Origin of the sequence: Streptococcus sp. 2018110 (assembly GCF_019754115.1) — a bacterium.
Taxonomy (GTDB): Bacteria; Bacillota; Bacilli; order Lactobacillales; family Streptococcaceae; genus Streptococcus; species Streptococcus hashimotonensis.
In genome coordinates this window covers 1-113,786 of the sequence record NZ_JAIJZO010000004.1, presented here as the reverse complement: position 1 = coordinate 113,786, position 113,786 = coordinate 1, and the positions used below count along the sequence as shown (strand labels likewise).

At 40.1% G+C, this 113,786-nt stretch carries 117 protein-coding genes and 2 pseudogenes (1 of these 119 running past the window's edge); 89 read left to right on the top strand and 30 right to left on the bottom strand.

Going from position 1 to position 113,786, the window contains the following annotated elements; translation table 11 throughout:
* Positions 1 to 1,047 carry the 3' portion of an aminotransferase gene (locus K5Q34_RS04535; protein ID WP_221864576.1) on the top strand. The gene continues 78 nt to the left of window position 1, outside the view, so 1,047 of the gene's 1,125 nt are visible here — the last part of the coding sequence; its start codon lies off the left edge, out of view; its stop codon occupies positions 1,045 to 1,047.
* Between the two features lie 13 nt (positions 1,048 to 1,060).
* On the opposite strand, the gene K5Q34_RS04530 is transcribed toward K5Q34_RS04535, so the two are convergent.
* Entirely contained in the window at positions 1,061 to 2,242 is a 1,182-nt protein-coding gene (locus K5Q34_RS04530; protein ID WP_221864575.1) for a DUF2974 domain-containing protein, read from the bottom strand.
* A gap of 169 nt (positions 2,243 to 2,411) precedes the next feature.
* Here K5Q34_RS04530 and K5Q34_RS04525 point away from each other — a divergent pair, with 169 nt between their 5' ends.
* The 8 genes from K5Q34_RS04525 to K5Q34_RS04490 all read left to right on the top strand — a co-directional run bounded on the left by K5Q34_RS04525 (position 2,412) and on the right by K5Q34_RS04490 (position 9,158).
* Complete coding sequence (locus K5Q34_RS04525) at positions 2,412 to 3,095, top strand: response regulator transcription factor (protein ID WP_221864574.1); 684 nt, start codon at positions 2,412 to 2,414, stop codon at positions 3,093 to 3,095.
* On the top strand, positions 3,088 to 4,080 hold the full coding sequence (locus K5Q34_RS04520; protein WP_221864573.1) for a HAMP domain-containing sensor histidine kinase: 993 nt from the start codon (positions 3,088 to 3,090) through the stop codon (positions 4,078 to 4,080). Before K5Q34_RS04525 ends, K5Q34_RS04520 begins: the two co-directional genes overlap by 8 nt.
* A gap of 95 nt (positions 4,081 to 4,175) precedes the next feature.
* Positions 4,176 to 4,934 (top strand): ABC transporter ATP-binding protein, encoded by a 759-nt coding sequence (locus K5Q34_RS04515; protein WP_024382815.1) that lies wholly within the window; start codon positions 4,176 to 4,178, stop codon positions 4,932 to 4,934.
* 1 nt (position 4,935) lies between these two features.
* Positions 4,936 to 6,945: an ABC transporter permease gene (locus K5Q34_RS04510; RefSeq protein WP_221864572.1), complete on the top strand. Its 2,010-nt coding sequence runs from the start codon at positions 4,936 to 4,938 to the stop codon at positions 6,943 to 6,945.
* A 203-nt stretch (positions 6,946 to 7,148) separates the two neighbouring features.
* The gene (gene tnpA / locus K5Q34_RS04505) at positions 7,149 to 7,583 is read left to right on the top strand and encodes an IS200/IS605 family transposase (RefSeq protein ID WP_253214084.1); all 435 of its coding nucleotides are present in this window, start codon (positions 7,149 to 7,151) and stop codon (positions 7,581 to 7,583) included.
* A 300-nt stretch (positions 7,584 to 7,883) separates the two neighbouring features.
* The gene (locus tag K5Q34_RS04500) at positions 7,884 to 8,048 is read left to right on the top strand and encodes a hypothetical protein (RefSeq protein WP_221864571.1); all 165 of its coding nucleotides are present in this window, start codon (positions 7,884 to 7,886) and stop codon (positions 8,046 to 8,048) included.
* Positions 8,045 to 8,362 (top strand): PadR family transcriptional regulator, encoded by a 318-nt coding sequence (locus K5Q34_RS04495; RefSeq protein WP_024408398.1) that lies wholly within the window; start codon positions 8,045 to 8,047, stop codon positions 8,360 to 8,362. The genes K5Q34_RS04500 and K5Q34_RS04495 overlap by 4 nt, the downstream gene beginning before the upstream one ends.
* A 1-nt stretch (position 8,363) precedes the next feature.
* Positions 8,364 to 9,158, top strand: a complete 795-nt coding sequence (locus tag K5Q34_RS04490) for a hypothetical protein (RefSeq protein WP_172115155.1) — start codon at positions 8,364 to 8,366, stop codon at positions 9,156 to 9,158.
* Between the two features lie 319 nt (positions 9,159 to 9,477).
* Here K5Q34_RS04490 and K5Q34_RS04485 read toward each other — a convergent pair whose 3' ends face one another.
* The 17 genes from K5Q34_RS04485 to K5Q34_RS04410 form a co-directional block, all read right to left on the bottom strand.
* A complete protein-coding gene (locus K5Q34_RS04485; RefSeq protein ID WP_109371243.1) occupies positions 9,478 to 9,570 on the bottom strand; it encodes a type I toxin-antitoxin system Fst family toxin in 93 nt (30 codons plus the stop codon).
* Between the two features lie 951 nt (positions 9,571 to 10,521).
* Positions 10,522 to 10,731: a BOW99_gp33 family protein gene (locus tag K5Q34_RS04480; protein ID WP_024407482.1), complete on the bottom strand. Its 210-nt coding sequence runs from the start codon at positions 10,729 to 10,731 to the stop codon at positions 10,522 to 10,524.
* Positions 10,732 to 10,843: 112 nt separating this feature from the next.
* Positions 10,844 to 11,296 carry a type II toxin-antitoxin system HicB family antitoxin gene (locus K5Q34_RS04475; protein ID WP_172115153.1) on the bottom strand — a complete coding sequence of 151 codons (453 nt, stop codon included), beginning with the start codon at positions 11,294 to 11,296 and terminating at the stop codon, positions 10,844 to 10,846.
* 38 nt (positions 11,297 to 11,334) lie between these two features.
* Positions 11,335 to 11,517 carry a type II toxin-antitoxin system HicA family toxin gene (locus tag K5Q34_RS04470; RefSeq protein ID WP_024402467.1) on the bottom strand — a complete coding sequence of 61 codons (183 nt, stop codon included), beginning with the start codon at positions 11,515 to 11,517 and terminating at the stop codon, positions 11,335 to 11,337.
* A gap of 184 nt (positions 11,518 to 11,701) precedes the next feature.
* A complete protein-coding gene (locus tag K5Q34_RS04465) occupies positions 11,702 to 12,088 on the bottom strand; it encodes a sigma-70 family RNA polymerase sigma factor (RefSeq protein WP_172115151.1) in 387 nt (128 codons plus the stop codon).
* 362 nt (positions 12,089 to 12,450) lie between these two features.
* Positions 12,451 to 12,951: a hypothetical protein gene (locus K5Q34_RS04460; RefSeq protein ID WP_024407484.1), complete on the bottom strand. Its 501-nt coding sequence runs from the start codon at positions 12,949 to 12,951 to the stop codon at positions 12,451 to 12,453.
* Between the two features lie 69 nt (positions 12,952 to 13,020).
* Positions 13,021 to 13,461 (bottom strand): hypothetical protein, encoded by a 441-nt coding sequence (locus tag K5Q34_RS04455; protein WP_172115149.1) that lies wholly within the window; start codon positions 13,459 to 13,461, stop codon positions 13,021 to 13,023.
* A gap of 333 nt (positions 13,462 to 13,794) precedes the next feature.
* Positions 13,795 to 15,318, bottom strand: a complete 1,524-nt coding sequence (locus K5Q34_RS04450; RefSeq protein WP_172115147.1) for a DNA primase family protein — start codon at positions 15,316 to 15,318, stop codon at positions 13,795 to 13,797.
* Complete coding sequence (locus K5Q34_RS04445) at positions 15,315 to 16,181, bottom strand: primase alpha helix C-terminal domain-containing protein (protein WP_172115145.1); 867 nt, start codon at positions 16,179 to 16,181, stop codon at positions 15,315 to 15,317. The genes K5Q34_RS04450 and K5Q34_RS04445 overlap by 4 nt, the downstream gene beginning before the upstream one ends.
* On the bottom strand, positions 16,178 to 16,450 hold the full coding sequence (locus K5Q34_RS11760; RefSeq protein WP_105257014.1) for a transcriptional regulator: 273 nt from the start codon (positions 16,448 to 16,450) through the stop codon (positions 16,178 to 16,180). The genes K5Q34_RS04445 and K5Q34_RS11760 overlap by 4 nt, the downstream gene beginning before the upstream one ends.
* On the bottom strand, positions 16,443 to 16,793 hold the full coding sequence (locus tag K5Q34_RS04440) for a hypothetical protein (protein WP_136670076.1): 351 nt from the start codon (positions 16,791 to 16,793) through the stop codon (positions 16,443 to 16,445). Before K5Q34_RS04440 ends, K5Q34_RS11760 begins: the two co-directional genes overlap by 8 nt.
* A 60-nt stretch (positions 16,794 to 16,853) precedes the next feature.
* On the bottom strand, positions 16,854 to 17,060 hold the full coding sequence (locus K5Q34_RS04435; RefSeq protein WP_172115143.1) for a hypothetical protein: 207 nt from the start codon (positions 17,058 to 17,060) through the stop codon (positions 16,854 to 16,856).
* A gap of 3 nt (positions 17,061 to 17,063) precedes the next feature.
* A complete protein-coding gene (locus K5Q34_RS04430; protein ID WP_024407492.1) occupies positions 17,064 to 17,261 on the bottom strand; it encodes a hypothetical protein in 198 nt (65 codons plus the stop codon).
* Entirely contained in the window at positions 17,221 to 17,451 is a 231-nt protein-coding gene (locus tag K5Q34_RS04425) for a hypothetical protein (protein WP_024407493.1), read from the bottom strand. Before K5Q34_RS04425 ends, K5Q34_RS04430 begins: the two co-directional genes overlap by 41 nt.
* A complete protein-coding gene (locus tag K5Q34_RS04420; protein WP_024407494.1) occupies positions 17,441 to 17,716 on the bottom strand; it encodes a hypothetical protein in 276 nt (91 codons plus the stop codon). The genes K5Q34_RS04425 and K5Q34_RS04420 overlap by 11 nt, the downstream gene beginning before the upstream one ends.
* A 384-nt stretch (positions 17,717 to 18,100) precedes the next feature.
* Positions 18,101 to 18,724 carry a Rha family transcriptional regulator gene (locus K5Q34_RS04415; protein ID WP_024407495.1) on the bottom strand — a complete coding sequence of 208 codons (624 nt, stop codon included), beginning with the start codon at positions 18,722 to 18,724 and terminating at the stop codon, positions 18,101 to 18,103.
* Positions 18,725 to 18,736: 12 nt separating this feature from the next.
* Positions 18,737 to 18,934 (bottom strand): helix-turn-helix transcriptional regulator, encoded by a 198-nt coding sequence (locus K5Q34_RS04410; RefSeq protein WP_024402456.1) that lies wholly within the window; start codon positions 18,932 to 18,934, stop codon positions 18,737 to 18,739.
* A 120-nt stretch (positions 18,935 to 19,054) separates the two neighbouring features.
* Here K5Q34_RS04410 and K5Q34_RS04405 point away from each other — a divergent pair, with 120 nt between their 5' ends.
* The 16 genes from K5Q34_RS04405 to K5Q34_RS04330 all read left to right on the top strand — a co-directional run bounded on the left by K5Q34_RS04405 (position 19,055) and on the right by K5Q34_RS04330 (position 35,771).
* Complete coding sequence (locus K5Q34_RS04405) at positions 19,055 to 19,900, top strand: helix-turn-helix transcriptional regulator (protein WP_024402455.1); 846 nt, start codon at positions 19,055 to 19,057, stop codon at positions 19,898 to 19,900.
* Between the two features lie 440 nt (positions 19,901 to 20,340).
* Positions 20,341 to 21,486, top strand: coding sequence for a site-specific integrase (locus K5Q34_RS04400; protein ID WP_172115141.1), 1,146 nt, complete (start codon positions 20,341 to 20,343; stop codon positions 21,484 to 21,486).
* A 95-nt stretch (positions 21,487 to 21,581) separates the two neighbouring features.
* Complete coding sequence (locus K5Q34_RS04395; RefSeq protein WP_004194840.1) at positions 21,582 to 21,818, top strand: DUF2829 domain-containing protein; 237 nt, start codon at positions 21,582 to 21,584, stop codon at positions 21,816 to 21,818.
* The gene (locus K5Q34_RS04390) at positions 21,811 to 22,509 is read left to right on the top strand and encodes a 3-oxoacyl-ACP reductase (RefSeq protein WP_208546694.1); all 699 of its coding nucleotides are present in this window, start codon (positions 21,811 to 21,813) and stop codon (positions 22,507 to 22,509) included. Before K5Q34_RS04395 ends, K5Q34_RS04390 begins: the two co-directional genes overlap by 8 nt.
* 11 nt (positions 22,510 to 22,520) lie before the next feature.
* Positions 22,521 to 23,072 carry a GNAT family N-acetyltransferase gene (locus K5Q34_RS04385; RefSeq protein ID WP_208546693.1) on the top strand — a complete coding sequence of 184 codons (552 nt, stop codon included), beginning with the start codon at positions 22,521 to 22,523 and terminating at the stop codon, positions 23,070 to 23,072.
* Positions 23,069 to 23,542: an ASCH domain-containing protein gene (locus K5Q34_RS04380; protein WP_205028642.1), complete on the top strand. Its 474-nt coding sequence runs from the start codon at positions 23,069 to 23,071 to the stop codon at positions 23,540 to 23,542. Before K5Q34_RS04385 ends, K5Q34_RS04380 begins: the two co-directional genes overlap by 4 nt.
* A gap of 65 nt (positions 23,543 to 23,607) precedes the next feature.
* Positions 23,608 to 23,922 carry a hypothetical protein gene (locus K5Q34_RS04375; protein ID WP_221864570.1) on the top strand — a complete coding sequence of 105 codons (315 nt, stop codon included), beginning with the start codon at positions 23,608 to 23,610 and terminating at the stop codon, positions 23,920 to 23,922.
* 313 nt (positions 23,923 to 24,235) lie between these two features.
* Positions 24,236 to 25,618 (top strand): bifunctional UDP-N-acetylglucosamine diphosphorylase/glucosamine-1-phosphate N-acetyltransferase GlmU, encoded by a 1,383-nt coding sequence (gene glmU / locus K5Q34_RS04370; protein ID WP_105119494.1) that lies wholly within the window; start codon positions 24,236 to 24,238, stop codon positions 25,616 to 25,618.
* Between the two features lie 8 nt (positions 25,619 to 25,626).
* Positions 25,627 to 26,172 carry an NUDIX hydrolase gene (locus K5Q34_RS04365; RefSeq protein WP_004194850.1) on the top strand — a complete coding sequence of 182 codons (546 nt, stop codon included), beginning with the start codon at positions 25,627 to 25,629 and terminating at the stop codon, positions 26,170 to 26,172.
* A gap of 10 nt (positions 26,173 to 26,182) precedes the next feature.
* On the top strand, positions 26,183 to 26,503 hold the full coding sequence (gene macP, locus K5Q34_RS04360) for a cell wall synthase accessory phosphoprotein MacP (protein ID WP_002936700.1): 321 nt from the start codon (positions 26,183 to 26,185) through the stop codon (positions 26,501 to 26,503).
* Positions 26,504 to 26,511: 8 nt separating this feature from the next.
* Positions 26,512 to 27,201, top strand: coding sequence for a 5'-methylthioadenosine/adenosylhomocysteine nucleosidase (locus tag K5Q34_RS04355; protein WP_105134058.1), 690 nt, complete (start codon positions 26,512 to 26,514; stop codon positions 27,199 to 27,201).
* Between the two features lie 195 nt (positions 27,202 to 27,396).
* Positions 27,397 to 28,245 (top strand): pyridoxamine kinase, encoded by an 849-nt coding sequence (locus tag K5Q34_RS04350; RefSeq protein ID WP_221864569.1) that lies wholly within the window; start codon positions 27,397 to 27,399, stop codon positions 28,243 to 28,245.
* Complete coding sequence (locus tag K5Q34_RS04345) at positions 28,242 to 28,772, top strand: ECF transporter S component (RefSeq protein ID WP_221864568.1); 531 nt, start codon at positions 28,242 to 28,244, stop codon at positions 28,770 to 28,772. The genes K5Q34_RS04350 and K5Q34_RS04345 overlap by 4 nt, the downstream gene beginning before the upstream one ends.
* Before the next feature lie 344 nt (positions 28,773 to 29,116).
* On the top strand, positions 29,117 to 33,349 hold the full coding sequence (locus tag K5Q34_RS04340) for a SpaH/EbpB family LPXTG-anchored major pilin (RefSeq protein ID WP_221864567.1): 4,233 nt from the start codon (positions 29,117 to 29,119) through the stop codon (positions 33,347 to 33,349).
* The gene (locus tag K5Q34_RS04335; RefSeq protein WP_105136309.1) at positions 33,336 to 34,874 is read left to right on the top strand and encodes a SpaH/EbpB family LPXTG-anchored major pilin; all 1,539 of its coding nucleotides are present in this window, start codon (positions 33,336 to 33,338) and stop codon (positions 34,872 to 34,874) included. Before K5Q34_RS04340 ends, K5Q34_RS04335 begins: the two co-directional genes overlap by 14 nt.
* A 21-nt stretch (positions 34,875 to 34,895) precedes the next feature.
* Positions 34,896 to 35,771: a class C sortase gene (locus tag K5Q34_RS04330; RefSeq protein ID WP_208546686.1), complete on the top strand. Its 876-nt coding sequence runs from the start codon at positions 34,896 to 34,898 to the stop codon at positions 35,769 to 35,771.
* A 264-nt stretch (positions 35,772 to 36,035) separates the two neighbouring features.
* On the opposite strand, the gene K5Q34_RS04325 is transcribed toward K5Q34_RS04330, so the two are convergent.
* The gene (locus tag K5Q34_RS04325) at positions 36,036 to 36,839 is read right to left on the bottom strand and encodes a peptidylprolyl isomerase (RefSeq protein ID WP_029171894.1); all 804 of its coding nucleotides are present in this window, start codon (positions 36,837 to 36,839) and stop codon (positions 36,036 to 36,038) included.
* 143 nt (positions 36,840 to 36,982) lie between these two features.
* Between K5Q34_RS04325 and K5Q34_RS04320 the strand changes: the two genes are divergently transcribed.
* The 10 genes from K5Q34_RS04320 to K5Q34_RS04275 all read left to right on the top strand — a co-directional run bounded on the left by K5Q34_RS04320 (position 36,983) and on the right by K5Q34_RS04275 (position 47,418).
* Positions 36,983 to 37,336, top strand: a complete 354-nt coding sequence (locus K5Q34_RS04320) for a DUF2500 domain-containing protein (protein WP_205028649.1) — start codon at positions 36,983 to 36,985, stop codon at positions 37,334 to 37,336.
* A gap of 84 nt (positions 37,337 to 37,420) precedes the next feature.
* Positions 37,421 to 37,798: a VOC family protein gene (locus tag K5Q34_RS04315; protein WP_024407510.1), complete on the top strand. Its 378-nt coding sequence runs from the start codon at positions 37,421 to 37,423 to the stop codon at positions 37,796 to 37,798.
* The gene (locus K5Q34_RS04310; protein ID WP_105121810.1) at positions 37,799 to 38,338 is read left to right on the top strand and encodes a hypothetical protein; all 540 of its coding nucleotides are present in this window, start codon (positions 37,799 to 37,801) and stop codon (positions 38,336 to 38,338) included.
* 104 nt (positions 38,339 to 38,442) lie between these two features.
* The gene (locus K5Q34_RS04305; RefSeq protein ID WP_205028650.1) at positions 38,443 to 39,429 is read left to right on the top strand and encodes a LacI family DNA-binding transcriptional regulator; all 987 of its coding nucleotides are present in this window, start codon (positions 38,443 to 38,445) and stop codon (positions 39,427 to 39,429) included.
* A gap of 157 nt (positions 39,430 to 39,586) precedes the next feature.
* Positions 39,587 to 40,507 carry a sugar ABC transporter permease gene (locus K5Q34_RS04300; RefSeq protein WP_221864566.1) on the top strand — a complete coding sequence of 307 codons (921 nt, stop codon included), beginning with the start codon at positions 39,587 to 39,589 and terminating at the stop codon, positions 40,505 to 40,507.
* Positions 40,508 to 40,516: 9 nt separating this feature from the next.
* Positions 40,517 to 41,404, top strand: coding sequence for a carbohydrate ABC transporter permease (locus tag K5Q34_RS04295; protein ID WP_023369721.1), 888 nt, complete (start codon positions 40,517 to 40,519; stop codon positions 41,402 to 41,404).
* 151 nt (positions 41,405 to 41,555) lie between these two features.
* Complete coding sequence (locus K5Q34_RS04290) at positions 41,556 to 43,166, top strand: ABC transporter substrate-binding protein (RefSeq protein ID WP_208546685.1); 1,611 nt, start codon at positions 41,556 to 41,558, stop codon at positions 43,164 to 43,166.
* 18 nt (positions 43,167 to 43,184) lie between these two features.
* The gene (locus K5Q34_RS04285; protein ID WP_221864565.1) at positions 43,185 to 44,543 is read left to right on the top strand and encodes a glycoside hydrolase family 32 protein; all 1,359 of its coding nucleotides are present in this window, start codon (positions 43,185 to 43,187) and stop codon (positions 44,541 to 44,543) included.
* 125 nt (positions 44,544 to 44,668) lie between these two features.
* Complete coding sequence (locus K5Q34_RS04280) at positions 44,669 to 47,032, top strand: DNA translocase FtsK (protein WP_221864564.1); 2,364 nt, start codon at positions 44,669 to 44,671, stop codon at positions 47,030 to 47,032.
* Positions 47,032 to 47,418 carry a VOC family protein gene (locus K5Q34_RS04275; RefSeq protein WP_009910215.1) on the top strand — a complete coding sequence of 129 codons (387 nt, stop codon included), beginning with the start codon at positions 47,032 to 47,034 and terminating at the stop codon, positions 47,416 to 47,418. The genes K5Q34_RS04280 and K5Q34_RS04275 overlap by 1 nt, the downstream gene beginning before the upstream one ends.
* A 367-nt stretch (positions 47,419 to 47,785) precedes the next feature.
* Here the strand turns inward: K5Q34_RS04275 and K5Q34_RS04270 are convergent, their stop codons facing one another.
* Positions 47,786 to 48,154 (bottom strand): DUF3397 domain-containing protein, encoded by a 369-nt coding sequence (locus K5Q34_RS04270; protein ID WP_105115022.1) that lies wholly within the window; start codon positions 48,152 to 48,154, stop codon positions 47,786 to 47,788.
* A 154-nt stretch (positions 48,155 to 48,308) separates the two neighbouring features.
* Here K5Q34_RS04270 and rplK point away from each other — a divergent pair, with 154 nt between their 5' ends.
* From rplK to K5Q34_RS04205, 13 genes are all read left to right on the top strand, one after another.
* Positions 48,309 to 48,734, top strand: coding sequence for a 50S ribosomal protein L11 (gene rplK, locus K5Q34_RS04265; protein WP_002935890.1), 426 nt, complete (start codon positions 48,309 to 48,311; stop codon positions 48,732 to 48,734).
* Between the two features lie 40 nt (positions 48,735 to 48,774).
* Positions 48,775 to 49,464, top strand: coding sequence for a 50S ribosomal protein L1 (gene rplA, locus K5Q34_RS04260; protein WP_004194879.1), 690 nt, complete (start codon positions 48,775 to 48,777; stop codon positions 49,462 to 49,464).
* A 106-nt stretch (positions 49,465 to 49,570) separates the two neighbouring features.
* On the top strand, positions 49,571 to 49,861 hold the full coding sequence (locus tag K5Q34_RS04255; protein WP_012775208.1) for a hypothetical protein: 291 nt from the start codon (positions 49,571 to 49,573) through the stop codon (positions 49,859 to 49,861).
* A gap of 8 nt (positions 49,862 to 49,869) precedes the next feature.
* Entirely contained in the window at positions 49,870 to 50,658 is a 789-nt protein-coding gene (gene yghU, locus K5Q34_RS04250) for a glutathione-dependent disulfide-bond oxidoreductase (RefSeq protein WP_105151184.1), read from the top strand.
* 254 nt (positions 50,659 to 50,912) lie between these two features.
* Complete coding sequence (locus K5Q34_RS04245; protein WP_221864585.1) at positions 50,913 to 52,553, top strand: polysaccharide biosynthesis protein; 1,641 nt, start codon at positions 50,913 to 50,915, stop codon at positions 52,551 to 52,553.
* Positions 52,554 to 52,719: 166 nt separating this feature from the next.
* Positions 52,720 to 53,454 (top strand): UMP kinase, encoded by a 735-nt coding sequence (gene pyrH, locus K5Q34_RS04240; protein WP_015445263.1) that lies wholly within the window; start codon positions 52,720 to 52,722, stop codon positions 53,452 to 53,454.
* A 133-nt stretch (positions 53,455 to 53,587) separates the two neighbouring features.
* Positions 53,588 to 54,145 carry a ribosome recycling factor gene (gene frr, locus K5Q34_RS04235; RefSeq protein WP_024384951.1) on the top strand — a complete coding sequence of 186 codons (558 nt, stop codon included), beginning with the start codon at positions 53,588 to 53,590 and terminating at the stop codon, positions 54,143 to 54,145.
* A gap of 131 nt (positions 54,146 to 54,276) precedes the next feature.
* Positions 54,277 to 55,131: an RNA-binding virulence regulatory protein CvfB gene (gene cvfB / locus K5Q34_RS04230; protein ID WP_221864563.1), complete on the top strand. Its 855-nt coding sequence runs from the start codon at positions 54,277 to 54,279 to the stop codon at positions 55,129 to 55,131.
* A 9-nt stretch (positions 55,132 to 55,140) separates the two neighbouring features.
* Entirely contained in the window at positions 55,141 to 56,061 is a 921-nt protein-coding gene (locus tag K5Q34_RS04225; RefSeq protein ID WP_024416302.1) for a 2-dehydropantoate 2-reductase, read from the top strand.
* 9 nt (positions 56,062 to 56,070) lie between these two features.
* Positions 56,071 to 56,526 (top strand): DUF1801 domain-containing protein, encoded by a 456-nt coding sequence (locus K5Q34_RS04220; protein ID WP_023369741.1) that lies wholly within the window; start codon positions 56,071 to 56,073, stop codon positions 56,524 to 56,526.
* Positions 56,527 to 56,531: 5 nt separating this feature from the next.
* Positions 56,532 to 56,747: a YozE family protein gene (locus tag K5Q34_RS04215; protein ID WP_205028657.1), complete on the top strand. Its 216-nt coding sequence runs from the start codon at positions 56,532 to 56,534 to the stop codon at positions 56,745 to 56,747.
* A 78-nt stretch (positions 56,748 to 56,825) separates the two neighbouring features.
* On the top strand, positions 56,826 to 57,848 hold the full coding sequence (locus K5Q34_RS04210) for a PhoH family protein (protein WP_205028658.1): 1,023 nt from the start codon (positions 56,826 to 56,828) through the stop codon (positions 57,846 to 57,848).
* Positions 57,838 to 58,341, top strand: coding sequence for an N-acetyltransferase (locus tag K5Q34_RS04205; RefSeq protein WP_221864562.1), 504 nt, complete (start codon positions 57,838 to 57,840; stop codon positions 58,339 to 58,341). Before K5Q34_RS04210 ends, K5Q34_RS04205 begins: the two co-directional genes overlap by 11 nt.
* Positions 58,342 to 58,385: 44 nt before the next feature.
* On the opposite strand, the gene K5Q34_RS04200 is transcribed toward K5Q34_RS04205, so the two are convergent.
* On the bottom strand, positions 58,386 to 59,024 hold the full coding sequence (locus K5Q34_RS04200) for an MBL fold metallo-hydrolase (RefSeq protein ID WP_202846035.1): 639 nt from the start codon (positions 59,022 to 59,024) through the stop codon (positions 58,386 to 58,388).
* 107 nt (positions 59,025 to 59,131) lie between these two features.
* On the opposite strand from K5Q34_RS04200, the gene K5Q34_RS04195 reads away from it, so the two are divergent.
* From K5Q34_RS04195 to proC, 4 genes are all read left to right on the top strand, one after another.
* On the top strand, positions 59,132 to 61,600 hold the full coding sequence (locus K5Q34_RS04195; RefSeq protein WP_398578128.1) for a bifunctional DnaQ family exonuclease/ATP-dependent helicase: 2,469 nt from the start codon (positions 59,132 to 59,134) through the stop codon (positions 61,598 to 61,600).
* A gap of 154 nt (positions 61,601 to 61,754) precedes the next feature.
* On the top strand, positions 61,755 to 62,831 hold the full coding sequence (proB, locus tag K5Q34_RS04190; protein WP_029998657.1) for a glutamate 5-kinase: 1,077 nt from the start codon (positions 61,755 to 61,757) through the stop codon (positions 62,829 to 62,831).
* 64 nt (positions 62,832 to 62,895) lie between these two features.
* Positions 62,896 to 64,134: a glutamate-5-semialdehyde dehydrogenase gene (locus K5Q34_RS04185; RefSeq protein ID WP_172115109.1), complete on the top strand. Its 1,239-nt coding sequence runs from the start codon at positions 62,896 to 62,898 to the stop codon at positions 64,132 to 64,134.
* Positions 64,135 to 64,143: 9 nt separating this feature from the next.
* Positions 64,144 to 64,929: a pyrroline-5-carboxylate reductase gene (gene proC, locus K5Q34_RS04180; protein WP_172115106.1), complete on the top strand. Its 786-nt coding sequence runs from the start codon at positions 64,144 to 64,146 to the stop codon at positions 64,927 to 64,929.
* Positions 64,930 to 64,952: 23 nt separating this feature from the next.
* Here the strand turns inward: proC and K5Q34_RS04175 are convergent, their stop codons facing one another.
* Positions 64,953 to 65,357 carry a TetR/AcrR family transcriptional regulator gene (locus tag K5Q34_RS04175; protein WP_044781820.1) on the bottom strand — a complete coding sequence of 135 codons (405 nt, stop codon included), beginning with the start codon at positions 65,355 to 65,357 and terminating at the stop codon, positions 64,953 to 64,955.
* Between the two features lie 126 nt (positions 65,358 to 65,483).
* Between K5Q34_RS04175 and K5Q34_RS04170 the strand changes: the two genes are divergently transcribed.
* The gene (locus tag K5Q34_RS04170; RefSeq protein ID WP_172115104.1) at positions 65,484 to 66,335 is read left to right on the top strand and encodes a DegV family protein; all 852 of its coding nucleotides are present in this window, start codon (positions 65,484 to 65,486) and stop codon (positions 66,333 to 66,335) included.
* A 253-nt stretch (positions 66,336 to 66,588) separates the two neighbouring features.
* On the opposite strand, the gene K5Q34_RS04165 is transcribed toward K5Q34_RS04170, so the two are convergent.
* Positions 66,589 to 67,848 carry a PLP-dependent aminotransferase family protein gene (locus K5Q34_RS04165; RefSeq protein WP_172115102.1) on the bottom strand — a complete coding sequence of 420 codons (1,260 nt, stop codon included), beginning with the start codon at positions 67,846 to 67,848 and terminating at the stop codon, positions 66,589 to 66,591.
* 122 nt (positions 67,849 to 67,970) lie between these two features.
* Here K5Q34_RS04165 and yaaA point away from each other — a divergent pair, with 122 nt between their 5' ends.
* From yaaA to K5Q34_RS04085, 16 genes are all read left to right on the top strand, one after another.
* The gene (gene yaaA, locus K5Q34_RS04160; protein ID WP_172115100.1) at positions 67,971 to 68,705 is read left to right on the top strand and encodes a peroxide stress protein YaaA; all 735 of its coding nucleotides are present in this window, start codon (positions 67,971 to 67,973) and stop codon (positions 68,703 to 68,705) included.
* A gap of 101 nt (positions 68,706 to 68,806) precedes the next feature.
* Positions 68,807 to 70,252: an LCP family protein gene (locus tag K5Q34_RS04155; RefSeq protein ID WP_105242330.1), complete on the top strand. Its 1,446-nt coding sequence runs from the start codon at positions 68,807 to 68,809 to the stop codon at positions 70,250 to 70,252.
* A 17-nt stretch (positions 70,253 to 70,269) separates the two neighbouring features.
* Positions 70,270 to 70,959 carry a YveK family protein gene (locus K5Q34_RS04150; RefSeq protein ID WP_024400832.1) on the top strand — a complete coding sequence of 230 codons (690 nt, stop codon included), beginning with the start codon at positions 70,270 to 70,272 and terminating at the stop codon, positions 70,957 to 70,959.
* A 9-nt stretch (positions 70,960 to 70,968) separates the two neighbouring features.
* Entirely contained in the window at positions 70,969 to 71,652 is a 684-nt protein-coding gene (locus K5Q34_RS04145; RefSeq protein ID WP_024407532.1) for a tyrosine-protein kinase, read from the top strand.
* A 40-nt stretch (positions 71,653 to 71,692) separates the two neighbouring features.
* Positions 71,693 to 72,424: a capsular polysaccharide biosynthesis protein Cps4B gene (gene cps4B / locus K5Q34_RS04140; RefSeq protein ID WP_221864560.1), complete on the top strand. Its 732-nt coding sequence runs from the start codon at positions 71,693 to 71,695 to the stop codon at positions 72,422 to 72,424.
* Between the two features lie 29 nt (positions 72,425 to 72,453).
* Positions 72,454 to 74,280 (top strand): nucleoside-diphosphate sugar epimerase/dehydratase, encoded by a 1,827-nt coding sequence (locus K5Q34_RS04135; protein WP_105119472.1) that lies wholly within the window; start codon positions 72,454 to 72,456, stop codon positions 74,278 to 74,280.
* Between the two features lie 242 nt (positions 74,281 to 74,522).
* Complete coding sequence (locus K5Q34_RS04130) at positions 74,523 to 75,347, top strand: aldolase/citrate lyase family protein (RefSeq protein WP_024408435.1); 825 nt, start codon at positions 74,523 to 74,525, stop codon at positions 75,345 to 75,347.
* A complete protein-coding gene (locus K5Q34_RS04125; RefSeq protein WP_029743428.1) occupies positions 75,344 to 75,946 on the top strand; it encodes a sugar transferase in 603 nt (200 codons plus the stop codon). The genes K5Q34_RS04130 and K5Q34_RS04125 overlap by 4 nt, the downstream gene beginning before the upstream one ends.
* A gap of 9 nt (positions 75,947 to 75,955) precedes the next feature.
* Positions 75,956 to 76,957 carry an Ldh family oxidoreductase gene (locus K5Q34_RS04120; RefSeq protein ID WP_105242334.1) on the top strand — a complete coding sequence of 334 codons (1,002 nt, stop codon included), beginning with the start codon at positions 75,956 to 75,958 and terminating at the stop codon, positions 76,955 to 76,957.
* A 24-nt stretch (positions 76,958 to 76,981) separates the two neighbouring features.
* Positions 76,982 to 77,818 carry a phosphorylcholine transferase LicD gene (locus tag K5Q34_RS04115; protein WP_024400837.1) on the top strand — a complete coding sequence of 279 codons (837 nt, stop codon included), beginning with the start codon at positions 76,982 to 76,984 and terminating at the stop codon, positions 77,816 to 77,818.
* Positions 77,819 to 77,846: 28 nt separating this feature from the next.
* Positions 77,847 to 78,377: a DapH/DapD/GlmU-related protein gene (locus K5Q34_RS04110; protein ID WP_024400838.1), complete on the top strand. Its 531-nt coding sequence runs from the start codon at positions 77,847 to 77,849 to the stop codon at positions 78,375 to 78,377.
* A gap of 32 nt (positions 78,378 to 78,409) precedes the next feature.
* Positions 78,410 to 79,549: a glycosyltransferase gene (locus K5Q34_RS04105; RefSeq protein ID WP_105183720.1), complete on the top strand. Its 1,140-nt coding sequence runs from the start codon at positions 78,410 to 78,412 to the stop codon at positions 79,547 to 79,549.
* Positions 79,539 to 80,741, top strand: a complete 1,203-nt coding sequence (locus tag K5Q34_RS04100; protein WP_024407537.1) for an EpsG family protein — start codon at positions 79,539 to 79,541, stop codon at positions 80,739 to 80,741. Before K5Q34_RS04105 ends, K5Q34_RS04100 begins: the two co-directional genes overlap by 11 nt.
* A complete protein-coding gene (locus K5Q34_RS04095; protein WP_024407538.1) occupies positions 80,738 to 82,303 on the top strand; it encodes a lipopolysaccharide biosynthesis protein in 1,566 nt (521 codons plus the stop codon). Before K5Q34_RS04100 ends, K5Q34_RS04095 begins: the two co-directional genes overlap by 4 nt.
* 52 nt (positions 82,304 to 82,355) lie before the next feature.
* Positions 82,356 to 83,432 (top strand): alanine--glyoxylate aminotransferase family protein, encoded by a 1,077-nt coding sequence (locus K5Q34_RS04090; protein ID WP_024407539.1) that lies wholly within the window; start codon positions 82,356 to 82,358, stop codon positions 83,430 to 83,432.
* Positions 83,432 to 84,142: an NTP transferase domain-containing protein gene (locus tag K5Q34_RS04085; protein ID WP_024407540.1), complete on the top strand. Its 711-nt coding sequence runs from the start codon at positions 83,432 to 83,434 to the stop codon at positions 84,140 to 84,142. The genes K5Q34_RS04090 and K5Q34_RS04085 overlap by 1 nt, the downstream gene beginning before the upstream one ends.
* 32 nt (positions 84,143 to 84,174) lie before the next feature.
* Here the strand turns inward: K5Q34_RS04085 and K5Q34_RS04080 are convergent.
* Both K5Q34_RS04080 and K5Q34_RS04075 read right to left on the bottom strand, forming a co-directional pair.
* Positions 84,175 to 84,348: pseudogene (locus K5Q34_RS04080) on the bottom strand (transposase); the annotation flags it as partial.
* A gap of 217 nt (positions 84,349 to 84,565) precedes the next feature.
* Entirely contained in the window at positions 84,566 to 85,462 is an 897-nt protein-coding gene (locus tag K5Q34_RS04075; protein WP_105148555.1) for a tyrosine-type recombinase/integrase, read from the bottom strand.
* Positions 85,463 to 85,560: 98 nt separating this feature from the next.
* On the opposite strand from K5Q34_RS04075, the gene K5Q34_RS04070 reads away from it, so the two are divergent.
* Positions 85,561 to 86,538 carry an ATP-grasp domain-containing protein gene (locus K5Q34_RS04070; protein ID WP_105136253.1) on the top strand — a complete coding sequence of 326 codons (978 nt, stop codon included), beginning with the start codon at positions 85,561 to 85,563 and terminating at the stop codon, positions 86,536 to 86,538.
* A gap of 54 nt (positions 86,539 to 86,592) precedes the next feature.
* Here K5Q34_RS04070 and K5Q34_RS04065 read toward each other — a convergent pair whose 3' ends face one another.
* Positions 86,593 to 88,857, bottom strand: coding sequence for a hypothetical protein (locus tag K5Q34_RS04065; RefSeq protein WP_105136252.1), 2,265 nt, complete (start codon positions 88,855 to 88,857; stop codon positions 86,593 to 86,595).
* Positions 88,858 to 89,290: 433 nt separating this feature from the next.
* On the opposite strand from K5Q34_RS04065, the gene glf reads away from it, so the two are divergent.
* Positions 89,291 to 90,403, top strand: coding sequence for a UDP-galactopyranose mutase (glf, locus tag K5Q34_RS04060; RefSeq protein WP_105242339.1), 1,113 nt, complete (start codon positions 89,291 to 89,293; stop codon positions 90,401 to 90,403).
* 97 nt (positions 90,404 to 90,500) lie between these two features.
* Here glf and K5Q34_RS04055 read toward each other — a convergent pair whose 3' ends face one another.
* Complete coding sequence (locus tag K5Q34_RS04055) at positions 90,501 to 91,046, bottom strand: NADPH-dependent FMN reductase (RefSeq protein ID WP_024385507.1); 546 nt, start codon at positions 91,044 to 91,046, stop codon at positions 90,501 to 90,503.
* Between the two features lie 61 nt (positions 91,047 to 91,107).
* Complete coding sequence (locus tag K5Q34_RS04050) at positions 91,108 to 91,557, bottom strand: MarR family winged helix-turn-helix transcriptional regulator (protein ID WP_009909619.1); 450 nt, start codon at positions 91,555 to 91,557, stop codon at positions 91,108 to 91,110.
* A 213-nt stretch (positions 91,558 to 91,770) separates the two neighbouring features.
* Between K5Q34_RS04050 and K5Q34_RS04045 the strand changes: the two genes are divergently transcribed.
* The 18 genes from K5Q34_RS04045 to K5Q34_RS11930 all read left to right on the top strand — a co-directional run bounded on the left by K5Q34_RS04045 (position 91,771) and on the right by K5Q34_RS11930 (position 113,158).
* On the top strand, positions 91,771 to 92,268 hold the full coding sequence (locus K5Q34_RS04045) for a DUF5590 domain-containing protein (RefSeq protein ID WP_105134088.1): 498 nt from the start codon (positions 91,771 to 91,773) through the stop codon (positions 92,266 to 92,268).
* Positions 92,265 to 93,446, top strand: a complete 1,182-nt coding sequence (locus tag K5Q34_RS04040) for a pyridoxal phosphate-dependent aminotransferase (protein ID WP_221864559.1) — start codon at positions 92,265 to 92,267, stop codon at positions 93,444 to 93,446. The genes K5Q34_RS04045 and K5Q34_RS04040 overlap by 4 nt, the downstream gene beginning before the upstream one ends.
* 14 nt (positions 93,447 to 93,460) lie before the next feature.
* Positions 93,461 to 94,807, top strand: coding sequence for an asparagine--tRNA ligase (gene asnS, locus K5Q34_RS04035; protein WP_221864558.1), 1,347 nt, complete (start codon positions 93,461 to 93,463; stop codon positions 94,805 to 94,807).
* 113 nt (positions 94,808 to 94,920) lie between these two features.
* Complete coding sequence (gene relB, locus K5Q34_RS04030) at positions 94,921 to 95,148, top strand: type II toxin-antitoxin system RelB family antitoxin (protein ID WP_002938604.1); 228 nt, start codon at positions 94,921 to 94,923, stop codon at positions 95,146 to 95,148.
* The gene (locus K5Q34_RS04025; protein ID WP_105183716.1) at positions 95,138 to 95,407 is read left to right on the top strand and encodes a type II toxin-antitoxin system RelE/ParE family toxin; all 270 of its coding nucleotides are present in this window, start codon (positions 95,138 to 95,140) and stop codon (positions 95,405 to 95,407) included. The genes relB and K5Q34_RS04025 overlap by 11 nt, the downstream gene beginning before the upstream one ends.
* A 149-nt stretch (positions 95,408 to 95,556) precedes the next feature.
* Complete coding sequence (locus K5Q34_RS04020) at positions 95,557 to 96,840, top strand: MATE family efflux transporter (protein WP_260619432.1); 1,284 nt, start codon at positions 95,557 to 95,559, stop codon at positions 96,838 to 96,840.
* Between the two features lie 183 nt (positions 96,841 to 97,023).
* Positions 97,024 to 97,401, top strand: a complete 378-nt coding sequence (locus K5Q34_RS04015) for a RidA family protein (protein ID WP_024412168.1) — start codon at positions 97,024 to 97,026, stop codon at positions 97,399 to 97,401.
* Positions 97,402 to 97,422: 21 nt separating this feature from the next.
* Positions 97,423 to 98,310, top strand: a complete 888-nt coding sequence (gene rapZ / locus K5Q34_RS04010; protein WP_024412169.1) for an RNase adapter RapZ — start codon at positions 97,423 to 97,425, stop codon at positions 98,308 to 98,310.
* A complete protein-coding gene (locus K5Q34_RS04005; protein WP_024400159.1) occupies positions 98,307 to 99,281 on the top strand; it encodes a YvcK family protein in 975 nt (324 codons plus the stop codon). The genes rapZ and K5Q34_RS04005 overlap by 4 nt, the downstream gene beginning before the upstream one ends.
* Positions 99,278 to 100,195 carry a DNA-binding protein WhiA gene (whiA, locus tag K5Q34_RS04000; protein ID WP_024414616.1) on the top strand — a complete coding sequence of 306 codons (918 nt, stop codon included), beginning with the start codon at positions 99,278 to 99,280 and terminating at the stop codon, positions 100,193 to 100,195. Before K5Q34_RS04005 ends, whiA begins: the two co-directional genes overlap by 4 nt.
* Positions 100,196 to 100,481: 286 nt before the next feature.
* Complete coding sequence (locus K5Q34_RS03995; RefSeq protein ID WP_029177494.1) at positions 100,482 to 101,177, top strand: Crp/Fnr family transcriptional regulator; 696 nt, start codon at positions 100,482 to 100,484, stop codon at positions 101,175 to 101,177.
* Positions 101,178 to 101,437: 260 nt separating this feature from the next.
* Positions 101,438 to 102,667: an arginine deiminase gene (arcA, locus tag K5Q34_RS03990; protein ID WP_029694042.1), complete on the top strand. Its 1,230-nt coding sequence runs from the start codon at positions 101,438 to 101,440 to the stop codon at positions 102,665 to 102,667.
* On the top strand, positions 102,667 to 103,107 hold the full coding sequence (locus tag K5Q34_RS03985; protein WP_105151202.1) for a GNAT family N-acetyltransferase: 441 nt from the start codon (positions 102,667 to 102,669) through the stop codon (positions 103,105 to 103,107). The genes arcA and K5Q34_RS03985 overlap by 1 nt, the downstream gene beginning before the upstream one ends.
* Positions 103,108 to 103,125: 18 nt before the next feature.
* Positions 103,126 to 104,139, top strand: coding sequence for an ornithine carbamoyltransferase (gene argF / locus K5Q34_RS03980; protein ID WP_011922164.1), 1,014 nt, complete (start codon positions 103,126 to 103,128; stop codon positions 104,137 to 104,139).
* 117 nt (positions 104,140 to 104,256) lie between these two features.
* A complete protein-coding gene (arcC, locus tag K5Q34_RS03975; RefSeq protein WP_024385497.1) occupies positions 104,257 to 105,204 on the top strand; it encodes a carbamate kinase in 948 nt (315 codons plus the stop codon).
* Between the two features lie 342 nt (positions 105,205 to 105,546).
* Positions 105,547 to 107,049, top strand: coding sequence for a YfcC family protein (locus tag K5Q34_RS03970; RefSeq protein WP_044752509.1), 1,503 nt, complete (start codon positions 105,547 to 105,549; stop codon positions 107,047 to 107,049).
* A 118-nt stretch (positions 107,050 to 107,167) separates the two neighbouring features.
* Entirely contained in the window at positions 107,168 to 108,508 is a 1,341-nt protein-coding gene (locus tag K5Q34_RS03965; RefSeq protein ID WP_105151204.1) for a dipeptidase, read from the top strand.
* 369 nt (positions 108,509 to 108,877) lie between these two features.
* A complete protein-coding gene (locus K5Q34_RS11930; RefSeq protein ID WP_221864557.1) occupies positions 108,878 to 113,158 on the top strand; it encodes a family 16 glycosylhydrolase in 4,281 nt (1,426 codons plus the stop codon).
* A 52-nt stretch (positions 113,159 to 113,210) separates the two neighbouring features.
* On the opposite strand, the gene K5Q34_RS03955 is transcribed toward K5Q34_RS11930, so the two are convergent.
* Positions 113,211 to 113,525, bottom strand: coding sequence for a hypothetical protein (locus K5Q34_RS03955; protein WP_105197345.1), 315 nt, complete (start codon positions 113,523 to 113,525; stop codon positions 113,211 to 113,213).
* A gap of 90 nt (positions 113,526 to 113,615) precedes the next feature.
* Positions 113,616 to 113,786, bottom strand: a pseudogene (locus tag K5Q34_RS03950) (IS30 family transposase); the annotation flags it as partial.

The following is a 113,786-nucleotide window of genomic DNA, read 5'->3' as shown; positions in this document are numbered from 1 at the left end:
TCCATTTCTTCATTGACTTTGGAGGAATTGTTTGCCTTGTCGGGCACCAAGCCTGAGGATTTTTATGAGAAATTGCAGGGCACCAAGCTCAACTATGGCTGGATAGAAGGTTCGCCAGCATTTAAAAAATCGGTTAGTCAACTCTATACAGGCGTCAAGCCAGAACAAATTCTCCAGACCAACGGGGCAACAGGGGCCAACTTGTTAGTTCTTTATAGTTTGATTGAGCCAGGAGACCATGTCATTTCCCTTTATCCGACCTACCAACAACTCTACGATATTCCAAAGTCCTTGGGAGCAGAAGTGGATTTGTGGCAGATTGAGGAGGAAAATGGCTGGTTGCCAGACTTGGAAAAACTACGTCAGCTCATTCGTCCTAATACTAAGATGATTTGCATCAACAATGCCAATAATCCAACTGGTGCTGTCATGGATAGGACTTATTTGGAAGAATTGGCGGAAATTGCTGGTGAAGTTGGAGCTTATATACTCTCGGATGAAGTCTATCGTTCCTTTTCTGAGCTGGATGTGCCATCTATTATAGAAGTCTATGATAAAGGTATTGCTGTCAATAGCTTATCCAAGACCTATTCCCTGCCAGGAATTCGTATTGGTTGGGTGGCTGCCAATTTTGAAGTGACAGATATATTGAGAGATTATCGGGATTACACTATGATTTGTGCAGGTGTCTTTGACGATCTGGTGGCTCAATTAGCTTTGGCCCATTATCAAGAAATTCTAGAACGAAATCGGCGTATTTTAGAAGAAAATCTAGCAATTTTGGACCAATGGATTGAGAATGAACCCCTCGTTTCCTATATCCGTCCAGCGGTTGTTTCTACCAGCTTTGTCAAGATTGCAGTGGATATGCCTATGGAAGATTTTTGCTTGCAACTTCTACAGGAATACGGTGTTCTTCTAGTTCCTGGTAATCGATTTGAACGTGACGGCTATGTCCGTCTAGGTTTTGCCTGTGAACAAGATATTCTAATCAAAGGATTAGAAAAACTATCCCAATTTTTAAGAAGATTCGATAAAGAAAACTAGCTCAGTGGTTGAGCTAGTTTTCTTTATTTTCAACTGTAGTTCTTTGGAAAAGTTTCCGCCAATCTGGCAGGGAGATTTCAGGGCTTGGAATGGAGGTGCTAATATTGTCCCTCCAAATTTGGTAGCGGGTATCAAAGAGTAGCCGAATGAGTTTGTCCATCATCTCAGCTTCTTCTGGAGCTACTTCTTTTCTCAGTCGATCAATTTCCTGTAATTTCTGTAGGGGATTTACCGTGATGTCGCTAAAACGTTCAATTCCTGCTTTGATGAAGATGCCGAAAAACAAATCGAAGAAGTCTCGTAATTCATCGTCTGTTAAACTAGCCGTCCAAGTTTTTAAGGCTTGGTCGGTTTGTAGGCTATCGCTGGTCAGGGCAGGGGCTAGTTTGAAGTCGCTTCCGTCAACCTCCCAAGAAAAACTGATGTGTTGTAGAATGCCGAGGGTATTACTCTGAACGATTTGAGCATTTTCTGGTGTTTCTAACATCATACCGACAATTGAATTCTGGGGAATGACAGGGAAAATCCGTTGGTGAATAGCTTGGTAACTAGGTGCTTCCAAGTGTTTTTTGTGTAAGCCAGGTGAATCAAAGGGATAGATAGCTAGGATTCTATCCTGTTGGTCTATAGCTTGCTGGCATGCTGCATAGAGGGCTAAATTTCCGCCTTTCGAATGACCGGCCAGATAAAAATGGCCCATCTGCTGCATCATAAGTTTTTCTAAGTAGCCACTCGCTGCACGTTGGGCAGGAATTTCATCCATATAGGTCATGTGGAAGTCTTCCTTCCAACCGATAATGGTGTCATCTGTTCCTCTGAAGCAAGTCACAATTGTTTTTCGGTCAATGCGATAGCTGATTGCTGAAAACTGCTTTTCCTGTTCCAACTGATAATCGTCAACGAAGCCAAATGCCTTGATAGATTTGAAGCGTTTGGATTTGGCTAGAAGTCCAAGTAAGGCTAGGCGGTTTTTGGTCACCATAGAAAAGGGAGGGAAATTATTTTTGTAGGCCTCTTCAAAGGCCGTTGCCAACCGATCAAGTCGTACACCATTTTCTGTAAAAGAGTAGGGGACCAGATTATCAAAAGGGAGGTAGGAAAGTTCGGTCAGAGCCAGAATATCCAGTTTGTTGATTGGTTGGTCATAGAAAGTGTCGTATTGACTTTCTTCAATGTAGGTTAATAAATTCGGCATAGCAGTCCTTTCCTTTTTTATCTAGTATAACGAAATATGTGGGGAATGACAAATTTGCACCACTGATGACCTGGTTTTATAGTCTACTTCTTGTGTAAATGTATAAAAATACTCAAATTTGTTCCAATGTAAGCTATAATAAATAGTAGGGATATGAAAGGAGATAGTTATGCAGAAAATTCTTCTTATCGAGGACGATAAAACGATTAGCCAACTAGTTGCTAAAAATTTGATAAACTGGGGTTACCAGGTGCAAGAGGTCAAGGATTTTCAGATGGTTTTGGAACAGATGGAAGAGTTTCAGCCCCATTTGATTTTACTGGATATTGGCCTGCCTTTTTTCAATGGCTATTACTGGTGTCAGGAAATTCGCAAGACATCTCGTGTGCCCATTATGTTTCTGTCTTCCCATGACCAGCCAATGGATATTGTTATGGCGATCAATATGGGGGCGGATGACTATGTGACCAAGCCCTTTGAAATGACGGTTCTCCTGGCCAAAATACAGGGGCTTCTCAGAAGAACCTATGACTTTATTGGCGAACAAAGTTTACTCTGGTTTGAGGAGATTTCCTTAGACTTAAAGACCATGCAGGTGTCCTATGGACAGGTTGTGGAAGAGCTGACGCGAAATGAATTTCAGATATTACGGGTGCTTTTTGAGCATGGCAAGGAAGTGGTCAGCCGTGAGGAGCTGATGAGAGAACTCTGGAACAGCGATATTTTTGTGGATGACAATACCCTGTCGGTTAACATCGCTCGCCTGCGTAAAAAGTTGGCAGAACTGGGTCTACCAGATGTGATTGCGACCAAGAAAGGAGTAGGCTACGGCCTGGTGTGGACACATGAATAAGGATGATTTTGGCTCATTAGTACCAGAATTTTTGACATCATGGCTTGGTCATCGCTTGATTTTTCTGATAGCCTACGCCATTTTTGCTGTGGCTATTCTGGCTTATAGTAGCCTCTTTGACATCAAAAGAAACCTGATTTTCTATGCCATCCTCCTCCTCAGTATTTGTTGGATTCTCGCCCTCCTCTGGGATTTTGTCAGGGAAGTTTCTCGTTTTAGAAAAATCTGGCGTGGTCAGAAAGTGGCTACTGGGACAGCCAGTGAGCGTTGTTTGCAGGAGAGAGTGGAGCGACTAGAAGTTCAGAACAAGCAAATACTAGAAAAACAGAGACAGGAACAGACAGAATTAGATGACTACTACACCCTCTGGGCCCACCAGATGAAAACACCTATTGCAGCCAGTCAGCTCTTGGTTAAGGAAGTAGATAGTAGTCTAGTCCGTCACCAACTGGAATCAGAACTCTTCAAGATTGAGCAATACACAGGTCTGGTCTTGAACTATCTCCGTCTACAATCCTTCCATGATGATTTGGTTATCGAATCAGTCAATTTGGATGAACTGGTCAGAAATCTAGTAAGAAAGTATTCCCTCTTTTTCATTCAGGTCAATACAAGCCTGGATCTGGGTCAGCTGGATAGGAGCGTAAAGACAGACAAACGCTGGCTGGGCCTGTTGATAGAGCAAATTTTATCTAATGCCCTCAAGTATTGTCAGGAAGGGACCATTTCGATTGTTTTGGATGGAGATGATTTGGTCATTCGCGATACGGGAATTGGGATTGCAGAGAGTGACTTGGAACGGGTCTTTGAGCGTGGTTTCTCAGGTTTCAATGGCCGCAGAACCCAGCAATCTTCGGGTCTGGGGCTCTATCTCTCACGGAAAATTGCTGCGGAGCTGGGCTATTCCCTAAAGCTAAAATCAAAAGTGGGTCGGGGAACAGAGGTGCGAATCGGTATCAAAGAAGTGGAGTTGATTTTTGATTAATCTTACAAAACTGTCATGTAAATGAAAGCTAAGGCTATGGTAGTTTATCTTGGGACCGTGTAGAATGAAGGTAGAAAAAGAAAAGGAGTCAAGTTATGTCAGTTTTAGATGTTCAACACGTTCAAAAGATATACAGTTCTCTCTTTAAGGCGGGACAGGTTGAGGCTTTGAAGGATATTCATTTTACAGTGGAAAAGGGTGAATATGTCGCCATCATGGGTGAGTCTGGTTCTGGAAAATCCACCTTGCTCAATATTTTGGCAACCCTTGATAAGCCAACGCAGGGCAAGGTCTTGCTTAACGGATTGGATACCCAGTCTATCAAGAGCAAGGAAGCGGCAGCCTTTCGTCGGGAGAAATTAGGCTTTGTCTTCCAAGATTTCAATCTCTTAGACACCCTCTCTGTCAAGGACAATGTGCTCTTGCCTCTGGTCTTGTCTCGCTATCCGATTGATGAGATGAACAAGCGACTCGTTCATACGCTCAATAGTCTGGGAATTGCGACCTTGCAAGACAAGATGCCCTACGAGATTTCAGGCGGTCAGCAGCAACGGGTTGCGGTGGCGCGGGCCATCATTACCCAGCCAGAAATCCTCTTAGCGGATGAGCCGACTGGGGCCCTCGACTCTAAATCAACGGCAACTCTTCTAGATATTTTTGAAAAAATCAACCAAGAGGGGCAAACCATTCTGATGGTAACCCACTCGACAGTAGCAGCTAGTCGTGCCAAACGGGTCCTCTTCATCAAGGATGGCATTCTCTACAATCAAATCTACCGAGGTGAGAGAACCAGTCAGGAAATGTATCAGCTGATTTCAGATACCTTGACACTGATGGCGAATCGAGGTGAGTAGTATGTTTGGACTAACCTTTCGATTGGCTCTGACCAATCTCAAAAAGAACCGCAGACTCTATTTTCCCTATGCCCTGATGACCATTTTGTCTACAGCCATTGCCTATATATTTGCCTCGCTTGCCTTTCATCCTGATTTAGGTCAGGTCAAGGGGGCCAACGGGGTGATTCAAGTGCTGGGCTTTGGTATGATTGTGGTTATGCTGGCCGTTGCCATCATGGTCTTCTATGCCAATAGTTTTGTTATGAAGCAGCGGTCAAAAGAGTTTGGTGTCTATAGCATTCTTGGTCTGGAGAAAAAACATCTCTTCTTGATGACTTTTCTAGAAAATCTGGTCTTTTCAGTCGGTACCATTCTATCTGGCTTGCTCTTGGGATTGGCTCTAGATAAACTCTTCTATGCCCTCTTGCTGAAAGCCATGCAGATGCCTGTGGTTCTAGCTTCAACCTTCCAGTTGAAAAGTCTAGTCACTGTACTTATCTATCTCTTTGGGATTTTTGCCTTGGTCAGCCTCTTTAATATTGGAAAACTGGGCTTGACCGACTCACTCAAACTAGTTCAGGGCAAGAAGCGTGGGGACAAGCCAACAGGCTTCCTCTGGCTACAAACCCTCTTAGCTATTATTTTACTGGGGTCAGGCTATGCCATTGCCCAGCTAGTGACCAATCCTTTTCAGGCGGTTCCGAGTTTCTTTGGAGCGACTCTTCTGGTTATCCTTGGGACTTATTTGCTTTTCCAAGCAGGTGTTATCAGTCTCTTAAACTGGCTAAAGAACCGTCAGACTTATTACTACAAGCCTGAGAATTTTATTTCTGTATCCAACTTGATTTTCCGTATGCGTAAAAATGCTCTGGGCCTTGCGACCATTACTATCCTCTCTAGCATGTTTTTGGTGACCATGGTTGGAGGACTCAATATTTACATCGGTGGTAAAGATTATATCGCCAATCAAAATCCAAATGATTATTCTATTGATTTTGGAATGCAACCAACCACTTCAAAAGCTCAAACGGAGAAGTGGGAGGAGTGGGCGGAAGCTATCTTAGAAGAGACAGATATTCCTGTTGAAAGTAAGGTGGTCTATCCTTATCAGCAAGCCTATTTTTCTGAGGTGACAAATCAGCAAGTAAAATTTTTGACAGAAAAAGAGTCATGGATGGATTTTTCTAATCAAGTAGGTGTAGGCTATATTTTGGATAAAGCTACATATGAAAAAATGACTAGTCAAAAACTGGAGTTGGCAGCTGACCAAGTGGCCATTTATAGTAAGGGAGTCCAGTATCAAGCTGGTCAAACCCTCACCTTTGATGAAAAGGAGATGAAAGTTGCCCAAGTCTTGCCCAAGAATGTGACCTTGGGACATCTGCCTGACCATGTGACTTTTAATTTTAGTAAGTATTTAGTCATTGTTGTTCAAGATTTGACAATATTTGAAAATCTAGCCGAAAATCGCTATTATATGGGCTTTGAAAGTAGTTTATCAGAAGAAGAACAGGTAAATAGCCAGGAGGTCTTCTTATCCGGTACCTTTGAAAGTGAGCTTTGGGAGTCCAATATATTACCGAATGGAACGAACGCCATCAGTCTCGCCTACCGTGCCTATGCGATGCGTAGTTTCTTCAGTTTTGCAGGTTCACTTTTCTTCATCGGCCTCTTACTTTCGCTCATCTTTTTGATGGCGGTGGTGCTGGTGATTTACTTCAAACAGATTTCAGAAGGCTATGAAGACAGAGATCGCTTCGTCATTATGACCAAGGTTGGTCTGGATGAGGATCAGACGAGACAGTCCATTCGCAAGCAATTGCTGACCGTCTTTTTCCTACCTATCCTACTTGCCTTTGTCCATCTTGCATTTGCCTACAAGATGCTCTCGTCTATCTTGTTGTCTATTGGTGTGGTCAATGCAGGGCTTATGTTGCAGGTGACTGCAGGCATCTGTGGTGGCTATCTCCTCCTCTACCTAGTGGTCTATGCCATCACGACACGGTCTTACAAACAAATTATTTCCTAAACTTGGGGTGACCCAAGTTTTTTATTATGTCTTCGAGCCAGTTTTTCTCGTAGAGAAAAACAAGAAAACCACCAGCTATGCTGGTGGCTGACAAGGCTTTGAGCTTCCATTTCTTTTTCCTGATATAATCTAATTGTTCAGGTTAGATAAAGGAGGAAAAAGAAATGGCTAAAACCAGTTACAGTTTATCACATACCAAATAGATGTGCAAATATCACATAGTTTTCACACCTAAGTACCGTAGAAAATCCATTTACTACAAAATAAGGCAGGACTTAATTGATATTTTCCGTCATCTATGTCGATACAAAGGCGTGGAAATCATTGAGGGACACATGATGCCAGACCATGTTCATATGCTTGTCTTGATACCCCAAAAACTTTCGATTTCCGATTTTATGGGATATTTGAAAAGTAAAAGTGCTCTAATGATATTTGATAAACACGCTAATTTGAAATATAAGTATGGAAATCGAAAGTTTTGGGCTAGAGGCTACTATGTTAGTACCGTTGGGCTGAACGAAAAGACAGTTGCGAAATACATTCGCGAGCAGGAGAAAAATGACATTGCACTTGATAAATTGAGTGTCAAAGAGTATGAAGATCCATTTTCAGATGGCAGTTTTAGAACAAGATAAAAGCCCGTTGTTACGGGCATTAGTCAAGTAATTATAGCACTAACCTGAACGAAGTTCAGCGAACGTCTTTAGACGTCGCTGGAGAGAAACGGCTTATAGTCAGTGTACAAGCTACCCGTTTTCACGGGTGGTTATGACTTTCTTTACAAATTTTAACTATTTTGTTTTACAAACTAGCTACCTTGTGTTAGACTATAGATACAAAGCTAATAGGTAAAACAAACTAGTGATAGAAGACAAAGAAAATCACTTTTATTTTTATCAAACTAGTTGGTATTACAAACTAGGTGGGGAGGCAGTATGAAACTGGATAAGAAAAGCCGGGAAAATTGGAAACTGGCAGCTATCACGCTTGTGACGGCCATTATAACAGGCTGGGCCTTGGATTCTATTTTGATCTTAGGCATCATGTTGGCGTCAGGCTTGCTGTTTGGATTTTTTGCAGAGGAAGAGGAGGGGTTATGAAAGAAACACAGATGCTGAAAGGTGTCCTAGATGGCTGTGTTTTGCAGATAATCAGCCAAAAGGAGATTTATGGTTATGAGCTGGTCCAGGAGTTGAGAAATCAGGGCTTTGAAAACATGGTCGGAGGGACAGTCTATCCCCTCCTTCAGAAGTTAGAGAAAAATAACCTGATTTTTAGTCAGAATAAGCCCTCGCCAGACGGGCCAGATAGAAAGTATTTTTATCTGACAGACCAAGGAAAGGCTTATCTAGAAGATTTTTGGAGCCAGTGGACGGAATTGGTCCAAAAAGTTCAGCGATTGAAAGGAGAATAAGATGAGCAAACAAATGGAATACCGCAAGCAGATTGAAGTGATTGAAAGCCAATTGACCAAGGAAAACAAGGAGTATATGGGCCGTATCAATGGTTATATGATGATTGCCTCTGTGTTTCACAAGCAGGAAGAAGCAGTGACTGCCCAGCTCTTATCCATTTACCAAGATGTTCTGGAAGCCCAAAAAGACGGGCTTTCGTCGGAGGATTTTCTGGGTAAAGACAGCAAGCAGATGGCGGATGACCTACTCAGCTACCTCCCTCCGATTGGTTTCAGGGAAGTCGCAAACCTGAGTGGCCTCATGCTCATTATTTACCTTGGTAGCCAATGGCTGATGGATTTTGCAGGGACAGGAACCATCTCCCTCAACTGGCTGGACTTGATCTGCGACGCGGTACTTAGCCTCCTCCTCCCCGCTGGGATTTTCCTCATCATTCGCGGTTTGATTTACCAGACCAGCAAAATCAAGGTTTGGGCAAGTTTTCTCTGCATCCCCCTTCTTTTTCTCGTGATTTGTGGACTTCGTCTCTGGGCAATGCCCAAGGAACCTGACCTTGTCTTGACTGGCTGGGGGCTTCTAGTACCACTCACCTTGCTCGGTCTCGCTCTGCTATTTTTCCAAAAGGAAAAATTAGTCCGCTATGTCTTTTTACCGACCTATCTCTTTATGATTGTTGGCGGTGTGGTAAATATGGTCATGACCGTTCCAGTTTGGCTCAATCTGATGTTGGTCATTCTTCCAGCTATGGCCTTTTGGATTGGAACTGCGGTTTTGTTGGTAAGGAAAAAGAAATAGAAGGCATATTTTGGTATAATAGAGTGAGGTTTATAGGGTTCGATTGATAGACTGGAAATAAGAAGTCACCTTCGGCGCGTTATGCTAGCCCCTCGTGTCAGGTAAACTGCGGTGGTATTCTGATACTAGACTATATTTTGCCAATTCAGAGATAGTCTATGAATCGCTAACGTAAATAAACCATTTGACAATTGAATAAAGGGGTGCTATACTCTAAGTAATGATGATGAGAGTTCCAAAGGAACACAAAAAGCCCCCAACGTTGCAGCGTTGAGGGTTTTCTTTTTGGCTCTAAGCTTTTTCAAGCTATGCCCTAGGGTTATTTGTTGCGTGAGTTGAGCCAATACTCAAACAATGCTGTCAGGATAGATACCAGCAAAGGAGCAACAAACGTGATGATAAAAAGTTCCATTAGAACACTTCACCCCCTTTCTATCCCAAAGGGGCAAGGAAAGTATATCAGAATACCGATTGACCTTTCAATCGCTCGAATTCATCCCTATTTGTTTCTTTTTAATCAAATTATGGATATTTTCTGCTTTCTAGCAAGAAGCACCCCTGTATAAACGGAATATCCAGTAAAATCGGAGACAGAAGATGACCTGCAGAAAAAAGATGCTGTTTCATATTACGAAAAATTATCAATAACCTTTGGGTGAACAACTTTCTAAATCAATGCATTACAAGGTTACAGAAACCTTATTAAATCAAGATTTATAAACAACAAAGGAGTAAAACCATGACATTTGAAGAGATTCTTTAGAATGTCTAGGAAAGGCTTGAAATAGGCGTTTGTGGGCTATATTTTTGTGGACTTTTAGAAAAATTATAGTCATAAATTTTCTTTAACAGTCTCCCAAAGTCCACAAAAAGGTGAACAAAAAAAGACCTAAAATAGGTCAATAATTTACGAGTTCAGCAGGCAAGAACTAGCGTAGTCATCAGCTACGCTTTTTTAGTTTCTTTTGCTTATCTGATAGGCTTATTATATCAAAAAAGGGAGAGCATGACCTCATGGGCTAACTCTCCCAAAACGGCTAGACTATGCAAGCCTCCAGCTGTGGATATATTATAACACGTATTAACCCAGTTGTTGGTAACCATTATTAGCAATTTGGGGATTTTGTACAAATTTCAGTTAAAAACTTTCTACATTGTTGGCAAAATAGCTATTTTGATAAAAATAGTGGTAGTCAACCACTAGATGATAACCACAAATCTACCGTATTTTGGTTTTATCAATCGTAAAGTGAGTAGCTTAAAAGCGCGTGGTTATCAATTTTGTTGACCTTAACAAGTCAATTTCAAGCGATTATCACGCGGAAATCTACTGTATTTTACTGTTTCCTACTGTATCTGGGTGCTATAGCTTACCCTTTTCTATCTTCTCTCTAATTATCCTAGCCCATATATCATAAAAAGGATGTCCATCTGGAATAACAGGGGGATTTTTAGCAAATTCTTCTTGTGATAAGGTGGTTTCTTTGTCTAATATTGTGCCGTCTGCTAGTTCAGTACCTTTAGGGACAATGTGGGTTATTATTGGTGTCCATTTTTCTTTAGGTTTAGCCATGTTAAAATTACTCCTTTATTGTGTAAAAATACAAAATAGGGCTAACCTCACACCTTAGCAGTTTATCTGTTTTAGTGTACTGGTTTAGCCCTATCATATAAGTTAGATAGTGTTAAGCATGAATTTTCTTATCTGCAATAGCGTCTGTTAGGGTTTGTGAAAAATTCAATCCTAGCTCACGCCCTAAAGTATCCGCCCAACGTGGGATAGTTAGAGTTTTCTTTATAGGTTCTTGGCTACCTAAATACTCGGCAACGTCAACCATAACCATAGAGATAAAAGACTTATTAGGGTCATAGTTTAGCTCTATATCCTCATCATCACGGAAAGGGTTATTATCTGCTAATGATAGAGTGTTAATAGGGGTAGGAGTGGGAATATCTCGCCCATTCTCAATATAATCAGCTAGATGAATCCCCAACCAATCACTAGCCATTGCCATAGCGTCTGCCATATCTTCGCCCTGAGTTGCTGAATGTTCAAAGTCTGGGAAAGTGACAAAATAAGGGGAGCTAGCTCCGTCTGTATCGTCATAATAAAATAAAGCTGGATAAGTGACAAGCATAGTTTACCTCCAAAATAAAGACAAGCTGGGGACTGTCTTTATAACAGCCCTGCTTGCTTTTTGATACCCCGTTCAGTGTATTTGTTAATTTCACCGTGGGGAATGGTTATAGGTCGCTCGCCTGCTTTTTCAAGTTTAACGTGCGACCCCTTACCTCCTTTGGTCTTTATCCAACCGTGGGCGGTAAGAAGTTTAACCATTTCTTTTTGTGTCATAGGCATAGCGCTTTTACCTCCTGACAAGATTATTATATCATACGTGTTACACGTATTCAAGTAAAAAGAATGATAATTTGTCTAATGTTAGTTATCAAAAATAGCCCCTAAAATCGTTTCTAAGGGCTTTTAGTTGCTGTATGGTTAATTTATCGGTCAAGGCTAAACACGCGCCAAAATAGGGCTTATTTTAAGTCTCTGGCTGTTCTATTTTTATTAGTAACTTTTCTAAGTTCTTAATAGCTTTTTGTCTAATGCTAGAAACTTCTCTATCATCTTTTAGACCACTTGCCTCTACTAGATGCTTGGTTTTTACTCCTTCGATATATTGTAAGGTTAAAATTTTACGTTGTTTCTCGTCTGATAACTGATTGATTAAGTCCGCCATATATTGCCGTCTAGCTGTGATTTCTCTGATAGCTGTTAATATCTCAGTTTCTTGTGGGGCAAGCAGTGCTGGTTGTGATTTGAATTGTTTCCTTACCTGTACTAGCTCGACTTCTAGGCTTTCAATGAATGGCTTTAAGTCTCTAGCGTTTCTTAGTTGCTCGTTAATTGTCATATTGATTTCAAACATAATTTAATACCTCGATATGACTATGATTATATCAAAAATAGCGCGTGTTCTTTGGTTCGTCCTTTGTTCGATTGGGCATTTTCTCGCTGTTCCCTCGTTGTTCAAGCACTCAATCCAGCACGTAATACATACTAAAATATCATCATTATTTATTGACCTAATCTTGTTAAAATCTTGCTCTGTACCTAGCCATAATCTCATCAGTTTTTAGAACGCTTTGCTATCTGTAAAATAAGGAACGTTCCAAACTATGCACCCTAAAAATATGGCAATAGTACTATTTAACGCCTCTGTTAAGTCAGTTTATTTGTTTGGGAAATAACGGAACGCTCTTTATTTGTTTATTTTATAAATGCACCTTGCTATTTTAGTCCACCCAACCAATAGCTCACCCCTTTATCTAAATAGCTAGTAAACTTTCTGTAATGTCTCCAGTATGTTTTAGACCTCATTCTTTTTGGACGGCTAGGAAAATTATCATAATCAACGTACCCTTTTTCTGGATAGTAACAGGGGTCTATCTTTCTAGCCTCTTTGAAAGCAAGTTCAAAATAATACTGGCAGTCTGTTTTACTACGGTTCAAAGTTGCCCTATGCCTATCTTGACAAGTACCGCAAGCAAAGATAAGGCTATTTTTGAATAGTTTTCTACACCTCTTTTCACAAATAGGACAAAGAAAGAAGTAGCGGACACCTCCATAAGTTCCAGGTATGCTGGTTAGGTTTATCTGTTGGCTATCGTAGTAAATAGTTAGGTTATTAAGGTCAATAATGATACCTACCCCCTTTAACTTACCAGATATTTTTGATAAGCTTTTTTGTTTCAGTGGTTTGGTTATGCTTTCTATGGTCAATTCAATCATTTTCCCCTCCCTTATTGGCAAAACCCAAATTTATTGATTAAACAACAGAAGAGGCGCGTGCCTCTCTGTTCAATCTTTGGCTAGTAGCCCACTGACTGCCATATCTCGGATAAATTGTTTTTCAGTTTCTTCTGGTAGCTCTAACAAATCTAGTAACTCACCTAGTGCCTGTTTGTCTGTGTTGGCAATCATTTTTTTTAAGCTGTTTTCGTATTGCTGTTCTAGATAGTTGCAAAATGCTAATCTTTGGGCTTGTGTTGGTGATAGGTTTAAAGTCATATAACAAGCCTCAGCTACCTGTGAGAATAGCTTAGCACGCGCCTCTGGGTGCTTGTACAGTTCATAGATATTTAGACTTGTATCCTCCGCCTGTAACTTTTGGGCTATTTCCATTAGTTTAGGAATATCGCTAGGATCAATAGGTGTATCACCAGCCATATAATTTAAGCGGTGCTGTTCAAGTTCCAGTCTGTCTTTTTCCGCTTGTTCTAGGTAGTGGTTTTCAGTCATTTTTAGTCTCTCTTTCTTATTTTAAGATAAATTATGTAAACTTTTGCTGTTTGTGACCATCTTTGAAAAAACTTGGTCACACCTTTTAAGCTAGTAGTACCAAGGGTTTAGGTGCTGTCAAAATCTTGTGACCGTCTTTTGAAAAATTATTTATATAGAAAAGATGAAATGATTTCCAACTCCTATATATATAAATAAAAAAGATGGTCACACGGTCACATTTATAAAAAATAAAGGGAAAAAGTCAGTATTATCAAGGGTTTCAGCGTGTGACCGTCTTTGAAAATCTTGGTCACAACTTGGTCACACGGTCACAAACTTTGAACCCTCTTACTATTCTATGTAATCTCTATGTATCCCTTTTGGTACTCCGCCTAGTTTTCTGCCATAAAATTCGTTTGGATCTAATATTTCATAATCTTCTATTGGTACTCGCCCAGATTTTATTGTATAAGTACCGTCGCTTTCTTTGTTCAGTACAGCAAGCATTTTCTTACCGTAACCGTATAGGTTAGCGTTCTTAATACCCTCATCCTCTGTAAATTCTTCTAGCCATTGCTTGATAATGGGTAGTGGTACATGTTGCAACTCATGATAACCGTTAGGGATATAAGTACCAACGACAAAAGAATAATAAAAATCGTTGTCCTCTTTGTATTCATCTAACATGTCTTTAACTGCTTTAGGTTCAATGAATTTATCAAACTCTGCCATATTTAGGATTTTATAGAGTACCCACTCTAAAAGCTCTTTGTTTTTAATAAAGTCGTCTTTGATTTCTGGGCGCTCCACTGTGCCATTAAAATCAGCGTTAAAGGGTACGATACATAACCGCCTATACCAGCCTTGTGACTTGTTTCGACTTCTAGGGATACCATTTCCGGAAAAGATACATAAAAGGCGATAAGTAGCCTCATAGGGCTGTAAATGTTTAGGGTTTACTTGGATAGTATCGCCTGTAACAATACTCATTAGGTCAGAAACACTATCAAGGTATTTATCAGAAATATCATCACCAATATTACAAACTTTTCCATTAAGGGCTGAAAGTAGGTGCTGTTCTTGGAATTGGTCGGGTTTTAGGTTGCTGATGTTTTCCTTGCCTATCAGATTTTCTAATAGGGCTTGAAATGTCCCTTTTCCGTTGTTACCATCTCCAGTTAAAATGACCATCTTTTTGCGCGTGCGGTTGGGATTGATAGCCTCGTTCATGACTTGCCAAAGTAGTGTGATGATTTCTTTATCGCCACAAGCAAGAGTACCTAACCACTTATCAAAATCAAACCAGCCACCAAGTAAAGGCTTTTGAGCCTCTGGGTTGTATGCTGTAGTTATTTTTGTTGTGATAACATGTTTAGGGCTGAATGGTTCTAATTGTTTGGTATGTAAGTTAAAGATACCATTTCTGACTGGTATTAGATAGCTTTCCTGCATAGGGGGCTTGATTTTTGTTTCTGTCCTTAGAAATATAATCACTTCTTCGGTAAATCTCTTAGATGTTAGTCTGCTGTCAAATTTTAGAATAAGTTTATTGACTATATCACGGCTAGCGATATAATAGCCTAGGTCTAAATGGTAAAAATATAGCTGGCTACTATCGGTCAGCTTACTATATCCAATAAAGGTAAAGTAGCAATTTCTAAGTAAAATATTAGCCACCTCAGCAACACTAGGGCGTGGTATTTTGGTTTCTACCTCGCCTTTTCTGTTGCCTTTGGTGATTTCCTTTTCCTCTTTGTGTTCATCTCGCCATGTCTCACCTAATGACTGTAACAGTTGGTATAGTTCTTTCATGGTTTGGGGCTTTTTAATCTGTTTAGCATTATCTAATTCCTGTTGTAATTCATTGATATTCACATTCTCGACCTCTTTCTAATTTCAGATTTTACAATACTTTCAAAAGTTCTATCTAGCTCTCTTTGTGGTATGGGAGTATTAGTAACGCTATTAGCTATCTGTGCAAGCTCATAGGCTGTTTCTACGTCACAATCAACCCATTCATTAAGCAGCAGCCCCACAAAGCGCGTGAGTGCTATGTTACGCCCTCCCTCGTCTCCAAAGCCATGTAACAGGGTATCTATCACGCGCATTGTGATAGATTTCTGACCGTTGGTTTTAGGTGTGTAAGGAGTAGTGCTCTTTTGAGTTGCTCGGTTCTGCCTTGCTTTTGGTACTGGATAATCTTCCCCATGGTTAATATAGCGCAGATATTCTTCTGGGTCGCCTGTGGTTACAGGTAAGCCTTGTAACTGTGACCATGTAAGACTTGCCATATCAAACGGTAACCCAACCTTATCCGCTATCTCCTTGACTACCTGCTTATAGGTTGTCTCATTCATGTTATGGCTAGGCTTTACTACAAGCCTATAACGGGGCTTTTCTGCGGTGTGTTTGATAGTTGGGTAAATAATATAACTATACTCCCAAAGTCGCTCAGAAACGGTTTTAGGTAGGTTCACGCCTGTATCTATCTCATCATAATCTAGGAAAATCAAATCACGATAAATAAGACTTGCATTGTTTCGCTTATAGCTACCGTTTTTCTCTGGCGTGACTTTACCACTTAAACAGTAGGGGGCTTGTGTTCGCTTATATTCTTCTAAATCAGTACCTTTAGGGACTTCCAAGGGTTTAAAATTAGAGATATATTCAAAAGGTTCTAGCTTTCCCTTGTATGGATAAAGTAAAGACCCAAAGCCACGGGTTTCATATATTGTCATTTCTCAGCTCCTAAAAATATTAAAAGGTCGTCGATTTTATAAAAGACTTTGCGCGTGTCCTCGATAGGAGGAGTTAGCCTTTTCAAACCTGCACGCTCCCAACGTTGCAAAGTTTTATAATCTACATCCAGCTCGTCTTTTATCTGTTTGGGAGTGATTAAGCCTGTTATACGTGGTTTGGGCTTTAGATAATTTTTTAGAAATTCAGATATAAGCTTTAATATGCCACGTTTTAGACTATTTTCGCTCTCTTTGCTTAGGCTAAACATTCATATCAGCCCCTTTCAGTAGTTTCTTATAGCTGTCAAGGTCAGCATTTAACAAAACACTTAGGCGCTTTTGTTCTTCTTGTACTTGATTGTAAAAGGCTTTAGCGCCATCTAATAGCTCCGCCTTATCTGCTGGGATAAAGTAACCACGATTAAAGCCATGTCTTACGCCAATGATAGGGACACCGTAGCGCGTGATTAAACGGCTAATGATACTTTGTACTGTCCTTTCCTCTAACTTCAAAATAAGGGCTATCTCTGCCCCTGTGGTAGGGTTGTCAGCTCCTACTTTGATAAGATTAAGCACGCGCCTATAATTCTCTGGTAATGGTGGTAGTGTCATTCTGTTACCTCCGTTTGCCTGTCTGGGTAAATGTCTATTGTGTAAATCATAAAATGCCTCCTAGTTAAATTTCTTACCAACAAGCCATACATAAGCCCCATAGCGCTCTTGTGCGTGGGCTGTGGTGTTTTCCTCCACCTTGTCAGTTTGTGGACTAATATCAAGCTCAATATAGCTTTCATAACGCCATAACAAGACGAGAATAGCCAAACATACGACAATCAAGATAATACTTTGTGTTGGTGTTAGATATAGTTCATTTTGCATGTCTTACCTCGCTTGATAGTTGTCAATATAGTTTTGTCGCTGGTCAGAGGTCATAGATAAATAAACACTAACTTCTTCGTGTGTCACTTTTTTATCTACAAAATCCTCGATAAACTGAAATAGATTAGGAGTATTTTCTTTTACCTCTGCTAGAAGTTCATCAAATTCTTGTTGTGTCATGTCGTTTAAATTCATTACCATACTCCTTGAAAAATTTATCTGATAATTCTGTGTGTTCTGAAACAAGATGCTTTAGCCCATTGGTTGCTACTGTTACAAGGGATATTGCTTTATCTGGGTTAATATCACTAATAGCTATCTCTAAAGTACTGATAACATTTTCTAACTCAGTACATAGCAATTCATAGTTACTTAAAATCTTATCGTTCATGTCGTCTAATAACCTCCAATTCTTTATCATCATCACAATTTATCAACTTACAAGCGATTAAATCTAAGTCTTTATATAGCTGTTCAGTCATTTCAAAAATAACGCTAAATGCTTGTTTTGTTTGATGATGTAAAATAGTGCTATCTGCTCCAGCGTTATCAGCAAGTAATAAAGCATTGCCTAGCTGTTGGATAATTTCAATTCGTGGGAGCAACTCAGCAATTTGGTTGCCCTGTTGCTTAATGTTTCGTGTGCTTAATGCCATATTTTGATACCTCGTTATCATATTTTTCTGTGTAATTGCCTCATGCTCTCGGTCGCCCAACTTGTAAGCATAGGCTGTAATAGGTTCTTTTCAAATTGGTTTCTTGCGTCTGTCATTTTAAGAGTTATGTCTCTCCGTATGGTCAATATACTTAAATCATGCTATAATCTAAGTATCAATAAATTACTAAAATCCCTTTAATAACGGCTTGCCTGCCCTATTATTGTGATTTAGTTTAATTGTGTGAAAAGGCTTGGAACTTTGGTCGGTTGTATAAGCCTTTTTTGTTGCTCTCACGCGCCTGCTGGGTGCGTTTTTAATCATCTTCTGGGTTATCTGTTATAAATGCCCATAGTAAAAGGTGTAGTAGTGCTGTTAGTATGCCTATTGTGCTACCTCCGTTTTCTGTCTGAATACCATTGTTTTAATATCTTGGTAACTCATGTCTAGGTTAATCATAGCGATAGCCATATCCTCCAAGGCTTGGTATCTGACTAGCTCAGCACTTGTTAAGCTGTCAATGCCGTTATGTCCGCCACGTTGTGCCATAAGTTGCTTTTTATTCAATCCGCTAGCGCCTTTTAGTAGCAAATTGTTAACGGTTGGGTGTGCATGCTTGGGAGCTTGTTCCCATGTTTCTATGCTATCGTGTAAAGTCTTGCGCTTGGGCTTCTCTAGTGCCCTCTGATAGCGAAATTCTGCCACCTCTTTACGTAACTCAAAGAATGCTTTAACTAGGTTCTTTTTGAACTCTCTTACAGGTTCGGTATTTTTGAGATAGGTTATCAGCAAAGTAGCCTGTTGCTCATTCAAAATATAGGATTTTTTAGGCTGTCCTCTAGTGTCTAATTTATGGATTTCAAATCCAAGTATTCCTAAAGCCTCAAAATCTACTTTATGCTCTCTGATTAAGCGCGTGATGGTGTGGTGTTGTACCTCTGCGCATTCAGCGATAATCTCGCTGGTTGTGTACGGCTCTTTCTTGCCGTCCATGTAAACTAATTCCATGTTTGGTCCTTTCTACTCCTCTGGCGTTAGTAGTTCGTCAATCGTCACGCCTAAATAATTGGCAACTTTTAGCAAAGTTTCTGTTTCAGGATTTTTAGTACGTTCGTAGTACAAAGCTGTTAGAGTTGTTTTTGATATACCTGTCGCTTCGTGGACGTCTAAGACCTTTTTACGTTGCTTTGCCAAAATAATTCTTAGATTGTTTTTCATAGAAATCCTCCTTTAGAATATAACAAGAAATATAACTTGTTATATTTATAATAGCACTGTTATTTTTGATTGTCAATAGTTATATTTCTTGTTATAATGCTTTTTGAAGGAGGAGTTAAAATGATAGGCGATTATTTGAAATCTTTGCGTAAACGGCAAAATATAAAAGTAGTAGAGTTAGCAAAAAGTGTTGGAGTATCACAACCTTATGTTTCAAATATTGAAAACGAAAAAAGGTTTCCAACAGTAGAATTATTCTTTAAGATAATCATTTCTATTGCTGAATTGTCTCCATTAAATTATGAAGTATATTTTAATTTAGATTTGTCTGATGAAAAAAAAGAAGATATATATATCCCTGATACATTGCCTGAATTTTGGGAAAAGTATTCTTCATCCATTATCAAAGAACTAAATAAATATAGGGATGAGGATGAACAAGAAATATTAACACTAGAAGATTTCAAGGAATATGTAAGCACTTGGAGTTTATTTGATATGTCAACTTTTCCTGAATATACTGAATTTCTTGATTCAAAATATGGTGTTGGCGGCTATAGTGAATACTCCAATGATTTTGATTATTCTTCTTATGTGAATCCTGAATATGTCAAAACTCTTGTAGTAGATTATTGGTATCAAGATTTTTTAACTGAATTTATTAGTTTTTTTGAAAATGATGAAATAATAGATAGAACTTCTAAAGCCGAGTACACCGAGTTGATGTTAAATAGTCTTACAGAACAAGAACTCGAAATATATTCTGCGGTTAAAGAACTTCAGCATAAATCAGGTTTTTTTGATAAATATCAACTAAAAGCCCCAAATCAAGGTGATACTTTTGAATTAAATATTCTTGATGAACCGGATGTCATTCAAAAAGTGACACTAGATGGTAAGGCGTTATCTAGTGACGATATTATTTCACTTCAAAATACCTTAAGTGGTATCAGATATAAACGTTGATTGAAAATTATTAGTAAAAATCAAAATTCAGATACCGTGCATCACCATATAAAAAAATTTAAAAGATTTGTTTTCTAGGTTTGCATAGTATGGAAAGTGTCTAGTTTTGTAAATACGCCTTTCAATATGTTTCAGCAAAATTAGTATTTTTTAGTATTCTGCGCTTGGTTTAAACTCTAGCTACCTTTACAAAATCTATACCTACCTTAGTAGTTTACCGCTCATTTTATGACCTGTTAAAAGGTATAAAATTATGATTGTCCAAATATGCCCCTAAAACGCCCATAATCGCATTCTATCCCTCAAGTATATAAATTATCAACTTATCCAAAACAAACGAAAATAGGGCTATTCTCGTAAGCCTCAGCATGATATAAACCTAATAACTCAAAATCTTTTTAATAACGGCTTGCCTGCTGATGTTTAGAAAGGTTCATATCGTGAAAATTACAGAAGTCAAAAAGAAAAACGGTGCGATTGTGTACCGTGCTAATGTTTACTTAGGTACTGACCAGGTAACAGGGAAGAAAGCTAAAACAAGCGTAACAGGTAGGACAAGAAAAGAGGTTAAGCAGAAAGCAAAGCACGCGCAAGATGAATTTATTTCTAATGGCTACACGGTTACTAAAGTTGTGCCAATAAAGAATTATCAAGAATTGGCTGAGTTATGGCTAGAAAGCTATCAGCTTACTGTAAAGCCTCAAACATTCATAGCCACTAAGAGAATGCTCTATAATCACTTAATACCAGTATTTGGTGCTTTAAGATTAAATAAACTATCTGTCAGCTATATACAAGGCTTTATCAATGATTTATCTAGTGAGTTGGTTCATTATAGCGTTGTCCATTCAATCAATCGGCGTGTTTTACAGTATGGTGTGTCCCTCCAACTCTTGCCATTCAACCCTGCGCGTGATGTCATGTTGCCTAAAGTACCAAAAAAGGAAAATAAGGCTATTAAGTTCATAGCTCCAGAAGATTTAAAAGCGTTAATGGTTTACATGGAAAAGCTGGCCAATAAGAAATTCAGTTATTTCTTTGATTATGTCTTATACAGTGTTTTACTTGCTACTGGTTGTCGATTTGGGGAAGTAGTAGCCCTAGAATGGTCTGATATTGACCTAGATAACGGTACTATCAGCATAACCAAGAATTACAGTAGGTTATTAAAGTTAATTGGTACGCCAAAGAGCAAAGCAGGGGTAAGGGTCATAAGCATAGACAAGAAAACAATCAACCTCCTAAGGCTCTATAAGAATAGACAGCGCCAAACGTTTATAGAGACTGGGGCGCGTGTTTCTGCTGTGGTATTTTCAACACCACTAAAGGAATATCAAAATATGGCTACTAGACAGGAAAGCCTAGATAGGCGCATTACTGAAATTGGTATTCCTAGATTTACCTTTCACGCTTTCCGACACACTCACGCTAGTTTATTGCTAAATGCTGGTATCAGCTATAAAGAATTACAATACCGCCTAGGTCATGCAACATTAGCTATGACCATGGACATTTATGGACACCTTTCCATGGACAAAGAAAAAGAGGCTGTTTCTTACTACGAAAAAGCCATAAATTCTTTATAAGTCCACAAAAAGGTGAACAAATTTATATTTTAGAACTCATAGGCTCATTGAAAAGCCTATTAAATCAACGTTTATAGATAATAAAGGAGAAAACCATGACATTTGAAGAGATTTTACCAGGCTTGAAAGCCAAGAAAAAGTACGTTCGCACAGGCTGGGGCGGAGCGGAGAACTACGTCCAGCTCTTTGACACCATTGAGGTCCACGGGCAAAAGCTGGAGGCGACGCCCTACTTCCTCATCAACGTGACGGGCGAGGGCGAAGGCTTCTCCATGTGGAGCCCGACCCCTTGCGACGTCCTTGCGACCGACTGGGTAGAAGTCCATGACTAAGACAGCTCTCATCACCGGCGTTTCCAGTGGCATTGGCCTTGCGCAGGCAGAGATTTTTTTGGAAAATGGCTGGCGTGTGTACGGGATTGACCAGGCCAGCAAGCCTGATTTAGCAGGTGATTTCCACTTTCTACAGCTGGACCTGACTGGCGATTTAAGCCCAGTCTTTTCATGGTGCCAGACAGTTGATGTCCTCTGTAACACCGCAGGCATTCTAGACGATTACCGCCCCCACCTCGATATTGCGGAGGATGAATTAGCTCGCATCTTCGCGGTTAATTTTTTTGCGGTGACCAGCCTAACCCGCCCCTACCTGCAGCAAATGGTGGACAGACAGTCGGGTATTATTATCAATATGTGCTCCATTGCCTCCAACCTAGCAGGTGGAGGAGGCTCTGCCTATACCGCCTCCAAGCACGCTTTGGCAGGTTTTACCAAGCAGCTGGCACTGGACTATGCCAAGGACAAGGTCCAGGTCTTCGGCATCGCTCCTGGTGCTGTCCAGACAGGCATGACCCAGAAGGACTTTGAGCCTGGTGGCCTAGCAGACTGGGTGGCAGACCAGACCCCTATCGGACGCTGGACACAGCCCAGCGAAATCGCAGAGCTGACCTTCATGCTGGCTACTGGCAAACTCGCTTCCATGCAAGGGCAGATTGTCACTATTGACGGTGGCTGGAGTTTGAAGTAGGGAGGAGTATTATGATTCTAGAAACCAATCGTCTTTTGCTCTGGCCTTGGGGTGAAACAGACGCAACTGACTTATTTTCTCAGGCCAGTAATCCAGATGTGGGACCCGCAGCGGGTTGGCCAGTTCATCAAAGTCTGGAAGAAAGTCGAGAGATTATCAAGACAGTCCTCAGCCAACCCGAAACCTATGCCTTAGTCCTGAAAGAAACAGGACAGGTCATTGGCAGCATTGGCCTGATGATTGGCAAACAGAGCGGTCTTGATTTGCCAGATTCAGAAGCAGAACTGGGCTACTGGCTTGGACAGGGATTTTGGGGACAAGGTCTCATTCCAGAAGCTAGTCAAGTTTTACTGGATTACGGATTTGCCCAGTTGAGTTTAGATAAGATTTGGTGCTGTGCTTTTGTAGAAAATAGCAAGTCTCTGCGTGTACAAGAAAAGCTGGGTTTTGTATACCAATACCTCTTGGAAGATGTGCATTTCCCACTCATTGATGAAGTTCGTACCGAACGAGTGAGTTTATTGACGAGAGAAGAATGGTATTCTAGAAAGGAAAAACCATGACCCCAACACAACTCTGGCAAGAATTTCTTGCCATCAATTCCCAAGCAGGTCCTGAGCCGGAGGCCTGGGCCTTTGGGGCGGAAGCTGATCGACTGGCTGACTTGGTGGCTAGAGGCATCAAAACCTCGACCAGCTCTGCTCATGCCCTCTACGCAGTAGAGGGAGAAGACATTCCAAGAGCTGGTGGCTATGACATCATTCTGGACGGACAAGGTCAGGCTGTGTGCATTATCCAGACCACCAAGGTCTATGTGACGCCCTTTTCCCAAGTGACGGAAGAACATGCCTATAAGGAGGGCGAGTTCCGTCAGGAAGGTGACTTGTCTGACATAAAAGCGAAAAGTCTGATCCACTGGCGACAGGTCCATGAAGAACTTTTCACTATCTGGCTGGCAGAAGCAGGCCTGTCCTTCTCAGAAGATATGCTGGTCGTCTGTGAAGAATTTGAATTGGTTTACCCTAAAAATTAGATCCTTGCTTGTTTATTTTAAGTCGTTTATATTATAATAATATAAAATTAAACAAGGAGGTTCCTATGAATAAGGAACGTGTCATCAATTTATTGGACCAGCTTTCTTCTATTCTTGCTGGAAAAGAGGAGGAGATTGGCAAAGAGAAGACAGGGAAGTTGCAGTCGGTCTTGCTTGTTGCCAAGGAAGATGTGGCTAGTAAGGAAGGAGTGGCTTTGGCAAATAGTTTGGCAGGCTTTGTGCAGACCATTTCTAATGCTAGTCTTCCAGGTGCCAATCTCCGTTTTATAGACCAAGAACGCCCTGTTTGGGAAGAGTTTAAAGCCTTGACAGAGAAAGCAAGAGAAGATGGTCAACGAGGTCTTCATCTAATATTCTAAGGAGCTCAGGCTCCTTTTTCTATCCTAGATTGTAGCATCTTCCTTGAACCTGGCATCAAAACAGTCCAGTGGTTTTAGGCTATTCAGTGAAGTGTTTCAGCCTAAACCTAGAAAGAGAAAAGCGAGGAAAAAGTTGGGAAGTTGGCGGTAGTCGGTTTACATCATTCAGGAACTATAGTTAGCCCAGACTAGATGTTTGGAAGTGAGAGGGATGCTTTGCATTTTATCGAGTTCTCTTTCACTTCTTCCGCTATTTTCCAAAAACACCAAAATTTGCTATAATAGGAGTATATCATTGAAAAGAGAGAAAACTATGAGCAATAACTATGCAATTATCCTAGCGGCGGGTAAGGGAACTCGCATGAAGTCTGACTTGCCAAAGGTCTTACACAAAGTGGCAGGAATTACCATGTTGGAGCATGTCAAACGGGCTGTAGATGCTATGGAACCCGCTAAGACTGTAACCATTGTCGGTCACAAGGCAGAATTGGTGCAGACTGTTCTCGAAGAGCAGTCAGAGTTTGCCCTTCAATCTGAACAGTTGGGGACAGGCCACGCCGTTATGATGGCTGAGCCAGCTCTTGCAGGTTTGGAAGGTCAGACCCTTGTTATCGCAGGGGATACACCGCTGATTACAGGAGAAAGCTTGAAGAACCTCATTAACTTCCATGTCAGCCACAAGAATGTTGCGACTATCTTGACAGCTCAGGCTGATAACCCATTCGGATATGGTCGGATTATTCGCAATGCTGATGGGGAAGTGCAAAAAATTGTTGAGCAAAAAGATGCCAACGATTTTGAAAAACAAGTGAAAGAAATCAATACAGGAACCTATTTGTTTGATAATAAACGTCTTTTTGAAGCGCTTAAAGATATTAATACGGACAATGCCCAAGGTGAGTACTATCTGACAGATGTTATTTCGATTTTCCGTCAGGCAGGCGAAAAGGTTGGTGCCTATGTATTGCGTGATTTTGATGAAAGTTTGGGTGTCAATGATCGCGTCGCTCTTGCGACTGCAGAAGCTGTGATGCGCAAACGAATCAATGAAAAACACATGGTCAATGGTGTGACATTTATCAACCCAGATGCTACCTATATTGATATTGATGTTGAGATTGGCGCAGAAGCTGTTATCGAAGCTAATGTTGTCTTGAAAGGTCAAACGGTGATTGGTGAACGCACTGTCTTAACCAATGGTACTCGTGTACGCGATGCGAAAATTGCAGCAGATGTAGTTATCAGCAACTCAGACATTGAAGAATCTGTCATTGAAGAAGGGGTGACGGTAGGACCATACGCCCATATTCGTCCAGGTAGTCTTTTGAAAAAAGATGTTCACGTTGGAAACTTTGTGGAAATCAAGGCCTCTACACTTGGTCAAGGAACGAAGTCTGGTCATTTGACCTACCTAGGAAATGCAACGATTGGCAATAATGTTAACGTTGGTGCTGGCACCATCACTGTCAATTACGACGGTAAAAATAAATTTAAAACAACCGTTGGAGATAATGCCTTTGTTGGCTCTAACTCAACCATTATCGCACCAGTAACTATTGGGGACAATGCCTTGTTGGCTGCAGGTTCTGTTATTACAAAAGATATTCCAGAGGATGCCATCGGTATTGGTCGTGGTCGTCAAGAAAACAAAGAAGGTTATGCGACTCGTTTTCCGTTCCATCCAAGTCAAAAATAGGTAATCATATGAATTTTGAAGAAAAAACCATTGAGCGGACAGAAATTTTTAAAGGGCACATTTTTGATGTAGTAGTAGATGATGTTGCCTTGCCAAATGGTGGAACTGGTAAGCGCGAACTCATTTTCCACAAGGGAGCAGTTTGCGTTTTAGCCGTCACTCCAGAAGGTAAAATGATTTTAGTCAAACAATACCGCAAGGCTATTGAACGTACTATTTATGAAATTCCGGCGGGGAAATTGGAGCTGGGCGAAGAAGATACGCTTGAAGATGCTGCTTTGCGTGAATTAGAAGAAGAAACAGGCTATACTAGTGACAAACTGACCTTGTTGGCAGACTTTTACTCAGCTATCGGTTTTTGTAATGAACGAATTCGCCTTTATTTAGCAGATAACCTTATCAAGGTTGAAAATCCTCGTCCAATGGATGAAGATGAGGTTATCGAATTACATGAGGTAACCTTGGAAGAGGCTTTGAACTTGGTGGCTACTGGCGATATTTGTGATGCAAAGACCATCATGGCTATCCAATATTTACAACTCATGAGAAAGTAGGAAACTAGCAATGGGCAAGCCCTTGTTGACGGATGAAATTTTAGAGAAAGTGAAAAAGAAACAGTATTCCGACCAATCTAGCCAGTTTGGACACTATCGTCCAAACCAGGATATATCAATGGATGATGCTCTATTCGATCCATATCTAGAAGAAGATTATCAGGGATATGAAGAGGGACAAACGATCCGAATCCCGGTCAAACCTACTGTAGTAAAAAGTCGCCGTATCGAAACCATCAAGCGAGAAGCTTTCCGCAGTAAGGTAAACAAAATCCTTTTTTGGGTCATCATCTTACTGATAATGTTTATCATTGCAGTATTATTTATTTAGGAGAAGAGATGAAATTTGGAATTATCGCAGCCATGCCTCAGGAATTAAAGATTTTGGTCGAGCATCTACAAGATGCAACTGAAATCGATGTCTTGGGTCGAACTTACTATCAGGGACGAATCGGTCAACATGAAGTCGTTCTTGTTCAGTCAGGTATCGGTAAGGTTATGTCAGCTATGTCCGTGGCTGTTTTGGCAGATCGTTTTTCAGTTGATGTCATTGTTAATACTGGCTCGGCAGGAGCTGTTTCCGAAGGTATTGCCATCGGTGATGTGGTTGTAGCGAATCAATTGGCTTACCACGATGTGGATGTGACGGCTTTCGGCTATGCTTACGGGCAAATGGCAGGGCAGGAATTGTATTATCCAGCAGACCAAGTCTTGTTAGAACAGCTAAGAACCGTTTTAGCAGAGCAGGAAATGATTAGCCATGTGGGTCTGATTGTGACAGGTGACAGTTTTATCGCAGGTCAGGAGAGAATCGCTACAATCAAAACTCATTTTCCAGAAGTCCTTGCCGTAGAGATGGAAGGAGCAGCTATCGCTCAAGCAGCTGTCAATACAGGTAAGCCATTCTTGGTTATCCGTGCCATGAGTGACACAGCTCAGGGAGATGCCAATATCACCTTTGATGAATTTATTATTCAAGCAGGAGAACGCTCTGCCCAGACCTTGATTGCCTTTCTGGAGAAAAATTAAGCAGATTTTGACAACAATACATTGAAAAGGATGACAGTAGCAAAGAGTTGTTACTGTTTTTCTTATGCAGTGATTTGAGCCCGATATTATAAGGTTTCAGCCATCTGTCCCCATACAATTTATGATAAGAGTTATTGAAAAGCTCGTGAAAATACTTTACAATTTTGTTTAAGAAAAATAATTTAGGAGGTTGTTATGGTTCAGCGATTATTGCTTGCAAATGATTTACCTGGTGTGGGCAAGGTTGCCCTAGCCACTAGCATCCCAATTGCAGCAGCCTGTCAGGTAGAAACGATTCTTTTACCAACGGTACTACTTTCTTCTCATACGGGTGGTTTTCCAGATGTTGTCGTTGAAGATATGACTGACTTGAATCGAGCCTATTTTGAACAGTGGAAGAACTTGAATTTAGAGTTGGCAGGCATCTTGTCTGGCTACTGTAGAAATCATCGGCAGCTAAGTCAGTTGGCTATGTATGCTAAACAAACAGAGACACCGTTGATTGTTGATCCGGTCATGGGGGATGGAGGGAAGTTGTATACAGGTTTCACCCCTACCTATGTAGAAGCCATGAAAGCATTGATTCAGTCGGCCAAGCTCATTCTCCCCAATGTAACAGAGGCAGCTTTTTTGACAGGGAGGGATTATTTGGGAGCTTGCTACGATAGGGCGGCTATTGAGGACTTACTGGAAGCTTTAGCAGAGCAGGTATCAGCAGATATTGTACTGACAGGGGTTTCCTTTGATGATAGCCAAATAGGTGTAGCCTATTTTCAGCAGGAAACAGGGGAAATAACTACCTATATGTCTAAAAAATATCCAGCAAATTTCTTTGGAACAGGTGACATTCTATCTACCTTGTTGGCTGTAGCAACCATCCAACAAATCAATCTCCATCAAGCCATCCCTCTAGCTTTAGATTTTATCGATAAGAGTTTAGAACGTACTCTTGCTTTGGATAGAGACTTGAAATTTGGGATTTCCTTTGAACCTTTTCTAGCAACATTACAGCAGGCATTTCAAACATTAAAGGAGAAATTATGAAACAGAATCAATTGCGTCAATTAACAGAAATTAGCCTATTTGCAGCCCTTATTTGTGTGGTTGTCTTCTTTATTCGTATTCCTTTTGGGAGCCAATTTGTCCATCTAGGCAATGCTCTGGTGGTAGTAGGAGTACTAATCTTTGGTGCCAAAAAAGGGGCATTGGCAGCCTCACTCGGTCTAGGCATCTTTGATTTATTGTCGGGATATGCTTCCGTTGTTTGGATTACCATTCTAGAATCACTCATTGTCTGTTTTGTCCTACACTTATTTTATGAGAAATTCCTACAGGCAAACGATAGTCTATCAAATATTATGTTGGTTGGGATAGTTGCAGCCCTCACAAAAATTATCTTGAATCTGTTGAAGTACACATTGACGGGGAGTTTAGTCGGTGGACTAACGCCATCAGCATCATTTTTAGCTGCTTTGGGTAGGATTTTAGGAACCTATGGCACTGCAATTACGACAATCATTGCTGTACCTATTCTTTATCAGGTATGTAAAAGGTTATATAAGAGAAAATAATTTATATAAAGTGTTAAAGTACGCTCATTGAATACAAGGTATTTCAATGGGGGTACTTTTATTGTTGTATTTTATATTTTGGCTCAAATTGAATAGATTTTTAAAATTGTTATCGGTATCAATTTTATTTAATTTTTTTATGAAAATGTATAAAAATGCATTGAAAACATGGACAAATAAGGGTTTTTCCGCGATTAGATAGCTTTTTCAGGAAGCTTGCCAGCTAATCTTAAATGTGTTATTATGCTTTACGAAAACGTTTGCGTAAAGACAAAGTGGAGATTGTCGAAAGAAAACAGTATAGTGATGTTCTTGATTTTTAAATAAATGAAAGAGAGATGCCTATGAAGTTTTTAAGGAAATTATTGGCAGGGCTTTTGGTTGTTTTTGTAACCTTAGCTAGTGGCTCGTTGGAAACAGTGGCATGGAGTCCTTATACGGACTTTCCTGACCAAAGTTTGCGTGAGTGGCCTACCAAAGACAGCAACTATGTTGCCAGCGACCTACCTGCCCCTCCTGCTATAGCTAACACTGTAGATATGGCGGATATGTTTCATTATCCACAGCTGATATATACAGGTTCAATATCCGATGATGCTGTTCAGACAGGTAAGTTGGCTAAAAATCGTTCCTATGTCACGGATATTGATACATCCGTAGCCGTCATCACACGTGATGCCAGATGGCAATCAGGGGTTATGTGGAGTTTGGAAGAGAATAAAATTAAGCTCAACGAACCCTTTCAGATGGTTAGTTATGTTTATCTAGGGAACAGAACCCAATATGATAAGAATTTTAATGGTCTCGGTGGTGCGGATGGTATTACCTTCACGATGCACAATGACAAGAAATCCGTTGCAGATATGCAAGCGGGGAATAAGATTGGTTCGGGAGACCTGAGCAATACAGGAATAAATGCCTACGGTGCTCTGGGGAACGGCTTGGGAGTATATGGTTCAAACTTTAGCGCAAACGTCAGCAGTGAAAAAAATAATATGGTTGATTTTTGGCGTGGTGTTGAAAATGGGATTACATTGGAGTTTGATACCTTTTTCAACGATAATAATACTACCCAACATTCAGATAATGACCTGACTTCGATTATCTACAATGAGAACCACAGCAATACGCAGTACGGTCACATTGCCATAAATTTATTAAATGATTTTAAAAATAATCGAGCAAATTACAATAAAGAGCCAGATAAAACAGCTAACAAGCATAAAATAAAGCTTAGTCTGGGATGGGATGGCGAGGTAGCGGATAAGACTAATCCTTACAGTTGGAATCTTTCTAACTGGCCAACCAGTAGTTTAGCAGATGGTAGATGGCATCGCCTTGAGGTGACTTGGACACCAGATACTGCTAGTAATACAGGGAATTTGAATTATACGATATACAAGCAAGGTCATGAGGGGTCCCGTAATATCGAATATAGCGACGATCGCTCCAAAGATGGTACGGATGTTCTCTCTTATGATGTCTCAATCGGAACAGGTGACTATTCCCTTGAAAAGGTATTTGGTATCTCAGAACTAAATCATACGGTTTACTGGGGCTTCTCGGGGTCGACAGGAGGTTTCCTGAATAATCAGGCTGTTCAAATGGTGCAATTACCAATCTCGTATTACAATGCTGAATTGAGGAAAGAAGACCAGGATGGCAATTTAGTTTCTGATGCTATCTTTGAAATTGAAAAGAAAAATCCTGATACAGGTGAGTGGACTCCTCTGGAATTTTACAACCCAAGGACTGGAAGAACAGTTTCACAGATTTCTACAGGCTCACACCGATTCTATCAAGGTGTAGTTGGAGAAGAGGGGATTTTGAAACTCTCGCAATTAACAGAAGGGACCTACCGTTGGAAAGAAATAGCAGCTCCTGAGGGCTACCAGCTTGATCAGGTATATTATCCAAATGAAGATGGTTTTGTTGTTAATTATGCGGAATCTCTCAAAGAAAATGCCTTTGTTTATACAGCTACAAATAAAAAATTATATCAACTTGAATTAATAAAAACGGATGCAGATACGGGTCAGGCGATAAATGATGTGCCCTTTGTCATTTCAAAGATTGAAAATGACATCTCACATTATCTGAAAATCAAGGCAGATAACACTGGCTTTGATTGGACAAGAATAGAGGGCGAGGCCAAACAATTTCTATCTGGCAAATCCTATTCTATAGGGGCAGATGGCCAGGTCTCTGAGCAAATTGGAGAAGATGGAAAAATCAGCATCCAGTATTTTCCAGATGTACCGAATCTCTTTTGGAAAGAAGTGTCCGTACCGAATGGATACAATTCTAAAACGATTCTGAGTGGAGCGTTTACTACTGTAGCCGATAATAAATACAGCTATACGGCTAGTCAAAGAAATGAACGATTGTTCCAAATCAACTTAGAGAAAAAAGGTAGCGACACCAATGCTGCCTTGCAAGGAGCTGTTTTTGCCTTACAGGAAAAAGTTGGTTCTGAATGGATTCCTATCAGCTATAGTGGGAAAGCAGAATTCACTACGAATCTAGAAGGAAAAATCAGCATTCCAAATCTCGCTGCTGGGCGGTATCGATGGGAGGAAAAACAAGCTCCGGTAGGTTACCAACTTGGTCAGCAATATTATCCAAATGAAGATGGTTTTGTAGTAGCATATCGTGAGGGGCTGGAAGTTGACCAAGTGTATCATAATTATATCTTTGATACAACAACCGTTACGAATCAACCTAAGGATTTTGAGTTATTCTTGGAGAAAAAATCCTCTACATTCCAAAGACCGCTTGAGAATGTTGAATTCAAACTTTATTCAACACGTAATGGAGATACTTTTTCTGGAGAGTTGGCAAGAGTCAGAACAAATTCAGAAGGAAAAATTGTTTTTGGAAAGGATATTCTAAAAGCTGATAAAACCTATTATTTAGTTGAAAGTCAGACGATTGATGGTTTTATACGTTTAGAAGGTTACTTTACGATAACCACATCCAAAACAGATGGTATCAATATTACTTATACGAAAGCAGATGGAGAAGAAGATTCGAGGCCGTTTGAATTTACTAGGGCAGACGACACTATCTACAAAGGTACTTTAGCAGTCTATAATAAGCGGAAGTCAATGTTACCCATTACAGGTGGGAATGGGATTGTACTCTATATCGTCATTGGTGGCAGTCTGACGATTCTTGCTTTACTCTTTTTCACACGAAAGCGATTTGTCAAATGGCTTTTTGTGATCATCATTGCAACAGCAGGGCTTATTGGGCAGAATACTAGGATTTTTGCACAAGAGCAAGGGCAGGTCACCATTGAGGTCAATCGTCTGATTTATCCAGTAACAGATACTCAATACAAATCAGGAAGTCCAGTAGCAGGGGCATACTTGGAAATTGTTGATGTTACGAATGAATTTTACGACCTGGTCCACTTGAAATCCTTATCGAGACTAGAGGTGCAGGAAACATTGAGTAAGGCACAAAATGTCCAAGGTGAGAAAGTAGGTCAGGCTGTAACGGACGATAAAGGAAAGGCTTATTTTACTGTAGAAAAAATAAGTAGAGACCACCCGGCGGTCTACCTCATCAGGGAAAGGGTAACACCTGTTGCAGTCACACCTATGGAGCCGCTTGTAGTAGTATTACCCCTGTTAGATGATCAAGGGAAAGAGCGGTCTCAAATATCGGTTTATCCCAAATCACAGGGAACCTTTACTTTTGATAAAACAATAGATGGAAAGAGGGACAGTTACAGTTTGGGAGAACCCATTCATTACCGTCTGTCTACTATTCTTCCACAAGATATTGTAAACTTAGTAAGTTATGAATTAGAAGATGTTTATGATGTAGGTTTGGAATTTATCAGTGAAAGTCTGAGAGTCTCGATTGATGGACAGGAACAAGCGGGTCTCATAGAGTCAATCAGCCAGTCAGAAAATCGTTTTAAACTATCGTTTGATATTGCAAAACTCGCTCAGTTTAGCGGAAAAACACTAGATCTTACCTACAATATGGTTATTACCGATGAAGCTGCAATAGATCAACCATTGATAAATACAGCAACTCTCTATCCTGGAGATCTAACTCCATTAGTTGATAGGGAACAGGTGATAACAGGCGGTTTTCGATTTATCAAGCAAAAGGCAGGCGGAAACAAGGCTCCCTTAGCCAATGCAAAATTTATTATTAAGCATCCTGTTAATCAAACAATCCTTACCTATAAGGAAGGTAGGTATCAATTTGAAAAGGTAGCCCCTGAGGAAAAGGATGTTGTTCAACTGACTTCCGATGCCCAAGGTCATTTTGAGATAAAGGGATTGAGTTATGGCACCTATCTTCTAAGTGAGATACAAGCGCCATCAGGCTACATCTTAAATGAAAAGCCGATTACATTTACTATCTCTACCTCTACTTTTACGAAAGGGCCGATTTTATCGATATATAATGTTGAAAAACCTCGGATTCAGCTTCCTAAAACAGGGACAGCAACAACATCGTTAGCAGTTATCGGATTATTATGTTTAGTATCATCCATTATGATGAATAGGAGCAGATGCTCGTCTAAAAAGGAGAAATATAATGAAAAAGTTTAAGTTTTTTGCATTACTAGCGACTCTTTTAGTGAGTACGTTTAGCAGTTTACTGACACCGTTTGTGTCGGCTGACGAAACAGAAAAAGTATCAATTACATTACATAAGGTAAAGGACTATACAGGTACGATTACCAATACAGGTGAAATTCTAGCAGGAGATTTTAACTTTCTTCCTGGAATTACCTTTGATGTTTATGATGTAACGACAGAATATTATGCAGCCTATGATGCCTCTGTTGCGACAAAGTCAGTATCACAGGCGGTAAATGATGCGGTTGCCACTGTCAAAGGAACAGCTGGAGTAGCTCCATCAGGAAAGGTTGCATCTGCAACTCAAACAACAGGTCCAGATGGCAGTACTACATTCAGCCTTAATGCCAAATCTTCTGGCCGTAATGCAGTATATCTTTTTGTAGAACAAGCGAGCGAAGGGGTAACAACTGTTGCTGATAATCTGGTGGTAAGCCTTCCAATCTATAAACAGGGAACAAATGATACGGTATTGACATCCATTCACCTCTATCCAAAGAATATCACAAAAGATACACCGTTTGACAAAGATATTACCAGTCAAAAAAATAGTGCAAAACAAACAGATTTCTCTATTGGACAAACCATTGATTATAAATTAAAAACCACCATCCCAGCAGACATCGCTGCAACCAAATTAGTCGATGGTGTAGCTAAAAAATTGTACAATGTTTTCCAATTTGTAGATAGTTTTGAAACAGACCAACTTGTCTTTATCAATGAACCAGCTACTTACTCAGTAAAAGTGGCAGACGGTCCTGTATTGGTAGCAACTGAGGACTATACTGTAACAGTAGCAGAACAAGGTAGTAAAACCACTGTCACAACGAAATTAACAGAAGCAGGTATTGAAAAATTAGCAAGTCATGCCAATAAAGAAATTGCTTTTAGCTATCAAATGAAGATTCATTCCCTCCAATATATTGATACAGGCATCGTCAATACTGCAAAAGCAATTTTTGGTAACGATGGTACTACAGGTATCAATAAATGGGACAAAGAAACACCAGAAGATTTTGAAACAGTAAAAACAGGTGGTTATAAGTTTAAAAAAGTTGACGTGAACAATGAGGCTAAAACTCTTGAGGGAGCAGAATTCGTCGTTCGCAAAAATACTACTGATTCTGCAGAATACTTCAAAGCAAGTGCCGAGGGTGGTCAATGGGTTACTTCTTATGAAGAAGCAACAAAATATACAACTGATTCAACAGGAATTGTGGATGTAAAAGGTCTCGAATATGGTACCTACCAACTTCAAGAAACAAAAGCTCCAGAGGGCTACGCTTTACCGACTGGTATGGCAGCCTACACTCAATTTGAAGTAACAGCTAATTCTTATACGACTACTACAGGAGCTCCGCATAAACTCGTCAATACACCGAAAGGTTTCCTTCCTTCTACAGGTGGTACAGGAATTGTTCTTTTCGTTGCACTTGGAGCTGTAATGATCGCTCTTGCAGGTACCTATTTTGTGTCTCGTCGTAAAGCAGCATAATGATAATGAACAGGGGAGAATATGGAGCGAACCAAGAAAAATACAAAAAGAAAAATAGTGGATACTGTTATGGGGGTCGTTCTGGCCTGTGGTATTGGCATTCTCTCCTATCCATTCATTAGAAATAGTTTGAATGACTTGATGAACCAACAAATCATTCAACATTACCAGCAGCAAGCAAATAAAAAAAGTACCGAGGAATATCAACAAAAATTAGCCGAAATGGAGGCAAAAAATAAGCAATTTGCCTATCAAAATATCTCTCCCGGATTTGATCCTTTCTCCGAAGAGGCCAAAAAAGTTGAAGATTTAAAAACGGTCTATGAAGACCATGTTTTGGGCGTTATTTCTATCCCTAAAATCCAAATCAGATTGCCTATTTTTGACCAAACCAGGGAGGACTTTCTCGCGCGTGGTGCAACCTATTTAGAAGGGACCTCCTTCCCCATCGGTGGAGAATCGACGCATTCGGTTATTTCTGGACATCGTGGCTTGACCGAAGCTAAATTGTTTACAGACTTACCAGACCTGGTTGAAGGGGATAGATTTTATATTGAGCTCAAAGAGTCTGAAATTCATGCCTACCAAGTAGACAAGATTCAAGTTGTTGATCCAAGTGACGTTAGTAGCCTACAGATTGTTGAAGGACAGGATTATGTCACGTTGGTGACTTGCACACCTTATATGGTAAATAGCCACAGGATTTTGGTTAGGGGACATCGTATCCCATACAAAGCGGAGATAATGGAAGCAGAAGTGAAGCAAGTCGCGGACCTTCCAGTCAAGTACATCCCTCTATTTATTGGAATACCTCTTTCATTTATCTTTTTGGCTATATTGTTAAAGAAATGCTGCGGAAAAATGAAGCCGTCGCGTAAAAGTTATAAGAGAATTTAACCTAGCTTGGCTTCTTTAAATAATGTCTTTAAACTCGTGAAAAACAGTTGACACCCCTGTTTTCATAATATAATCTCCAATTTATGTCTTTCGTCTTCCTTTTGTTACTTAGGGATGATTGTTTTCTTCTTTCCGAATACCGATAATTTTTCTTTATAGAGTAAGAGTAAGCTGAAAGACCCTAGCAAACAGTAACTGGCTTTCACGTGATAAAAGAAACAGAGTGCCTACTCTCCGACAGGAGGTGGGCACTCTGTTTCTTTTTTAAAAGGTGTAATCTTTCAGAATTTCAATAGACTCAATTTTTACATCTGTTTTAGGTTTATCGCTATCATCTGTTTCGACGGAAGCGATTTTATCTACGATGTCCATCCCTTCGATGACTTGACCAAATACGGTATGCTTGCCATCTAAGTTTGGGTTGCCTCCGTTTTTATAAGCATCGATGATTTTACCAGGATAGCTAGAACTAGAAAGTTGGCTAGACATGTCTGTTGTATTTTGATTGATGAAAAACTGACTTCCATTTGTTCCTGCACCAGCATTTGCCATAGAAAGTGAGCCACGAATGTTATAAAGGAAAGCTGAAATCTCGTCTTTAAAACCATTTCCAGCATCGATAGTAGTATCTTTTCCGGCCCAGATAGACTCTCCACCAGTACCATTTCCAAGAGGATCGCCACCTTGAATCATGAAATCTTTAATGACACGATGGAAAATCGTTCCATTATAGTATCCTTCCTTGGCATGGGTCAGAAAGTTTTCCACAGTTAGTGGAGCTTGCTCGGGGAAGAGTTTTATAGTGATGTCGCCTTCGGTTGTTTTTATTTTAACAGCAGCCTCATTTTCACCAATTTCATTGGAAAGTTGGGGGAATGTAGCTTTAGGATTGTTAATGGCGTATGCCAAATCTTTGGCATATTGGCTAGAAGCAGTTGTATCAGCTGTCGTAGTCGAGCTTGAACTAGAGCTAGATGCTGTAGAAGATGAGCTATTAGCTGTCGAGTTGTTTGTGCAGGCAGTTAGCAAGATGCTCGAAGCTAGAGCAAGAGCTAGTATTTTTTTCATAGAAAATCCTTTCTTGTCTGGTTCAAAATTATGCTCATTCTACCATGAAATATGGATTTTTTCAATTTTTATCTAGTATAAAAAGTGTATCCAATTCAACAATATGATATACTATATTTACAAATGCAAAAAGGAGAATAATGATGTTTGAGAACTTGTTTGCCCCAGATGGAAGCCTAGTATGGCATATGGTCCTTTTCTACAGTTTTTCTGCAATCATATTAGCGACGGTTTGTTTCCATATTATTAAAAATTTTATGGAATGGCACCATAACAATCAGGCCCCAAAAGAATCCTACAGGGCCAAGCTTGTCTCAAAACGAACTCATGTTTTTGGTAACGAAGTAGCACGAACCAATTATTATGTAACGTTTGAATGGGAGGGAAGACGGCAGGAGTTCCGTGTACGCTCAGACGAGTATGCCCTCTTGGCAGAGGGAGATGTAGGCAGCCTGCATTTTCAGGGGACACGTTTCCTAGGTTTTGAACGGCTCTAAGAGTCGTTTTTCTTTTGAAAATATCCCTACCTAGTGTATAATGGTCTGAACAGATATTCGTACAACACAAAAGAGGTATTTAAAATGATTCAATCAATCGGACAGGTTATGCTGTATGTCAATAATCCTGAAGCAGCCGCAAAATTCTGGAATGAAAAAGTTGGCTTTGAGCGTGTAGAACGCCAAGAACAAGGTCCGCAAGTTTCTTATGTTATCGCGCCAAAAGTAGATAGCGATGTTCAATTTGTTCTTCATGATAAGGCAGCAGTTGCTGAAATGCATCCAGAGATGTTTCTTGGTATCCCATCCATCTTGATGGCATCTGCAGATGTTGAAAAAACCTACCAAGAATTTATCGAACGCGGTGTCAATGCCAACCCAGTTATGGATCTTGGATTTATGAAAACTTTCAACTTTAGCGACGAAGAAGGCAACTATTACGCAGTACAAGAGGTAAAATAAATGTCAATTCAGAATCGGATTGAAGAAATGTACAAAGACCATGAGGTCAAGCCCTATATTTCCCCTGAACGTGACCTGGCAGCCTGGCTTTTGGAGGCCAAGCCCGTTCCCAAACGCAATATGATTCGGCTAGAAGAAGGTCTGCTGGCAGGGGACATTATCCTCCTCTGGCGTGTCAATTTTGGTACCTTTACAACTACGACGCCCTATTCCAAGTATTTTGAGTACATCTACGGCATCAATGGCCCTGCCCACATGGAAAAGTTGTTGGCGGATGGCTATGTTTATTTAGAGTCAGCCTTTGATTCGCTGGACCACATCACCTCCACTGCCAAGAAGAATATCCTCAAGGCAGAAGGCGTGACCGGTCTTTCCAAGATGAAGGCGGCCGACCTAGACACTGCCCTCAAGGACCACTTGACAGAAGAAAAACTAGCTCCCTACTTTGCTGTCCGTGGCTATGCCCTGACGGAAAAAGGCAGAGCTGCTCTGGATAATCACCCAGAAGTCATTGACAAACACCCAAAGAAGAAGATGTAGACTGGCAAGGCTGGTCTATTTTTTCTTGACAGAAAACGTTATCAATGGTATTCTAATATAAAATATTGAAACGTTTCAAAAAACGAAATAGAAAGGAGCAAACTATGGAAGAGCAAAAATCAATTACTATGAAAGATGTAGCAAGACTAGCTGGTGTCAGTGTTGGAACGGTTTCTCGAGTTATTAATAAGGAGCCTGGTATTAAGGAAAGCACACTTGAAAAAGTTCAGGCTGCCATTCAGGAATTAAATTACATCCCAGATGTTTATGCACGTGGGATGAAAAAGAACAGGACGGAAACCATTGCCTTGATTATTCCAACAGTCTGGCATCCATTTTTTGGAGAGTTTGCTTACCATGTCGAAGTGGCCCTGAGCAAGAAGAACTACAAGCTCTTGCTCTGCAATATCTCAGGACCCAAGCGGGAACTAGACTACCTAACTATGCTCCAGCAAAATAAGGTGGACGGCATCATTGCCATCACCTACAGTCCAATCGAGGATTACTTATCTTCTAACATCCCATTCGTCAGTATCGACCGCACCTATGAAAACAAGGCTATCCCTTGTGTCAGCTCGGACAACCAAGCTGGTGCGGAACTGGCAGCGGATACCTTGATTGCAAAAGGAGGTCGCCATTTTGCCTTTATCGGCGGGCACAATAAAACAATCAATGAAACCAAGAAGCGCAGATTGTACTTTGAAAAACGGATTGTAGAGGCAGGTTTTCCTTGTCAGGTCTTGGACTTGGAAGAGCCATATGATGACTTTGTCGATCAAGTCGAAGCCTTTTTGCTTAAAAATCCACAGGTTGACGCCATTTTCACCATCAATGATTTTGTAGCCCTAGATACTCTTGCTGTCTTGGAAAAACTGGGACGACGGGTTCCAGAAGATGTGCAGGTGATCGGCTATGACGGAATTCAGTTGGCAAGTGAACGTTCTTTAGAACTTTCCACCATTCGACAACCTTTGGAGGCTATGGCCCAGGAAGCCGTTGCCTGTCTAATTGATATTATTGAGAAAAGAGAGCGCCCCCTACAAGTCACTCTACCGATTTCCTATCTTGAAGGAAAAACTACAAAAAATTAAAAATAGGGATTGACAGAAAACGGTTACAATGATAAAATAAAATCATCAATAAACAGTTGGTTTTATTTTTACAAGAAAAATGAAACGTTTCAAAAAAAGAGGTTCACATCCTCTTTCTAAAATCAATAAATTTGAAACGTTTCAAAAAGGAGTTCTTATGAAAACATCAAAACTGCAACAAGCTGGGCTCTTGGATCGAATCAAGCAACAGAAATTCTTGTTACTGATGTTACTACCAGGCTTGGTCTTGACTTTCATCTTCCGTTACATCCCCATGTACGGGGTCTTGATTGCCTTTAAAGATTATAATCCTTTAAAAGGGGTGATTGGTAGTGAGTGGATTGGGTTTGAAGAGTTTACCAAGTTTCTTTCTTCTCCCAATTTCGGCACCTTACTTGCCAACACCTTGAAATTGAGTGTCTACGGTCTACTATTAGGATTTTTCCCACCCATTATTTTGGCAATTATGCTCAACCAACTATTGAGTGATAAGGCTAAAAAACGGATTCAGTTGGTGCTGTATGCTCCAAACTTTATCTCAGTCGTTGTTATCGTTGGTATGATTTTCCTCTTCTTCTCAGTAGGAGGACCAGTCAACTCAATCCTTAGTCTATTTGGTATTGAGGCCAACTTCCTGACAGACCCAGACTTCTTCAGACCGCTCTATATCTTAAGTGGTATCTGGCAGGGAATGGGCTGGGCATCAACGCTCTACACAGCTACCTTGGTCAATGTTGATCCAGCCTTGATTGAAGCGGCTAAACTAGACGGTGCCAACATCTTCCAACGAATCTGGCACATTGACTTGCCTGCACTGAAACCAGTCATGGTCATTCAATTTATCCTGGCAGCTGGGGGCATCATGAACGTTGGCTATGAAAAAGCCTTTCTGATGCAGACCTCCCTCAACCTAACCAGCTCTGAAATTATTTCAACCTATGTCTATAAAATCGGTTTGGTGTCAGGTGACTACTCTTATTCAACAGCGGTTGGTTTGTTCAATGCCTTTATCAATATTATCCTGCTGATTGCAGTCAATAAGATTGTCCAACGCATCAACGACGGACAAGGCTTATAGGAGGTTCGTATGAATACACAAATGTACACAAAATTTGACAAGCGAATGCTGATTGTCAATAAAATCTTGCTGGCATTTCTTGTTCTCATAACAGTTGTGCCCATGGTCTACATCCTAGTAGCTTCCTTCATGGACCCACAGGCCTTGGTCAGCAAGGGAATTAGCTTTGATCCAAAGGACTGGACAGTAGAAGGCTACCAACGGGTATTTTCAGATAAGTCTATCCTACGTGGATTTTTCAACTCCCTCTTTTATTCTTTCTCCTTTGCCTTTGTGACTGTAGCCATTTCGGTCATGACTGCCTATCCCCTTTCTAAGAAGGATTTGGTCGGGAAAAAATGGATCAATGCCTTCCTCGTCTTCACTATGTTCTTTGGTGGTGGCCTTGTTCCGACCTATCTCTTGGTCAAAGATTTGGGAATGTTGAACACCGTTTGGGCCATTATTATCCCTGGTGCAGTCAATGTGTGGAATATCATCTTGGCACGAACTTATTTCCAAGGCTTACCAGATGAGTTGGTAGAGGCAGCGGTAATGGACGGGGCCAATGAATTTCAGATTTTCTGGAAAATCATGATCCCGCTGGCAAAACCGATTATGTTTGTCCTCTTCCTCTATGCCTTTGTCGGTCAATGGAATTCTTACTTCGATGCCATGATTTACATTAAGGATCCAGACTTGGAACCACTCCAACTCGTGCTACGGAAAATCCTCATTCAAAGTGAGCCTGCTAAGGACATGATTGGGGCCCAGGCTGCTATGAATGAAATGAAACGAATCGCAGAAATGATCAAGTATGCGACTATTGTCATCTCTAGCTTGCCACTCATTGTCATGTATCCATTCTTCCAGAAATACTTTGATAAGGGTATTATGGCTGGTTCATTAAAAGGTTAATAATACTCTTCGAAAATCAAAATCAGACGTTGTTGACTTGATTTGATGAACTTCAGTTCTATCTGCATCAGCGTCGCCTAGTCTGTTTTTGATTTTCATTGAGTATAAGTATCAATTATTTTTAAGAAAACAAAATAGGAGGTTGTTTCTGATGAAACACAAATTTGGAAAAACAGTTGTTACGCTTCTTGCAAGTACCGTTTTATTGGCTGCTTGTGGTTCAAAAAATACCGCATCAAGCCCTGATTATGAATTAAAGGATGTTCAGTTCCCTTTGGAAAAATCAGTTACGCTTAAGTTTATGACTGCAAGTTCGCCCTTAGCTCCAGCAGATCCGAATGAAAAATTAATTTTCAAGCGATTAGAAGAGGAAACAGGCGTTCATATTGACTGGACAAATTATCAGTCAGACTTTGGTGAAAAACGGAACTTAGATATTGCTTCAGGTGATTTGCCAGATGCTATTCATAATGACGGGGCTTCTGATGTGGAATTGATGAACTGGGCGAAGCAAGGGGTTATCGTACCAGTTGAAGACTTGATTGATGAGCATATGCCAAACCTCAAGAAAATTCTTGATGAGAACCCAGAATACCGTTCAATGATTACGGCTCCAGACGGACATATCTACTCATTCCCATGGATTGAAGAGTTAGGTGAAGGTAAGGAATCAATTCACACCGTTAACGATATCGCTTGGATTAACAAAGAGTGGTTGAACAAACTCGGTCTTGAAATGCCAAAAACAACGGACGACTTGATTAAGGTCCTTGAAGCCTTCAAGACCAAGGATCCAAACGGAAACGGCAAGGCGGATGAAATTCCAATGGGCTTCATCAATGGTGGAGGAAATGAGGACTTCAAAATTCTTTTTGGTGCATTCGGTGTCGGTGATAATGATGACCACTTAGTTGTCAGCAATGACGGAACTGTTGACTTCACAGCGGACAATGAAGACTACAAAGAAGGTGTTGAATTTATGCGTACCCTTCAAGAAAAAGGTCTTCTAGATCCTGAAGCGTTCGAACAAGATTGGAACACTTACATCTCTAAAGGAAGTGAAAATCTCTACGGTGTTTACTTTACTTGGGATAAGGCAAATGTGACAGGAATGAACGATACCTATGACATCTTGCCAGTCTTGGCAGGTCCTGATGGAACCAAGCACATCACTCGTACAAACGGTATGGGCTTCCAACGTGACCGCATGGTCATCACATCAGCTAATAAAAACTTGGAATTGACAGCCAAGTGGATTGATGCCCAATACGCTCCGCTCCAATCTGTCCAAAACAACTGGGGTACTTATGGAGATGAGACACAGCAAAATATCTTTGAACTTGACACAGCAACTAATAGCCTCAAACACCTACCATTGAACGGTACTGCTCCAGGCGAATTGCGTCAGAAGACAGAAGTTGGTGGACCGCTTGCTATTCTTGATGAATACTACGGTACAGTGACCACCATGCCAGATGATGCCAAATGGCGTTTGGATTTGATGCACGCTACTTATCTTGACTATGTGACAAATGACGATATCTACCCTCGTGTCTTCATGGAACAAGAAGATTTGGATAAGATTGCTCAAGTTGAAGCAGATATGAACGACTTCATCTACCGCAAACGTGCAGAATGGATTGTGAACGGCGGCATTGAAGAAGAATGGGATAGCTATTTGAAAGAATTGGAAAGCTACGGTCTGTCTGACTGGTTAGCTATCAAGCAAAAATACTACGATCAATACAAAGAAAATCAGTAATCAAAAAGGAGGCTGCCTGTGAAAACAGTTGAAAAAGCCAATGCATATATTCAAGCAGAAAAAGTAACCCTTGATCCGACTTTTAGACCAGAACGTCACTTCGTTCCAGAAATTGGCTGGATCAATGACCCAAATGGATTTGTCTATTTCAAAGGAGAATACCACCTCTTTTATCAATTCAATCCCTATGAAAGTGTTTGGGGACCAATGCATTGGGGCCACGCCAAAAGTAAGGACTTGGTCAACTGGGAACATCTCCCAGTTGCCCTGGCTCCAGACAAGGACTACGATAAGGATGGCTGTTTCTCGGGCTCTGCTATTGTAAAATACGATACCCTCTGGCTCATGTACACGGGCAACATCGTCAATGAAGATGGCTCTGTCAGACAGGTGCAGAACATGGCCTATTCGACAGACGGGATTCATTTTGAAAAAATCGCTCAGAACCCTGTCGCAACGGAGGAACTTCTACCAGAAGAAGTCATCGCCAATGACTTCCGTGATCCAAAGATTTTCGAGAAAGATGGTCGCTATTACTCCGTTGTAGCGACCAAGCATAAAGACGGTGTCGGCTGTATTGTCCTACTAGGATCTGACGATTTGCTGGACTGGCAATTTGAGTCTATCTTCTTAAAAGGCCAAGCCCACCAAGGTCACGTTTGGGAATGTCCTGATTACTTTGAAGTAGATGGTCAAGAATACCTGATTGTTTCGCCGATGCGCTATCAAAAAGAAGACAATGACTTTGTCAATATCAATTCCAATATCTTTGTGACGGGTCATGTGGACTGGGACAAGAAAGTCTTTGAGGCAGATTCTTTTAAGGAAATCGACCATGGGCATGATTTCTATGCAGCTCAAACGACTGAAGGTCCAGAAGGGGAACGTGTCATGATTGCCTGGATGCATACATGGGGACGTCCGCTTGTAACCAATGACTTGGGACATAAGTGGTATGGTCAAATGACCCTACCTCGTCTACTTAAGCAAGGTGAGAATGGACTCAGACAGGTCTTGCCAGCAAGTATCTTGAACAGCTTTGACGACATGGAGATTGGTCAAGTTATTCAAGGACCAAGTAAGCTCTCCCTCAAACTGGACGATAGTCTAGACTTGAAACTTGGAACTGACCAAGACTATCTTCAATTTGGCTATGATAGAGCCAAACAAGAAGTCTACATTGACCGCAGCTCTCTCAAGATCCAGCAAGCTGGTGAAGAGGAATGGTCAACCGTTCGACGAGCGGTCACGGTTCAAGCAACAGAGCTAGAGGTCTTGGTTGACACCAACTGTTTGGAAATCTTTATTAACGATGGTCAAGAAACCCTGACATCGACCTTCTACGTAGAAGGTCAGATTATTCTAAACGCTCTATAATATTATTTGCCCTCTTAAATTATTCTTTCACTCCAAGAGAAACCCTGTATTTGCAGGGTTTTTTCTATCATGAAAATTCTTCCCAATTATGATAAAATAAAGAGATTGAGAAAGTTGAGGTATCTATGAGAAAGACAAGTAAAAAAGGAAAGGCTACGAGGCGACCAACCAAGGCAGAATTAGCACAGCAAGAACGTGTTAAAAATATCACCCTTCGAGTATTGGGGCTGTTATTCATTGCCTTTGCAGCCAGTCGCCTAGGTGTGTTTGGAGTGACCAGCTACAATATTTTCCGGCTATTATTTGGTAGTCTGGCCTATCTATTATTGGCAGGTGCATTTATCTACCTTCTTATTCCCAAAGTCTTACGCGAAAGAGAAGGGACCATATCGGGCTTCTGGCTAATTGTTATCGGGTTATTAATTGAATTTCAGGCTTATTTAGACTGGACCTATCAAGGGAGTGACCTATTCGGTCATACTCTAAAATTGGCCTTGTCAGACCTAGCTAAGTTTCAGGTAACAGCATTTCTAGGCGGAGGGATGATTGGAAGTATCTTCTATCTGCCAGTCTCCTTCCTCTTTGCAAATGTCGGTTCCTTCTTCATCGGTCTTCTAGTGATAGCATTTGGTATCTTTTTTGTAAGCCCATGGTCTGTTTATGATGTTGCCGATGGCTTGGCGGTTGCCAAAGATAAGTTGGCGGAGACGCAGGTAAAAAGAGCAGAGCTTCGAACACAGAAAAAAGCAGAACGAGAAGAAAAACGTCAGCAAGAATTAGCTCGTCTAGAAGAGGAACGCCTTCGTCTAGAGGAAGAGTCAGCTCGGGCTTTGGCGCTGGTAGATAGACATGTCGATTTAGAAACGGGTGAAATCCTAGAAGAAGAGCCTGTTCAAGTACCGATTATTTCAGAATATGACCACTTAGACATAGAAGATGAATTTCCTATTATGTTGGCAGAAGATGACCAACCAGCACCATCAAACTCGGCAAGCCAGGATTCTGAACCAAATGAATTTGAGAAGGACGAGATAGATATGCAGATTGATTTCAAGCCTAAGCAGAGACTAGCATATAAACTTCCGTCCATAGACTTATTTGCTCCTATAAAAGCTAAGAGTCAGTCCAATGAAAAACGGATTGTTCGCCAGAATATTAAAGTTTTAGAAGACACCTTTGCCAGTTTTGGAATCAAGGTGGTGGTTGAGCGTGCTGAGATTGGACCATCGGTAACCAAGTATGAAGTCAAACCAGCAGTCGGCGTCCGAGTCAATCGGATTTCTAACCTAGCTGATGACTTGGCTCTAGCTCTTGCGGCTAAAGATGTCCGTATTGAAGCTCCTATCCCAGGAAAATCTCTGGTCGGTATTGAAGTTCCAAACTCCGAAGTGGCTACAGTACCTTTCCGTGAGCTCTGGGAACAATCTAAAACAGACCCAGACAAGCTTCTGGAAATTCCTCTCGGTAAGGCTGTAAATGGCTCCGTCCGTTCCTTTAACCTAGCACGTATGCCCCATCTATTGGTGGCTGGTTCAACTGGTTCAGGGAAGTCTGTTGCTGTCAACGGTATCATCTCTTCAATTCTCATGAAAGCTGGTCCAGACCAAGTTAAGTTCATGATGATTGACCCCAAAATGGTCGAATTATCGGTCTATAATGATATTCCCCACCTATTGATTCCCGTTGTGACCAACCCACGCAAGGCTGCTCGAGCTCTTCAAAAAGTAGTGGATGAAATGGAGAAACGCTATGAGTTGTTTAGCCAAATTGGTGTCCGAAACTTAGAAGGTTATAATGCGAAGGTCGAAGAATTTAATAGCCGTTCAGAAGAAAAACAGATTCCACTTCCTCTCATTGTGGTCATCGTAGATGAGTTGGCAGACTTGATGATGGTAGCCAGCAAGGAAGTGGAAGATGCCATTATTCGCTTGGGACAGAAGGCTCGTGCAGCAGGTATCCACATGATTCTTGCCACCCAGCGACCATCTGTTGATGTTATTTCAGGTTTGATTAAAGCCAATGTACCATCTCGTATCGCCTTTGCCGTATCAAGCGGTACAGACAGTCGGACGATTCTAGATGAAAACGGTGCTGAAAAACTCTTGGGCCGCGGTGACATGCTCTTTAAACCGATTGATGAAAACCATCCAGTCCGCTTGCAAGGTTCCTTTATATCTGATGATGATGTAGAAGCAATAGTTGGCTTTATCAAGGATCAGGCAGATGCAGATTATGATGAATCCTTTGATCCTGGTGAAGTGGCAGAAGGTGATGGCGATGCAGGTTTTGGTGATGCTGGAGGAGATCCACTTTTCAACGAAGCACGTGCCTTGGTAGTTGAGACACAAAAAGCCAGCGCCTCTATGATTCAACGACGCTTGTCTGTTGGTTTTAACAGGGCAACACGCCTCATGGAAGAGCTAGAAGCAGCGGGTGTCATTGGTCCAGCTGAAGGAACAAAACCTAGAAAGGTATTGGAAACACAATAATGAAATTTGATGCAGTTCATCATATTGCAATTATCGGTAGTGACTATGACAAAACAAGAGAATTTTATGTTGAAAAACTAGGCTTTGAACAGGTGGATGAACATATTCGCCCAGAAAAAAATGATATTCTCTTCAATGTCAAAAAAGGCAATCTAATCTTGGAAATCTTCATCAAACCAGATGCACCAATGCGTCCGGCCATGCCCAATCCTGAACATACAGGTCTGCGCCATCTAGCCTTCCAGGTTGCAGATGTGGAAGCCTGTCTGGAAGAGTTTGACCGTCTGGACATCCGACATGAAGTCCTGCGAACAGATGATTTTGATGGTAAAAAAATGGCCTTCTTCTTTGATCCAGATGGCCTCCCTCTAGAAATTCATGAATAAGTCCATCTTTTCATGTCCAGAGAGGACTATCAATATGACAACTAATTAATACTCTTAGAAAATCAAAATCATACGCTGTTGACTTGATTTGATGAACGTCAGTTCTATCTATAGTCATTTGAATTAACTTTGATACATCGTCACTTTCGGCTTGCCGTACTCTGCAGAAGTGACTTGCTTTGCAAGTTATATCTCCAACCTAGCACAGCCACTAGGCTGTGCTAGCAACCTGCACCTCAGTTCCTTGTCTGAAAGCTAATTCATTCGACTATACATCTACGTCGCCTTGTATGATTTAGTATAAAAAGAATCCCCGCTGCGCCTGCAATGGGGATTTATTATGCCATCTATGAAAGGATGGATGATTTTAGGATTTTATAGTGAAGACCGCAATAACCAAAGCTAGATACATCAAAAAGGTCAAGATAAAACTAGCTCGCCAGAAAACCTTGAAGAAACGGCGATATAAAAAATTCTTTTTCTTTAAAAGGAAGAAACCACAAAGACCAATCGCTAGTAGTGAGAGGGCTAGGACAAGCTGAGGCAGTAGACTGTTATAGTAGGCCTTGTCCGAAATCAGATAAAATTCAATTGCATAGAGAGGAAAGGCAATGTCCGCAAAGTTCCATCCTCGGTTTTGCAACCTAAAAAACTTGACAGCAATTATCGAAATGGCCAAGGTTAGAAAGATAAATAGAAAGGCTACTATTTTTAAAAATATAATCGATTCAAACATACATTCATTCTATAAAAAATGTGAAAAAAAGTAAACCTAAAGCTTGCATTTCTTTGAAATTCGTGTATAATGAAAAGGTATGTGTAAAACACATATTTGTGGGAGGTAAAAATCTTTAATTACCGCCAAAACCACAATAGGAGGATTTTATATCATGGCTAAAAAAGTCGAAAAACTCGTAAAACTTCAAATTCCTGCAGGTAAAGCTACTCCAGCTCCACCAGTCGGACCAGCACTTGGTCAAGCAGGTATCAACATCATGGGATTCACAAAAGAGTTTAACGCTCGTACAGCTGACCAAGCTGGCATGATCATCCCAGTAGTTATCTCTGTGTATGAAGATAAATCATTCACTTTCATCACTAAAACACCACCAGCTGCTGTTCTTTTGAAAAAAGCTGCAGGTGTTGAAAAAGGTTCAGGTACACCAAACAAAACTAAAGTTGCAACAGTTACTCGTGCACAAGTACAAGAAATTGCTGAAACTAAAATGCCTGACTTGAACGCTGCATCTCTTGAAGCTGCAATGCGTATGATCGAAGGTACTGCTCGTTCTATGGGATTCACTGTTACTGACTAAGTAGCACCCAAGATTATCTGATTACAAGGAGACATATAACATGGCTAAAAAAAGCAAAAACTTGCGTGCTGCTCTTGAAAAAATCGACAGCACAAAACTTTACAGCGTAGAAGAAGCTGTTGCTCTTGCAAAAGAAACTAACTTCGCTAAATTTGATGCGTCAGTTGAAGTTGCTTACAACTTGAACATCGACGTACGTAAAGCTGATCAACAAATCCGTGGTGCAATGGTATTGCCAAACGGTACTGGTAAAACTTCACGCGTTCTTGTTTTCGCACGTGGTGCTAAAGCAGAAGAAGCAAAAGCTGCTGGTGCAGACTTTGTTGGTGAAGACGACCTCGTTGCTAAAATCAACGGTGGTTGGTTGGACTTCGACGTTGTTATCGCAACTCCAGATATGATGGCGGTTGTTGGACGTCTTGGTCGTGTACTTGGTCCACGTAACTTGATGCCAAACCCTAAAACTGGTACAGTAACAATGGATGTTGCTAAAGCAGTTGAAGAGTCTAAAGGTGGTAAAATCACTTACCGTGCTGACAAAGCAGGTATCGTACAAGCTCTTATCGGTAAAGTATCATTTGACGCTGACAAACTCGTTGAAAACTTCAAAGCTTTCCACGATGTAATGGCTAAAGCTAAACCAGCTACAGCTAAAGGTACTTACATGACTTCAGTATCAATCACAACAACACAAGGTGTTGGTATCAAAGTTGATCCTAACTCACTTTAATCAATAGAAAGATTGTCTTAGGGCAATCTTTTTTTCTTGAGATTTTCTTGACAAGCACTTGATTTCGATTTATACTATATTCAATTTACATAAAAGGAGTTATCCAATGAAAGTAGCAGAGAAAGAAGAGCTTTATAAATACCTTTCTGCAGCCTACAACCTTCCGCAGGAAGCATTTTCAGAAGCCCTGCGTGAAAAAATATTGGAGGTAGCAGGTCAGCTGGACAAGGAGGAAAATCTCTATATACTGGCAGGACACTTAAGTCGCTTTATCAATGCAGAGTTAACAGCTCTGACTTGCCGAGCGCCTAAGGAATTGGTGCAACTAGCCCATTACCTTCAAGAGGTTCAAAACCATTATCGCTATGCCAGTCTTTTTCCAGGAAAGGTAAAATAGGAGAAAACATGACAGAATATACAAAACCACTCGTTTGGAAGTGGGAAGATGAAAATGACAACCGATCTGGCAACCGTCCAACAGCGGGCAGTCGCTTTGAGCAAGACCTACCAAAGGGAGAGAAGCCTTTCCAAGTCTATTCATTGGGGACGCCGAATGGCATTAAGGTTGCTATTATGTTGGAGGAGTTGAAAGAGTTAGGTATTTCGGAAGCTGATTATGACCTCTTTCTCATCAATATCGGTCAAGGGGACCAATTTGGCTCCGATTTTGTTGCCATCAACCCCAACTCCAAAATACCAGCTATGGTAGATTATTCCGAGCAAGAACCGATTTCGGTCTTTGAATCAGCCAATATTCTCCTCTACTTGGCAGAAAAGTTTGAGGCCTTCCTACCAAAAGCTTGGGCAGAGCGGACAGAGGTTCTTAACTGGCTCTTCTGGCAAACTGGTGCCGCTCCATTTGTTGGTGGAGGATTTGGACATTTCTTCCATTACGCTCCGACAGCGCAAGAATATCCGATTAATCGCTATACAATGGAAACTAAGCGTCAGCTGGATCTCTTGGATCAGTTATTGGCGACAAGAGAATATGTAGCTGGAAATACCTATACCATCGCAGATATTGCTATCTGGTCTTGGTATGGTCGCTTGGTTCAAGGAGAGCTATATCCAGGTTCGGCAGAATTTTTAGATGTTGATTCTTACAAGCATCTAAAGTCCTGGGTAGAGAAAATAGCCCAACGCCCAGCTGTACAACGAGGGTTGACAGTGAAATATCATTCAATTGATAATTAATTGACTTGCCCACCTTATGGGTGGGTTTTTCTTTTACTTTGGTATGATAAAAGTTTATAATGAAAGAGTTAGACTTTGTGAAAATCCAAAAATAGAAATTAATAATTGATACTCAATGAAAATCAGAATTAGACTAGGCGACGTAGATGCAGATAGAACTGAAGTTCATCAAATCAAGTCAACAACGTCTGATTTTGATTTTCGAAGAGTATGAGTTTTTCCTGTCTTATATTTACATAGAAAGTAATAGAAAAATGTCCGAAAAAGTTGAAATGCAGCAGTCCAAAGAACAGGCGACAATGGCCAGAGGCTTGGCTTGGTTGACTGCTGGAAATATTCTTAGTCGCCTGCTTGGTGTTGCCTATGTTATTCCCTGGTATATTTGGTTAGGGGAATATCGAGCTGAAGCCAATGCCCTCTTTAGTATGGGGTATCAAATCTATGCCAACTTCTTATTGATTTCAACAGCTGGTCTTCCGACAGCTATTGCCAAACAAGTAGCTAAATACAATGTCTTGGGTAAAGAAGAGGTGTCGCTCTACTTGGTCAGAGAATTCTTCAAGCTCATGTTGGTCTTTGGAGCTGTCTTTGCAGGGGTCATGTATCTAAGTGCTCCGTGGTTGGCAGACGCATCGGGGTCGAAGGAAAAGTTACTTCCAGTCATGTATAGTCTAGTCCCGCCTCTCTTCATCTTCCCAGCCATGAGTATCTTGCGTGGTTTTTTCCAAGGTCGGCACGATATGAAGCCCTATGCGATCAGTCAGCTTGCAGAGCAACTGGTACGGGTTATCTGGATACTGGCAGCAACATTTATGATTATGAAGTTGGGTAGCGGTGACTATCTTGAAGCGGTTGTCCAATCTACCTTTGCAGCTTTTGTCGGGATGATTGCTAGTGTTGGGATTTTAGTTTATACTTTATGGAAGCAAGGTTACCTTGGTAAGTTGCTTCATGCTAAGAAACAAAAGATTTCTTTGGATACAGGTCAACTTATTAAGGAAACTGTTCGAGATGCGATTCCAATTATCATTTTAGGTCTAACGATTCAATTATTGCAGTTTATTGACCAAGTTACATTTATTCGTGTTATGGAAAAAATTACGAATTACAGTAATTCGGAACTTTTGGAACTTTATTCGTATATGGCTGCCAATCCAAGTAAGATTACGATGATGATTATCGGGATTTCACTGAGTCTGGGAAGTGTTGCTATTCCATTGATTACAGAGAAATTTGTCAAGAAAGATTTGAAGGCGGCGTCTCATTTAGTGGCGGATAATCTACAATTACTCTTTATATTCACTATACCGGCAATTGTTGGAACAGTCCTGTTAGCTGGGCCACTCTATACGATTTTTTACGGACCGTCAGAGCCTATCGCCATTACTCTATTCATTTGGAACTTATTTTTAATTTTACCTCTGGGACTATATTCTGTCATTAGTGTAGTCATTCAAGCCATATTTGAAAATAGAAGAGCGATTTATTATTTCTTGATTGGGATGTTAGTGAAAATCGTTTTACAAGTACCAATGATCTATGTCTTTAAGGTATATGGTAGCTTTATCTCAACGATATTTGGGTTGGGAATTATGCTGTATCTCTTCTATAGACGAATTGACAAGGTTCTGCATATTGATGAAAGACTAGTGATAAAAGATATTGCGACCATTAGTTGGATTTCTATCGTAATGGGGATCGTTGTATGGGGGATTGAATTTGTCCTGAATCTTATCCTTCCAGCAAATGGCTATGTATCTAGCTTTATCCACTTGGCTGTTGCAGGTGGAGCAGGTGTGCTTGTTTTTGTCATCTTGACATTGAAGACTCGTCAGCTAGATCGTTTAATTGGAAGTCGGGCTCAGAGTTTACGGAGGAAATTGCGCCTAGGCTAGTTTGTTTTAAAAATCTCTATTTTCTACTATTGAAAAGTTGGGAAAAAGAGGCGTTTTAGAATGTGAGAAGGAAAGTTCGTTGAGGATTTTCCTTTTTTCTTGGAGATTTCAGTATAAAAAAAACGGTTTTTGTGGTAGAATAGTAGGGATAAAAAAGAGGAGAGAGATGATGAAACCTAAATACGAACGTATTCTAATCAAACTATCTGGTGAGGCCTTGGCTGGTGAACGTGGTGTCGGTATTGACCTTAAAACTGTTCAGGAAATGGCAAAGGAAATTCAGGAAGTCGCAGAATCAGGTATTCAGATTGCCCTTGTTATTGGTGGTGGTAACCTTTGGCGTGGAGAACCTGCTGCTGAAGCGGGTATGGATCGAGTTCAAGCAGACTATACAGGCATGTTGGGGACTGTTATGAATGCTCTTGTAATGGCTGATTCCCTTAAACAGCTTGGTGTGGATACACGTGTGCAGACAGCGATTGCGATGCAGTCAGTTGCAGAGCCTTATATTCGTGGTCGTGCTCTTCGTCATCTTGAAAAGGGTCGCATTGTTATTTTTGGAGCAGGTATTGGTTCTCCGTACTTCTCAACGGATACGACAGCGGCTCTTCGTGCTGCAGAAATTGAAGCGGATGCGATTTTGATGGCTAAAAATGGTGTGGATGGCGTCTACAATGCTGATCCGAAGAAAGATGCTAATGCAGTTAAATTCAATGAATTGACCCACCGTGAAGTGATTAGTCGTGGTTTGAAAATCATGGATGCGACGGCATCAACTCTCTCAATGGACAATGATATTGATTTGGTCGTGTTCAATATGAATGAACCAGGAAATATTAAACGTGTTGTCTTCGGTGAGCCAATCGGTACTACCGTTTCAAATTCTTCAGAAGAAAAATAAATCATATCGTCATTTAGTTTTTCTTTTATTACTTCGTTAATTCGCCTTGCCTAACTTCAGTTATGCCTGTGGCTCGTTGCCTAGTACTAAAAGTAAACTAAAAGACTGTAAAAAATACAAAGAAGGAAGTCTTATGTCTAAAGAAATTATTGCTAAAGCGCAAGAGCGCATGAATCAATCTCATCAGAGTTTGGCACGTGAATTTAGCCACATTCGTGCTGGCCGTGCCAATGCTAGTTTGTTGGACCGTATTTCCGTTGAGTACTACGGTTCTCCAACACCATTGAACCAGTTGGCTGGTATTACAGTGCCAGAAGCGCGTGTTCTATTGATTACTCCGTTTGATAAGTCAATCTTGAAGGATATTGAGCGTGCTTTGAACGCTTCAGATCTTGGTTTGACGCCTCAATCTGATGGTACTGTTATCCGTTTGGTTATTCCTGCCCTTACAGAGGAAACTCGTAAGAACTTGGCGAAGGATGTGAAAAAAGTTGGCGAAAATTCAAAAGTTGCTATCCGCAATATCCGTCGTGATGCCATGGATGAAGCAAAAAAAGCTGAAAAAGCAAAAGAAATCACTGAAGACGAATTGAAGTCACTTGAAAAAGATATTCAAAAAGTAACAGATGATGCTATCAAGACAATTGATAAAATGACTGCCGACAAAGAAAAAGAATTGTTGGAAGTTTAATCAACACGTTTTTAGGCTACAAAAACAGATCATCACCGGGCTGTCTAACTTCCAGTGGTGAACCAATAAGAAATCTAATGGGGGGAGTTAGACAAGACTTTCCCCACTTTTTAATCAGAAAGAAGAAAATCATGAATGATTTATTAGCACAGTATATCGTTGGTTTAGTGACTGACGAAAACGATCAGTTTTACTTTGTCCAAAAAGAGGGTAGAACCTTTGCTCTTTCTAAGGATGAAGGAGAACATAGTCTAGGTCAATCTGTTAAGGGATTTGCCTATACCGATATGAAACAAAAACTCCGTTTGACAACTAAGGAAGTTGGGGCGAGTCGTACCAGCTTTGGTCGGGGAACTGTCACAGAGGTACGTAAGGATTTGGGTGTCTTTGTGGATACAGGTCTGCCAGACAAGCAAGTGGTTGTTTCCTTAGACATTTTGCCTGAAATCAAGGAACTCTGGCCGAAAAAAGGGGATCAGTTGTACGTCAAATTAGACGTCGATAAAAAGGACCGCATTTGGGCTCTGCCAGCTTTTCAGGAAGATTTTCAGAAAATGGCTGGACCTGCTTATGACAATATGCAAAACCAAACTCTGCGAGCGATTGTCTACCGTTTGAAAATGAATGGTACTTTTGTTTATTTGCCAGACAACAACATGCTTGGTTTTATCCACCCAAGTGAACGCTTTGCGGAACCACGTTTGGGTCAGGTTTTGGAGGCGCGTGTCATCGGCTACCGTGCAGTTGATCGGACCTTGAACTTGTCTCTCAAGCCACGTTCATTTGAGATGCTGGAAAATGATGCCCAGATGATATTGACTTATCTGGAAAGCAATGGAGGTTTCATGACCTTGAACGATAAGTCTGCTCCGGAAGATATCAAGGCCACCTTTGGTATTTCCAAAGGGCAATTCAAAAAAGCTCTTGGTGGTTTGATGAAGGCTGGAAAAATTAAACAGGATTCTTTGGGAACAGAGTTGGTGTAGGGGGCGTCTATGCTAGTATATATTGCTGGTAGTGGGGCAATGGGGTGTCGTTTTGGTTATCAATTGTCTAAGACAAATCATGAAGTGATTTTGTTGGATAATTGGGAAGAGCATATCGAAGCGATTCGAGAAAACGGCTTGAAAGTGACTGGAGATGTAGAGGAAACTGTACACTTGCCTATCATGAAACCGACCGAAGCAACGAGAGAAGCAGATTTTATCATTCTATTGACAAAGGCTGATCAGTTGCCAAAGATGTTGCGGGATATTAAGCCGATAATCGGTCCAACTACCAAGGTTTTGAGTCTCTTGAATGGTTTGGGGCATGCGACGACCATGCGTCGGTACGTGCCAGATGAAAGTATCATGGTTGGGGTGACCATGTGGTTGGCGGGACTAAAGGGTCCTGGACATGCTCACTTAGAAGGTCCGGGTTCTATGTCCGTTCAGCATATTCTTGGTAATGAGCAATCAGTTGCGGATATTATTGAAATGCTGAATGAAGCTGGGCTAAATGTGACCTATGACAATCATGTTGTCAGTGCTATTTGGCAGAAAGCCTGTGTCAATGGTGTGATGAATCCAACTTGTACCATTTTAGACTGTACAATTGGTGAATTATTTGGTACGGAGGCTGGACTGAATCTAGTACAGGGGATTTTCAAAGAATTTATTGCTGTTGCTAAGTCTGAGGCAGATGGAATTGACGAAGAAGCTATTTGGAAATATGTTATTGATGCTTCGAAGAAGGCTTCCAATCACTATCCATCTATGCACCAGGATTTGGTCCAACATGGTCGAAAGACAGAAATTGATTATCTGAATGGAGCAGTTGTATTCAAAGGCAAGCGAGCAGGTATCCCTACGCCATACTGTCAGATGATAACAGACATGGTTCACGCCAAGGAAAGTATGCTGGGGTTGAGATAGTAGAAAGTCATGCTGATTGAAGTGGAAACGATTGAAGAATATATGGCTGCCTTGCCTGAGAATCGGAAGGAAGCGGTTGAACGGCTCCATCAAGTGATTGTGGAACAGTTACCAGCTGGTTTTGAAGTAGGCATCTTGGGTGGTATGATTAACTATTATGTGCCGCTTACTGCCTACCCTGATGGTTATCATTGCACACCGGGAGAGCCCCTGCCTTTCCTTGCCTTGGCATCACAAAAGGCACACATCGCCCTCTACCACATGGGAATCTATATGGACCAAGAATTGAATGATTGGTTCGTTGCTGCTTATCAAGCACAGGTGCCTACCAAACTGGATATGGGCAAGTCCTGTGTTCGCATGAAAAATCCCAAGAATATTCCTTATGAATTGATAGGGGAATTGGTTAGTAAGATGTCTATGGAGCGCTATATAGAGCTCTACGAAAAAAATCATAGAAAGTAGATGTAGTGAGAAAAAGTTTTTATTCTTGGTTGATGACCCAGCGCAACCCGAAAAGTAATGAACCAGTAGCTATCTTGGCAGATTATGCCTTTGATGAATCTGATTTTCCTAAGCAATCAGATAATTTTGATGAAGTCAGTCGTTTTTTGGAGGAATCGGCCAGTTTTGCCTTTTCCATGTCTGATTTTGATGCGATTTGGGAAGATTATTTGGGACATTGATGGATAAAATAGTACAAAATAGCCTTGTTTGGGCTATTTTTGTTATAATAGAGAAAAGCACAGGAAAAGGAGCAACTCTTGCTAGAACATTCAATTGATATTCAACTCAAGCATCCAGATGATTCGTTTAGTCTATTTGGTTCGAATGAACGCCATCTGAGATTGATGGAACAGGAACTAGGTGTGGTTATTCATGCCCGTACGGAAAAAGTGCAGGTGATTGGCCAGGAAGAACATGTAGAACAGGCACGTCTTGTTATCCAGTCTCTCCTTGTCTTGGTGAGTCGTGGTTTGGTTATCAATACGCCAGATGTGGTCACAGCTATTTCCATGGCAAAAAATGATGAGATTGAGAAATTCGTTGCCCTCTATGAAGAAGAGATTATCAAGGACAACTACGGAAAACCCATTCGCGTAAAGACCCTTGGACAAAAACTCTATGTGGACAGCGTAAAGCGTCATGACATCGTGTTTGGAATCGGTCCTGCTGGTACAGGTAAGACCTTCTTGGCGGTTACTCTAGCTGTAACAGCCCTCAAGCGGGGACAGGTCAAGCGGATTGTTCTGACACGTCCTGCGGTAGAAGCAGGCGAAAGTTTAGGCTTTTTGCCAGGGGACTTAAAAGAAAAAGTAGACCCCTATTTGCGTCCTGTCTATGATGCCCTCTACCAGATTTTGGGCAAGGAGCAGACCACGCGCCTAATGGAGCGGGAAATCATCGAGATTGCACCGCTGGCCTATATGCGGGGGCGGACCTTGGAAGACGCCTTTGTCATCTTAGATGAGGCGCAAAATACCACCATTATGCAGATGAAGATGTTCCTGACCCGTCTGGGCTTTAATTCCAAGATGATTGTCAATGGGGATATTAGTCAGATTGACCTGCCACGCAAGGTTAAGTCAGGCCTGATTGATGCGACGGAGAAACTAAGCAAAATTCCGCAGATTGATTTCGTACATTTTTCAGCCAAGGATGTGGTTCGCCATCCAGTTGTTGCCCAGATTATCAATGCCTATGAAGAAGAGGCTCTGGCAGCTGATAGTCGAGCAAGTTTTGAAACGATTGGGAAGCCTAGTCGGAGCGAAGAGGATGAAGGTTAGTCAATTTTCAAATCGTTATCAAGTACGAAAGTTAGCAGACGCCGACTTGGAGCCGGTTTTAGCACTCTACCAGACCAACCCTCTCTATTTTGAACATTTTCCACCCTTGCCTAGTCTGGAAAGTTTAGCAAATGACCTTGTCAACTGTCCGCCAGGTAAGGAGCTATCAGATAAATATTTTCTAGGATTCTGGGACAAAGAGCGATTAGTTGCCATCCTAGACCTAATTGACGGCTATCCGACTGCAGAGATTGCCTATATCGGACTTTTTATGGTGGATTCAAGATTGGCTGGTCAGGGTCTTGGCTCAAAGATCATAGCGGAGCTCCTATCTCAGTTAGCAAGTCACTTCAAAAAAGTGCGTCTAGGCTATGTAGAAAGCAATCCTCAGTCCAGTCATTTTTGGTCCAAAGTTGGATTTTGTCCAACTGGTGAGGTCAAAGAAATAGCTGGAAAAACAATCGTCATAGCTGAACATGCATTAGATGAATAATAATAAAAACTGCCTGGTTCAATCAGAACTGGGCAGTACTTATTTTACATTCTAAAAAATGGATTGAAATTTTTCTCATGTCCAACGCTGGTGTTTTGACCGTGACCTGGATGGACAGTATAGTGGTTTGGCAGGGTAAAAATGTGTTCTCTGATACCCGCAATCAAGTCGTCAAAATTGCTGGTAGGCAGGTCTGTACGTCCCACAGTTTCGCGGAAAAGAGCATCTCCTGTAATGACTGCTTCAGCTTCTGGGAAGATAAAGGATACCCCGCCGATGGAGTGGCCGGGTGTTGGCACAACCTTGAAATGAAAACCGTCAAACTGGTAGTCTTCTTGGTATTGGAAGATTTTTTCAGCAGGTCGGCAGACTACATTTTCCATATCATCATGACGAGGTAGACCTGATAGATTCATCTCTGGTGTGTAGAGCCAGCTGGCTTCACTTTCAGCCACATAGACAGGTGGGAAATTGTAGGTCTCACGCAGAATGTCCAAGCTCATAATATGGTCATAGTGAGTGTGAGTCAGGAGAATAGCCGAAATTGGTTTTCCGATTTTTTCGATAGTTGCTTGAATTTTTGTCCAGTCACTCCCAGGGTCAATGATAATCAGATGGGTATCATTTTCAAGGTAGTAGGTATTTTGAAAAGCGACAGGATTGACAGATTTGTGAATAATCATTCTTTTTCCTTCTTCTAACAGTTACTGATGTTACTAGTCTAACAAAAAAACACGTCTTCTTCATGGAATTTGTTTGGAGCTTTTTCCATGAGAGGGAATATGCTATAATGAACAGTATGAAAGACACAAGAACAAGCAATCGGTATGCCGTTGTCGATTTGGAAGCAACTGGTACAGGTACCGATGCAAAAATCATTCAAATCGGGATTGTTCTCGTTGAAAATGGAGAAATCATTGACAGTTACGCAACGGACATCAATCCCTATGAGCTACTGGATGACCATATCAAGAATCTGACAGGTATCACAGACCAACAGCTAAGTCAGGCTCCGGATTTTGGTCAGGTAGCAAGTACCATTTATGACATGATTGGAGATGCTATTTTTGTAGCCCATAATGTCAAATTTGATGCCAATCTCTTGGCAGAAGCACTCTTTTTTGAAGGCTATGAACTGTTGACGCCACGTGTAGATACGGTGGAATTATCACAGCTATTTTTCCCGACTTTTGAAAAATACAGCTTGGGAAATCTTGCAGAGCATTTGGAACTTGGTTTGGACCAGGCGCACACGGCCATATCAGATGCCATGGCTACGGCGCGCTTGCTCATCAAAATTCAAGAGAAAATAAAGAGCTTACCCAGGTCTATTGTTGAAAAGATTCTTGATTTGGCGGACAATCTGCTCTTTGAATCCCGTCTGGTCATTGATGAAATGGTGCCTGTTCTGTCAGAAAACCTATCATACGATTTAGAATCTATTCATGGCTTGGTCTTGAAAAAGCCAGAAGAAATCAAGTCGGCCTACCGATTATCTGAAGATTTTTCGACCAATATTGCCCTTCTCGGCTTGCATGAACGCAAAAAACAAACTGCATTTGCTCAAGTAGTAGAAAAACGCTTGGCAGATGCAGAAAAAGTGCATTTTATACAGGCACAGGCAGGCTTGGGGAAGACTTACGGTTATCTCTTGCCTTTACTTGCTAAGTCAGACCAGCCTTTATTGGTCACCGTACCGACCAAGCTCCTTCAAGAGCAGATTATGGAAAAGGAAGGGAGCAAGCTTAAAGAGATATTTCGTATTCCCATAGTCTCTCTAAAATCGCCCAAGCATTTTATCAAGTTAGACAGCTATTGGAGAACCCTGCAAAGGCAGGATGATAATCGCCTGGTCAATCAATTTAAGATGCAGGTCCTGGTCTGGCTGACAGAAACTCACACAGGCGATTTGGACGAACTCAAGCAGAAACAACGCTATCAAGCCTACTTTGATGAGATTGCCCACGATGGGAAATTGGAGACTGAAAGTCTTTTTGGGGGCTGGGATTTTTGGCAACGGTTGAACCAACAAGCTCTCTCTAGTAGATTGCTCATTACCAACCACGCTTATTTTCTCAACCATCTTAAGGATCAAGACCCTCTCATGGATAAGCGTCTGGTGGTGATTGATGAAGCTCAAAAGTTTCTCTTGGCTGCTGAAAATCTAGCGACGGCTTCGCAAGATTTGACAAGTATGTTACAAGTATTGCAAAGTAAAAAGGACAGAGCGACGACTATTTTGGACCAACGCTTGTATGAGTCTTGCCAGTTTGAACTCAACCATTTTTTGAGTCGTTTTCGCCAGCATGGTCAACGAGAGGTTCAAAAGGCTGAACTTCATCAACTTGGTCAGAACCTGGTGGAGCTTGGAGATGTTGATTTGAACGACTTGCATCAGCTCATAGACTATTACGATACCTTTTGGTTGGAGGAGAAAAATTTAGAAGAAAAGCGGCTTGCCTATTTGCGGGGCTCCAAGGACAGTCTCCTAAATGCGACCAGCTACCTGCCTGATACCAAGATTTTCTGCATCAGCGCCACCTTGACCATCAGCAAAAAGGTCAGTCTGGCGGATCTGCTGGGCTTTGAGCAGGTCACTTTGGATTTGATACCGACTCAAACTGTGACCAACCAGCAGCTGCTTTTTCCGACTCATCTCCCCGACATCCTCGCTTGGACCAAGGAGGAGCATGCAGCTTATTTGGCTACTACTTTAAGAGAAATAGCAGAGCTGGGACGACCGATTTTGGTCTTGTTCACATCGATTTCTCTGCTCTTGCAGGTGTCGGATTTGTTAGAAGACAATAACATTCCCCACCTAGCCCAGCACAAGCATGGACAGGAAATGACACTCAAACGCAAATTTGAACGAGGGGAATGCCAAATTTTACTCGGCACAGGCGTATTCTGGGAGGGAGCTGACTTTGCCAGCCAGGACCAATTGATTCAGGTCATTACAAGGCTGCCATTCGACAATCCAAAGGACCGTTTTGTCCAGAAAATCAATCACCATCTACGTAAGGAAGGGAAAAATCCATTTTATGATTACAGCCTACCTATGATGATGATTAAGTTGCGTCAAGCCATTGGACGCACCAATCGACATGACAAACAAGATTCTCTAGTCTTGGTATTAGATCCTCGCATCCATACCAAACGCTATGGACAGCAAGTTCTCTCCTTCTTTGAGAAGGATTATCAAGTGTTACAGCCTAGCGAAAGTGAAATGGTAACAATCTCACAGGAATTTTTTGAATAGATTAAAGGGAGGCGACAAGTTCTCCTTTTAGTTTTGAGTATAAGCTTACCTATTTCTAGGAATTTTCCCTCATTCTCTGCTAAATAACATTGATTTTCTTTATACCTAAAATATGGTATAATTTTCCAAATATTAGTTTTTGTGAGAAGAGATTATGACAGAAAAAACAATCGTATTTAAGGTGGGCACCAGCTCTCTGACCCAAGAAAATGGCAGCCTGGACCGGATCAAGATTGCTCGGATTACCAATCAGTTGGCTCAGTTGCATCAGAAGGGCTACCAGATTGTGCTGGTGACTTCGGGCTCAATTGCTGCTGGTTTTCGGAGATTGGGATTTGACAAGCGACCGACCAAGATTGCGGAGAAACAGGCTTCTGCAGCAGTGGGTCAGGGCTTGCTGATTGAGGAATACACGCAGAATCTGATGAAAGACGGTATTGTGTCGGCTCAGATTTTGCTGACTCAGGATGATTTTGCGGATGCCAGACGTTATCAGAATGCCTCTCAGGCCTTGCAGGTTTTGCTCAAGCAACGGGCTATTCCCATTATCAATGAAAATGATACCATTGCCATTGAGGAAATCAAGGTGGGGGACAACGATACCCTGTCTGCCCAGGTGGCTTCGCTCTTGAAAGCAGACCTCTTGGTGCTTTTGACGGATGTGGACGGGCTTTACACAGCCAATCCCAACAGCGATCCGACTGCCCAGCATTTGCCTGAAATCAAGGAAATTACGGAAGATTTGTTTGCCATGGCGGCAGGAGCAGGCTCGTCCAACGGGACTGGTGGCATGACCACAAAATTGCAAGCGGCACAGATTGCGACCAAGTCAGGCGTGCCCGTCTTTATCTGCTCTTCAAAAGAGGATACCGCTCTCTTACAAGCAGTCACCCAAGCCAACCGTGGCACCCTCTTTTTAGCAGATGACCATGCTATGAACCAACGCAAGCAGTGGATGGCCTTCTACGCCCGAACAGATGCAGCGGTTGAAGTGGATGCGGGAGCTGTTGAGGCGATGTTGCACCAAGGTCGCAGTTTGCTAGCTGCTGGTGTCAAAGCTCTTGAAGGTGACTTTGAAGTGGGGCAGGTTGTGGAAGTTTACAGCCAGGCAGACCACCGTTTGATTGGTAAAGGGCGGGTCAAACTGTCCTCTAAAGACTTACAGGACCAGTTGGCAAATGGCAGAGCAGAGGGCGTGTTCATTCACCGCAACGATTGGGTGAGCTTATAGTTATTCAGTTTATCTTGATTATGTTGACGAGCGAGCAAACTGAAAGACTAAGTAGGAGAAATTTATGACAACAACACAAGCATTATTAGATAGTTTATTGGCTCACAAGGCTTCAATCAACCTTGCGACAACCGAACAGAAAAACCAGGCCCTGTCAGCTATGGCAGACCAGTTGGTTGCTCAGACGGAGGTAATTTTAGCAGGCAATGCCATTGATATGGAGAATGCCCAAGGAAAGATTAGTCAGGTCATGCAGGACAGACTGCTCTTGACTGCAGAGCGGATTGAAGCTATGGCAGACGGCATTCGTGCCTTGATTGGCTTACCCGATCCTGTTGGACTAGTCTTGGAAGAAACCACTCGGGCAGACGGCTTGAACATTCGCAAGAAATCTATTCCCTTTGGCTTGGTAGGAATGATTTACGAAAGTCGTCCAAATGTGACCTCAGACGCTGCTGCCCTTGCTATCAAGAGCGGAAACGCAGTCATTTTGCGTGGTGGCAAGGAAGCCTTTCATTCGGCTCAAGCCATTGTCACAGCCCTCAAGGCTGGTTTGGAGAAGGCGGGTCTTTCGCCAAAAGTCATCGAGTTGGTCCAAGATACCAGCCGGACCTCTGCGACGGAATTGATGACTGCCAAAGGCAAGATTGACCTCTTAGTGCCACGTGGCGGTGCAGGACTCATTCAAGCCGTCGTTGAAAATGCGACAGTCCCTGTCATCGAAACTGGGACAGGTATCTGCCATGTCTATGTGGACAAGGACGCAGACTTGGACAAGGCCCTTCAGATTGTTGTCAATGCCAAAACCAGTCGTCCCTCAGTCTGCAATGCAGCGGAAGTCTTGCTGGTTCACGAAGCCATTGCCAGTCAATTCCTACCTCGTTTGGAAGAAGCTATTGCTGGTCAGGTGGAGTTACGTGCTGACAGTCAAGCCCAGGCTATTCTAAACCAATCCATACCAGCAGGCGACCAAGATTTTGACACAGAATTTTTGGACTATGTCTTGGCTGTCAAAATTGTTTCAAGTGTAGAAGAAGCTATCAGCCATATCGCTCAACACTCGACAGGGCACAGCGAGTCCATTGTGACGGAAAACAGCCAGACGGCTGAACTTTTCACACTCTATGTGGATTCGGCGGCGGTCTATGTCAATGCTTCGACACGATTCACAGACGGTGGTGAGTTCGGTCTAGGCTGCGAGTTGGGCATTTCCACCCAGAAGATGCACGCCCGTGGTCCTATGGGCCTGCGTGAGATGACCACCTACAAGTACATCATCACCGGCGACGGCCACATTCGTTAGGAGGACAAGATGAAGATTGGATTTATCGGACTGGGCAACATGGGAGCAGCCCTGGCCCAAGCGGTCAGCCAGCAGCCAGATACCCAGCTCCTACTCAGCAACCATAACCCAGCAAAAGCCCAGGCTCTTCAAGAGAAGGTGGGCGGTCAGCTTTTTTCTAATGGGGAAATCGCAGAGCAGGCCGAGGTCATTTTCCTTGGGGTCAAGCCTCACCTGATTGAGTCCGTTTTGTCAGCCTTACAGGACCAGATTAGCCAGAATCCGTCGGCTATCTGGATTTCCATGGCAGCTGGAGTGACCATTGACAGCCTGGCAGAATTTGTGTCGGCAGATAACCTCATTCGAATCATGCCTAACACACCTGTCGCTATCGGCCAAGGTATGACAACCTATAGCTTGGTCAATCCAGAGCTTGCTCCGCTATTGGAACAAATCCTAGAAAAATCAGGCAAGGTCCAGCAGGTGCCAGAGAGTCTGATCGACGCAGCGACGGCTATCGCAGGCTGCGGACCAGCCTTTGTCTATCAGATGATTGAGGCCCTGACCGATGCCGGTGTGCAGAACGGACTGACGGCTCAAGACGCCAAAGTTCTTGCAGCTCAAACCCTAACAGGTACCGCTCAAATGGTCTTGGACAGCGACAAGCACCCAGCCCAGCTCCGACAGGAAGTGACCTCACCAGGCGGTTCGACCATCGCAGGCGTGGTAGCTCTTGAAAAAGAAGGCTTCCGTTACGCCATCATCAAGGCAGTCGCTGCTGCCCTCAAAAAGACGAGAAAATTGGGTAAAAAATAGAAAGCAAGCAAAAAACGGGACATTTAATCCCGTTTTGTTTTTTCCTTGATCCATTGACTGACGTTGGACAGGGTTTTGCTTTGCTCTGCCTTGCGTTTTTGTTCTTGGACAAAATCTGCAAAGCTTTGCTTGACGCCGTCCTTTTGAACTTTATCCTGCAAATCATGCCATTTCTTTTTAAGGTTGCTGGAAGTCCGTTCGTAATAAATCTCTAAAATTTCTTCTTTTGACTTATAATTGCGATAGAAAGCGTTGCGAGAAACTCCCGCTTTACGAACCAATTCAGATACCGAAATTTGCTTGAGCTCCTTTTTCTCTAGGAGAAATAGCAGAGCAGTTTCTATTGATTCCTTAGTCAGTTGATTCGCTTCTTTATTTGATTGATAGAGGTTTTTCAAAGATTGGGGTGAAATTTTACGACCTGCCATAGTTTTCCTTTTCCGAGTGTCCCATCTGAAAGAAAATGCTTTCAGATGGGGTAGTTTAATGATATAATTGTAAGTAAATAGAGATTTATTGTCAAATAAAAAAGTAAAATTGGAAATGAGAATATTATGTCAAAATGGAAAATTGTTGCAGATTCGGGTTGCGACTATCGTCAATTAGCTAATCTAGCTCCGGATACGGAATTTATTAGTGTGCCACTTACCATTCAAGTTGGAGAACAAGCATTTGTTGATGATGCAAGCTTGGATATTGATCACATGATGGAGGTGATGGAGGCATCTAAGGCTGCAGCTGGGTCGGCGTGTCCAAGTCCGCAGGCTTATCAGGCAGCTTTTGAGGGAGCTGAGAACATTATTGTTGTGACGATTACAGGTGGGCTATCGGGGAGTTTTAATGCGGCACGTGTAGCTAGGGATATGTATATAGAAGAGCATCCGACTGTCAATATCCATTTGATAGATAGTTTGTCAGCTAGTGGGGAAATGGATTTACTTGTAGACGAAATCAATCGCTTAATTGGTGCAGGATTAGATTTTCCACAAGTAGTAGAAGCGATAACTCACTATCGGGAACACAGTAAGCTTCTCTTTGTTTTAGCGAAGGTTGATAATCTTGTTAAGAATGGAAGGCTGAGCAAATTGGTAGGCACTGTCGTTGGTCTTCTCAATATCCGTATGGTTGGTGAGGCAAGCGCTGAAGGAAAATTAGAGTTGCTTCAAAAGGCGCGTGGTCATAAGAAATCTGTGACAGCGGCCTTTGAAGAAATGAAAAAAGCAGGCTATGATGGTGGTCGAATTGTCATGGCCCACCGCAACAATGCCAAGTTTTTCCAACAATTCTCAGAGTTGGTAAAAGCAAGTTTTCCAATGGCTGTTATTGACGAAGTTGCAACATCAGGTCTATGCAGTTTTTATGCTGAAGAAGGCGGACTTTTGATGGGCTATGAAGTGAAAGCGTGATTCACAGAGTAATACTCAATGAAAATCAAAAGTAGCCTAGGAAACGAAGTCGAAGATAGAACTCTGTTACTATCTTATTTCAAGGTAACAGGCTGAAAACCTCCACTGGAGCTTTTCACTCATCAAGGCTCTTGACAATGGATCATTTTGATTTTCGAAGAGTATAACAATTTTGGGATGTAATTTCCACTATAGAATAATCCCCCTCGTCTTTTAAGTTCGAGGGGGATTGTTTGTATGAGGTTATTAGATTTTATTCATTCAAATATCTTACGAATTGCTCCAGCTTATCTGCAAAATCTTGTTCAAAGAAGATCTGTAAGAAATCAGCATTCTGTCCGCTGAAATAATAACACTTTCCAAACATGTGTTGGATGCTAGGTGAAAGAATTCCCTTGCTTAGCTGAAAGGTCACGCTCCCTTTGGAAATTCGATATGGGATGTTCAAAGCGTATTTCTCTAAACAATCTTTTATTTTATTCCACTGAGCGTGATAAATATGATGAAGATGCTGTGTGTTTCGTGCAAACATACCGTTATCAATGTAGAGTGAGAGAGCTTTTTGCATGATAAGATTGGTATCGTAATCGATTAGACTCTTATGTTTGATGAAGGTATCACGTAGCTGGTTAGGAAGGCTGATTGCACCGATTCGGAGGGCAGGAAAGAGTGTCGGTGTAAAAGATTTTATGTAGATGACACGATTATCTGTATCAAGATAGTGTAAAGGTAGGCTATGACTAGAGTCGAAATCTGCCAAATAGTCATCCTCAATGATGTAGACATCGTATTGCTTTGCTAATTTTACGATGGCTGTTTTTGTTGCTATATCATAGGTTGAACCGAGAGGGTTGTGCAAGCGAGGAATTGTGTAGAAAAACTTAATTTTTCCAGTTTGGAAGATACTTTCCAATTCTTCTAGGTCAATTCCATCTAAATCCCGTTCAATTGTTTGATAGGGGATTCCTTGATGTCGAATGAGCTCGATCATTCGTGAGTAGGTAGGGTTCTCTATCAAGATTTCCGTTTTTCCAGCCAAGGTTTCCATTTGTGTGAGAATATATAGAGCTTGTTGACTACCAGCTGTGATAACCAGCTGGTCTTTTTTTGTATAGACATGATAGTCCATTAACAGACTTTGAACGGAGGAAATCAATTCTGCCAATCCCTCTTGCTGGTGATAGTAGTTGAATAGGTAATTTTCCCGCCCAATAAGACTTTCGTTTAGACAAATCCGAAAATCTTCATAGGGTAATTCTTGAAAGTCTGCAGGATTGAGCTCTACAGTATGGTCTTGGAAATCTCTATCTTCTAAGATATAATAACCGCTTTTTTCGACAGCGTAGATCTTATTTTGGTACTTTAATTCCAACATAGCCTTTTGGACAGTGTCTTTGCTACAATGATAGTGCTCGCTGAGTTGACGGATAGAAGGTAATTTCTCTCCACGTTTGAATCGGTGTTCCTCTATTCCAGTCAAAATATCTTGGATGATAACTTGATATTTTTTCATCTAAGCCCCCTTTTTTATAGACTATGTTACTAGCTAGTATATAGGAAAAGTTGCAGAAATACAATATATGAATAATGGGGTTGAGGCTCAGGAATTAAGCTACTCTATGGTATAATTAAGTGATGAAAATAATTATACCTAATGCAAAAGAAGTAAATACAAATCTAGAGAATGCCTCGTTTTATCCCCTGTCTGATCGAAGCAAGCAGGTGCTGGATGCCATCAGTCAATTTGATGTAAAAAAGATGGCTGCCTTTTATAAATTGAATGAAGAAAAGGCTGAGTTAGAAGCTGATCGTTGGCATCGAATCAGGACAGGTCAAGCAAAAACCTATCCAGCCTGGCAGTTATATGATGGTCTTATGTATCGTTATATGGATAGGCGAGGTATAGATTCGAAAGAAGAAAATTACCTACGTGATCACGTTCGTGTTGCGACAGCCTTATACGGATTGATTCATCCTTTTGAATTCATTTCACCTCACCGCTTAGATTTTCAAGGGAGCTTAAAGATAGGCAATCAGTCTTTGAAACAGTACTGGCGACCGTATTATGACCAAGAAGTTGGTGATGATGAACTGATTCTCTCGTTGGCTTCGTCAGAATTTGAGCAGGTGTTTTCTCCACAGATTCAGAAAAGATTAGTTAAAATTCTTTTCATGGAAGAAAAAGCAGGTCAGCTAAAAGTTCACTCGACTATATCAAAAAAAGGTAGAGGAAGATTGCTGTCCTGGTTGGCTAAGAACAATATTCAGAAATTATCGGACATTCAAGATTTTAAGGTGGATGGCTTTGAATATTGTGCTTCCGAATCAACGGCAAACCAACTGACCTTCATCCGATCAATCAAAATGTGAAATAATGAACAAGATAACGTTTTCTGATGTTGAGTGTATCTAGAAAAATCTTGATTTCTATGGTATAATGGGTAAGTTATAAGTAAAAAGGAAGGTTGTTTATGAAAAAGAGAAGCGGACGGAGAAAATCGTCTAAGCTCAAGTTGATAAATTTTGCGCTTTGGGGACTTTACGCCATTACTTTATGTCTATTCTTAGTGACCATGTATCGCTATAATATCTTAGATTTCCGGTATTTAAATTATATTGTGACGCTTTTGCTAGTAGGAGTGGCAGTATTGACTGGATTATTGATGTGGCGTAAGAAAGCGCGTGTCTTTACAGCACTCTTACTCGTTTTTTCACTCTTTATTACTTCAGTTGGAGTATATGGAATGCAAGAAGTTGTTAAGTTTTCGACACGACTAAATTCAAATTCGACATTTTCAGAATATGAAATGAGCATCCTCGTCCCAGCAAATAGTGATATTACGGATGTTCGTCAGCTTACTAGTATTTTATCTCCTGCCGAATACGACCAAGATAACATCACCGCTTTATTGGATGACATATCCAAAATGGAGTCTACTCAACTAGTGACTAGCCCCGCGACCTCTTACCTGACAGCCTACCAATCTATGATAAATGGTGAGAGTCAAGCGATGGTCTTCAACGGAGTTTTTACCAATATTTTAGAAAATGAAGATCCAGACTTTTCTTCAAAAGTGAAAAAAATATATAGTTTCAAAGTGACTCAGACTGTTGAAACAGCTACTGAGCAGGTGAGTGGAGATAGCTTTAATATCTATATTAGTGGTATTGATGCTTATGGACCGATTTCTACGGTCTCTCGTTCAGATGTCAATATCATTATGACTGTCAATCGTGCGACACATAAGATTTTATTGACAACTACTCCACGAGATTCATACGTTGCTATCGCAGATGGCGGGCAAAATCAATACGATAAACTAACACATGCTGGGATTTATGGTGTCAATGCCTCTGTGCATACCTTAGAAAATCTTTATGGTATCGACATCAGTAATTATATCCGACTCAACTTCACTTCCTTCTTACAGTTGATTGATTTGGTTGGTGGTATTGATGTAGAAAATACCCAAGAATTTACAAGTCGTGTTGGTGGCTACTATTTTCCTGTTGGTCAGGTTCACTTAAATGCAGAGCAAGCGCTAGGTTTTGTTCGGGAACGTTACTCACTTGAGGGAGGGGATAATGATCGCGGTCAAAACCAAGAAAAAGTCATTGCAGCCCTCATAAAAAAATTGAGTTCACCAGATAATCTAGCGAATTATCAAGCTATTCTAACTGGTTTGGAAGGATCTATCCAAACAGATTTGAGCTTAGAAACGATTATGGGCTTGGTAAATACCCAATTAGAGTCAGGAACACAATTTACAGTAGAGTCACAAGCATTGACAGGAACAGGACGCTCAGATTTATCTTCTTATGCGATGCCTGGATCACAACTTTATATGATGGAAATTAATCAAGACAGTCTGGAGCAAGCAAAGGCAGCGATTCAGTCTGTACTTGTTGAAAAATAAAGATTTTAGGAGAAAATATGAACAACCAAGAAGTAAATGCAATCGAAATCGATGTTTTATTCTTACTAAAAACAATTTGGAGAAAGAAATTTTTAATTCTCTTAACTGCAGTGTTGACTGCGGGGTTGGCATTTGTCTACAGTAGCTTTTTAGTGACACCTCAATATGATGCGACAACTCGTATCTATGTAGTAAGCCAAAATGTAGAAGCTGGTGCCGGGTTGACCAACCAAGAGCTACAAGCGGGTACCTATTTGGTAAAAGACTATAAGGAAATTATCCTATCACAAGATGTATTGACACAAGTAGCAACGGAATTGAATCTGAAAGAGAGTCTGAAAGAAAAAATTTCAGTTTCTATTCCTGTTGATACACGTATCGTTTCTATTTCCGTGCGTGATGCGGATCCAAATGAAGCGGCACGTATTGCAAATAGCCTTCGCACCTTTGCAGCACAAAAGATTGTTGAGGTCACCAAGGTAAGCGATGTGACGACACTTGAAGAAGCAGTCCCAGCAGAAGAACCAACCACTCCAAATACAAAACGAAATATCTTGCTTGGTTTATTAGCTGGGGGTATCTTGGCAACGGGAATTATCTTGGCTATGGAAGTTTTGGATGACCGCGTAAAACGTCCACAAGATGTGGAAGAAGTTATGGGCTTGACCTTGCTTGGTGTGGTGCCAGATTCGAAGAAATTGAAATAGGAGAACAATATGGCAACGTTAGAAATTGCACGTACAAAAAGAGAGATAGTAAATAAAACCGAGGAATATTTCAATGCTATCCGTACTAATATTCAGCTTAGCGGAGCAGATATTAAGGTTGTTGGTATTACCTCTGTTCAGTCAAATGAAGGTAAGAGTACAACTGCGGCTAGTCTCGCTATTGCCTATGCTCGTTCAGGTTATAAGACCGTTTTGGTGGATGCGGATATCCGAAATTCAGTCATGTCTGGTTTTTTCAAACCTGTTACAAAGATTACAGGTTTGACGGATTACTTAGCAGGGACAACAGACTTGTCTCAAGGATTATGCGATACAGATATTCCAAACTTGACCGTCATTGAGTCAGGAAAGGTTTCACCTAACCCTACTGCCCTGTTACAAAGTAAGAATTTCGAGAATTTAATAGCTACACTTCGTCGCTACTATGATTATGTCATTGTTGACTGTCCACCGCTAGGATTGGTGATTGATGCAGCTATCATTGCTCAGAAATGTGATGCGATGGTTGCAGTAGTAGAAGCTGGGAATGTAAGACGCTCAGCTGTTAAGAAAGTAAAAGAACAACTGGAACAAACAGGGACGCCGTTCTTGGGAGTTATATTGAACAAGTATGATGTAGTCACTGAAAAATATGGTGAATATGGAAATTACGGAAATTACGGCAGAAAATGATTTCCTCTTGATGGTATAAGTTTGATAAGTAGGTATTAATATGATTGATATTCATTCGCATATCATATTTGGTGTGGATGACGGCCCCAAAACTATTGAAGAGAGCCTAAGTTTGATAGGCGAAGCTTATCGTCAAGGTGTTCGCTATATCGTAGCGACATCTCATAGACGAAAAGGAATGTTTGAAACACCAGAAAAAGTTATCATGACTAACTTTCTTCAACTTAAAGAAGCAGTAGCAGAAGTTTATCCTGAAATACGATTGTGCTATGGTGCTGAATTGTATTATAGTAAAGATATCTTAAGCAAACTTGAAAAAAAGAAAGTACCAACACTTAATGGCTCGCGCTATATTCTCTTGGAATTCAGTATGAATACTCCTTGGAAAGAGATTCAAGAAGCAGTGAACGAAGTGACGCTACTTGGGCTAACTCCCGTACTTGCTCATATAGAACGATATGATGCCCTAGCGTTTCATGCAGAGAGAGTAGAAGAGCTAATTGACAAGGGATGCTATACTCAGGTAAATAGTAACCATGTGCTGAAGCCCGCTTTAATTGGCGATCGAGCAAAAGAATTAAAAAAACGCACTCGGTATTTTTTAGAGCAGGATTTAGTACATTGTGTTGCCAGTGATATGCATAATTTATCTAGTAGACCTCCGTTTATGAGGGAGGCTTATAAGTTAATAACAGAGGAATTTGGCGAAGATAAAGCGAAAGCGTTGCTGAAAAAGAATCCTCTTATGCTATTAAAAAACCAGGCGATTTAAACTGGTTACTCTAGATTGTGGAGAGAAAAATGGATTTAGGAACTGTTACCGATAAACTTTTAGAGCGCAACAGTAAACGATTGATACTCATGTGCATGGATACGTGTCTTATTACAGTTTCCATGATTTTGAGCAGGCTGTTTTTGGATGTTATTATTGACATTCCAGATGAACGCTTCATTCTTGCAGTTTTATTTGTTTTAATATTCTATCTGATTATCTCAGTTAGACTAAAGGTTTTTTCGCTAATTACCAGGTATACTGGATATCAAAGTTATGTGAAAATAGGACTGAGTTTGATATCCGCTTATTCATTATTTTTAATCATTTCAATGATTCTATGGCAGACCTTTAGTTATCGTTTCATCTTAGTATCCTTATTTTTGTCGTATGTAATGCTCATTACTCCGAGGATTATTTGGAAAGTCTTACATGAGACGAGAAAAAATGCCATTCGAAAGAAGGATAGCCCACTAAGAATCTTAGTAGTAGGTGCTGGAGATGGTGGGAATATTTTTATCAATACCGTCGAAGATAGAAAATTGAATTTTGAGATTGTCGGTATAGTTGACCGTGATCCAAATAAACTTGGAACATTTATCCGTACCGCTAAAGTTTTAGGAAATCGTAATGATATTCCACGATTGGTAGAAGAATTAGCTGTTGACCAAGTGACGATTGCCATCCCTTCTTTAAATGGTAAGGAGAGAGAGAAGATTGTTGAAATCTGTAACACTACAGGAGTGACCGTCAATAATATGCCGAGCATTGAAGACATTATGGCGGGGAATATGTCTGTCAGTGCCTTTCAGGAAATTGACGTAGCAGACCTTCTTGGTCGACCAGAGGTTGTTTTAGATCAGGATGAATTGAATCAGTTTTTCAAAGGGAAAACAATCCTTGTCACAGGAGCAGGTGGCTCTATCGGTTCAGAGCTATGTCGTCAAATTGCTAAGTTTACGCCTAAACGCTTGTTGTTGCTTGGACATGGAGAAAATTCAATCTATCTTATTCATCGAGAGTTACTGGAAAAGTACCAAGGTAAGATTGAGTTGGTCCCGCTCATTGCAGATATTCAAGATAGAGAATTGATTTTTAGCATAATGGCTGAATATCAACCCGATGTTGTTTATCATGCTGCAGCGCATAAGCATGTTCCTTTGATGGAATATAATCCACATGAAGCAGTGAAGAATAATATTTTTGGAACGAAGAATGTGGCTGAGGCGGCTAAAACTGCAAAGGTTACTAAATTTGTTATGGTTTCAACAGATAAAGCTGTTAATCCGCCAAATGTAATGGGAGCGACTAAACGTGTTGCAGAAATGATTGTTACAGGTTTAAACGAGCCAGGTCAGACTCAATTTGCAGCAGTCCGTTTTGGGAATGTTCTAGGTAGTCGAGGAAGTGTTGTTCCGCTATTCAAAGAGCAAATTAGAAAAGGTGGACCTGTTACGGTTACTGATTTTAGAATGACTCGTTATTTCATGACAATACCAGAAGCCAGTCGTTTGGTTATCCAAGCTGGACATTTGGCAAAAGGTGGTGAAATTTTTGTCTTAGACATGGGTGAACCAGTACAGATACTAGAGTTAGCTCGAAAAGTTATCTTATTAAGTGGTCATACAGAAGATGAAATTGGAATTGTGGAATCTGGAATTCGTCCTGGAGAGAAACTCTACGAGGAATTATTATCAACAGAAGAACGTGTTAGCGAACAAATTCACGAAAAGATTTTCGTCGGTCGTGTCACCAATAAAGAAGAAGAGGTCGTTCAAACCTTTATCAATGGTCTCCTATTAAAAGATAAGGAAGAACTGAGAACTGCCTTGCTTGAATTTGCAAAACAAGAATAAAGAAAGTAAAAGTTATTTTTACTTTCCTAGAGTTTAAACGATGTTTAAGTTCTAGGAAGGTTGGAATACCTCAAAAAGTGAACAGATATGACCCAGTTCGTAGAGTTCGGAAAAATTAGATATTTACAAATAGTTTGTATTGTTGTCAGATTTTATGAGAAGTTTGGTTGACAGAAGTTAGAATGTTTCCGACATTTTAACTGAACTTTTGTAAGGCTACAAGAGGAGATGAAGATTATATTATGGGACTAACATTAATGTATATTACGAATCAGCTAGATGTTGCTTTAATTGCTGAAAAGTATGGTGTTGAACGGATTTGGGTAGATTTAGAGACTCTTGGGAAAGCAGAACGCCAAAAAAATATGGACACAGTCCAATCTCAACATAAGATCAGTGATATAAGATTGATTTCTAGCAAATTGACTACTTCAGAGATGTTAGTGCGAGTCAACCCCTTAAATGATTCTTCCAAACAAGAAATTGAGCAGGTTATTGCGTCGGGAGCTGACTTAATTATGTTGCCGATGTGGCGAACAAAGGCAGAGGTATCTCAATTTATTGATTTTGTTGGTGGTAGAGCAAAAGTTGTTCTCTTATTAGAAACAAAAGAAGCATTTAATAACCTTGATAGTATTTTAACACTGAATGGGATTGATGAAATTCATATTGGATTAAATGATCTTCATTTAGATATGGGACTAACATTCATGTTTGAATTACTGACGAATGGTGTAGTGGCAGAAATTACACAAAAACTAAATAAGGCTAAAATTCCATATGGATTTGGTGGGATTGCTAGACTGGGGTTAGGAGAGCTGCCAGCAGAGATGATTGTTAAGGAGCATTATAGACTTGGGTCAACTCGCGCAATTCTTTCACGTAGCTTCTGTAATGCTGAGAAAGTGACAGAATTATCGAATATAGAGGATATTTTTAGAAATGAGTTAAGAAAATTAAGGGAATTTGAAGAAAATTTATCAGAGTTAAATGACGCAGAATTTGTTGAAAATTTTGAAACGATGCAAAAAAAAATAGATGTGATTGTGAGAAATAAAAAGAAATGAAATTATACTTAATTGTTAAGAGAATTTTTGATATTTTAGTATCAGTAGTGGGAATAGTTGCTTTATCACCAGTCTTATTATTGACCTATCTAGCGATTAAGTTAGATTCTCCCGGACCAGCTATTTTTAAACAAAAAAGATTAGGAAGGTATGGAAAGGAATTTACTGTCTATAAATTTCGCTCTATGACTGTCGGTGCAGAGAAAATGGGGTCAGGTCAGTACTCGTTTGAAGGTGATCCACGAGTTACAAAAGTTGGTAATTTTATTCGTAAGACAAGTATTGACGAATTGCCACAATTTATCAATATTTTAAAAGGTGATATGAGTTTAATCGGATTTAGGCCGCCACTTACTTATCATCCAAAAACGTTTGAAGAATACACAGATGCAGAGCGAGTGATGTTTTCGCTTCGACCAGGTGTTACTGGCTGGGCTCAGATACACGGTCGAAAAACAGTAAATTGGAATGAACGGATTCAAATGAATATTTGGTATGCTAATAATATTAGTTTTTGGCTTGATGTGAAGATTTTTTTTACAACTATTATCAAAGTATTGAAGAATGAAGATAATATTAATACGAATAAAACGGTTTAAAGGAGTTTTATGTCACAGTTGCATTTATCAATAGAAGAAATATCAGGAAAACTTACTAGTCTTTTTGTAGAGGCAGGACTGTCAGAAGTAGATGCAGAAATTATTTCGAAAAATCTGATTTTGACTGAAGCAGGCGGAATCGAATCTCATGGTATAAGAATGGTTTTACCGCATTTAAAACGTGTCAAAGAGGGGAAATACAATCTTACACCATCGATGAAAGTTCTAAATTCGTCTCCCTCATTTACAGTTGTAGATGCGGATAATGGAGTTGGAATGTATACTGCAACAAAGGCAATGGAGATTGCAATTGAAGAAGCAGAAAAATATGGAATGCATACGGTCTTTTCACGCAATGCGAATACTTTCGGAGCAGCGTTCACATATACAAAGATGGCATCAGATAAAGGGTTAATTGGGGTTGCCTTTAGCAATTCACCTGCAGCAATGGCTCCATGGGGAGGGAAAAAGCCGTTAATTGGAACTAATCCTATATCCATTGCAATCCCAGGAGAGCAAGAGGGACCGATTTTATTCGATATGGCTTCTAGCAAGGTGGCTAAGTCAAAAATTGGAATCGCTCAGAAGCTAGGTGAAGATATTCCAGAAGGTTGGGCACTTGATAAGGATGGAAATCCCACGACTGACTCCAATTGTGCACTATCAGGAACAGTACTTCCTTTGGCAGAACATAAGGGATATGGACTTGCACTATGTTTAGACGTATTATCTGGTGTTATTAGTGGGGCAGCATTTGCTGATACTGTAAATAAATTTTATAGTTCTGAACAGACGCAGTCTGGTATGAATGTTGGTCAAACATTTATTGCAATCGATCCTAAACAAGTTTTAGGAAGTGAGTTTTACCAAAAAATGGATACATATATTAGAAAAATCCATTCTGAAGAGAATGTAAGGTATCCAGGCGAGGGAACTGTTAGAAATTTGAAAAAATCAATTCGCGATGGAATATTAATTGATACTGAATTTGTTCGTATTTTTGAAGATTAAGAGAGTTAGAATAGATTGGATAGTATGAAAAAAGTTAATACTTTGAGAGAACTGCAATTAATTAGTATTTATATTTACAAAACGTTAATGGAGTTTTGCAGTAAAAATGACATAAATGTATACTTACATGGAGGCTCTCTTATTGGAGCTATTAGACATGGTGGATATATTCCGTGGGATGATGATATTGATATTTGTATGAGTCGTACGGATTATGAAAAATTGATAGCACTTTCTGGTGGTAAAATTTCTTCAGATTGTAAAATTATTGATCCGGCAACTAATCCTGATTTTAACGGTTATATTCCTGTTATTGTCTATGAACATTCAAAAATGAACTCAAAACAATATAAGATACCAGAAGACTTAAAAATCGGTATCAGTGTTTTTGTATATGATGGTATTAGTGCAAATCCTTTTATTCAAAAATTATACTATGCACGTATGTTTCTGTTGCGAGCAGAGCATGCACTTTGCAGAGCTGATTTCAATCACGTTCATACTTCTATTGCAAAACGTTTTGGCTTTTTCTTCCAAAGATTCTATAAAGCGACAAACGTTGAAAAATATAAAGTAAAAATTTTGAAATTGCAACAGAAATATAACTATGAAACTTCTGAATATGTTTCAACAAATGCAGATTATCAAGCTTCAAAAGAGATTTGTCTAAAAACAGATTTTGAAAGTGCAGTACCGTTAGAGTTTGAAGGTATTGCAAGCTATACCTACTCTCATTTTGATTCCCATCTAAGAGAATATTATGGTGATTATATGCAGTTACCACCTGTGGAACAGCAGGAGCCAAAACATGGATTTGAAGCATGGGTTGATGAAGATTTTGATTTCGAGTTTTTAAATTAATTGAGAATCGTAATTGGGAGGGAATACTATGTATTTATTGATGAGATTGTTCATCTATCTATTGCCATCAGGTGTTATTAGAACAAAGTGGATTGAAAAGTTTAATATTTTTGGACAAACGGGAAAAAATTTTTATTTTTGTCCTAGGAAAATCCCAGCAGATCCAAAACTGATAAAATTCCATGACAATGTTGCAGTGGCTACAGATGTTATGTTTATCAACCACGATGTGTCGCAAAAGGTCTTCAATAATTATAAAGCTGAGAAGTTACCTAAATTTTATGGATGTATTGAAATCGGGAATAATGTATTTATAGGTGCAAGAGCAACTATTTTACCAAATGTTTCGATTTGCGACAATGTTTTTATCGCTGCTGGTGCTCTTGTTGCAAGCTCGATTACAGAATCTGGAATTTATGGTGGTGTACCAGCTCGAAAAATTGGTGATATGGATGAACTTTATGAAACTCGTCTAAACTCTTATAAGCAATTTGTTGAACAAAAAGAAGGTAAGGAGTTGCATGAAGCGATGTGGAGTCTATTTGAGTCTAAAAAATAGAGGACTACACGTTAGATTGCATATAATTGAAAATGAAAAAAGTTTTATTAATAAATTCTTGTCAGGGATTGTATGGTGGTATAGAGTCATTTCTTTTAAATATATTTAATAGTTTATCACCGGCGGAATTTGATGTCACTTTCTTGACTTGCGGTAAAACAACATATGATATGTATAGGAATGATATTGAAAATAGAGGAGGTCATATTGATGAAATCCCTATTTTTGCAGATACCTTATCTAAACAAGTGAAGCTGTATAAGGCCTTAAAGGAATATTATAGTGAAAATCAACCGGATATTGTTCACATTAATAGTGGAGGTCTATCCTTCCATTATCTAGCTTCCAGAGCTGCTAAAGCGGTAGGAATAAAAACAGTTATTTTACATTCTCATAATTTTATTCCAGAAAAAAGTGGTTTTAAGGAAAAATTGAAAAATGTCATGAAGAGGCAAGTCGCTCGCTATGGAGATGTTTATTTAGCTTGTTCAACAGGTGCAGCAAGGTGGATTTTCCCAGAGAATCTAGTGGATTCCAATAGTGTTGAAATTATTCCAAATGGAATTGACACGGTCAAATTTGCATATAGCTTGGAGAAGCGACAATCTTTTAGAAATGAATTTGGAATAGGAAATGAGCTTCTAATTGGTAATATAGGACGTTTTCAAGAGCAAAAAAACCATCCATTCATGCTGAAAATAATGGCAGAAGTTATCAAAAAATCTCCTGACGCGAAGTTAATGTTGGCAGGAGAGGGAGAACTAAGAAAAACTATTGAAGAACAAGTTGTAGAGTATGGTTTAGCTGAGAATATTATATTTTTGGGTGAGCGCAATGACATGGATAGATTTTTCTCCGCAATGGATGTTTTTATTTTACCATCGTTGCATGAGGGATTGCCATTTGCAGCTATTGAAGCACAAGCTTCAGGTACCACGGTTTTACTTGCGGACACTGTCACTGTAGAGACAAATGTTACAGGAAACGTTAGTTATTTACCGATTTTTTCTGATGGTAGCGAGTTCTTATGGGCGGAAGCTATATTGAAAGAGTTACCTAGGGAAGACTATAGGCATCAGCAAAATAAAATAATGCGACAGTCTCCCTATAACGTCGAAGTTTGTTGTCAGATGATGAGGAATATTTATTTAGGAGTTCAAAATGATAGATAGATATTTGCATATGTTTTCGTGGGGAGTGCTCTATGCCACCTTCAGTCTATGTTTAGTCTTTCTATATAGAACTTTGCAAAATTCTGAGACAGTTCTTTACTTGTCACGAAACAATGGAAAGAAGCAACCGCTACTACATAGTTCAGATATGATTATCTATCTGATAATGACAATCGTTTCTGCAATACGGTTAAATACAGGATCTGATTTTTATAATTATTACACTTATTTTGACCAAATATTGATACGATATAACTCATTTGAAGAAGTCTTTTTTCAATCACAGAGTGGGTATTTTGCCTTATCCTACATCATTAAGCAAATTACAGATTATCAGTATGCTATTTTTGCAGTTATTGCAGTATTTTCATATGCTTACCTTTTTTATTTAATTAGATCAGAGGTAGAGGATACAACTTGTGCATTGTTAACGTATATGTTTCTTGGCTATTATGCATATTCTAATAATATACTAAAACAGTATATTGCAATGAATTTTGTAATGGCTACTTACCTCGCTTTTAGTAGAAGAAAATATTTTAGAACGATATTGTTTGCTGTAGGAGCAATGCTTTTTCATTACTCTTCTGGTTTAGTTCTGGTCATTTTATTTTTTGCGTCACGATTCAAGCCTACGTTTAATAAATATTATTTGGCAATAGTAGGCGGACTCGTAGTTGCTTTAAACCTAAATACTTTATTTGCGATATTTTTTAAATTAATTCCTTCTGCATCTGGTTATGAAATTTATGTTAATTGGCGACGCTCTGATCAAATACGTCTAGTACTGGCTGTACTAGGAATGGCAATAATGCATGGTATACTTATTTATTATGTTTTAAAGTATAAAGATAAAATCAAAAAGCAAGATGAAAGGCGATACCGTGAAATTATATTTCTAATAATCGGACTTGCAATAAATATTTTATCTATTAGACAATGGATCATCAATCGTATTGCAGTTTATTTTTACCAATTTATCATTTTGATTCTACCAACGATGTTTTCATCACTTGAAGTTGAAAATAAGAAACGTTTAAAAATATTATTATATATTATCATGTTTATTTATATGATTTTTATTAGTATATTTTTAGGAGAGAATGAGTATTTTAGCTATAATACAATTTTTAGTGGAGACCAGCCAATATCGGATGTTATCTACAATCAGATTCATGGATGGACAAAATGATTATGGAAAAACAGAGTAGAACAAGAAATTCATTAATCAACATTATTACAGCAGTTTCAGGTCAAGGTATAGGGATAATTGTTAGTTTTGTTGCAAGGATTATATTTATTAGACAATTAGGTGAGGTCTATTTAGGGATAAATAGTCTGTATACTAATATTGTTGGTTTGCTTTCTCTAGCTGAGTTAGGGGTTGGCACTGCTATTAATTATAGTTTATATAAGCCTTTGGCAGAAAATGATATTCCTGCAATAAAAAGTTTGATGGCTCTATATCGCAAAGTTTATACAGTAATTGGATTTATTATTCTAGGAATCGGTATATTCTTATTACCATTTTTAGATATGTTTATGAAAGCAACTGAGACCTCAGAGATTCCACATAAACATCTAATATTTTTTCTATTTGTTTTAAATTCATCAGTATCGTATTTTTATAGCTTTAAAAGAGCATTAGTTATTTCAGATCAGAAAAGATATCTTGCGACATTATATCGTTACATTTTCTTTGTATTAATGAATGTTCTTCAAATTATCTTCTTAATTCTAACCAAAGATTTTATTATATTTTTGCTTATTGCACTATTTAGTACAGTACTTGAGAATATTTTAATTTCAAGGAAAGCGGATCAGTTATATCCGTTCTTAAAAGAAAAAGATATTGAAAAAGTTAGTAAAGAGACAACAGACAGCATTAAAAAGAATACAGTTGCACTTTTATTTCACAAAGTAGGGAGTTCTGTAGTCAATTCGACAGATAATATTTTGATCGCACAAATTATTGGAATTGTCGCTGTTGGGGTATATTCTAATTATCAACTGATTATAAATGCTCTCAATATTGTTATTGCACAGTTTTTTATGGCCCTGACAGCCAGTATCGGTAATTTAGGTGCAACAGAGAATGTTGAAAAGTCAGAAAGCATTTTTTATAAAATATTCTTTTTAAATTTTTGGATTGATTGCATTATATCGGTCTCTATTTTTGCTTGTATCGACTTATTGATTGGTTCATGGTTTGGTAATCATTTGATACTTGATAAGTTGGTGTTAGCTACTATTGTGATAAATTTTTATATTTATCAAATTCGTAGAACGGTCATGACATATAGGGATGCTTATGGTTTGTTTTGGAATGATAGGTACAAAGCATTGGCCGAAGCGATTTTAAATATTATTATTTCAATTTATCTTGGATTTAAATTAGGGTTAGTTGGTATTTTTTTGGGAACAATTATCAGTACAACAATAACAAGTTTATGGATTGAACCATATATTCTGTTTAAATATGGTTTGAAACGTTCGACTGTGACTTATTTTAAACGATTAGCGCAGTATTCGGTCATCACTTTAGTTGCAAGTTTGGTGTGTAGTTATTTAGTCACCCTATTTCACTTTAATGGCTTTTTGGGGTTTATTCAAGGAGTTGTTCTATGTGTTGTTGTCGTTTCAAGTATCATTTCATTATTATTTTGGAAAACTGAAGAATTCCAATATTTTAAAAAATTACTTTTAAAATTTCAAAATATGATTTTAAAATACTTGAAAACTAGTAGGAGCTAGCTAATTATTAACAATAGAATTTCTATAAGTTTTGGCATTTAAAGGAGAGAATATGATAAATTTTTCAGTTGGTCCTGTTTTAATGGATGAAGCAACTCGTGCTATCGGTTCAGAAGAGATACCTTATTTTCGGACAGATGCATTTTCTCAAATTATGTTTGATAACGAGAGGATGATGAAGCAACTCACATCGGCTGATGAAAAAACTAGGTTGATCACATTGACTGGTTCTGGAACTTTAGCAATGGATGCAACTATTTTAAATTGTTTTACCAAAAAAGATAAATTATTAATTATCAATGGAGGAAGTTTTGGTGCAAGGTTCTGCGAGATTGCAGATTGTTATAGTATACCATTTGAAACCATTGACTTACAATTTGGTGAGGAATTGACAGTAGAGCATTTTCAAAATATCGAGTTTTCAGATTTTACAGGACTAGTTGTTAATGCGGATGAAACGTCTTCAGGGGTTCTTTATGACATAGAAATGCTCGGGAATATTTGTAAGGAACATAACTTATTTTTTGTTGTGGACGCCATTAGCTCATTTTTAGCAGATCCAATTAACATTAGTAGTGCTCGGATTGATATTTTGATTGCAGGTTCTCAAAAGGCATTAGCGCTTCCACCTGGTGTCTCTTTGATATTATGTTCTGAAAAAGCTCAAGACCGCATTAATAATAATCTCAACCCAACTTATTACCAAAATTTAAAGAGAGCATTAAAAGATGGTGAAAGAGGACAAACTCCCTTCACACCTGCTGTCGGAATTATCTTGCAGTTACATGAAAAATTATTGCGTCTTTCTCAAAAAGGTATTGAACAACAAATTCAAAAGACACAAGAATTAGCAACCTATTTTAGAAAAAAAGTTTCTCAATATAATTTTGAATTTGTTACCACTTCTCCATCAAACGCAGTCACGGCGTTACGTGTACCTGAAGGGGTCTCAGCAAAGCGGATTTTTCAAGAATTGGAACATCGTTTTGGAATATGGATTTGTCCAAATGGCGGAGAATTAAGTGATAAGGTTTTTCGTGTCGGACATATCGGGAATCTGCAGAAAACAGACTACGATACTCTATTCAATGCACTTGATCAGTTAAAAAAGGAAGGTATTATTAGATAATGAAAATTATTTTACTTGCTGCTGGAAGAGGTACAAGAATTAGTCGTTATATTCAAGATAGACCTAAATGTACAGTGAATTTGACGGAGAAACAGACATTAATTGAGTATACTGTATCTATGTTTAATCGATATGGTTTTGATGATATTTCTATAATTCTTGGTTATCGTCAAGATGTGATTAGAGAAGTATTAAAAGATTATAATGTGAAATTCTACTATAACCCATTTTACGATGTAACAAATAGTATTGCTTCGTTGTGGTTTGCTAGAGAAGAGTTGAATGATGATTTATTCATCATGAATGCTGATGTTTTCCTAGATACCAAAACATTAGATAAGATTCTTAGTGAGAAAAAGTCACCTGTCCTGTTTTCGGACGAATCGAGGAAAGAAGAAGCGGATTATAAATTTTATTATGAAGCTGAAAAATTGATAAAATATGGTAAAGAGCTATCTGTTGAAGAAACAACGGGTGAATATATTGGTGCAGCGATTATTAATAAAGAATTTTTACCAAAATTTAATCGAACTCTCCTCAACAAGATTAACCACCAAGAGCATGGACAATGGTGGGAAGAAATACTGTATTCAATGACAAGAGATGAGTCTATTTATGTTTCTTCTGTAACAGGTAACTTTTGGGCAGAAGTAGATTATATAGAGGACTATGAAAATATCATTTCTTTCGTGAAAAATAACAGTATTTGAGCTCTTTATCAACTGTAGTGGATAAATGCCAGCTAACACATAGAGAGGACGAACTTCGTTCTCTCTTTTTTTATGTTCAAAGCAATCAAAATGCGTTTTTTAAAGTTTTCAAAGTTCCTGAAACCAAAGGCATTTCTTTTAATGACTTTGATGAGATTATTGGTAGCTTCCAGTTTGGCGTTGGAATAAGGCCGTTCTAAATTAGTCAAGTACATCCGAAACATGGAAGGTTAGCTTTGTTTATCCTGTGACCTATTTCAGATGGTAATTTTAAAAACAGGATAAAAGCCCATTTTTTCAGGATTTAGTCAAGTAATCATAGCATTAATCTGGACAAACTTTAGTGGACATCTTTAGATGTTGCTGGAGAGAAATACCTCATAGTTAATGAAAAAACCACCCATTTTCACGGGTGGCTATGATTTATGTACGAAGTAATGGTGTAATTTGGTTAAGAGGGTTGTGCTCACTTAGAATTTCTACCTGCTTGCTTTGAGAGACATGGGTGTAGATTTGTGTCACATTGATGTTACTGTGGCCTAGTAAATGTTGTATTTGTCGAATATCGACGCCATTATCAAGTAACATAGTTGCAAAACTATGTCGAAACATATGTGGAGTAATCTGTTTTTTCAGTTGTAGTGAGTGAGAAATATTTTTCAGAATTAAGCGCACACTCTGTTCTTTAAGATGATTATCGTTTCTTGCACCGGTAAATAGATAGCTAGAATGACTGCAATGATGCGTTATATAGTCCTCAAGTAATGAAAATGTTTCATCGTTTCCAATATAGAGCAATCTCTCTTTCTTTCCTTTTCCGAGTATATGAATGGTTCTATTTTCCAAATTGATATTATCAAGTTTTAAACTACATAATTCAGAGATGCGTAGACCTGTTGATAAAAGTAGCGAGATAAGGAGTAGATTTCGTATTGCTTTCCGTTTAGAATATTTATTTTTAGAATTTTCTACTTGTTGGTGGGCAAAACAATATATTTTTTGCAAATCTTTCAAGGAAATCGTTTTAGGAAGCTTTTTCTCTTCTTTATAATATAATCGGAGTTGATGGAAGGGATTTTTTGAGATTAGTTTTTCTTCTTCCAGAAATTTATAGTATGATTTCAGACTAGCAACCTTCCGTTTTAACGTGCTAGTCTTTTTTATATGTTGATTAAGAAAAGTAAGATAGGACTTAATGTCATTGGTCCCAAAGTTATGATATTGATATAAATCAGATTTGTATGCTCGTATAGTATGAGAACTAAGTCGCCTTTGAATAGTGCAAAAGTCAAGATATCTCTGGATAGTGTCATAATTCATAATGTAATCTCCTTAATATATCATAATAGAGTTATTATATACGATATTTTATTAATTTACTAACGATAATAAATAGTTATCAATAGGAGAAGGAGAGTATGAGGATTCTATTTCTAGCTCAATTTGCACCAAATCATTTCGAATATACTGAACCACAAAATGATATAGAAACTTTCTATGCTAAGACTTATCATCATAAAATCTATGAAGTGTTAACTAAAACAACTCATGAGATAATCACATCAAATAATGTTGATTATTTGATTAAAAATTATAAAGAAATTGATTTGGTTTGGTCGCTTTACAATAGGATTGGATTTAGAAATTCAGAAATTTTTGTTCAGTCTTTATGTGAGTATTTAAAGGTACCATATATTGGTGCAACGCCAAACATTAGAGCCTTAGTTGAAGATAAACATTTATCCAAAACTCTTGCTGAACATTTAGAAATTCCAACTGCTGATTGGCAGATTGCAAGTAGGGAATTTCCGCTTGTTGATAATCCACCATTTCCTGGACCATATTTCATAAAGCCAAGATTTGGTAGTGGATCAGAGGGAATTGATGAATCATGTTACTGTGAAACTTGGGATAAAGTCAAAGAAAAGGAGAAAGAATTTTATCATGAGCAAATTGAAGTCATTGTAGAAGAATTTATTGACGGTAAGCTTTACGGTGTACCATTTATTAAGAAAACGGATGATGAATTTATCATAGGTACCCCTCATTTTTCAACATCAGATAAAAAAGGAAATATTGTAACTACACACCAAAAAAGAAGAGCTGAAGGAGGTATGAAAATAGAAATAAGTGTAGATGAAGCATTAAACAAGGAATTGATTGATTTATCAAGGAGATATTTCAAAAATATGCAACCATCTGACTATGGAAGAATAGACTTTATAATAGGAACAGATAGAAAACCATACTTTTTAGAAGTAAACACTATGATGAACCTTGGTATTCATAGTGGTTCTGTGCTAAGCTTTTTAAATAGCGGTTTTAAGACTTATGAGAATATCATCCTCACTCTATTAAATATCGGTATAGAGCGAGTAAAACATACAATAAAGTAAAAAATAACCAGTTTACAACTAAATCAACTTTAGTTGTAAACTGGTTATTTCTATTTAATAGTATAATTTGTCAGGAAACAAAAGTTTCACATCATAATATCTATAGAAAAGATAGCCTGGGCAAAATAATGTTTTCCAGTCCGAATCAGTATATTTTTGGCCTTCCTCAATTTTTTGTAAGTAGTGAAAGGCTAACTCCTCAACATAATGATCATCGTTTCGAAATGGGCTGGTATCTAGAGTACCCAGATATTCAGAAATATCTACATCGTTCATATACAAGTAGAAAAGTTGATTTATCTCAAAAAAACGCTTGGTTTGATGAACGGAAGATTTATCCACTAGAGACTTAACTTGAGAAAATAATATATTTGCCTCAAGAGGTGAAACTTTAGCTAAATAGAGTACTAAATTAATTCTAGAGTAAATAAATGGAGTCTCCGAACCAGTTTCGTCTTCTGATATCATATTAAAATATGGTATAGGATTTTGATCTGTAAAATTCATTAAATACAACGAGAAATTGTTATATAGATATTCATACCTGTTATCCTTCAATACCAATATTTGCTGTATTTCAGATTCTAGATTTTGCAACTCTTCCCTAGCTTGCTCTATTGTATGGAACTCCATTAAAAAACAAATATAATTTGATAATGTTCTATTATAGTTAATAATATCTATTCCTCTAAAGAAGGTTAAGCTACTTTGATAAGCAACCATCCCTTCTTCAAAAGGAAGATAAAATGCAACATTTCTTAGCAAGTAGGGGTAATGTTTAGAGCTGAGAAAATTTTTATGATAAAACTTCCCAGATTTATTGAGTATTTCACGATATCCAGCGAAGTTGTTACTATTAATATAAGCAACAAATAAATTTGATAATAACAAGCATTTTTCATCATCGTCTACAGAAGTATCTAGCAGATGATGTAAAAGCTCTAGGTGGTCTTTTGTACGTAATCTCTCATTAACTAAAGCTTTTAGTAGTTGATAACTCCTTTCATCCCTATATTGTGCATATTTTTGAAGTAGCTGAGAAGCTTCCTTGAAATAGAATCTATTATATAGTAGTCGACCAAGTGTTAAGAATTCTGTTAAATTATCTAATTCACAAGAAACTAGTTGCAATAAATAATCAGTATCTATCTTATCTTTTTGAATTTTTAAAAGTTCAAAAAGAAAGTACTTTTTCTTCGATAGTTGCTTATCGCTGTGTCTGATACCGTATTTACAAAGTTCTACAGACAGTTCCTCAGTATTAGTTATTACATCAACAATTGCATTTACAAGCAATCTTTCTTCAACTTGAGACTGTACAAAGGAGTGACCAGTATTAGCTAAAATCACTTTCCCGGAATCTAAAAATTCAATAAATCCGTCTTGTGATAGTTTGTCAAATGTTTCCGACATATCCGCATTTTCTGTGCTTAAAGTCAATGTTTTTTGGTGATAAGTTCGATAAACTTTTTCTAAGAATTCTAGAGGTAAGGGACAATTTAATTGTGTCAAAGCACCAATAATTATTTGTTCAAAGACAGTCAATTTACGATCGAAGTCATATTTATTTATACATGACATAATCGCATGAATGCTAAAATTTGAAGCTGATATTTTAGACAAACTCTGATTATCTAATTGGATCTGATAACTTTCAAAAAATCGGAGAGTCTCATAATTATCTGGACGTAGGAACTTTTTCTCCCATTTATATGGGTTGGAAATTTCAGATTTTGAAAGAAATCTTATAATCTTATCTTTGTCTCGATTAGGAACAGCTATTATTAAGTCTACTTTGTGTTGTATAAGTACTTTTAAGAAATCAATATTTCTTTCGTCCAATCCTTCTATGATGAGAGCAATTCTTGGATTTATTTTATTTAGGTACTCAATTAGGGCAAGTTCTAGTCTATAGTCTTCATAATGTATTGCATCCACATTGAGTGTACTATCAATACAGTCAATAATATTTACAATTGAAGAACCGATATTCGGGATAAAAGGAATATTATCTAGTGGATACACCATTGTCTTTAGAACCGCTAGAATAACGTCTTTCTTGGAATATTTTGATATCTTTTTCTCTACTTCTTCAATAGTGATAGCATTAAAAATCTGTCTAAATATTTGTTTTGCAATTTTTTCGTCACCACTAATATAAAAGCTTGTTAATTTCTGGCTGTTAAAAAATTTTGTTGTATGTTTTAAAAAATAACTTAGCCCACTCTCGTCATCAGACTGGAGTAATATTATTTTCTTATGTACACTATTTAGAAGTTCTTCTGGAGTAATTTTGCGATCTACGTAAATTTCCTTCATGTGTAAAATCTCTCTCCTACCGATAACTATTTATTATCGTTAGTATACCATAAACTGCATTTGTTTTATAGAGTTTGTTAAAATTTTTTAGTAAATGTTTTTAGGGTTGTTATAGTCGAATGAATTAGCTTTCAGACAAGGAACTGAGGCGCAGGCTGTACTAGAGTACGGCAAGTCGAAAGTGACGATGTATCAAAGCTAATTCAAATGACTATATATTGTTTATTTCCTACTATTCTCTCTATTATTGCTAAACTTGATGAAGGTTGTATTGTCTGTTATAATATTGGATATTGCAAGCTTTAAGTGAAAGGTTTTAGGGAAGAGATTATCACAACTCATTCTTTATTGGTAATGAGACGATGGTGTAAATGATAGTCGAGTAAAAGATTTGGAGAATTGACTTCCTTAGAAAGTTAAATGTAAAAACAATATGAAAAAATACGATTATCTAGTTGTTGGTGCAGGGCTGTTCGGGGCAGTCTTTGCTCATGAGGCAGCTAAAAAGGGTAAAAAAATAAAGGTTATCGAAAAACGAGACCACATTGCCGGTAACATCTATACCAAAGAAGTAGAAGGTATTCAAGTCCATGAATATGGCGCACATATTTTCCATACTTCTGAAAAAGAAATTTGGGATTATGTGAATCAGTTTGCGGAGTTCAACCGCTATACAAACACACCAGTCGCCAATTACAAAGGTGAAATCTACAATCTTCCATTCAACATGAATACTTTCAATAAACTGTGGGGCGTGGTGACCCCTGCTGAAGCAGAAGCGAAGATTGCAGAGCAACGAGCTGTTTTGGGAGGAAAAACGCCTGAGAACTTGGAAGAACAAGCTATCTCACTAGTTGGTACAGACATCTATGAAAAATTGATCAAGTCATATACCGAGAAACAATGGGAAAAACCATGTACGGAGTTACCTGCCTTTATCATCCGTCGTTTACCCGTGCGTTTGACTTATGATAATAACTATTTCAACGATAGCTACCAAGGTATTCCAATCGGCGGTTACACGCAGATTGTTGAAAAAATGTTGGAACATGAGAATATTGATGTTGAGACAAATGTTGATTTCTTTGCCAATAAGGAAGACTATTTAGCTACCTATCCGAAGATTGTCTTTACAGGAATGATTGACGAGTTCTTTGATTACCAACTTGGTGAATTGGAATATCGTAGCCTTCGATTTGAGACAGAAGTATTGGATATGGAAAACTATCAAGGGAATGCAGTTGTGAACTACACAGATAGTGAAACGCCATTTACTCGTATTATCGAACACAAACATTTCGAATTTGGTACACAACCGAAAACCATTATTACACGTGAGTATTCGAAGACCTGGAAACGAGGCGATGAGCCGTATTATCCAGTGAACAATGATCGTAACAATAAACTCTATACTGCTTATAAGCGCCTCGCAGAACAACAAGAGAACGTTATATTCGGTGGGCGTCTTGGTCATTATCGTTACTACGATATGCACCAAGTCATCGGAGCTGCCTTGCAGTGTGTGAGAAGTGAAGTTGGAGAATGATCTTGAGAAGTCATCAAAGTAGTAATTGATTCTTGGCAGAAGTCGGAATACTCTTAAAATGTTAATCAAAAAAACCAGAATTTCTGGTTTTTTTTGACTATTGAATTGCTGCCAACAGGTCAGCTGCTTGTTGTTCGAGTTTTGTTAGAGTTTCGTCAGATAACTCCAATACACCTGTTCCCCATGCTTCTGGATTGATGGTTGAACCTGTAAATTCACCAGCAATCTGAGTACGGATAAATGGAAGAAGGTGTTGGAAGTCTTTGAATAGGTGGTCGTGACCACTGTTTGCGACTGCAGAGACAGTTGTGATTTTATCTTGTAGGATAGATGGTCCTTTTGGATTGGATAAATCGAGCGAACGACTGAGCCAATCGAGAGCATTTTTTACGATGCCTGGGATTGCATAGTTATATACTGGTGAGAAAATCCAGATAGCATCCGCAGCGTCTACTTGTGCACGTAGCTCTGCAATTTCAGGAAGGATAGGTGTCTCGATGTCTTGGTTGAATAGGGGAATTTTTGCAAGATCAATGTAAGATACTTGAGCCTTATCAGTCAAGAACGCTTCGGCTTTTTTTGCCATTTGATGGTTAAAAGAACCGTCACGTAGTGAACCAACTAAAAACAATACGTTTGCCATGATGGCCTCCTTTTCATAAAACATAAATTTAGTATATCGTATTTGTCTTTTGTTGGCAATCCTAGGTCTGCTGATTCTTGAATTTTTTAAGTATCTCGGCTAATTGGTCTTGTTCTTCTGAACTAAGGACAGAAAAAATCTCTCCAACGTGATCATAATGCTCTGGAAGGATTTTTTCAATGGTTTCGCGTCCAAGTGGAGTGAGAGCAATCAAGGAAGCACGACGGTCATTTGTATCGATCGTCTTGTAGATATAGCCATCTCGAATCATGTTTTTTATAACGACAGTCATGTTGCCAGATGTGCTTAATAATTTATCAATTAAGTCTTGAATCCGCAGATTTCCTTTGTTGTAGAGTGCCTCCATCACTCCAAACTGACAAACTGTCAGTCCGTATTTTTTGATTGTTTCTAATTCTGATTTTGCGATAGTATTAGCTGCTCTGCGAAAGACGACTAGACTGTGAAGTGCATGCTTGTTCTCGTTTAAAGATTGTTCAACAGTTCTCATGAGAATATTTTAGCAATAAATAGTTCGGTTATCAAGCAAAAAAAGTTAAATCCTATATTCATAGGTAAAGTACCTTCTATAGCATGGAGGAGCTGAACTGTGGGTCCCAGTTCTTATATTCGTTCTCTGTCTGAAGGAGAATGAAAGTTTATTCACAATTCAATTACGGAAAAAATGGAAATATGCTTTAACTTGTAGTATAATAGGACTACTATGGAAAAAAAGATTTTTCAACTTTTGGAAGTATTGGCAACGAAGAAGGGACAGCTGATAGCTGGTTCCTTTATACTCCTAAGTGTCATGACTTTTTCGATATTCGTTATTTGGGACCTTGCAGCTAAGCCTTTTTCTGATGTACAGAATCACGCTATTTCTGTAGCTCGAGACTATGCGGATATAGAGGTTATTGATGATGTCTCTATCTATAATGGGGCAGAAACATACTTTAGCGTGCAAGGAAAGACGAGTCAGGGAGAAATGATTGCAGTGATCATTCCTGAAGAGACAAATACTGTGTACATTTATCCAATGGCGAATGGTATTTCTAAGGAAGAAGCGCAGGCAGTCGCTACAGAGAATGGTGCTGGAGAGATAGAAAAATCGGTTCTTGGCTACAGAGATGCGAAGCCGATTTGGGAAGTCAAGTCAGGTACTGCCTACTATTTAGTTGAATTTGAAACAGGGAACTTTATCAAACGGGAGGGCTTATGAGCAAGTTATCAAGACGAGTCTTAGAGATGGAAGAAAGTGTAACTCTGGCAGCAGGTGCGCGTGCAAAAGCCTTGAAGGCAGAAGGACGTGATATTTTAGAGCTGACCTTGGGTGAGCCAGACTTCGTCACACCGAAAAATATTCAAGAAGCTGCTATTAAGTCTATCGAAGATGGTAAGGCGAGTTTTTACACGGTAGCTTCAGGACTTCCAGAATTGAAGGACGCAGTCAATACCTACTTTGAGAATTTCTATGGCTACTCTATCGAACGCAATCAGGTCGTTCTTGCCACAGGTGCCAAGTTTGTTCTTTATGCCTTCTTTGCGGCGGTTATCAATCCTGGTGATGAGGTGATTATTCCGACACCTTACTGGGTTTCTTATGCAGATCAAATCAAGATGAATGATGGGGTGCCTGTCTTTGTCACGGCGACAGAAGAGCACAATTTCAAGGTAACGGTTGAACAGCTGGAAGCGGCTCGGACAGACAAGACCAAGGTCCTCTTGCTCAATAGTCCTTCTAATCCGACTGGCATGATTTACAGTCGTGAGGAATTGGAAGCTATTGGAAACTGGGCTGTGGAGCACGATATTCTCATCTTGGCAGACGATATTTACGGTCGTTTGGTCTATAATGGAAATACCTTCACACCGATTTCAAGCATTTCAGAAAGCATTCGTCAGCAGACTATTGTTGTCAATGGGGTGGCCAAGGCCTATGCCATGACAGGTTGGCGGGTTGGATTTGCCGTTGGTAATCCTGAAATCATTGCGGCTATGAGTAAGATTGTCGGACAAACGACTTCAAACCTGACAGCAGTTGCTCAGTATGCGGCCATTGAGGCCTTTACAGGTCCACAAGATACGGTAGAAACCATGCGTCAGGCCTTTGAAGAACGGCTTAATACCATTTATCCATTGCTGGCAGAGGTGCCTGGTTTTGAAGTTATCAAGCCAGAAGGTGCCTTCTATCTCTTCCCAAATGTCAAAAAGGCTATGGAAATGAAGGGCTATACAGATGTGACTGAATTTACCACAGCTATCCTGGAAGAAGTCGGTGTGGCCTTGGTGACAGGTGCTGGTTTTGGAGCTCCTGAAAATATCCGCCTCAGCTATGCGACAGATATGGACACGCTCAAAGAAGCAGTGGCTCGACTACATATGTTTATGAAAAAATAAAAAGAGGAAAAATAATGTCTAGAAAATTGATTACCATTAACCAAGTAAAAGATTATGTCGGTCAAGAAGTGACCATTGGTGCCTGGGTTGCCAACAAATCAGGCAAGGGCAAGTTAGCCTTCCTGCAGTTGCGTGACGGAACAGCCTTCTTCCAAGCTGTTGCTTTCAAGCCAAACTTTATTGAAAAATTTGGCGAAGAAGCAGGTGCGGAGAAGTTCGATGTAGCAAAACGTCTCAGCCAAGAAACGTCTGTCTATGTGACAGGGATTGTCAAGAAAGATGAGCGTTCTAAGTTTGGCTATGAGTTGGATGTGACAGACCTTGAAGTCATCGGTGAGTCACAAGATTACCCAATTACACCAAAGGAACACGGTACGGACTTCCTTATGGACAACCGTCACCTCTGGTTGCGTTCGCGTAAGCAGGTCGCTATCCAGCAAATCCGTAACGCGATCATCTATGCGACCTATGAATTCTTTGAAAAGAATGGCTTTATCAAGTTTGATAGCCCAATCTTGTCAGGAAATGCGGCAGAAGATTCAACAGAGTTGTTTGAAACGGACTACTTTGGTCAGCCTGCCTACCTCAGCCAATCAGGTCAGCTTTACCTGGAAGCTGGTGCTATGGCCCTTGGTCGTGTTTTCGACTTCGGTCCTGTTTTCCGTGCGGAAAAATCAAAAACTCGCCGTCACTTGACTGAGTTCTGGATGATGGATGCCGAGTATTCCTTCCTCAGCCATGAAGAGTCACTTGATTTGCAAGAAGCTTATGTCAAAGCCTTGATTCAAGGTGTTATCGACCGTGCTCCACAAGCCTTGGAAACTCTTGAGCGTGATGTGGATGCTCTCAAACGCTATATTGCAGAACCATTTAAACGTGTGGCTTATGATGATGCCATTACCCTTTTGCAAGAGCATGAGGCTGATGAAGATACGGACTACGAACACATCGAGCATGGGGATGATTTTGGTTCGCCACATGAAACTTGGATTTCAAACTACTTTGGTGTACCGACTTTCGTTGTTAACTATCCAGCAAGCTTCAAGGCCTTCTACATGAAACCAGTTCCTGGTAATCCAGAGCGCGTGCTCTGTGCGGACCTTTTGGCGCCAGAAGGCTACGGTGAAATCATCGGTGGTTCTATGCGTGAGGACAATTACGATGCCTTGGTAGCCAAGATGGACGAGCTCGGCATGGACAAGTCAGAATACGAATTCTACCTTGACCTCCGTAAATACGGATCTGTGCCACACGGTGGCTTCGGTATCGGTATCGAGCGTATGGTAACTTTCGTCGCTGGTACAAAACACATCCGTGAAGCCATTCCGTTCCCACGTATGTTGCACCGCTTGCATCCGTAAGCAAATCAATAGATATACAAACAGACTACACATGTGGTCTGTTTTTCTGGTGTCAATTGACATTTTGAACGAATTGTTATACAATGTATTACAAGAAGAAAGTAGGTGGAATGATGGGAATTGTATCCTTGCGGTTAAACGATGCAGAAGAAGAAATCTTCAGAAGCTACGCCATTCATACAGGAAAAAGCCTGTCTGAGCTATTCAAAACTGCACTTGCTGAACAGATAGAAGACCAGTTGGACTATGAAATTGGTATCAAGGCTTTGAAGAAATTCCAAGAAAATCCTGTTACACACTCGATTGATGATGTTCTTGCGGAGTTAGAAGATGGCTTATAAACTTGTTCTCAGCGATGATGCTTTGAAGCAGTTGAAAAAAATGGACAGGCATGTGGGGCTGATGCTTGCTAAGGATTTGAAAAAACGTTTGGACGGTTTGGAGAATCCAAGACAGTTTGGCAAGGCCTTGGTAGGAGACTATAAGGGGCTGTGGCGGTATAGAGTGGGGAATTACCGTGTGATTTGCGATATTATTGATAACAAAATGGTCATCCTAGCCCTTGAAATCGGGCACCGGAAAGAAATCTATAAAAAGTGAAGCCTTAGGAAAATAGGTTAGAAATGCTCGAACAGACTACAAACGTGGTCTGTTTTCTTGCCTTTTCACCTGTTTTTATTTATAATTATTCTAAATAAATCTATGGAGAGGAAAATGAAGCAAGAAAGTTTAGGAAAAAAATTATTCGTTTGGCCTTTCCTGCGACGGTGGAAAATGTCTTTCAGACCTTGGTTGGTTTTGTGGATACCCTTCTGATAGCCCAGCTGGGTCTGGTAGCGGTGACGGCAGTTGGTCTAGCCAATACGATTTTGAATGTCTATTTGGCGGTCTATATGGCTTTGGGAGTTGGGGCAACGGCTTTGATTGCTCGGTCTATTGGTGCGGGAGATAGGGAATCTGTTACCTTTCATGTCCGTCAAGCCTTAGTGCTTTCAGTAGGTCTAGGTCTGCTATTGGGTTTACTATCCCTTGTTTTCGGGCGGCAGATGCTGGTCTTAATGGGAGCAGATGCGGAGAGTTTGGCTGGTGCCCAGGCATTTTTCTACTGGGTTGGTGGCCTGACGATTTTCCAGGCTCTGATGACCATTTTGGGAACAATCCTGCGGGCATCTGGCGACACGGTTTCCCCTATGAAAATCAGTCTTCTGACCAATGGTTTTAATGTGGTCTTGGACTATTTCTTGATTTTTGGTATTGGTTCTTGGTCAGGTTTGGGGATTGTAGGGACGGCCTTGGGAACCGTCTTAGCTCGCTTGCTTGGTACTGTCTTGCTGTATAGTAAGGTACAGCAGACTGATTTGGCAGTTGATTTCAAACAATTGTTCCATTTCGGAAGTCCTAAGGAAATGGTGGATTTGACCCTACCTGCAGCAGCCGAACGCTTGGTCATGCGGTTGGGACAGGTGGTTTATTTCAGCTTGATTGTGGGGCTGGGTACGACTGTCTATGCTTCCCACATGATTGCAGGCAATATCGAGAGTTTTACCTATATGCCAGCCTATGGTCTTGCGACAGCGGCAGCGGTTTTGATTGGTCAAGCCTTGGGAAAGGGGGACATCCTCACAGTTAGACGAGTCGCCCTTCTCAGCTCTGCCTATGGAGTAGCCATCATGTCCCTGCTCGGTACCATCTTATTTTTCGGAGTTCCCAGCTTCGCTCTGCTATTTACCAAAGACCTAGAAGCCGTCCGTCAAGTCGTCACAGCCTTACGGATCGATGCTTTCAACCAGCCAGGCCTTGCAGTTTCTTTGATCATGGCTGGCGCTCTGCAGGGCTTGGGGGATACCAAGTCGCCACTCTACTCCACAATGATAGGAATGTGGGGGCTGCGCGTCGTTGGTGTTATCGTCTTAGGTCAGATGTTCGGTTTAGGAATTGCCGGCGTCTGGCTGTCGATTTTGATTGACCTGCTCTTGCGAGCAATCTTCCTAAGCTGGAGATTTACTATTACAACGCGAAAACTGGCTGATTAGGCTAGTTTTTTGGTATAAGCAGGTAGTTTTAGAAGTAGACTATGGATTGCCGTATTTCATGTTGGTGATACTATCTCAATTCCTTTTTTATAAAAGAAAATAGGTGTAGGATAGTAGTAGGTGAGCTGTTTTATACAGAACTTGTGCTATAATAGATATAAAAAATTAAAAGGAGATAGAGATATGAAAACCATTCACACAGATAAGGCACCTGCAGCAATTGGCCCATACGTTCAAGGGAAGGTTGTTGGAAATTTCCTATTTGCATCTGGTCAAGTTCCTCTCTCGCCTGAAACTGGTGAGATTGTTGGCGAGACTATTCAAGAACAAACAGAGCAAGTCTTGAAAAATATCGCAGCAATTTTAACGGAAGCAGGAACAGACTTTGACCATGTGGTGAAGACGACTTGTTTCCTAAAAGATATGAATGATTTTGTAGCCTTTAATGAAGTTTATAAAACAGCTTTCTCAGCAGATTTTCCAGCTCGTTCAGCGGTGGAAGTTGCTCGCTTGCCACGTGATGTTAAGGTTGAGATTGAAGTTATTGCAGTTATTGATTAGAAGAGAAAAGGAGGGAATGTCATGTCGGACAAACTCCATTTAGTGATTGTGACAGGGATGTCTGGAGCTGGTAAGACGGTAGCCATTCAGTCTTTTGAAGACTTGGGTTATTTTACCATTGATAATATGCCACCGACTCTCTTGCCAAAGTTTTTAGAGTTGATTCGCCATAGCCAGGATAACAATAAGATTGCTCTTGTTGTAGATATGCGGAGTCGCTCCTTCTTCTCGGAGATTCGAGAGGTGTTAGATGAGATTGAGGGGGCAGAGGATTTAGATTTTAAAGTCCTATTCTTGGATGCGACGGATAGTGAATTGGTTGCTCGCTATAAAGAAACTCGCCGTTCCCATCCTTTGGCGGCTGATGGTCGTGTTTTGGACGGGATTCAGCTAGAGCGTGAACTTTTGGCTCCCTTGAAAAATATGAGTCAAAATGTTATTGATACGACAGAGCTGACTCCTCGTAATCTGCGTAAGGAAATCTCGGAGCAGTTTGCTAGTCAAGATAATCAGCCGTCGTTTCGCATAGAAGTGATGTCCTTTGGTTTCAAATATGGGCTACCTCTGGATGCAGACTTGGTTTTTGACGTTCGGTTCCTACCAAATCCCTACTACAAGTTAGAATTACGGAATCTTACAGGACTAGATCAGCCTGTCTTTGACTATGTCATGGAGCATCAAGAATCGGAAGAGTTTTATAGTCATTTGCTCGGCTTGATAGAACCGATTCTTCCTGGTTATCAGAAGGAAGGAAAATCAGTTCTAACGATTGCCGTTGGATGTACGGGTGGTCAGCATAGAAGCGTAGCCTTTGCTAAACGTTTGGCAGACGATTTAGAGAAAAATTGGAATGTCAATCGTAGTCATCGTGATAAGGACAGACGGAAGGAGACGGTCAACCGCTCATGAGAAAACCAAAGATTACAGTTATCGGGGGCGGGACTGGTATTCCAGTCATCTTGAAGAGTTTGCGGGATAAGGATGTAGAGATTACCGCTATCGTGACGGTAGCTGATGACGGAGGATCTTCGGGGGAAATTCGTCAGGCTTTGCAGGTGACCCCTCCAGGTGATTTGCGTAATGTCCTTTTGGCTATGTCGGATATGCCCAAACTTTATGAACAAATTTTTCAGTATCGTTTTGCGGATTCAGATGGTCCCTTGGCTGGTCATCCGCTAGGGAATCTCATTATTGCTGGCATTTCAGAAATGCAGGGTTCAACCTACAATGCGATGAGGTTGTTGACACGCTTTTTCCATACAACAGGGCGGATTTATCCATCTAGCGAACAGGCCTTGACCCTTCATGCTATTTTTACAGATGGGACCGAGGTAGCAGGTGAGAGCAAGATTTCCAAGCATAATGGGATGATTGATCATGTCTATGTGACAAATTCTTATAACGATGATGAACCGAAAGCCAGTCGCCAAGTAGTTGAAACGATTATGGAAAGTGACATGATTGTACTTGGACCGGGTTCTCTTTTTACCTCGATCTTGCCGAATCTGATGATTTCTGACATTGGCAAAGCCCTAAAAGAAACCAAGGCTGAAGTGACCTATGTGTGCAACATTATGACCCAACGGGGAGAGACTGAGTTTTTCTCAGATGCGGACCATGTGGCGGTTCTCAATGCCCACCTAGCTGAACAATTTATTGATACAGTTTTGGTCAATATTGAGCCAGTTCCACAAGAGTATATGAATAGCAATCAGTTTGATGAATACTTGGTACAGGTAAAACACGATTTTGCAGGTTTGCAAAAACAGGCTAATCGTGTGATTTCTTCGAATTTTCTTCGTTTGGAAAATGGCGGAGCTTTCCATGATGGTGACTTGGTGGTAGAAGAGTTGCTCAAGATTTTGCAGGTGCGGTCATGAGTTTTACAGTACAAGTAAAGGAAGAATTGCTGCTTCAGTCTAGCCAAAATAAGAGCGAGCTATCTGCTATTATCAAATTATCAGGTAGTTTGGGCTTAGCTTCATCAGGTTTGACACTTTCTATCAGTACGGAAAATGCAAAGATTGCCCGTCACATTTATGAACTGTTACTTCATTTCTACCAGATTAAGGCTGAGATTCGCCATCATCAAAAACCTAATCTCAAAAAGAATCGTGTGTATGCAGTTTTGATAGAAGACGGCGTGAATGAGATGTTGAACGATTTGCATTTGGCTGATAGTTTCTTTGGATTAGAGACGGGAATTTCTCCCTTGGTTTTGGAAAATGATTCATGGAGTCAAGCCTATCTTCGTGGAGCATTTTTAGCGGCAGGCTCTGTTAAGGATCCTGAAAAAGGAAAATACCAGCTTGAAATAGCTTCTGTCTATAGTGACCATGCCAATGACCTGGCCAATCTGATGCAGAAATTTCTTTTGGATGCCAAAGTCATTGAGCGAAGTAAGGGAACCATTACCTATCTGCAACGTGCAGAGGACATTATGGATTTTCTTTTGGTGATTGGAGCAGAAGAGGCAAAGACAGAATTTGAGAATGTTAAATTGCTTCGTGAGGCTCGAAATGATCTAAATCGAGCTACCAATGCGGAAGCTGCTAATATTGCAAAGACGGTCAATGCTAGTATGAAAACAATTAATAATATTATCAAAATTATGGATACTATCGGTCTAGATCAGTTGTCAGGTGACTTGCAGGAGATTGCCCAGTTGCGAATTCAGCATCCAGATTATTCCATTCAGCAATTGGCGGATAGTCTAACGGTACCGATCACTAAAAGTGGTGTCAACCATCGTTTGCGGAAAATCAATAAGATTGCGGATGAATTGACTGAATAGATAGGTATACATAGAATGCTATAGTCTTTTGAATTAACTTTGATACATTGTCACTTTCGGCTTGCCGTATTCTAGTATTGCTTGCACCTCAGTTCCTTGTCTGAAAGTTAATTCATTCGACGATACTAAGACTGGTTCGAGAGGACCAGTTTTTTTGTATTAGCTGTAATAGTATTCCTCTTCATAGGAATGATCCTGTTTTATGAATTTTTCAGTAATGATTAGCATAGAACGTTAATATATGTTAAAATAGATAGAAGGATACTTTAGCTAGAAAGGAGTTTTGATGATAAGCAACGAACAATATGATTATCTAAGGGGACATCCAACTTTTGAACGTTTGACACGTGATAGCTTTGATCAATTAGCTAAGCATATTCGTTTTCGAAAGATTCCTAAGGGACAAATCTTTTTTTACGCAGAGGATCCTAGAGATTATCTATTTGTATTGTATAAGGGCTATGCTCGGATTGAGCAATATGATGAGACGGATAGTTTTACGTATTTAGACTATATTCGGCAGGGCGGTGCCTTTCCTTTTGGAGATATGTTTCAGGACAAACCTTATCATTATACTGCCATTGCCATAACGGACCTAGAGTATTTTATTGTGCCGATGGTCTTATTTGAAACCCTGTCGAAGATAAATCCTAGTCAAATGGCTTATATCTGTCAAAAATTATCCAAGGTACTTCGTTTTCAAGAGTTGCGCTTGCGAAATGCGATGCGTTCCAAGGCATCAGATCGAGTCGTTCAAGCCTTGGCTCTTCTTTATTGGGATATGTGCCAGCGCGATCAGTTTGCTACCTTGCCATTTGAAATTCATATTCAGGAGATTTCGCGTTTAGCAGCTACGACACGGGAAACGGTTAGCCATGTTTTGAAGCAACTGAAACAGGATGGTAAAATTGCTTATAGCCATAAACAGTTAACTTATTTAGATATTCATTATTTCTTAGAAAATTTGACAGAAACTCATTGAAGTTTCTGTTTTTTTATAAAAAATAAAAATTCATATAATGATATAACGGAAAGAATTATGCAGAATATAGGCGATATAATCGATAATTATTTATAAATAAGGTTAAAAATGTGAAGAATTTCTCAAAATGAATGTGAACGTTTTCAAGTTTTTGTTTTTTTGCTCTGTTAAACTATGGATGTAAAGAGGAAATGAGAGGCAGGAAAGCGTACGGTCCTCCTCGTTTCCTATCATGTATAAATCTACAAGGAGGACAGATCATGTCAAACCATCCAATTCATGTTTTTTCAGAAATTGGTAAGCTGAAAAAAGTTATGTTACACAGACCAGGTAAGGAAATTGAAAACCTGATGCCTGACTACCTAGAACGCCTACTTTTCGATGATATTCCATTCTTAGAAGATGCACAGAAAGAGCATGATGCTTTTGCTCAAGCTCTTCGTGATGAGGGGGTAGAAGTGCTCTACTTGGAAAAATTAGCTGCTGAGTCACTTGTTACACCTGAAATTCGTGAACAATTTATTGATGAATATCTCGAAGAAGCTAACATTCGTGGTCGGGCGACTAAGAAGGCAATTCGCAAGTTGTTGTTGTCTATTGAAGATAATCAAGAACTGGTTGAGAAAACGATGGCCGGTGTTCAAAAGGCAGAATTGCCAGAAATCCCTGCTGAAGAAAAAGGTTTGACAGATTTGGTTGAATCCTCTTACCCATTTGCAATAGACCCAATGCCAAACCTTTACTTCACACGGGATCCATTTGCTACGATTGGTAATGCTGTTTCTCTTAACCACATGTATTCAGAAACACGGAACCGTGAAACCTTGTATGGTAAATATATCTTCACTCATCACCCAGAATATGGTGGAAAAGTTCCATTGGTTTACAATCGTGAAGAAACTACTCGTATCGAGGGTGGGGACGAATTGGTTCTTTCAAAAGATGTTTTGGCAGTAGGTATTTCACAACGTACCGATGCTGCATCAATTGAAAAACTATTGGTAAATATCTTTGAACAGCATGTTGGCTTCAAGAAAGTATTGGCATTCGAATTTGCTAACAACCGTAAATTCATGCATTTGGATACGGTATTTACCATGGTTGACTATGATAAGTTTACTATTCACCCAGAAATTGAAGGTGACCTTCGCGTCTTCTCTGTAACCTATGAAAATGATACGCTTCATATTGAAGAAGAACATGGTGACTTGGCAGAACTTTTGGCTGCGAACCTTGGTCTTGAAAAAGTAGAATTGATCCGTTGTGGTGGCGGTGATATGGTTGCTGCTGGTCGTGAGCAATGGAATGATGGTTCAAATACATTGACCATTGCACCAGGTGTGGTAGTTGTTTACAAACGCAATACGATTACCAATGCAATCCTCGAGTCCAAAGGGCTTCGTTTGATTAAGATTGGCGGAAGCGAATTGGTTCGCGGTCGTGGTGGACCTCGTTGTATGTCAATGCCGTTTGAACGGGAAGACATCTAATGCCAAGTATAGAACGAACATCTATCGGTTCGGAAGAATGGCAACGCGCAGCCTCTATCTATGTCCGCTATAAGGTATTTGTTCTTGAGCGTGGCATTGCAAAGGAAGATGAATTTGACCAGAATGATACTGAAGGAAGAGTTTACGCCAATCTCTTTATTGGTGAGGAGCCTGTTTCAACGGGACGTTTTCTTCCTGTCGGTCCTGGTCAAGCTCGTCTAACCCGAATAGCCACTCTACCGAATTTTCGTGGAAAAGGCTATGGAAAAATGATTATCAGCTCTTTGGAAGCTTATGCACGTGAAACAGGCTTTCATCAGTTGGATATACATTCGGAGTTAACTGCAAAGACTTTTTATGAGTCAGTCGGCTACCAAGCAACTTCTGAAGTTTATCAAGAAGATGGAGAATGGTGCCAGACATTGACAAAATTTATTTAAACATTAGGAGAAGAGACAATGACAAACGTATTTAAAGGCAGACATTTCCTTGCAGAGAAAGATTTCACACGCGCAGAATTGGAATGGTTGATTGATTTCTCAGCTCATTTGAAAGATTTGAAAAAACGCAATATTCCACACCGTTATTTGGAAGGTAAAAATATTGCTCTCTTGTTTGAAAAAACATCAACACGTACTCGCGCTGCCTTCACAGTAGCATCTATTGACCTTGGTGCCCATCCAGAATATCTTGGTGCAAATGACATCCAACTTGGTAAGAAAGAATCTACAGAAGATACTGCTAAAGTTTTGGGACGCATGTTCGACGGTATTGAATTCCGTGGTTTCAGTCAAAAAATGGTGGAAGAATTGGCAGAATTCTCTGGTGTGCCAGTATGGAATGGTTTGACAGATGCATGGCACCCAACTCAAATGTTGGCTGACTACTTGACTGTCAAAGAAAACTTTGGCAAGTTGGAAGGATTGACTTTGGTTTACTGTGGTGATGGCCGTAACAACGTTGCTAACTCACTTTTGGTAACGGGCGCTATCCTTGGTGTCAATGTCCATATCTTCTCTCCAAAAGAACTCTTCCCAGAAGAAGAAGTAGTTGCCTTGGCTGAAGGTTTTGCGAAAGAAAGTGGAGCACGTGTTCTCATTACTGACAATGCTGACGAAGCAGTCAAAGGCGCAGATGTTCTCTATACAGACGTTTGGGTATCAATGGGTGAGGAAGATAAATTTGCTGAACGTGTTGCCCTCTTGAAACCATACCAAGTGAATATGGAATTGGTGAAAAAAGCAGAAAATGAAAATCTCATCTTCTTGCACTGCTTGCCTGCCTTCCATGATACAAACACTGTTTATGGTAAAGATGTCGCTGAAAAATTTGGCGTAGAAGAAATGGAAGTAACAGACGAAGTATTCCGTAGCAAGTATGCTCGTCACTTCGACCAAGCTGAAAACCGTATGCACACAATTAAAGCGGTGATGGCGGCTACTTTAGGGGATCCATTTGTTCCACGTGTGTAATAATTAACTATCTAATAACGCATCGCAACCTCCGGGGGCTGGCACCCAGCCCCCTTATTTTGAGGATAGATGTGTAAGCGATTACTATTTCGCGAAAGTGAGGAAAAAGCAAGAGATATGGCAAATCGTAAAATTGTAGTAGCCTTGGGTGGCAATGCCATTTTATCGTCCGACCCATCGGCTAAAGCACAAAAAGAGGCCTTGGTACAAACAGCCAAGCACCTTGTAAAATTGATAAAAAATGGGGATGACCTTATTATCACGCATGGTAATGGTCCTCAAGTTGGAAACTTACTTCTTCAAAACCTTGCTGCTGATTCGGAAAAGAACCCAGCTTTTCCACTAGACAGTTTGGTCGCCATGACAGAAGGTTCGATTGGTTTCTGGTTGCAAAATGCCTTGGAAAATGAATTGATCAAGGAAGGCATTGAAAAAGATGTAGCTTCCGTCGTTACCCAAGTTATCGTGGATAAGAATGATCCAGCTTTCGAAAATTTGACCAAGCCGATTGGACCATTCTATACAGAAGAAGAAGCGAAAGCAGAAGCAGAAAAGACTGGTGCAACCTTCAAAGAAGATGCCGGTCGTGGCTGGCGCAAAGTCGTTGCTTCGCCAAAACCTGTAGGAATCAAAGAAATTGGCACCATTCGTACCCTTCTCAATGCAGGTGAGGTAGTCGTAGCTGCTGGAGGCGGAGGTATTCCAGTTGTCCAAGAAGCAGACGGTACTCTTACTGGTGTGGAAGCAGTTATTGATAAAGACTTTGCTTCCCAATGTTTGGCAGAATTGGTTGATGCAGACTTGTTTATCGTCTTGACAGGTGTAGACTATGTCTTTGTTAACTACAACAAACCAGACCAAGAAAAATTAGAAACCGTTACTGTGGCTGAATTGGAAGAATATATCAAACAAAATCAATTCGCACCAGGATCCATGCTACCGAAAGTTGAAGCAGCTATTGCTTTTGTAAACAATAAGCCGCAATCAAAAGCAGTCATTACCTCATTAGAAAACTTAGGCGCTTTGATTGAATCCGATAGTGGCACTATCATTGTCAAAGGCTAAGTAGCTGTATGTATCGTTGAGGCTTCTATTTGTTGATGTACTCTGCATGAAAATATAGTTTTTAAACTAGACGGGTTATTTATTGATGGAGTTAGGGGAGTGGAAGTGTTGATAGTCCTACAAGGGTTCCCTTTAATCGAAACATGAAGGTCTGGGCTTCTAAGCTCCCTCCCCTCTCATCCATTTCCTATCAAGTATCTATCTATAAGCAATGATTTCAGATAATAGACTGAAGGAGATAGACATCTCTTGAAGATAGGTGGATATTTGATACGGTTATTACGGATACAATTTCCCTTAAATAGGGGATAAACTTTTAAAATATTATAGGAGGTTTTTGCGATGAGCGAAAAAGTGAAAAAAGGCTTTAAATTGCCTTCGTCTTATACAATATTGATGCTCATTATTGCCTTTATGGCAGTGATGACATGGATTATTCCAGCTGGTCAGTATCAGGTTGATGAAGCCGGACGTTTGGTGGCTGGTACCTATGAGAAGGTTGCTCAAAATCCACAAGGGATTTACGATGTTTTTATGGCTCCAGTTCGTGCCATGCTTGGTCATGGTGCGACTGAAGCAGCGATTAACGTAGCATTCTTCATCATCATGGTTGGCGCCTTTCTTGGTGTAGTTAACGAAACAGGTGCACTTGATGTAGGGATTGCTTCTATTGTAAAACGCTTCAAAGGTCGTGAAAAAATGTTGATTTACATTCTCATGCCTTTGTTTGCCTTGGGTGGCTCAACCTATGGTATGGGTGAAGAAACAATGGCTTTCTTCCCACTCCTTGTTCCTGTTATGATGGCAGTTGGTTTTGATAGTATTACTGGTGTAGCCATCATCTTGCTAGGGTCTCAAATCGGCTGTTTGGCTTCTACTGTAAACCCATTTGCAACGGTTGTAGCCTCTGATGCAGCAGGTGTAAGTGTTGCGGATGGTATGATTTGGCGCTTGGTCTTCTTCGTTGTTATTCTCTTGATGGGGGTTCTCTTTGTAGCCAACTATGCTGAGAAAGTGAAAAACGATCCGACTAAGTCCTTGGTTTACAAACAGCGTGAAGCAGATATGCAACACTTTAATGTCGCAGCAACTCAAGAAGTGAATGCAGAATTATCACCAGCTCAAAAACGTGTTCTCTGGGTATTTGTACTAACATTTGTTCTCATGATTTGTAGCTTTATTCCATGGGAAGATTTGGGTGTGACTATCTTTACACAATTTAATGAGTGGTTGATTGGTCTTCCATTCATCGGTCAAGTGATTGGTTCTTCAACAGCTGCTCTTGGTACTTGGTACTTCCCAGAAGGAGCAATGCTCTTTGGTATCGCAGGGATTGTAGTTGGTTTAGTTTATGGTATGAGTGAAGAACGTTTGGTAAAATCCTTCATGTTCGGTGCGGCTGATATTTTCAGCGTAGCTTTGATTTGTGCTATCGCGCGTGGTATTCAAGTCATCATGAACGATGGTATGATTACTGCCACTATTCTCCACATGGGCGAAGAAGGATTGCAAGGTTTGTCTTCACAAGTATTCATCATTTTGACCTATCTCTTCTACCTACCAATGTCCTTCTTGATTCCATCTTCATCAGGTCTTGCAGGAGCTTCTATGGGTATCATGGCACCTCTTGGTGAGTTTGTAAATGTACCAGCGAGCTTGGTTATCACAGCTTTCCAAGCAGCATCAGGTCTCTTGAACTTGGTAGCTCCAACATCAGGTATTGTAATGGGAGCCTTGGCACTTGGTCGTGTTGAAATTGGTACTTGGTATAAATTTGTAGGTAAGTTAATCGTAGGCATCATGATTGCCTCCATAGCTATTTTGGTCATTGCGACATTCTTCTAATCGAAATTCTGGGTCAGATTTTATCACGAATACAGATAAAATTTGGCTCAGTTTTTCCTTTTATGATAGAATAGTGCTATAAAATATATCATATCTTATTATGTTGAAAGGGGACACAATGAGAACAAGTTTTATTCAGTCATCGCATCAGGAGGCATGTATTCAAGCCATCCAAGAACTGGTTGCTTTTCCTTCTGTTTTGCAAGAACATCAGGCAGGTACGCCATTTGGTCAAGCGATTCAGGATGTTCTGGAGCACACGTTGGCTTTGACGGAAAAAATGGGTTTTAAAACTTATTTAGACCCTGCTGGCTATTATGGCTATGCTGAAGTTGGGCAGGGCGAAGAATTATTAGCAATCCTTTGCCACTTAGATGTGGTACCTGCTGGTGATCTTAGTCAATGGCAGACGCCGCCTTTTGAGGCTGTGGTAGAGGGAGATTATATTATTGGACGCGGGGTTCAGGATGATAAAGGTCCTTCGATGGCGGCCTTATTTGCAGTAAAAGCACTTCTTGATGCGGGAGTCCAATTTAACAAACGGATTCGTTTCATTTTTGGAACAGATGAAGAGACCTTATGGCGGTGTATGAACCGCTACAATCAGTTGGAAGAAGTGGCAACTATGGGCTTTGCACCAGATTCTTCCTTCCCTTTGACTTATGCTGAAAAAGGATTGCTACAGGCCAAATTGCATGGTCCAGGGCACCCTTGTCTGAGTATCGAAGCGGGAGCTGCCTATAACGTAGTACCTGCCAAGGCAAGCTATTCTGGTCATTTATTAGCGGGAGTTATTGCGGAATTAGATCAATTAGGCTTTGATTATGAAACAAAAGATGATCAAGTAACGGTTCTTGGTATTTCGCGGCACGCCAAGGATGCTGCCGAGGGGGTAAATGCCATCGTTCGTTTGGCAAAGGCCTTGGAACATTTCGAAAGCCATCCAGCCTTGGATTTTATCGTCAATGCAGTTGGTGAAGATGCCACAGGATTTAAGCTTTTTGGTGATGTGACTGATGAACCATCAGGGACACTCAGTTTCAATATTGCAGGTCTAACCATTAGCGCAAAAAAATCAGAAATTCGCTTGGACATTCGTATTCCTGTCACTGCGGATAAAGAAGCCCTAGTTTCTACTTTACAAGCCAAAGCGCAATCATGTGGCTTGACCTACGAAGAGTACGATTACCTTGCTTCCTTGTATGTGCCATTAGACAGCCAGCTGGTATCTACGCTCATGTCTGTTTATCAAGATAAGACAGGAGATTTGACAAGCGAGCCAATCTCGTCAGGTGGGGCTACCTTTGCTCGTACTATGCCAAACTGTGTGGCCTTTGGTGCATGTTTCCCAGATACAGAACAAACAGAGCATCAGGAAAATGAACGGATGCCATTAGCAGACTTATATAAAACAATGGATATTTATGCTGAGGCAGTCTATCGCCTAGCTGCGGAATAGCCATTGTCAGCATTGACTATTAAATTACAGTTTAAAAGCACTTAGTGAAATATCTAAGGGCTTTTCTTATGAAGAATATCATTAAAAAGATGAGATAGAAATGTGTCACTGTTTACAAGAAGTCTACAAAAATATATGAAAGTGTGACTTATTATATGCTGTTTTAGAAATAGACCCCATCTGCATATAGAATAAGTCAAGTTAGACTATTCTACAATAAAACGCTTACATGTTATATTTGTGACAGAAATGCGATCGCACATCAACCAGTAAACTGAATTTTAGTCTTATACGAGACTAAATAGGTTTACAAACTGCTTTATTTTGGCTATAGGTAGGATAAACTTGCAGATTTTATAGGAGGAAACAATGAAAAAAGAAACAAGTAAGTTTACGAAAAAAGTCATCCTTGGTCAGCTTCTTATCTGTACCAGTTTTTTGGTATGGGCAGGACAGACCGTTGCAGCAGAGGAAGTGTCTTCGGGAGAATCAGTAGCAATCAACAATGATGTTCCCCCTACTATTGAAGCAAAACCACTTGTGGAAGCTACTCCATCAACTGAAATAGAAGCTTCAACTCCAGAAGAAAAACAGGAGGAACCAAAGGTAGTTGAGAAAAATGTGATAGAAGGAAAAGAGCCGACTACCAACAGTCAGCACTTGATGGCTTCAGAATTGACGACCATTCCTTCGGTTGCCATAAAAAATCCAGAGAAAGCAACGGATGGTGTGGCTTACGGTAGTTCAGATGATGCCAGCAACAATACAAAAATTATTGCAGGTGAAGAAACGGGAGGTGCTGATAATGGCTATTCTCAGTGGGATCATGTCTATGTTCAGTATGACTTTGAAAAGGAAGTTCCTGTCCATGCTGTAAATATTTACCGTAATACCTATGAAAATGCAATATCTACATTTAAAGATGTTAAGGTCGAGTTGTCTACTAGCGCAGACTTTTCTCCTGAAACTACGAGGGTCATCTTCGAACAGGCAGATGTAGAAGAGACAGTAACAAACAAGGGGAAACCACAAGTTATTCAACTCCTGTCACCGTTTGATGCACGTTATATGCGTATTTGGGGACGGGGGCATTATATCCAAAATACAAACAGTTCCTGGAAGGGATATAGTAATGGCGTTCTCTTCAACGAGATAGAAGTCTTGGCGCAGGTTGAAGCAGACGAAAGTACAAACGAAAAACCACAGACCGAGCTGGTCAATCTTGCCGAATTGAAGAAGCCATATTTTTATGGAAAAGCTCCCACCAATCCAGAAGCCATTAATGATGGCAAATTTGATGAGAATTATACTACTCAGGAATCAAAAGGCATGGGAGCCTATCTCCAGTATGAATTTAAAAATGTCTACACTATCGAGGAAATCAAGGTTCAATTAGCTCCAGGGACCTATTCTCATTTTCGTGTAGATTTAGATGATGATTACAATGCAGGGAACACCTATAAAACAGTTTATCAAGCAAGCAATCTTTCTGTGAATGAAGGGGAGATTTTGACGATCGCGGTTCCAAAAGGCTCTAAAGCAAGATACGTTCGATTTACAGGGGAATCTGCTGACGGAGAAGCACTCCGTTATTCAGAAATCCAAATTATGGGACATGGAAAATCATATGATGAAGCCGCACCTGAATACCTTCCGCCAAAATCTGATTACGATACCTTAGTCTGGTCTGATGAATTTGACGGAGATAAGATTGACGAAAGCAAGTGGCAGATTATTGATGGCATGTGGAATCACGCAGCTATCTACAATCGGAAAGCTGTTTCTATTAAAAAAGAAGGAGACAAGAGCTATTTATCTATTCGCACTACCAATCATAATACGACAGATGAGCTGATAAAAGCAGTTGGTTTGGACCGCTATAATGATACGAAATTGCCAGAAAAAGTAACCTGGTCATCTGGCCGTCTAGAATCTAAGGATAAATATTCTTTCCAATTTGGTCGGATGGCTGTTCGCGCCAAGGTAAATGACTCTAAGGGAATCTGGCCGGCTATTTGGATGTTGGCACAGGATGAGACTGGTCACGATGAGATTGATGTTTTGGAATATCTAGGGCAAAATCCATGGGAGGCATGGACAACCAATCATTTTGGCATTCTAGCTAAAAATAAGGAATCTCACGGTGTACCGATTAAGAATTATGAGGCCTGGAGTCAGGAATTCCATGTCTATGAAGTAGAGTGGACTCCAGATGTTATCAAATGGTATATTGATGGAAAATTTGTTTTCCAAACCATGCGTGGTAAGGATAGGGATGGTATGCATACCCGCCCTATGTTCCCAATACTGGAAACCCAAGTTGGTGATGGCTGGGTTGGTGACGTTGACTACAGCAAAAATATGACCAAGCAAGATAGTGAATACCTGATTGACTGGGTACGCGTTTACCAAAAAGCAGGACAAGATAAGGTTTACTTTGATAATCTAGACGATGCAACTGCTAGTGACTATACAATTAAACCAAGTGAGAAACGTGGTCAATTAGTATCAGTTTCACACGGTCAGGCTGCGTATGAAAATAAAAATAACTTTTATTATGGAGGGCAACCACGTTACGAAACAAGTCGTCTATATGCAGATGGTCAAGGTGAGAATGCACTCATTTATAAGGTGAATGATCCAAAAGCACTCCATCTTACAACCTATTATAAAACCTTGGAAGATTATGCAATATACAATGATAAGGCATGGGCCAAGGAAGGAAAATCTATTCGTAAACACTTGGTTGGAGCAGCTGAAGGGGCAATTGATTTTACCGTCTATTCATCTGTTGATGGGAAAACTTGGAATAAGGAAACAACAAGCGTAGTTGATAACTTTGTAGAGGCGACACCAGCCTATGCACGTACGACATTTGATATTAGAGACATCCGAAGAGGAACCAAGTATATCAAGATTGTCTTTCCAGAATTATCAGGTATATCCTATAAATTGGAAAGCGGAGCTGAAAAAGCAGCGGTTGCTAGTGATGTGCAACTGGCAAAAGTTACCTTTGTAGCTGCAGACCCGAGTGCAGAGCCAGAAAAACCGATTGTTGACGAACGTAAATTAAGTTTATCCAAAGTTTTCTCTCTAGATGCTGGCCGTAAATATTTCTCAGTTGACCAATTAAAAGAGATTGTTGATTTGGCTTCTTATTATGGTTATACAGATTTGCACCTATTGGTGGGTAATGATGGCATGCGATTCCTATTGGATGATATGGAATTGACGGTTGGTGATAAGACCTATACCAGCGATGCGGTGAAGCAGGCTCTTATTAATGGAAATAATCATTATTACAATGATCCAAACGGAAATCATCTTACCCAGGCAGAGATGGACGAACTGATTGCTTATGCTAAGGCAAGTAACGTTCGTTTGATTCCAGCTGTAAATAGCCCGGGACACATGGATGCTATTTTAGAAGCCATGGAAGAGCTTGGTATCCCATCTCCTAAATTTACTTACAACGGTAAAACTTCTGCGCGAACAGTTGACTTAAATAACAAAGAAGCGATTGCTTTTACCAAAGCACTAATTGATAAATATGCTGGATATTTTTCAGATAAGGCCAAAATTTTCAATATCGGTCTGGACGAATATGCAAATGATGCTACAAATGCGTCGGGCTGGCGCATCCTTCAATCTCAGGGAGACTATGGTAAATTTATTCAATATGCCAATGATTTAGCAGCTATCGTCAAGAAGCATGGTTTAGAGCCAATGGCTTTCAATGACGGTATCTATTATAACCACGATACTAGTTCAGGTACTTTTGACAAGGATATTATTATTTCTTTCTGGACTGGTGGCTGGGGAGGATATGATGTTGCCTCATCTAAGTTTCTTGCTGACAAAGGCCATAAGATTTTAAATACCAATGATGCTTGGTACTATGTTATTGGACGTGAAGCAGAAGGTTGGGGATGGTATAATCTTGATCAAGGTCTGCGTGGAATTGAATCAACACCACTGGAAGTTGTTCACAAAAATGAAAACTCAGAGATACCGGTAATTGGTAGCATGGTTGCTGTCTGGGCAGATGATCCAAGCAAAGAATACAGTTATGATTCTGTTCATCGCCTCATGTACGAGTTTGTAATGGCGAATCCAACTTACTTTTTAGCTGATTATGTTGATTTGCACGAAGAAATTAGCAAGCTTCCTGCTGATTTGAGTGATTATAGTCCAGATAGCGTAGCAAACTTAAAAGAGGTTTTGGATAAGATTGACTGGAAACTCAGTAAAAATAACCAGGCATTTGTAGATGGTTATTTAGCAGAGGTAAAAGCTGCGCGTGAAGCGTTAGTTCCTCTGCCACCACTAGTGACAGCAAAAGGAGATAGCGTCAAAGCGGAGCCCTTACCAGTAGGGCAGTTACCTTTGATTACCGCTAAGGGAAAAAGTGTCCAAGCAGAACCACGTGCCGCCTTTAAGGGATACCTGACACCAAACTATGGTCCCTCTGTCACGCCTTTATCCCTTGTATCAAAACCAAGCAGTGAGCAGTCAAATTCCAAGCAAGCAGCATCTCAGAAGAAAGAATTGCCAAATACAGGCGCAGTAGATGGTCTTGGATTCACTCTTCTTGGACTTATCGGCCTAGCAACTGCTAGTCGTCGGAGGAAAGCAACAGACGGTAAATAAGTATTGTTTACAAATAACACCATCCCAGAAGTTAAGTTGGGATGGTGTTATATTATATCTTAAAAGCGTCTTCAAAACTTTGATATTCCTGATAAAGGTGCCATTGGATGAGTGTTGACTGTTGTAAAAAGGCATCATCAACTCGAAGTAACTGCTGCTGATACAGTAAAAGGAACTTTTTAAGGTTTTGTTTAGACCATCCGATTTCTTCTCCTTGTTGTAGGACTGGCAGGAGAGATTCTAAATCATCAACTAAGTAGGAAATCTGCCATTTCTTTAAATGATTTATAAACAAAGGGATTTTTTGAACGAAATATCGAGAGGATAGCGTTTTGTAGATACCGTTATGCTCAATAGAGGTAATCAATAAATATAGTTCGTTCCAAGATTGTATGTTCTGTTCGGAATAGTTGGGAACACAGCGAAATCTTTCGATTTCCCAAATTTCAAGTTGAAGTTAGCCACCCAAAAGAAATTCACTTGGCGACTTGTAGTCCAAGTATTTTTTAGGGTAGTTGTTAATCCAATTTTCGATAAAAGCGACTTCTTTCGGAGTCGTTTTCTTGGTTCCTTTAGGTAACCATCTCCGAATTAATCGATTATGATTTTCATTTGAACCTCTCTCCCA

What these genes read in the sequence shown, in the direction of transcription:
- K5Q34_RS04170 (WP_172115104.1), top strand. Translation starts at nt 65,484, where the DNA reads ATGTCAAAATGGAAAATTGTTGCAGATTCGGGTTGCGACTATCGTCAA.
- asnS (WP_221864558.1), top strand. Translation starts at nt 93,461, where the DNA reads ATGTCTAGAAAATTGATTACCATTAACCAAGTAAAAGATTATGTCGGT.
- arcC (WP_024385497.1), top strand. Translation starts at nt 104,257, where the DNA reads ATGGCAAATCGTAAAATTGTAGTAGCCTTGGGTGGCAATGCCATTTTA.
- K5Q34_RS04525 (WP_221864574.1), top strand. Translation starts at nt 2,412, where the DNA reads ATGCAGAAAATTCTTCTTATCGAGGACGATAAAACGATTAGCCAACTA.
- K5Q34_RS04390 (WP_208546694.1), top strand. Translation starts at nt 21,811, where the DNA reads ATGACTAAGACAGCTCTCATCACCGGCGTTTCCAGTGGCATTGGCCTT.
- K5Q34_RS04165 (WP_172115102.1), bottom strand. Translation starts at nt 67,848, where the DNA reads ATGAAAAAATATCAAGTTATCATCCAAGATATTTTGACTGGAATAGAG.
- K5Q34_RS04120 (WP_105242334.1), top strand. Translation starts at nt 75,956, where the DNA reads ATGTCACAGTTGCATTTATCAATAGAAGAAATATCAGGAAAACTTACT.
- K5Q34_RS04305 (WP_205028650.1), top strand. Translation starts at nt 38,443, where the DNA reads ATGGAAGAGCAAAAATCAATTACTATGAAAGATGTAGCAAGACTAGCT.
- K5Q34_RS04365 (WP_004194850.1), top strand. Translation starts at nt 25,627, where the DNA reads ATGAATTTTGAAGAAAAAACCATTGAGCGGACAGAAATTTTTAAAGGG.
- glf (WP_105242339.1), top strand. Translation starts at nt 89,291, where the DNA reads ATGAAAAAATACGATTATCTAGTTGTTGGTGCAGGGCTGTTCGGGGCA.
- K5Q34_RS04295 (WP_023369721.1), top strand. Translation starts at nt 40,517, where the DNA reads ATGAATACACAAATGTACACAAAATTTGACAAGCGAATGCTGATTGTC.
- K5Q34_RS04280 (WP_221864564.1), top strand. Translation starts at nt 44,669, where the DNA reads ATGAGAAAGACAAGTAAAAAAGGAAAGGCTACGAGGCGACCAACCAAG.
- K5Q34_RS04070 (WP_105136253.1), top strand. Translation starts at nt 85,561, where the DNA reads ATGAGGATTCTATTTCTAGCTCAATTTGCACCAAATCATTTCGAATAT.
- K5Q34_RS04150 (WP_024400832.1), top strand. Translation starts at nt 70,270, where the DNA reads ATGAACAACCAAGAAGTAAATGCAATCGAAATCGATGTTTTATTCTTA.
- K5Q34_RS04200 (WP_202846035.1), bottom strand. Translation starts at nt 59,024, where the DNA reads ATGATTATTCACAAATCTGTCAATCCTGTCGCTTTTCAAAATACCTAC.
- K5Q34_RS03995 (WP_029177494.1), top strand. Translation starts at nt 100,482, where the DNA reads ATGATAAGCAACGAACAATATGATTATCTAAGGGGACATCCAACTTTT.
- K5Q34_RS04420 (WP_024407494.1), bottom strand. Translation starts at nt 17,716, where the DNA reads ATGGCATTAAGCACACGAAACATTAAGCAACAGGGCAACCAAATTGCT.
- K5Q34_RS04105 (WP_105183720.1), top strand. Translation starts at nt 78,410, where the DNA reads ATGAAAAAAGTTTTATTAATAAATTCTTGTCAGGGATTGTATGGTGGT.
- K5Q34_RS04125 (WP_029743428.1), top strand. Translation starts at nt 75,344, where the DNA reads ATGAAATTATACTTAATTGTTAAGAGAATTTTTGATATTTTAGTATCA.
- K5Q34_RS04530 (WP_221864575.1), bottom strand. Translation starts at nt 2,242, where the DNA reads ATGCCGAATTTATTAACCTACATTGAAGAAAGTCAATACGACACTTTC.
- K5Q34_RS04135 (WP_105119472.1), top strand. Translation starts at nt 72,454, where the DNA reads ATGGATTTAGGAACTGTTACCGATAAACTTTTAGAGCGCAACAGTAAA.
- K5Q34_RS04350 (WP_221864569.1), top strand. Translation starts at nt 27,397, where the DNA reads ATGGTTCAGCGATTATTGCTTGCAAATGATTTACCTGGTGTGGGCAAG.
- K5Q34_RS04175 (WP_044781820.1), bottom strand. Translation starts at nt 65,357, where the DNA reads ATGGCAGGTCGTAAAATTTCACCCCAATCTTTGAAAAACCTCTATCAA.
- K5Q34_RS04435 (WP_172115143.1), bottom strand. Translation starts at nt 17,060, where the DNA reads ATGCAAAATGAACTATATCTAACACCAACACAAAGTATTATCTTGATT.
- rplA (WP_004194879.1), top strand. Translation starts at nt 48,775, where the DNA reads ATGGCTAAAAAAAGCAAAAACTTGCGTGCTGCTCTTGAAAAAATCGAC.
- K5Q34_RS04475 (WP_172115153.1), bottom strand. Translation starts at nt 11,296, where the DNA reads ATGCTTGTCACTTATCCAGCTTTATTTTATTATGACGATACAGACGGA.
- K5Q34_RS04325 (WP_029171894.1), bottom strand. Translation starts at nt 36,839, where the DNA reads ATGAAAAAAATACTAGCTCTTGCTCTAGCTTCGAGCATCTTGCTAACT.
- K5Q34_RS04055 (WP_024385507.1), bottom strand. Translation starts at nt 91,046, where the DNA reads ATGGCAAACGTATTGTTTTTAGTTGGTTCACTACGTGACGGTTCTTTT.
- K5Q34_RS04130 (WP_024408435.1), top strand. Translation starts at nt 74,523, where the DNA reads ATGGGACTAACATTAATGTATATTACGAATCAGCTAGATGTTGCTTTA.
- K5Q34_RS04100 (WP_024407537.1), top strand. Translation starts at nt 79,539, where the DNA reads ATGATAGATAGATATTTGCATATGTTTTCGTGGGGAGTGCTCTATGCC.
- K5Q34_RS04145 (WP_024407532.1), top strand. Translation starts at nt 70,969, where the DNA reads ATGGCAACGTTAGAAATTGCACGTACAAAAAGAGAGATAGTAAATAAA.
- K5Q34_RS04345 (WP_221864568.1), top strand. Translation starts at nt 28,242, where the DNA reads ATGAAACAGAATCAATTGCGTCAATTAACAGAAATTAGCCTATTTGCA.
- K5Q34_RS04045 (WP_105134088.1), top strand. Translation starts at nt 91,771, where the DNA reads ATGGAAAAAAAGATTTTTCAACTTTTGGAAGTATTGGCAACGAAGAAG.
- K5Q34_RS04255 (WP_012775208.1), top strand. Translation starts at nt 49,571, where the DNA reads ATGAAAGTAGCAGAGAAAGAAGAGCTTTATAAATACCTTTCTGCAGCC.
- K5Q34_RS04445 (WP_172115145.1), bottom strand. Translation starts at nt 16,181, where the DNA reads ATGACAATATATGAAACCCGTGGCTTTGGGTCTTTACTTTATCCATAC.
- K5Q34_RS04040 (WP_221864559.1), top strand. Translation starts at nt 92,265, where the DNA reads ATGAGCAAGTTATCAAGACGAGTCTTAGAGATGGAAGAAAGTGTAACT.
- K5Q34_RS04385 (WP_208546693.1), top strand. Translation starts at nt 22,521, where the DNA reads ATGATTCTAGAAACCAATCGTCTTTTGCTCTGGCCTTGGGGTGAAACA.
- K5Q34_RS04085 (WP_024407540.1), top strand. Translation starts at nt 83,432, where the DNA reads ATGAAAATTATTTTACTTGCTGCTGGAAGAGGTACAAGAATTAGTCGT.
- rplK (WP_002935890.1), top strand. Translation starts at nt 48,309, where the DNA reads ATGGCTAAAAAAGTCGAAAAACTCGTAAAACTTCAAATTCCTGCAGGT.
- K5Q34_RS04375 (WP_221864570.1), top strand. Translation starts at nt 23,608, where the DNA reads ATGAATAAGGAACGTGTCATCAATTTATTGGACCAGCTTTCTTCTATT.
- K5Q34_RS04195 (WP_398578128.1), top strand. Translation starts at nt 59,132, where the DNA reads ATGAACAGTATGAAAGACACAAGAACAAGCAATCGGTATGCCGTTGTC.
- K5Q34_RS04225 (WP_024416302.1), top strand. Translation starts at nt 55,141, where the DNA reads ATGCTAGTATATATTGCTGGTAGTGGGGCAATGGGGTGTCGTTTTGGT.
- K5Q34_RS04220 (WP_023369741.1), top strand. Translation starts at nt 56,071, where the DNA reads ATGCTGATTGAAGTGGAAACGATTGAAGAATATATGGCTGCCTTGCCT.
- whiA (WP_024414616.1), top strand. Translation starts at nt 99,278, where the DNA reads ATGAGTTTTACAGTACAAGTAAAGGAAGAATTGCTGCTTCAGTCTAGC.
- K5Q34_RS04290 (WP_208546685.1), top strand. Translation starts at nt 41,556, where the DNA reads ATGAAACACAAATTTGGAAAAACAGTTGTTACGCTTCTTGCAAGTACC.
- K5Q34_RS04275 (WP_009910215.1), top strand. Translation starts at nt 47,032, where the DNA reads ATGAAATTTGATGCAGTTCATCATATTGCAATTATCGGTAGTGACTAT.
- yghU (WP_105151184.1), top strand. Translation starts at nt 49,870, where the DNA reads ATGACAGAATATACAAAACCACTCGTTTGGAAGTGGGAAGATGAAAAT.
- K5Q34_RS03970 (WP_044752509.1), top strand. Translation starts at nt 105,547, where the DNA reads ATGAGCGAAAAAGTGAAAAAAGGCTTTAAATTGCCTTCGTCTTATACA.
- glmU (WP_105119494.1), top strand. Translation starts at nt 24,236, where the DNA reads ATGAGCAATAACTATGCAATTATCCTAGCGGCGGGTAAGGGAACTCGC.
- K5Q34_RS04410 (WP_024402456.1), bottom strand. Translation starts at nt 18,934, where the DNA reads ATGAAAAACAATCTAAGAATTATTTTGGCAAAGCAACGTAAAAAGGTC.
- K5Q34_RS03965 (WP_105151204.1), top strand. Translation starts at nt 107,168, where the DNA reads ATGAGAACAAGTTTTATTCAGTCATCGCATCAGGAGGCATGTATTCAA.
- arcA (WP_029694042.1), top strand. Translation starts at nt 101,438, where the DNA reads ATGTCAAACCATCCAATTCATGTTTTTTCAGAAATTGGTAAGCTGAAA.
- K5Q34_RS04430 (WP_024407492.1), bottom strand. Translation starts at nt 17,261, where the DNA reads ATGGTAATGAATTTAAACGACATGACACAACAAGAATTTGATGAACTT.
- K5Q34_RS11930 (WP_221864557.1), top strand. Translation starts at nt 108,878, where the DNA reads ATGAAAAAAGAAACAAGTAAGTTTACGAAAAAAGTCATCCTTGGTCAG.
- K5Q34_RS04205 (WP_221864562.1), top strand. Translation starts at nt 57,838, where the DNA reads ATGAAGGTTAGTCAATTTTCAAATCGTTATCAAGTACGAAAGTTAGCA.
- cvfB (WP_221864563.1), top strand. Translation starts at nt 54,277, where the DNA reads ATGAATGATTTATTAGCACAGTATATCGTTGGTTTAGTGACTGACGAA.
- macP (WP_002936700.1), top strand. Translation starts at nt 26,183, where the DNA reads ATGGGCAAGCCCTTGTTGACGGATGAAATTTTAGAGAAAGTGAAAAAG.
- K5Q34_RS11760 (WP_105257014.1), bottom strand. Translation starts at nt 16,450, where the DNA reads ATGTTTAGCCTAAGCAAAGAGAGCGAAAATAGTCTAAAACGTGGCATA.
- proB (WP_029998657.1), top strand. Translation starts at nt 61,755, where the DNA reads ATGACAGAAAAAACAATCGTATTTAAGGTGGGCACCAGCTCTCTGACC.
- K5Q34_RS04515 (WP_024382815.1), top strand. Translation starts at nt 4,176, where the DNA reads ATGTCAGTTTTAGATGTTCAACACGTTCAAAAGATATACAGTTCTCTC.
- K5Q34_RS04155 (WP_105242330.1), top strand. Translation starts at nt 68,807, where the DNA reads ATGAAAAAGAGAAGCGGACGGAGAAAATCGTCTAAGCTCAAGTTGATA.
- K5Q34_RS04310 (WP_105121810.1), top strand. Translation starts at nt 37,799, where the DNA reads ATGTCAATTCAGAATCGGATTGAAGAAATGTACAAAGACCATGAGGTC.
- K5Q34_RS04090 (WP_024407539.1), top strand. Translation starts at nt 82,356, where the DNA reads ATGATAAATTTTTCAGTTGGTCCTGTTTTAATGGATGAAGCAACTCGT.
- cps4B (WP_221864560.1), top strand. Translation starts at nt 71,693, where the DNA reads ATGATTGATATTCATTCGCATATCATATTTGGTGTGGATGACGGCCCC.
- K5Q34_RS04335 (WP_105136309.1), top strand. Translation starts at nt 33,336, where the DNA reads ATGAAAAAGTTTAAGTTTTTTGCATTACTAGCGACTCTTTTAGTGAGT.
- proC (WP_172115106.1), top strand. Translation starts at nt 64,144, where the DNA reads ATGAAGATTGGATTTATCGGACTGGGCAACATGGGAGCAGCCCTGGCC.
- K5Q34_RS04245 (WP_221864585.1), top strand. Translation starts at nt 50,913, where the DNA reads ATGTCCGAAAAAGTTGAAATGCAGCAGTCCAAAGAACAGGCGACAATG.
- K5Q34_RS04395 (WP_004194840.1), top strand. Translation starts at nt 21,582, where the DNA reads ATGACATTTGAAGAGATTTTACCAGGCTTGAAAGCCAAGAAAAAGTAC.
- relB (WP_002938604.1), top strand. Translation starts at nt 94,921, where the DNA reads ATGGGAATTGTATCCTTGCGGTTAAACGATGCAGAAGAAGAAATCTTC.
- frr (WP_024384951.1), top strand. Translation starts at nt 53,588, where the DNA reads ATGTCTAAAGAAATTATTGCTAAAGCGCAAGAGCGCATGAATCAATCT.
- rapZ (WP_024412169.1), top strand. Translation starts at nt 97,423, where the DNA reads ATGTCGGACAAACTCCATTTAGTGATTGTGACAGGGATGTCTGGAGCT.
- argF (WP_011922164.1), top strand. Translation starts at nt 103,126, where the DNA reads ATGACAAACGTATTTAAAGGCAGACATTTCCTTGCAGAGAAAGATTTC.
- K5Q34_RS04465 (WP_172115151.1), bottom strand. Translation starts at nt 12,088, where the DNA reads ATGTTTGAAATCAATATGACAATTAACGAGCAACTAAGAAACGCTAGA.
- K5Q34_RS04270 (WP_105115022.1), bottom strand. Translation starts at nt 48,154, where the DNA reads ATGTTTGAATCGATTATATTTTTAAAAATAGTAGCCTTTCTATTTATC.
- K5Q34_RS04340 (WP_221864567.1), top strand. Translation starts at nt 29,117, where the DNA reads ATGAAGTTTTTAAGGAAATTATTGGCAGGGCTTTTGGTTGTTTTTGTA.
- yaaA (WP_172115100.1), top strand. Translation starts at nt 67,971, where the DNA reads ATGAAAATAATTATACCTAATGCAAAAGAAGTAAATACAAATCTAGAG.
- tnpA (WP_253214084.1), top strand. Translation starts at nt 7,149, where the DNA reads ATGTGCAAATATCACATAGTTTTCACACCTAAGTACCGTAGAAAATCC.
- K5Q34_RS04005 (WP_024400159.1), top strand. Translation starts at nt 98,307, where the DNA reads ATGAGAAAACCAAAGATTACAGTTATCGGGGGCGGGACTGGTATTCCA.
- K5Q34_RS04510 (WP_221864572.1), top strand. Translation starts at nt 4,936, where the DNA reads ATGTTTGGACTAACCTTTCGATTGGCTCTGACCAATCTCAAAAAGAAC.
- pyrH (WP_015445263.1), top strand. Translation starts at nt 52,720, where the DNA reads ATGATGAAACCTAAATACGAACGTATTCTAATCAAACTATCTGGTGAG.
- K5Q34_RS04485 (WP_109371243.1), bottom strand. Translation starts at nt 9,570, where the DNA reads ATGGAACTTTTTATCATCACGTTTGTTGCTCCTTTGCTGGTATCTATC.
- K5Q34_RS04355 (WP_105134058.1), top strand. Translation starts at nt 26,512, where the DNA reads ATGAAATTTGGAATTATCGCAGCCATGCCTCAGGAATTAAAGATTTTG.
- K5Q34_RS04050 (WP_009909619.1), bottom strand. Translation starts at nt 91,557, where the DNA reads ATGAGAACTGTTGAACAATCTTTAAACGAGAACAAGCATGCACTTCAC.
- K5Q34_RS04380 (WP_205028642.1), top strand. Translation starts at nt 23,069, where the DNA reads ATGACCCCAACACAACTCTGGCAAGAATTTCTTGCCATCAATTCCCAA.
- K5Q34_RS04075 (WP_105148555.1), bottom strand. Translation starts at nt 85,462, where the DNA reads ATGAATTATGACACTATCCAGAGATATCTTGACTTTTGCACTATTCAA.
- K5Q34_RS04110 (WP_024400838.1), top strand. Translation starts at nt 77,847, where the DNA reads ATGTATTTATTGATGAGATTGTTCATCTATCTATTGCCATCAGGTGTT.
- K5Q34_RS04065 (WP_105136252.1), bottom strand. Translation starts at nt 88,857, where the DNA reads ATGAAGGAAATTTACGTAGATCGCAAAATTACTCCAGAAGAACTTCTA.
- K5Q34_RS04320 (WP_205028649.1), top strand. Translation starts at nt 36,983, where the DNA reads ATGTTTGAGAACTTGTTTGCCCCAGATGGAAGCCTAGTATGGCATATG.
- K5Q34_RS04425 (WP_024407493.1), bottom strand. Translation starts at nt 17,451, where the DNA reads ATGAACGATAAGATTTTAAGTAACTATGAATTGCTATGTACTGAGTTA.
- K5Q34_RS04015 (WP_024412168.1), top strand. Translation starts at nt 97,024, where the DNA reads ATGAAAACCATTCACACAGATAAGGCACCTGCAGCAATTGGCCCATAC.
- K5Q34_RS04440 (WP_136670076.1), bottom strand. Translation starts at nt 16,793, where the DNA reads ATGACACTACCACCATTACCAGAGAATTATAGGCGCGTGCTTAATCTT.
- K5Q34_RS04460 (WP_024407484.1), bottom strand. Translation starts at nt 12,951, where the DNA reads ATGATTGAATTGACCATAGAAAGCATAACCAAACCACTGAAACAAAAA.
- K5Q34_RS04495 (WP_024408398.1), top strand. Translation starts at nt 8,045, where the DNA reads ATGAAAGAAACACAGATGCTGAAAGGTGTCCTAGATGGCTGTGTTTTG.
- K5Q34_RS04500 (WP_221864571.1), top strand. Translation starts at nt 7,884, where the DNA reads ATGAAACTGGATAAGAAAAGCCGGGAAAATTGGAAACTGGCAGCTATC.
- K5Q34_RS04300 (WP_221864566.1), top strand. Translation starts at nt 39,587, where the DNA reads ATGAAAACATCAAAACTGCAACAAGCTGGGCTCTTGGATCGAATCAAG.
- K5Q34_RS04455 (WP_172115149.1), bottom strand. Translation starts at nt 13,461, where the DNA reads ATGACTGAAAACCACTACCTAGAACAAGCGGAAAAAGACAGACTGGAA.
- K5Q34_RS04520 (WP_221864573.1), top strand. Translation starts at nt 3,088, where the DNA reads ATGAATAAGGATGATTTTGGCTCATTAGTACCAGAATTTTTGACATCA.
- K5Q34_RS04405 (WP_024402455.1), top strand. Translation starts at nt 19,055, where the DNA reads ATGATAGGCGATTATTTGAAATCTTTGCGTAAACGGCAAAATATAAAA.
- K5Q34_RS04470 (WP_024402467.1), bottom strand. Translation starts at nt 11,517, where the DNA reads ATGCCTATGACACAAAAAGAAATGGTTAAACTTCTTACCGCCCACGGT.
- K5Q34_RS04185 (WP_172115109.1), top strand. Translation starts at nt 62,896, where the DNA reads ATGACAACAACACAAGCATTATTAGATAGTTTATTGGCTCACAAGGCT.
- K5Q34_RS04480 (WP_024407482.1), bottom strand. Translation starts at nt 10,731, where the DNA reads ATGGCTAAACCTAAAGAAAAATGGACACCAATAATAACCCACATTGTC.
- K5Q34_RS04415 (WP_024407495.1), bottom strand. Translation starts at nt 18,724, where the DNA reads ATGGAATTAGTTTACATGGACGGCAAGAAAGAGCCGTACACAACCAGC.
- K5Q34_RS04095 (WP_024407538.1), top strand. Translation starts at nt 80,738, where the DNA reads ATGATTATGGAAAAACAGAGTAGAACAAGAAATTCATTAATCAACATT.
- K5Q34_RS04490 (WP_172115155.1), top strand. Translation starts at nt 8,364, where the DNA reads ATGAGCAAACAAATGGAATACCGCAAGCAGATTGAAGTGATTGAAAGC.
- K5Q34_RS04115 (WP_024400837.1), top strand. Translation starts at nt 76,982, where the DNA reads ATGAAAAAAGTTAATACTTTGAGAGAACTGCAATTAATTAGTATTTAT.
- K5Q34_RS04330 (WP_208546686.1), top strand. Translation starts at nt 34,896, where the DNA reads ATGGAGCGAACCAAGAAAAATACAAAAAGAAAAATAGTGGATACTGTT.
- K5Q34_RS04025 (WP_105183716.1), top strand. Translation starts at nt 95,138, where the DNA reads ATGGCTTATAAACTTGTTCTCAGCGATGATGCTTTGAAGCAGTTGAAA.
- K5Q34_RS03985 (WP_105151202.1), top strand. Translation starts at nt 102,667, where the DNA reads ATGCCAAGTATAGAACGAACATCTATCGGTTCGGAAGAATGGCAACGC.
- K5Q34_RS04315 (WP_024407510.1), top strand. Translation starts at nt 37,421, where the DNA reads ATGATTCAATCAATCGGACAGGTTATGCTGTATGTCAATAATCCTGAA.